We start from the raw sequence: 115343 nt of genomic DNA on the forward strand, positions 1-115343 counted from the left end.
GGGTGGGCAGTCGGCGGAGCGCTCGCAAATGGATTGAACAATTTGTGCATTACTACAACCGACAGAGACCGCATCAATCGCTCGATGGACGAACGCCGACTGAGGAGGTGCTAAACTAGACAGTGCCTGTGTATCGATGATCTATCTAACATCAATCAATTTTCGCTCGCACCTTTTCCATCAGTACTTGCATTATTGGCTTGCATTTATTCGGCCCTGTTGAAATGCTCAGTAAATGATGTTTTTGGCACTATTGGCGGTACGGGGAAAGTAGATACCGTATCCACAACAGAGACACCATTCAAGAGATTCCACGAATCTCGGCCTTGTTGAACCGCTATTACTTAGACGGGAATCTGTGTACACCAGCTGTTTAGTACGTTTGCGTAGCCAAAAGTGTGACCGGGCGGTTCGACGAACACACGCATCCGGAGCGTTCCTTGTCGGTCTTAAATCCAGTCGTCGGGGAGTTCGTCGGCGTGGTCGGCCATTAGTTTCAACAGCGGTCGAATTTCATCGAATCGCGGACCTTTTCGCAGCACATTGGCCTTGCGGTCCCACTCGACGAGTCCCGCATCCTCTAGTTTCGGGAGGTGGACGTGCCTCATCTGTGTTCTCAGGGCCGCCAGGTCGTCGTCTGCGATGATGACGTCCGCTGGTAACTGGGCGTCGTCATCGTCCAGGGGATTGTGATTGCGCATCTCAACGAGCACCCGACGACGATAGACATCCGCCAGGATTTCCAAAACATCGTCGAGCACGAGTCGTTCGCTGGATTCGTTGGACCTGGTCATGCAGATGAGTTTGAGACCTGCAACGGGTTACGTCCGCGGTGGACTGTCGAACTGTTGACTCGCGTTTGAAGAATAATATTCGGAAAGGGTCGTGGCTGCGAGCTACTTCGATGCTACACCAGCACAGACAGATGTCGCAGATGGACGTGCACGTTCACACGCTGAGCGCGATTCGATGTCGAACCTCGGAAGCCAGCCGCAGGTGTAAGTCTCTCCATCTCCTATCCCGAATATGGCCACAGAAACGGACGAGCACTCAGTTATCGCGGAAATCAGCATCGAGGCCGATGACATCGAGTTCGGACGCGTGCTGTCGGGCGACTTCGAACTCGAACTCGAACGGATCATTCCGATGGGGTCGGGTGGAGTGATCCCGTTGATCTGGCTCAACGCGGGCGACCCTGAAGCGTTCGAGACCAAAGTGCGCGAGTACGAAGGTACCAAGAAGATTCGTCAGTTGGTCTCTGTTGATGACCAGTTTCTCTACCAGGTGGAGTGGACCCCTGACATGAATGGCTTCCTCACCGCGCTCAAGGAGTGCAACGTCTACGTTCTGGAGGGGGAGTACGAGGACGACGTCTGGGAGTTCCGCCTGCGGTTCACGTCCCGGGACCAACTCGTCGAGTTCACCGAGCGCCTCACGGCGAACCTGATTCCAGTGCGGCTCGACCGAATCTACAACCCTGGCCCGCCTGTGGCATCACCCCCCATGTCAGAACAGCAGCGCGAAACAATTGAACGAGCGTACCGACGCGGGTACTTCGAGGTGCCGCGCAAGACCACGTTAGAAGAACTCGCTGAAGAGGAGGGAATTAGCGACTCGGCGTACTCCAAGCGTCTGCGTAACGGCCTCGCATCCGTCATCGAAGGAGGCCTGCTCTCAGAGTTCGATTCCCATCACTGACAAATGAGTGCCTCTGTTAACATGTTCGTAGTCATCGATCCGAGAACCCAAAGCACTGTTTCACTGTAAGATCCCGTTCTGCGTCGCTGCTTCAGCCGATGAATATCCGTTCTGTCTCTCCCGGTTAGAGCATCTTATCGAGGTTGTGGGTGAGGCATGCGATAGCGAGTTCGCGGAACTGCTTCCACCAGTGGCGAGAGCGAACGAACGCCCCGTATTTTCGTTTGAGTCGAGAGTTCACCGTTTCGCTCTGGTTCCGTTGGCCGTAGAGTTCGGCATCCAACCGAGCGTTCCACGCTTGCTGAAGTGAGGAGAACTCACGGTGTTTGATCAGCGGACGAATCCCGTTCTCTCGAGCCAGTGTTCTAATCTGCTGATCGTCGTAGCCCTTGTCACCAAGCAGAACTCCGACTTCAGCTGCATTACGGTTGATGAGCGATGGTGCGATCTGCGTATCGTGTTTTCGGGTCGTTGTGACGTGGAGATCGAGGATCGCATTCGCTCTCGTATCGACTAAGAGCGTGACTTTCAGCTGCTGAATCGTCAGCTTCGTCCTCTTCGTATAGTGCTTTGAGGCGTGACTGCGGTAGAAGCCCGAGGCGTCGATCCCCGCAACACCGTCAGTTGGGAGCAGTGAAACAGAGAGGTTGAGAAGCACTCGCCAGAGGGCCATATCAAGTCTGTTGAATACTTTACAGAGCGTTGACGGGGCAGGAAGTTCGGTGAGGTTGATTGCGTTCCGAATGCGGGGCATTTCGATGAGTTCGTCGAGGAGTGTTCGATAGGTTGTGTCCTTCCGAACTTTGAGACATAGCAGAACGATGTGTTGATGAAGCGTGTAGCGTTGTTTCGAGTACTTCGATGAATATCGGGCCACAGCACGTTGCGCTAACTGAAATGCTTCCTCGACAAACCGGAGCAATCGTGACTTCGGGAGAGTCTGCATTCGGTTGCACTACTGCCCAAACGTGTAACTCTTCAAGGGTTTCAACAGAGCCATTTATTCCTCACCTTCCCCTTGGGGTCACACGTCGGCAAAACACGTTTCTCGAATATGCACACGAACTCCTGTTTTCTGTGTGCATATCCCGATACTGCCTCTCGAGTCGCTCTGAGTGCCTTCCATTGGGAACTTCAAATAAAATCGACCTCAAGAGTACAATGCAAAGCCACGAGAAGAGCCAGTCTGTGATCACAACCCCGCCAAGCAAGTCAGCGATAGCAACTCTATTTACTTAACCAACAAAACTATGCACTCGAGAATTGTGTTGGTTAACAGGGTGACCATGTCCTACGAATCACCGGAACCGCCAGCAGAACTCCCAAACGATCTTGTCGATACAATTGCTGAGTACTCAGCCGATCAACTTCGTCACTTAGCTCGCTACGGCGAAGCACTTGCTGAATACAAGGAACGTGAAGAGCGGCTTGCTAAGAATTCAGATGACGATAGGATCGAAGAACGCGCTGCCGAACTACCAGACGACGTTCCATCAAAAGCGACAACAACGATCAAGGAGATCAACGACAATCGGTACTACTACTGGCAGTGGAGAGATGGAGACCAGATTAAGTCCAAATACAAAGGGCCAGTCAATCCTGATGAGTAGGCTGGCGGGGAGCGACCATGGGTTGACACCCCAGTGCGTCCAGTGTCTTTACCCACACTCCGTGTACAAAGTGAATTGACTCAGGACTCGAGAAGCGTGATACCAGAGATCAATATAACACAGTCCGACAACAGAGTGGAAAGCTGCAATCAGTGTTCGGGTCGCGGGGCAGTTTCGTACCGAGAGATATCATCGCGCTTCTCAACCCGATCGTAGATCTCCTGAAGTGTCTCTTGGGCACGGAGGAGTTTGTGTTCCTCGAGGAATTGTCGACCACTCTCACTAATCCCATAAAATTTGTACGGGAGGTCGTTTTGCCGTTGGTCTTGTGGCAGGGTGACCTCTTCGACAATCCCCGCATCAACGAGTTGGTCCAGATGCTGGCGGATTGTTGTCTGGCTCTTGCTTGGATTCACGTAGTTGAGTTCTTTCAACGTCGGCAATCCATATGGATGTCCCAGAATGTCCTGAAGAAGCGCAAACCGCGTCTCCTGGGTGACGACATTGAGCCGCTTCCGGACCGACTCGAGTTCACTTGGTGGTTGATCAGACGTACTCATTAGTTTGGTGTTCGAGTGGTGCGTGCAAAAGCGTTTCGCCCAAATACGAATCGTTCAATAGCGAAACGGTTCATGATAAGGTCGGTGGATTAAAGCGTTGTACTTGAGACTCTCCGGTAAATGAGTGAGGACTCAGTCACCGTTGATGAACTCGCTGAGAAAGCTGAAGATTATCTTCACGATGCCTCACTTATGCCAAAAGAATACGAAACGCTCAAACAAGGGGTTGCGGAGCTGTCCCCAATTTTTTCGGCTGAGAGAGCATATTTTGTCCTTGGCAGCTACGGACAACCAGAGATTCGACGTCTCCAACTGGTGAAAGATCGCCTCAATCGACAACCAGGTGTGTATGCATTTTTGATGGTCGACATCCGAAGTGAGTGGACGAATACCTACCTCAAATTCCGGCTACTCGCCGATTATACGGATCAGATCGTTGGCATCGCCGAGCACTCCCAGGGTGGCTTCCTCGTTGAACAGGGCTACTTCACAGCTCTTGAGGAATATTTTGCAAAAACCCACGTATTCCAACGCGACTATGAGTCGCTCGATCTGGACGACGTTAATACAGGAGTCACAAGTGAAAACCCGTATAGTGGAATGCAAACATCCATTTTTGAGATGTTGGACGAAGGAGACCGGTTATATCGGTGGGCCACTGAAGACGACCTCGTAGACTGTGTTGATATGCTCTGACAGACACTACAAGTAGCTGTCAAATAATGCAAATCTCAGGTCACTCGAGTTGGAATCTCAAAGTGCTGCAGACACCCCTATCGATTTGTTTTTCGCGAGTAGGTTGCAAGCGCCATCTATCCTTGGCACCCCAGTACGCCCAGTGTCGATCAACCAGGATACCAAACACCCCCCACCATGTCCACTGTCTCGAGAAACAATTTCACCACACCCCAACGTGTCCAGTGTCTTTGTCTCTCCAAGGATGCTGTAGACACCCCTATCGATTTGTTCGAAACAGGGCAAACCATCACTCACCCACCCCACCCGTCGAGTGTAAATCAGCGAATATTCAGAGTACAAACCGTCTCTGTGACGGTTAGAAAGAAGAGGTTCGCTTGAATTCTGTGAGATGACAATCTAAGAAGAGCAGATGATAAAAAGTTAGTACAGAGGATCTCGCGAAAGACATGGCCATCTCGAGCTGATGATGGTCCCCTCAATCATATAAAAGACCTCTATAACCGACACTCAATGCTCCTACTGCAAAATCCCCTTGTTCAAAGTCCCATACAATCCCTGCTGCAAGGCAGCTATCTACCACAATTTCGGATAGATACACTCGACAGGTGGGGTGTTCCTTGAACTCAGTGTATATGTTAGAAGAGCGACTTCGACACGCAACTTGCTACGGCGAAACGCTTGCTGAGTACAAGGAGTGTTAGGAGCGCCTCGCCAACAACATATGGTTCAATATATATAATGATACCAACTTCCATTGTTCTACCACCTTGAGGATGCTGCAGACACCTCTATCGATTTGTTTTTCGCAAGTACGTTGCTAGTGTCGTCAATGGTTTAACACCCCATTATGTCCAGTGTCTTTGTCTCCCAATGACGCCAGTTTCTGTTGTATTACCCTTCAAAGTGACTGCAGACACCCCTATCGATTTGTTCGACACAGTCCAGACCACTACGCACACACCCCTATCGATTTGTTTTTCGCAATTACTGAGATTCCTTACGGAGTTGAGCTTGAACCACCGCTTGGAGTTCGTCATCATGCACATCATCAAATCGAGAGTCTTCACGAAGCGTATCCATGATTGTTTCTGGACTTTCAGCAAACGAGAACTCGAGATAGCTCCCTGAGTGTGGACCTTGGCTTTTGCGTTCGGATTCCACGAGAGAGTACGTCGTCAACTCCTTCATCTTGTTGACATAGGTCTCTTGATGATACTGATCTACATTGAGCGTGTCTGTGAGATACCGATAGACAGTGTAGCCATTCGGACTTTTCGCAGTCCCGCTGCCAGCTTGTTGAGCTACCGCCGCTGTTGCCAGTAAGCAGAGTTTTTTCTGAGTACTGATTCCACGCGTGACCTCCAGTACGCGGTTCTTCTCGACCTTATCTTGGGCTTTTCGTACGTGAGTTTCAGTTACCCGATCTGCAGCCTCACGTTCAGCAATGGACCCGGCTGTCCGCATCAAGTCGATTGCCTTTCGGGCATCACCGTGAGTTTGGGCAGCGAATGCAGCTGCAAGTGGGATCACATCTTCACTGAGTGCATCCTCATAGAACGCATCTGTCCGATGGTAGAGAATTTCCCGAAGCTGGTTCGCATCATAATCATTGAAATGGACATCCTCAGGAGTAAACGAACTCACTGCACGGCTCCCGACATTGGACATCATTGTGGCATCGTTTGTAATCGCTGTCACTGAAACATTTGCTCTCGTATCGTCAGTACTTCCAGCTCGAGAAAGTTGGTACAGCAATCGCGAAAACGCAGGTTCATCGATATCTCGACGGCCAACCAGCATATCGAGTTCATCGAGAATAACAACTACAGTGTCGTAGTGTTCATCGATCAACCGATACAGCTCACGCCATTTCTTTTTTGTTGGGATACCATGCTCAGGAACTTCGACCGTAACGCCAGCATCAGTAGCAACCTTCCGCGCGAGTTCATAAACTGCAGAACCAAGTGTACCGACATTTTGGCAGTTCATGTGGATAACGCCAAAGCGAATGTCTCGAGTCTCGCATAGCTCAAGGATGTTTTTACAGACTGCGTTGATGATCAACGACTTTCCTGTACCTGATGGACCATAGAGGAAGAGATTAGGTGGTCGTTCACCGTTGATAGCAACGCGAAGATGCTGAGTGATCTCTGTAAGCTGTGAATCTCGCCCAACAATGCGGCCTTCATCGACAATCTCGTTAGGCTCCAAGAGAGGCCGGTTCCGGATAAGACTCGCAGATTCCTCCTGATCGAGAATAAGATCCTTAATAGAACCCGTCTCACCAGGCGGGGTCCCTGAATCTGGGTCTTTTGACATACAAAGGCCCTCACAGTCAATTGACTAAAAGGTTCCCCTATCGATATGTATTTTCTCAGTAGAGGTGTTAGAAAGGAGGTTTGTGGGTTTTTCAGTTATAGGACCGGAAACCTACAACGACTTGTTTCAGAACAGTCTCACACCCCTATCGATTTGTTCGAACCGGAAGAGGGGTGGAGTCCTAAAAACAAGAAGAGCTGACCAAGATAGCGGAAGACGAGTAGATGCAGTTGATGCATTTGTTATTCTAGGTTTCTAGTCTAGAACTAGAATAGAACACACCCCTATCGATTTGTTCAACTTGACACCAGCAACAATGTTTCTCCTCTGATCTCCTCGATATGATCGCTATCGATTTGTTCAACTTGACACCAGCAACAATGTTTCTCCTCTGATCTCCTCGATATGATCGGTCGGCGAACCATTATTAATCTGTAATCTAATCCCTCTAACACCACATTTGCTCGTTGAAAGAGCGTCTGCTGATAAATATTGAATTGAATCCCCAGTCCTACAGCTCCCAGTCTATTTTGAGCAAAAACAAATCGATAGGGGTGTCTGTGTACTACACATCAAAATACTCATCAATCCATTGGTTGTGCTGTTCCTCCGCACCGACTAATTCGATTACACATCTCGAAATCGATCAGATTTCACTTGGAAAAATAACGGACTGACTTGATGCGCGGCAGCAGACTCGAGGCACTAGGTGTCATCTTATTAATCCGGAGAACCGTGGAAAATCGGTGGAGAATATAAACAGCATGAACTAGAATATCTGGTTGAGAGTGTAGGAGCACAGTTATCAGTGCATTCGGGAAATTGACATGACCTCACTACTTCCGCTGTTAGCCATGAATAACTGTAGCACTCATTGCATCCTTAGTGTAACAGCGGAAGTAGTGGGGTGGGGGTGCCTCAGGTTCGTGGAATGATCTCTTCTCGCTTTTTCCTGCCAAGTGTATTTTGACACCCTCTGTTCCCTTCAGAATGCCTTTAACCAACAACATGGACCAGAAGCTCGGCGTTGGTTAACAACAAGACCATATCCTACGAGTCATCGGAACCGTCAGCAGATACGCCAACAGTAAAAACAATCAGAACTATAACAAGTAATGTCTGGCACAGATATCCGATCAATGGCTGTATGAATTGCTTCTGTAAGGTTGAGGATGGTAGGCCATCGATCAGGATCTCAGACGTCCGTCTTCCACGTAGTTGAAACGACAGTTTTCATTGTCGTAACTCGCTATGAGTGTAATAACTGACCTCTACTGTCCTGACTACTGATGTTCATTGTGATAAATATTAGAAATACATATGTTTAAATATCTCTGATAGTGGTGTCATTTCATGGGTATTGATCCCAAAGAGAGACAGTCAGTGTTCGGACGTCGCGGTTTCATGGCGCTAACTGGGACGGCACTCGGAACGACGTTTATGGGCGTCGGGCGTCGGTCCGCTGTACCGACCTCGGTCGACGAAATCGGTATCGATGCACTTTCGTTTTACTCCGCAGCGAGCCAGATCGCAGCTGACGGGGAAAGTGAACTCGCAGACGATGAGACCGCCGTCGTCTGGGCGGAGCCAACAGCCTATAACTTCGAGTCGACGGACGACGGGCCGGAAACGGTCGTCTACGACGACAATCCCATTCCGTTGGTCTCTGAGGACGGCCCCGTCGTCGGTCTCGGAACAGTCGACTTCGTCAGCGACGATCAGGGCGGGTTCGACGTCGACAACGAGGCGTTCCTGGTCAACCTCTTCGACGCCAAAATCGGCGGCGAGGGAACGGTTCTCTGGGACGAGGGCCACGACCAGTTCCACGAACTGGGGCTTGAGTACTACCACTCCTTCGATCAGTACGCCGCGGACGCGGGCTACGATCTGACGGCGACGACGAACATTCTTGGCGGGACGGAACTGTTGTTTCCCTCAACGGCGAGTCAAGTTGCGGCGGGTGGCGGCCCACTTACGGATCCCTCACATGTCGTTGTCTGGGCTGAATCGACCGCACAGAACGTCGACGACGCGGGGGATGAAGCGTCGTATATCTACGGTGACGGCGAAGACATTCCGCTCGTCTCCCGCGACGGCACCGTCGTCGGTATCGGGACGCCGGAACTGCTCGAGGATGGCGACTTCACAGACGCCAACGAACAGTTCGTGCTCAACGTGTTGGCCGACACTATCGGTGACGCCGGGACAATACTGTGGGACGACGCCCACGAGACTTACTACGACCCCTCGACGTTCGGCGAGTTCGAAGCCGCTGTCGAGAGCGAGGGGTACGAGTTCGAGGCAAGTGAGGATCTACTTGGCGGCGACACTGCCGGTATTTCGGAACTCGAGTTCTTCTCGACGGCGAGTCTGCTCGACGCGGACGGCGACCTGCTGACGGACGAATCGCTGGTCGCAGTCTGGGCGGAGTCCACCGCGGAGAACGTCGACGAGTACGGCGATGGCCACGTTAGCTACGATGGCGTCGACGCCGATATCCCGCTCGTCGCGGTCGACGACGGCGTCGTCGGCGTCGGCACGGATCTTGCGACCGACGAGAGCGATGTCGACGCAACGCGTGAGTTCCTGGTCAACGCTTGGGAGGACCGTATCGGCAGTACTGGAACCGTCCGCTACGACGAAAGCCATGGACAGGCACTCACGTTGGACGACTACTCTGACCTTGCGGCCACCGCAGCGGACCGTGGGTTCGACGTGGCGGCCACCGACGACCTCGCAGCGAATCTCGACGATGCTGACCTCGTGATGATTACGACGCCACAGGAATCCTTTACCGAGGACACTCTCAATGCGCTCACGGCGTTCGTCGCCGATGGTGGCGTCGTCTTCGCCCACGATGAGGCGGACTACGGTGGGCATTCAACCGACGCTCTCAACGATCTCATCGGGGCGCTCGAGGCCGGCTTCCGGTTCAACTCGGATCAGGTAATCGACGAAGAGAACAGCGGTTGGGCCCCGTTCGTGGTCCGGACGACGAACTTCAACGAGGCGTTCGACTTCTTCAGCGAGGGTGGTGACGATGAGTCCGCTGTCGACGCTGCCGACGCGGTTATCATTCCGTCGCCCGCCGACGCATACACCGACACAGAGTTCGAGGCGCTCGCAGATCACGTCGCCGGCGGCGGCGCGGTGTTCCTCCTCGACGAGTCGGAGTTCACTAACGAGGAGACGTCGAACCTCAACGCCATCGCTGGGGAACTCGACCTCGCGTTCCGGTTTAACGCTGATCAAGTCGAAGACGAGACACACAACGACGGCGTCGAGTTCGTTCCAACAACGTCGAACTTCAACGAGGGATTCGACGTCTTCCATGGACTGGATGGGGCCGGCCTCGAGGACGCCGAGGGCCTGGTCATCACGTCGCCGACTGCAGCGTTCACGGACACAGAACTCGAGGCACTCGAGAACTTCGTGGCTGACGGTGGAGCCGTGTTCCTGTTCGACGAGTCCGACTTCGGCGGCCAAGGCAACACCAACTTCGGCTTCGACGAGACGGAAAATCTCAACGCCATCGCGGACGCACTCGATCTTTCCTTCCGGTTCAACTCGGATCAGGTGAACGACGGCGACGGGGAGTTTGATATCACGACGACGAACTTCAACACCGCCTTCGATTACTTTGCGGAGCGCGAGAACTCCATTGGCATCGATTTCAATTCCGACGAGGAATACTACGGCCGCGTTGTGCGGGTGTTCGACGGCGACACCTTCGAGGTTGAGTTCGACAGCGAGTACGATTATCGCGACGTGGTCCGCCACCTCGGATTCGACACGGCCGAGACGGGCGACGCCGAAAACGAGATCCACGAGTGGTTCGGCATCGAGGATCTCGAACACCTTGACGAGTGGGGAACGAAGGCGACCGAGTTCGCACTCGATCGCATGACGCCAGAGGGGACCGGTGCGGGTGACACCGACGTGGAGGGACGCCGGATCAAACTCACATTCGACGACGTTGAGCCGATCCGCGGCAACTACGGCCGATTGCTCGGTTACATGCACTACGATCCGGATGACTTCGACGCTGACCCCGAAACGGGAGCCTACTCTGTCGACTACAATCTCGAGATGGTCGAAGAGGGGTACGCTCGCGTCTACTCCTCGGGCTTTTCCCGCCACGACGAGTTTGCAGCCGTCGAAGAGGACGCGCTCGCCGATGGCCGCGGCGTCTGGTCGGCGTCTGATTTCGACACGGTTCCGGAACACCGCAACGACCCCGTCGAGGATGTCTTCGTCCCGCACGCGTCCAGCGTGACCACCGACTCCGGCCCGCTCGCCGACGAGCGGGTTCCTGTCGTTGCCGGGCCAACAGCTGAACAGGAGCCGCTGGGTGACGATGAGAACGAGTTCGACACGTACGACGACGACGCGCCACTGATCGGAATCGACCGTGACAACCGCGTTGCGATGGTCGGCGGACTGCTGTTCAACGAAGCCTACGAAGATCTGGAGGGATTCCCGGCCGATACCAGCGAGTACGGCAACTTCCCGCTGTTGACCAACCTTGCACGCTATCTCTCGACCAACGACGGCGACTTCCTCATCGAGGGTGGCCACGCACAGTTCGACGTGTCGGGCTCGCTTTCTTTAGAGCGGACACAGTACTACCTGCGCTACCTCGAGGGTGTTGGGCTCCGTCTTCGCCAGTTCAACGACGTCGTGAACACGCTTCCCGAAGAGGACGATCCGACCGTAGTGTTCCTCACCGCACCGGGACGAGCCTACACTGACGCCGAACTCGAGACACTTCGCGAGTACCGTGACGCCGGGGGTGCGGTGATTCTGATCGGCTCGACCGACGCGAACTCCGCCCATCGCGGGAACCTCGACGCGGTCGCCGCCGGACTGGGTTCGGATCTCCGGCTCAACGACGACCGTGTTGTCGATGCTGAGGCCAATCTCGCCGACGATCCGGCGATTCCGGTGACGAGTGGATTCGACTCTTCATTCCCGCTGTTTTCACCGGTCGGTGACGGCCAGTTCGACCACCTCGAGCCGGAACAACGAGCGTACCTCGAACTCGTTGCCGACGAGAGCGGGACCGTTAGTCGCGAGGCGGTCGACGGAGCCATCGGAGACTGGTCGGCCGGTCGAATCGAACGCGAGACGCTCGACGCGACAATCCAGGCGTGGTCGCAGGATCTTCAGGTGATCGCCCCATGAGAGTGGACCGACACGTCACGTTCTCGCTCATAGCCGTGGCAATACTGGTCGTCGGTGCACTAGCAGTGTCTCCTGCGGTACTGGGGCTCGTCGCTGCCGACGACGTGAGTCTGACGGCCGAAGACGACGAAGCCGGCGCGGCGACGTCGCACACCTGGACGTTCGACGACGTCGACTACGAGGGTGAAGTGGAGACGATCACCGTCGACTACCCAGTTGGAACGAGCTTCAATGGACTCGACAATGATGACGTGTCCGTCGCGATAACCCGGGACGGAGAGAGTGAACCCACGGATATCAGCGTCAACGCCGACACCTACAGCGGCTCACAGGCAACGTTCGATCTCAGTGGGATCTACAACACTGACATCGACGGCCCGGTGACCGTCGCGGTCGACGGCCTCGAGAATCCGTCGGCTGGTGACCACGAGGCGACGCTTACGTTCGAGGGTGACGACACCGTGACCGCCAACGCAGTGTTTACTGTGACGGAGTCGGAGAACACGGAACCGACTGAGCCTGCCGAGGCAGATCTGACGCTCGATCCCGAACTGGAAGGAGCGGCGTCAACGCACACCTGGGCGTTCGACGACGTTGATTACGACGGCGACGTTGATTCGATCACCGTCGAGTACCCCGACAGCACGAGTTTCGACGGACTCGACGACGATGACGTGTCCGTCGCGATAACCCGTGACGGGGAACGCGAGCCAACTGAGATCGATGTCAACAGCGATACCTACGGCGGCTCGCAGGCGACGTTCGACCTCAGCCGGATCTACAACACCGACATCGACGGGGCGGTGAGTATCGCGATCACTGGCATTGAAAACCCGCTGGCGGGTGACCACGAGGCGACGCTCACATTCGAGGGTGACGACACGGTCACCACAGAGACCGCATTCACTGTCGCCGCCGATGGCGAGGACGGCGACGACACCGACGAGACGCTCGTTGCAGAGATCGTCGACACCGATGGTGACGCCGTCGAAAACACGGACTTCGTCGTCGAACTCGAGGGTCCGAGTGAGGACGTGACGGTCGTAACGACCGACAACGACGGTCTCGCCGAGATCGACGTCTCTGAGGCGGGTACGTACGATGTCACGATCACGACCCAGGAGGCCGGCACGGTGACTGACACCGTGGCTGTTTCGGGTACGACCGAGGCACTGTTTGCGCTCGAGTCGCCGGAAACCGGTGCCATCGGCGCACTGATCACCGACGCAGACGGCGACCCACTCCCCGAAGGGACGTGGGTAACCCTAAGCGGCGGTGACGACTTCGGTGCCGACCGAACCGGCCTGCTCGAGGCCGACAGGACGGTTTTGCTCGAGGGCATCGAGCCCGGAACGTACGATCTGTCCGCGACGACCAGCGCCAGCGGTGAGACCAATACAACCACGGTGACGGTTTCGGCCAACGAGACGACGCCCACCGAACTGACTTACGGCGACGTGCCGACGAGTGCAACACTCGAGGGTACGGTCTCGACGCCGGACGGTAATGCGCTCGCTGACGAGACGGTCGTCGTCGAGTACGACGGTCCCGAATCAGGCGTCTCCATCGTTGAGACCGATGCCGACGGAAACTTCGCAGTTCATCGCGTTGCGGCCGGAACGTACGAGGTGACGGTCACGGCAGCGGCGTACGATTCGAGCGACTCCGTACTGGTCGATGCCGAGTCAGGCGAGACTGCCGAAATCGTTCTGAACGATCTCGAGAGCGGTTCAATCGTTGGAACCGTTACCGATGCGGACGGCGAACCGCTCCCCGACGGAACGTGGGTCTCGTTCAGCGCGGACGGCTTCGAGACTGACAAAACCGTCCAGATCGACGACAATGGGGAATTCCTGCTCGAGGGCATCGAGCCCGGAAGCTACGAGGTCGTCGCCGAGACGCTGGCCTTCGGTGAGACCGACGCGGTCACTGTCGATGTCACGGCCGACGAGACGGCTGGTGCCGCGTTCACGTACGCCCAAGATGGCGCTGACGTGCCCGAAGACCGCGGCGAGGATGTTACAGAACTTCGGTTCCAGAGCGACACCGTCACCGAAGATGTCGTCGTCCACGGCGACGTTGATGGCAACGTCGTGCTCGCAGGCAACACCCAGATTGACGGTAAGATCCTGATTGCGGGTGATGTCGACGGTGATGTCGTGGTTCGCGGTGCGTCCTCCGTCGACCGGATCCTTGTCGCAGGCGATGTCGACGGGGACGTCCGACTGCTCGGTAGCGGAACCGTTGCCGGCGACGTTACCGTCGGCTCCGCAGAGATTGTCGCAGTTCGGGGCAACGCAGCCCTCGAGGGAACACTCACTGCCGACGATATCGGTACCGTTGAGGTCGTTGGATCCGGATCTGTCGGCGAGGTTACCGTCGACGGTCCAGCAACCAATATGGAACTGACCGGTGGATCGACTGTGGGAAGCGTTGCCGTTGCGGGTGATATCGACTCATTCGAAGCCGTGGCGGCGCGACCGTCGACGGGTCAGTGACTTTTGAAACGGCCGAGACGGTTCGTCTCAGTGGCGGCGTCACTGTCTCCGGAGATCTGATCGCAGACGAAGTTACCGAGATGCTCGACGCACCGTCCCGTCTTGTCGAGGGCAATATTCTGATCGAGGAGCCACCTGGCAATGGAGCGCCGGGCCACGGCTCAGTCAACGGAGCGGAGATGATGGCTACCACGTTCTGATCGCACTCTCGGAGGGTGCGTTCGGACTCGTTTTATACTGGTCAGACACCCCCCTGGGGGGCTGTGTATGAGTCGCCTCGGGATCAAGTGGTTTGAGAATTAAATATTCTCCTCATCTCGAGAAGGAGTTTTCTCTCGAACGACTTCAAGAGTTCTCCCTTGCAGAATGTCGATCGCATTTTCATACTTGACAACGGGGAAATCGTCGAGCGGGGAACCCACGATGACCTACTCGCCCAGGACGGACTATACGCGAACCTCTGGAGCGTCCAGGTCGGCGAGATTGAGGACCTGCCTGAAGCGTTCGTCCACCGGACCAGACGCAGTGAGAACGTTCCCAGTGAGATAGACTGAGCCGCGCGTTCGGACCATTCTGGATCGTGAAAAACGTTCACTTCCTCTCGTGTATCAATCTGCTGGACGACGTTGGTTCGTTGTTATATCATCAGACCCATCACCCCAAGACACACGTGACGGGTCTTGCTGAGGGCTGCACCCACTTACCTCAACTCCCACCTTTAATTAAAAACAATTATTACAAAGTTATTGTCTAGTTTAGAACCTCCTCAACCGGCGTTCGACCATCAAGCGATTGATGCGGTTTCTGGCAGTTATAATAATGCACAAAATGTTCAATCCATTTGCGAGCGCTCCGTCGACTGTCAACCCACAAGTTATGGAAACGGTCAACGCGAATTTTGAATGTGTGAAACCACTTTTCGATAAGGTTTTTGTCGGTGTAGTCAACCTGGACGTTCAGTCCTAATCGGGAAATGGCAGTCCGATAGCCAAACTGACCGACGAGAAACACCGTCTCGGAGAAATCATGTTTCTCGCGGAGTCTATGCAGGAACGCAGCCGCCGGACCGGTGCCATGGCGTCCAAACAACTGAGCGTCGGGAATCAACTTTGTCTCGAGGTCTATTGCAGCGTACAACCAAGACCATTCGCCGTTTATTTTGACAGCGGTCTCGTCAACCGCGACCCGCGAGGGCTTCGCCACCGGCGGGTCTGGTATGATGTCCGCCAGCTGATATACTCCGTTCCAGATTGCTTGATGAGAGCGTTCAACGCCGACCAAGCGAAGAATTGCTTGTGTTTCTCGAAGCGAACAACCGGTCGCGTGAAGCCGGACGGCGAACACCCTGACGGGCGTCGCTGTCTGCTCACGCTCCCAAGCTTCATCAAATTCCGCCGCGTAGGACTCGCTGAGCAGGTCTGCGAGTTTCATGCCAAAGTAACTCTACGGCCTGCTCGCTTCTCAAATTGGGCTAACTAGACACTGCCGTCGATATTATCTTAGACTTTGTTGAACGAGAAGCGACACCGCGGCTGTTGATGACGCTGAGTATTCAGCTCCATCTTTCTGAAATTTCTTTTTTGAATGCTATTTCTATTCTTGAGATATTTGGAATCAAATGTGTTCGATCAACAGTTCATAATTGGTTCCACAAGGCTGATTTGCAACCCGAGTCTGACTATAGTAACAATTGAAACTGTTTACACACCAATCGAACAGCATTCGTGCGATTGGGTGTGCACTGACTTTCAATGGCTACTATAGTGCCCGTATCATGTTGCGGTTGACGAGACCGTGATCCAACTCAATAATAAGCAATATTGGCTGTACACGGCTATCGATCCAAAACAAACGAATTCTTGCACGTACGGCTCTTTACTACGACTTCTTTAACATAATGATTCTTAGGAGAGCTTCATGAGAAACACGAGATCAAAGAGGCCTTGTTTCTCGTAATCAGGCACATCACTAGCGGCTGCATTGCAATGAACCGGGCTCCGGTTTCGATCTGAACGACACGGAAATTAGAACACTGTTGAACATGTCTTTCGAGACATAAAGAATTGAACCACTTTGCTTAGCAGTAGTTTTAGTCATGTTGATCCAACAATTTTCGAAACGTGATTACAAGCATTCGACGTCTGATAGAATTTGCGTAAACGAGTGGGCTCTCGCCTCGCTACTGCTGCAAGATACATAGACCGCGTTCAAGTCGGTGATCACGACAGGAGCGACAGTTTGAGAATGCTCAATGGACCTTGGGAATCTCTTCAAGCGCCTCGATGAGGATTTCGGTACATCGGTTCCAGTACTGAGGTGTGTGTCCCGCGTTGTGCGGTGTGATTACGCAGTTCTCGAGTGCCCACAGGGGGTGGTCAGCAGGGAGTGGTTCGGGTTCGGTGACGTCGAGGGCGGCACTCCGGATGTCGTTTCCACGAAGAGCTGTGACCAGTGCTTCAGTATCAACGACTGGTCCTCGTGCCACATTAATTAGCATTGCGTCAGTTGGAAGTGTGAGAAAGACAGACTCGTCGACGAGTTGTTCCGTCGTCTCAGTGAGCGGACATGCCAGCACGAGATACTCGCTCTTGCTGAACGCCTCGAGTACGTTCTCTCTCTCGAAGCCGATAACCTCATCGGCAGGACCCCCTTTAGACGGCGTGTAACGGACGCCAATCGTCTCGACTCCAAATGCCTCGAGACGTTCCAGTATCGTCTGACCGATTGGACCCATGCCGATGACCGTCGCAGTGGATCCTTGGAGTTCACCGGCTTGGTAGTGACGCCACTGGGCGTCTTGATGTTGGCTCCAGGCCTGTCGTAGCTTTCGGACATCTGAAAGGATGTACCCAAGGACCTGTTCAGCAATATTCGGACCGTGGACGCCGGAGGCACTCTTAACCGTAACTCCCTCAGCTTTGAGGGTTTCCAGCGGTAGATGATCAGTACCCGCAAACGTACAGACGAATAACTCGAGGGTTTCGGAAGCCTCGACAAGTTCGGGGTCAATCTGGTATCCCGTCGCCACCGTCGCGTCCATCAACAGATTACGCTTCTCGACTGGTGTTCGAGCCAAGGAAACAGATACATCACCCAATTCGCCACGAATCGTTTTGGCGTAGTCAGAAGGAGCAAGCCCGTGGATTTTATCGTTGAAAACGACAACATCTGTCATTTTTTACCCGTTTCTTGATAGGTAACATTCAGTTTGCCGGTCCATTGGATGACACTTTCAGCATTGATTCCAGTGCTCATGTGTGACTTCGGTTTGAAATGACGATAGCAACCAATTTAAATACTGTGTTTCTGATCGACTTCTCGAGAGTATGGGTCCAGGTGTGCTTTGGATACCTTAGCAAAACATACACCATAGCAGCAAAGATGTGGTCTATTAGCTAATAATCATTCCCCACGCTTTAAATTGGGCAATCTGTGCCGACAAGTAGCATGATATATATAACAGCACTACGAACTGAGAATGATGCCGCGAATCCCGTATGTATCTGCTGATGAACTGCCAGAACAGTACGATATAATCGAAAAAAAGGGATCGAAGCTCCCAGAGACCGTTGATTCGGAATTCTGGCGGTCCCAGCCAACTGTCAAAACATTCTCAAACAACCCCGAACTCGGAAAGGCTCACGTCATAATGAACACGGAGCTGTGGACGGAGACTGGACTTACTTCACAAGAGTCCGAGTGTGTGATCCTTGCGATTGCGAGAGCGATGGATTTCGACTACCAGTGGCATGACCACGTAATCGCTGCTCGCGAGCGAGCGGGCCTCTCGAGAGACACGATCCTTGCGATCTCGAGAGAAGAAACAGATGCCATTGATGAACCGAACCGTTCGCTCGTTGAATACGCGTTCGAATTCGTTGAAACGGCTGGCAATATCAGTGAGAAGACTCACGAGCGAATCGCGTCAGAATACTCCGACAACACGATTGCCGGACTCGCAATTCTCGCTGGCTACTACGTCTCAATGGTTCACATCCTCCGTGTACTTGATATCCGCCTCGAAGAGGAGTTTGTCGGTTGGGAACTTGAGAACTACAATAGCTAACGGTCACAAGGGGACGAATGCAAGGTAGTGTGGCCGCTACTGGCGTCCGACAACTGCGCTGGTTGAATTCCGGTGACCGAGTTCAGTTCGACTCTGCTATCGATGCTTGGGCGCTATAGTCTCCCCATTCTCGTTACTGAGTAACCTCGGTTAGCCGATCAGCAAGTGCGATGTTCATTGCGGAAAGATCTGCTTCGACTTTGTCAGTGGCGACAAAGTACGCGAGCACTCCACCAAGCCACCGTCTGTTGGTTACCTGCGTTGTCGTCTCGTCGAGCGATTCAAGTTCCATCGCGTGTCCGCTTGTATACAGTCGGTGATAGAATGCAACCGCTTCCCATTGGAGCTGCCGGGATGGTAACACGGTGGTGAGTTTGCCTGTTTCCGTCCGGTTAGGACCAGCGGAAGGGGTGATATCGACGACGATGGTTGTCTCTTCAGCGGGAGTACCTTGTTGTATGGATAGGTACGGGTTCCATTCGTCGTAGGCGTTGAGGTCAGTAATGACCTGCCAGACAGCATCGACTGGCTGATCGATTTCGATCGTGTCGGATAATTCTTTCATTTGCTTGAGTGGGGGCTAGCGTTGTTGATCGTCTGTTCGGTAGCCGAATGTATCATGCGTATGGCTACGAGTGGCAAAAAATAATCGTTATGCGCGGTCGATCGATTTGCGAAGCAGCGTGGAGAGCGGTTTCGCGACTAAAACGAGAGCTGTGAGAATCCACAGTCCAATAGCAATGCCCGATTCAAAAAAATACAGGTGGTCGCCGCCACTGATCTGTATACTCCGAAGATATGCACCCTCTACGATTGGTCCTAGCACGATCCCAAGAATAAGCGGAACAAGTGGATAATTGTTGACACGCATGAGTACGCCGACGAACCCGAACAAGGCCATCCAATAAATATCGAACATTTGCCCATTGATAACGAACGCCCCAATCGCAGTCATCACGACGATTGCGGGAACCAGATATTGACTCGGGAAGGTAACCACTCTGACGACGAACTTGGAAATAGTAAAGGCGACGATGAGCAGTGCGATGTTCGCGAAAAGCAAGGAGACGACGATAACGTTTGCTTCGAAAGCAAAATCCTCTAATAAGCCAGGTCCAGGTTGGACTCCGTGGAGTAACAACCCTGCAAGCATTACTGCAGTCGTCGCGCTACCCGGAATGCCAAGCGCCAGCGTCGGTACGAACGTTCCAGATACCGTTGCGTTGTTCGCGCTCTCGGAGGCGATGATGCCGCTTGGGTTCCCGTTTCCGAACGTAGCAGGATCCGCTGCCATCGATTTCGCAGTTGCCCAACTAATGAAGCCACCGACACCGGTATCGGCACCCGGAATGACGCCAATTGCAGTCCCAATTGACATACCTCGAAGCAGCTGAAACGGTCGATGGATAGCGTACATAAATCCGTTGAAAATACCGCCGTACGAAGTATCGAGGTCTTCATTTTCGCTGATCTGTTGCTGCCGAATCAAATAGAACAGTTCGGCGATGGCGAAGACGCCGATGACGACTGGAATGAACGGAATCTCGTCGAGCAGGACATCAAAGCCGAAATCCATCCGTGGCTGTGCAGTCGTCGGATCGGCCGGCCATGTTGCGAGGAATAGTCCGAACGCACCGGATATCAGTCCTTTCTTTAGGTGGTCGCCGACGGCGACGGCAACGGTAGCGATACCGAACAGCCCAACGACGAATATTTCACGGTTTCCAAACCTGAAGGCCACATCAGCGATTATGGGAAGCAACGCAATGATGATCACGGCAGAAAATAGCCCGCCGAGGACGCTAGCAATGATTGAGACCCCAAGTGCTTTTGATGCTTCCCCCTTCTTCGAGAGCGGGTACGCGTCGAGCACTGTCGCTGCTGCCGCTGATGTCCCTGGTGTATTGATAAGGACGGCCGGTATCGCAGCCCCATAATTCGCACCCACGTAGACACAGGCCAGGAAGACGATGGCGATTTCAGGTTCCATGACCAGAGTAAGCGGTAACAGAATGGCCACGGTGTTCGATCCAGTAAAGCCGGGAACGGCTCCAAACAGCACGCCCAGACTGACTCCAGTAATGATAAGAACGAGGGTTACCGGAGTCAGCAGATGCAGCACTGACTCGACTAACACTCCGCCTGTCATTGTCTCTTCTCGTCGATTACGGACTCGCGCCGGTGGGTGGCTGTGCAAATTAACATCATTTTTCTGGCTTGTCGCTACGGCACCTTGATCAATGTTTACTCTTGGATGTACTGTTCGATTAGGTCTTGTTCCGCTCTGAAGGCGTCGACCGCATCCTCCCAGATCTCTCTCGTTTCGTCGGGAGAGCGAACGTCGACTTTCTCGGGTTCAAACTCGTCAACGTCGGCCAGGTCCGTTCTGTAGTCGTCGCTTTCCATCGCCACTTGGAACGAGTCGACGAGTTGTTCGTACTCGTCTGGTTCCGCCTCGGCTGCGTCCATCGAGACGTAGTAGGTTTCGAAGCCACTGAGCGGATCGTACTCGATGTTTGTTTCGAGAACGTCGTTTACGGGCTCGGCGTCGTCCGTAATTTCTGACCACTCGTTGTCTTCGGCGAAGATTCCGACTACGGTCGTTTCATCTTCGATATCGCGACTGTTGTACACCGCACGGATTATGAAGTCCACCTCTTCTTGCAGTAATCCGGTCTGTACGGGCCCGCCGCCGTCGTACGGAACAATATCGATGTCGTCGAGATCCAACTCGTCGAAGAGTTGGACCCCAGCAAGCGTGAACTGATTAACTGGACCGGACGATCCCATCGTCAGTTCGCCAGGATTGTCCTCAGCGTATGCGATGAGTTCTTCAAGCGTGTCGAACCGACCATCGTCCTCGCGGATGCGGATGAGTGCGGGGTCGCCAACCGTCGTTCCGAGAAACTCGAGGTCATCAACCGAAAAGGCGGGTTCGCGATTTTCGTCTTCTTCGTCGGCTGGGATCGTTGACGGGGTTGCAGGAGTTAGCGTTCCACCAACGGTATAGAGATCGTCCTCCCCCACGACGGTGTTTACACCGTTTCGGGTACCTGCTCCGTCTTCGTAGGTCTGGCTGAACGAGCCACCAATTTCTTCTTCCCAGTGCGGTTCGATTTCACGGAAGTTCGTGTCTGTTCCGCCGCCCTCTGAGTAATGGTTGACGAACTCAATCGTATCCGATGGAAAGCCTTCATCTGCTCCGGTACATCCAGCCAACGAAACCGCTACAGCGGTTCCGCTAGCACCAGCAGTGCCTTTAAGGAACGTTCGGCGACTAAAGTTTTCTGGCATTCATGATGACGATGGGGAGGGCTTTGTAAAGAGATCGCGAAAGTGGCACATATTTCCACGTGTGTGTGAAAATTCCCACACATGGGTTGATTTTTGAGTATCAATGTGTGATAATGTGTACTATGTTGGGTATCTTCGAGTGCAGATGAAAATCTAAACCTCGTCGAAAATGGTGATGGTTCACAAGGATACAGTACCAACGAAGAATGTAGAATATAGTACATTAAGTACGAGTTCACCAAGCTGGTTTGGATCGGTGCAGATGATCCAGCGCGAACGCCCGAAGACTTGGGAGGTGGTTCCAGGATGAAGTCTGTATCGGTGCGATCAATTCATACACAGTGGATCTACTAGTAAAACAAAATCAGTCACCCTGCGGAACAGGGCGGATCTCGAGCGGGACTCGGATCTACAACGTCGGCAAGAGATCGTATATCTGGCCGTCTATCAGTCCTGCTGGCGGTTGAATGCCAAGTACTTCAATAAACATAAGCCAGATAAGTGAGAGGGTGGCGATGATAACAAGTGTGGCTAATCTCCATCGCTGGACACCGGTGGCGTACATTGACGCCGTCATCAGTATGACTGATGCCGAGAAGAATCCCAAAACCGGAATTAGAACCACATAGATTACGATGAGTATCGCGAGCGAGATTGACACGCGCCATTGGTTGACGTACTCAGCGAGCGCTTCATGGGTGCCGATATCCCGTTGTACCGACCGAAGATCGATAGTTTCCTCGATTATAACGACGAGTGATAGCACACACATAACACCGATAATCAAATATGGATAATAGAGGTTTTCCGCCCGGATCTGTCCGTACGTCTCGTTGACGTAGTTTGCAGATAGTAAAAGTACTGCAATCGGAATCAAATAACGAAGAACGGCCGATAACGGTACCGAGACAGAGACTGATTCTGACTGAGTATTGTCAGGGCTTGTTGTCGTGTCTTCCCTTTCCATCACGGACAAAAATAGTCAGTTATAGTACTTAAACTTTGGTTTTGGAACAGAAAACAGGATTTGAGTGTTATTTTGTGCTCGGGATTTGGTAATACATTGATGTCTCTGGATCAACAGTGACCGTCTGATGAGGTTCGACTCACTCTCTAATTCCCCATCCGAATCCACACGCAACGATCACGGAAAAGCTGACAATCTCCTCAGACAGTGCGTATCCTTATCACGTACGAACGTGGCTGTCTGTTTACCGCCAATAGCGACTCTACCTTAATACTAAGAACCAACATCGACTGGCTGTGAGCAGACAACAAAATTCATGGGATGGAAGCGGCGGATGTCTGGGGACCAGACAACGAGGATGCAACGGCCCCATGTGCGCGATGAAGGGGTCAAGAACAGTACCAACATACTCGCTGCACACCGTATGAGGTCCCCGGCGAAGTCCATCCACGTATCGTCTGGCATCGAGAACAGCCGACGATTCGATACCAAAGAAGTCAGCAAGGGCGCGATCGCCATGGAACGATCCGCAACTGGTCTGTTGACGAAATCGACATTGAGGTTAATACTGCACGGATGTGGGACGAAACGAGTGGCGCTGGACAGGACGATGACTGGCGAAATATGTTTGTGTATTACAACCATGACTCGAAAATGATACGTTTGGAAAATGTAGGTGCACAAGCGGGTGGTTTGGTGTACAGGAAAACTGGGAGATGATGGCACGGTTTCCAATGAGCACGTCACGGGACGAAGACTGACACGCAGAGCGTATACATGTGACACTGCAAACTGTTTGTATATTTCAGACAACCGAGTCTCTGCTATTGTTGCAGTTTCAACCATCGACATGGGAAATGTACATTTGTACATATGTAAAAATATTGGCGATCGGAAATCTCCCTATATTACAACAGTACTTTTGTAATATGGGGAATTTTCTAAAATAACTGTCTGAAACGGCCCTTATTATGTCTTTTTGTGGTCTGGTACGAGGAGAATATGTTTGGATGGATGTGTAATTGGAAGATTTTTAGCCATATGTGAGAGGAAAAATTGATCAGTTGGCTGATCTGGTATTGTTTGTATATTCCGACAGACCTAGGGCGGCTGACTCCTAATCTCTTCGCTTCGATCAGCCATGTTCATATTCAGTTCGATGAGATTAGCGGTCTGTGTCACCAGTTCTGGTATTTCGGAGTGAAATCGGTCGTCGTCAAAGATACTCGTCGGGCCGGAAACGCTTAACGAGCCGACGATATCACCATCCCGTGTGCTGATCGGTGCGCCGACGGCTCGGAAGCCTTCGATCTCTTCCTCGTCATTAAGTGAGTAGCCACAATCCCGAATTGTGGCGAGTTCATCGAAAAGCCTCTCGCGACTCGTAATCGTTTCCTCCGTTCGTTTGGGTAGCCCATGGGAGGCAAGTATAGTATCAACCCGCTCGTCGGGAAGGTGAGCGAGTATTGCTTTTCCAGAGGCGGTGATATGAAGAAAATCTCGCTGCTGAAACTTGGCGGATTGATATTCAGTGCCAACTGCGTTTGTCCCCTTCGATTTGTATAGGTTGACACCGCGTCCTTTCTCTTCGACGACGATGTGTGAGTATTGGCCTGTTTCATCCGCTAACTCGTCAATCGGTCCCTTTCCGGCCTGATACAACAAACTCCGGTTTCGGACGTACTCCCCGTATACCAGCATGCTGTAGGCCAATTGGTACTGGTTTCCGTTCTGAACGACGAGTCCTCCCTGCTCGAGAGTTCTGAGATACGTGTAGGCGGTACTCCTAGTGATTCCTAGGGCTTCGGCAAGTTCGGTTACGCGAGCACCGTCCAGTTTCATCAATATATTTAGTATCTCAACCGCCCTGTTCACCGTCTTCAATGTTCTTGGCGAATCCGATTCGCTGTTGGTCATACGTCCCTTTATTTTCCTGTTTTCATAACCGTTTGCATTATGCGAATGGTGGGAGTTGTTCGTTTGAAACACATCGGTTGCAGTTGCAGTCATTTTGACTTTCAAGTGGGTATAGATGTCGAAGTAACCCAAGTAGAAGTACAATACGCTGTTTGGTGAGCACGTATTGTCGAGAATTCACGGACCGCTATCCACTACTGGCGGTATGTTTATGTAGTGTCGTAATCGAACGTATGATATCTGGATCACTGGGGACAGATCGATTATCGGCGCAGGGTCGAGTGTTTATATGACCCTCGGATCGACTGTCGCCACGTCAGTTCAGTTACACCAATACATAGATTAGGAATGATTGACCAAGACATCGAAATAATTGATCGGGCAATCGAAGCTGTCGATCCCGATCGATTACAGGACGATATCGAGGCGAACGCTAAGTTTGGAGAAATTCAAACGGACGTCGGAAGAGGCCGAACGGTACTTCCCGGAACCGATGCGAACAGACGTGCCAGAGAGTATTTTTTGGATAGACTCGCCGATATTGGACTCGACACACGTATTGATTCGGTTGGAAATATTGTTGGCAGATACGTACCGTCAGCCGTCGAGCCATCAACTGCACCCGTCGCTGCTGGAAGTCATCTAGATTCTGTCCCTCGAGGTGGGATTTTCGACGGACCACTTGGGGTCTACGGAGCTCTTGAGGCGGTTCGAGCGATCGAGGACGCCGGTGTCTCGCTCACCGCACCGATCGATATCGTCTCGTTTACCGAAGAGGAGGGACATCGCTTTACCGACGGCGTCCTCGGGTCATCCGTTGCTGCGGGAACGCTACCAGCTGAAGCGGCACTCGAGACGACCGACGAAGAGGGAACGACGTTGCGAGAGGCTCTCGAAGAGATCGGCTTCCACGGACGCGATCGGATCGACGTGGCAGACTGGGATACCTGGTTTGAACTCCACGTAGAACAGGGATCACGGCTGGAAAACGCTGCGTTGCCGGTTGGTATTGTCACAGACATTGTCGGAACGATACGCTGTCACGTTAGGATAGAGGGCGAGGCCAATCACTCAGGAACCACGTCAATGGATGACCGGGTCGATGCATTAGTTCCAGCAAGTGAACTCGTCGCGGAGATCGAAACCATTGCCAGAGAACTGTCTACAAGCGCCGGCGGAACGACGGTCGCAACAGTCGGCGATCTCGCGGTCGAGCCTGGCGCGTCCAATGTTATCCCCGGGACGGCCTGCCTTTCCGTCGATATCCGCGATACGAACTACGCGAACATGGAAGCGATCGTGGATCGGATCAACACAACGCTGACTCGATTAGAAAGCGAGCGTGATGTTGTAACGTCCCTCGAGTCATCCTATGATATCGAACCTATCCAGATGAGCGATCGATGTCGTACCGCACTGCGACAGACTGCGACACAGATTGGAACCAATCCTCTAGAACTTCACTCCGGTGCAGGCCACGATACGATGCAGGTGGCCCGCAAAACCGATGCTGGGTTGCTTTTCGTACAATCGACCGATGGAATCTCGCATACACCTAAAGAGTGGACTGACTGGGATATTTGTGAGGCCGGCGTGAAAGCATTGACCGGCGCTATGGTCCGAACAGCAGCGGACAGTACTCGGTACCAGTAACCCATACAATTAAGAGAGCAACGGCGGAAGTCAGAGACGAAGCGACTATGACAACACTAACAATCGAGGTAGCCGACTACACGTTCGAGGCGCGGGTCTTTGAAGACGATGCACCGGAATCGGTCGACGCAATGCGAGAGTTTCTGCCACTCGAGTCAACGTTGATGCACGTTCGCTACAGTGGTATCGCGACGTGGGTCAATATCGACGACATCGAACTTCCAGAACTTCCTCGGGAAAATCATACGACTTACCCGTCTCGCGGCGACATCCTTCTCTATCCTGGCTACCGAAACGAGAAGGAAATCCTCATCGCCTGCGGACCAACTTGTTTCAGCAGTCCCGCCGGAGAGCTTGCTGGGAATCACGTCGCAACGATCGATGCGGCGCCCGAGACACTCAAAGAACTCGAGGAACGGACGCTTCATGAGGGATCGTTCGACGTGACGCTGACGATGGAGTAAGAATCGATTCGCTGTGATGTGACCGGGAGAGGAAGAACGAAATAACCTGAATCGACGTACGTTCCCTAGAGGTAGTGACAAACGACACCGATCACGTCGATGGCATCGTTATGACCATTCTGGAACCGATCGTTGAATGAACTCACCGTGGCCCGAATCCGCGGTAATTCGTCCGTCCGCTGCAATCTGTGTCCCTCGGAGAAACGTCTTCGTCACTCGACCGGTCACCTCTTTTCCTTCATAGACAGAGTAGTCAGCCGTGGAGGCGTTGTCGGATGCGTCTATCGTGTACGTCTCAGTCGGGTCGAAGAGAATACAATCTGCATCAGTTCCCGGCTCCAGCGTTCCCTTGTTCGGCAGCCCAAAAATCTCCGCTGGGTTCGTACACATTTTTCGTACGAGAAATGGATACGAGAAGTCCCGTTTGTTCACTGCTTCGTGGTGAAATACCGGTAGCGACGTTTGGAGGCTGTTCGTGCCGAAAGAACTGTTCCACCACTTCGAGACGTCTTTATCTACCTTCCTGAAGGCGACGTGATCCGTCGAGACAACCTCGAGTGTGTCGTTTCGTAGATGATCGAAGAGCGCGTCCCGGTCGGCAGCCGTTCGTAGCGGTGGCGCGATAATCGGTAACGTCCCCATTCGTTCATAAGCAGTCTCATCGAGGGCTGTATAATGGGTGCATGTCTCAGCACGGACTTCGTTTCCATCGTCTTGAAATCGTGCAATGGTGTCAGCGGCCTTTGCACACGTCGTATGAACACCGTAATACTTGGCACCCGCTTCCGTCGCCATTCGAATCGCGTTTTCGGCGGCCATCGCCTCGGCGAAATCGGGTCGGGATTGGGGATACTGTGTCGGATCATCCTTACCCTCTCGTCGTAGTTTCGACTCGAGGTGCTCACAGACCGACTGATCTTCGGTGTGAAAGAGACTGACGGCGTCGTGGGCTGCGATTTCCTGGAGGACGCTGTTAATAAACCCGTTCGATAGACCGATTTCGTAGGCGGTGAACATCTTAAACGAGGTGACACCCTGCCTAATTGCGGTAGAGATTTCGTCTAGCACGGCTGGTTTTTCACGGGTAATAATTGCGTGAAGCCCGAAGTCGATCAGGCTTTCTTCGCCTTTCTGTTGGTGCCTCTCGATTGCCTCGAGTACCGTTCCAGGTTCGTCCCAGATGCCCATCTCACCGACCCAGGCTTGTGGTGCGAAGTTAATACACGTTGTCACACCGCCGAGTGCTGCGGCTTTGGTGGCAGTCTCGTAGGAGTCCTTTGAGAGATAACTACCAATATGAACGTGTGGATCAACGACACCAGGAAGAACTAACTGTCCCGATGCGTCGACAACGGTCTCGGCGTCGGGAAGTGATTGCCTGCTCCCGATAGCGACAATTTCTCCGTCATCGATTGCGAGGCTCCCGTCGAACTTTCGTTGAGACGTTACTATCTTCCCGTTCGCTATTAGAGTATCGACGACCATAGCTCAGTATAGCGAACAGCGACATTATAAACCCTTTGTCCACAATAATTCTCGTGTTTAGTTAAGTGAATTTTACCAAGCGTCGAAGGTCTGCAGCCATGTTTCAGCAGTCGCTTGATCGTTGTTACTAATATTATTGTTAAATGAAAACCTCTTGTTTCATATTTAAATATATTTTTATCACGTTCCTATTTCCGTGATGTTCTAGTCGAAATTGAACCTCAACTCGTTGCAATGCAGCCGCTAGGTTGTCCACTTGATTAGTGAAAAATACAGCGTCATTGACGTCGTGTTTCTCACGAAACTCTCGCGAAAGCCGCTTCGTCAATAACGTGATAGTCGGTGGAAAGAGGCGTAAATGCAAGGGTTAGTTCGCCTCGAGATCGACAGCGTCGTATAGCCAGAACTGTAGGCCGTTGGTTTGGATCAACGTCTCGTCGAGCACGACGTGATCTGGGTTCACGTTGCTGGCGGGCTGTAGATCGGCCTTTTTGCACCCACTCGTGGACGGCTTTTCGAGATGGTTTGCCACCTAACATTTCTATTCCTAAGATAGTATTTGAAAGTGATGATTCTACGAGGTATAGACGGATACCGAACTTCATCAGCAGGAGCGGTGTCCGCTTTCGCTCCACAAAACGTAATTCAATCCAGTCGCAACAACCTCTGAGGGGAGTTATTTTCTACATAGACCATTTGAAAACCATCTCGCCTCATGCTTCAGTCTTAACTAAACACGACCCAACCGCCGAAACGTGGTTACAAGCCTCCGCAGTCTGGTGGAATTCGCGTGACTAAACACGATGCCGTCGACCTTCTCGAAGTACTTTGTCAACGCACCGGCGGCACTCTCTCGTTGCGGGACGAACGCAACCCAGTCGTAGTGGGCTTCGTGTTCAAGTCGAGTACCCACGGCTGTCGAGATCTTACTCGAGAGCGTCTCGAGATCGGTCCAATTGGCTTCATCAACGCTTGGGTCAGGAGTTACCCAGATCGAGTCAACGATACCATGGACGACTCGCCACCCGCCAGCTTCCAACCGCTGCTTAGCCGTCAGCAGAATCTCTCGAGCGAATGCGTTGATTGCTTCGTGGCATTCAATCCGGCCGAATTTCGCGTTGCTGAATCCCTGGTACCCAAAGCAGGCAACGAGGATCCACTTTAGCGCCTCTGACCGACCCTCGAGTTCTCCAAGTCGATCTTCATTGGGATCCTTGCACTCCTGTTCGCGACGGATGGCGGCTTTAATCTCGTCACGAGCATTAATTATCGGCTCGAGGACGTCGACGAGATAGCCACGCTCGTCACAAATCGAGTACCCAAGCCCGGGGGACGTCATCACAGAAATGCAAGGAGGAAACCCACGACTTCTGTCGTGGGGAGAATCCGACAAGGGTCGAATCAATCCACGAGCGATAGCAGTCGGACTCCCCGCCGCTAGTCGAGAATTTGGCTCTGTTGAAATCCTCAGTAAGTGATATATCTTGACCCGGTCGCGGTCAATACAGGTGAATAACGTATCAAAAGAATCTTTATGGTCGATTCAGAACCGTTGGATACCTTATGACTGACCCGTCAGAAGATACGAGTCACGTGATAGAAGATGCCCAGTTCCGTTTACTCATTGATAAAGCGAACGACGGTCTGTTCCTCATCGATCCAGAAACGGGGCAAATCCAAGGTGCCAACCAGACAGTCTGTGACTGGCTAGGGTACACCAAAGATGAGGTTCTGGACATGACGATCTTCGACTGCCAGACGACTTTCTCTGAGCCTGAAGCATGGCAGACGTTCGTTCAGAGAGTGCGTGACGAAAACGGAGTACAAATAAAAAACAAAATTCAGACAGATACTGGCTCGATGATCTCTGTTGAGGGAAGCATCTCGGTCGTCTCGGTTGACGGCTCTGACTATGTCGTCGCTATTCCTCGGTTACTCTCCGATCAGGAGTAGCGAATTACCCCGCGAGAGAATCGTCTATCTCTATTGAAATCTTGGTGATGAATGGGCGTAGGAGTTGATGCAGACGACGTTATGGGTGAGCGGTCGGGTGGATCGATGTATATGCCGCTCTCTTTCTGACAGAGTCAGTTCAGTCTCTTCGGAAGTTTCGCCGCACAAGTCGTTAGATGCAGCACGTAGGGTAACACTCCATCTTGTAATCACCGACTCAATAAGCACCTTTCAATGACCAGCTGTTTCAGACGGGAACATATCTGAAGAAGAGGATTTCAACAGAGCCGAGAATTTATAAAGACATACACAGATATGTGAAACACGGATGGAGGACGTGATTCGCACCGTCAAAGTCAAACTCGATGTCCCTACAGAGCGGTGCGATGACCTCCATCAGACCAAAGGCCAGTTCCTCCACTGTGCCAATACGACGGCAGACTGGGCGTGGAAATACCCACACGACTATTGTATAACCTCGAAACAGAATGCTGAGAAAGCCCTCTACGACAGACTTCGTAGTGAGACGGAGTTGACAGCGAATCTCGTGCAGAAAGGGATTCGACGCGCTATAGAGGCCACAAAAAGCGGTGTCGCTCGCCTCAAGGACGGCGACACGACGAGTCAACCGCACTTCGACACGTGGAGTGTTGTCTATGACAAACGAAGCGCGACGTTCCACCGCGATCACGTCTCTCTGTCCACAGTGAATGGCCGTGTCGAGTGCGACTACGTGATTCCCACCGAACCAGAGGGAACACCAATTGGTGAGTATCTACTGAACGAGGACTACGAGTTCCGTATGTCCACATTGCAGTACGACCGTTCCACAGAGTCGTTCTATCTCCATGCACGGATGCGCCGACTCGAGCGTGACGAGCGAGAGCAGTCCACAGCTTCTTCTGATGCCAAGCACAGAACAGTCCTTGGCGTTGACCTAAACGTGGACGGTTCGCTCGCCGTGACTTCGACAGGCGTGTTCATCGGAAACGCTGACGAGATGAATCATCGGAGCCGAGCGTTCGAGAAGACTCGCGGGTCACTGCAACAGACTGGGACGCGGTCGGCACACCTGTCGATTCAATCGATGAAAGACCGCGAACACCGCTGGATGCAAGACGAACTCCATCGCGCTTCGAACCAGATTCTTGAAGAAGCCCGTGACCACGGTTGTACGCACATTGCGTTCGAGAACCTGACCGGGATTCGTGACCGGATGCCGGGTGCAAAACGCTTCCATGCATGGGCGTTCCGGCGCTTGTACCACTACGTCGAATACAAAGCCGAGATGTTCGGCATCGGGACCGAACAGGTGAGTCCGGCGTACACGAGTCAGCGGTGTTCGTCGTGCGGGTTTCCCACGAGTCTAATCGGCAGTCAAAACACCAGTTCGTGTGTCAGAAGTGCGAGTACGAACTGAACGCAGATTATAATGCGAGCAAAAACATCGCTCGCAAACTTCTCAAAAAGTTCCACTCGAGGCAGAAGTCTTCGAGTGGAGGCGCACCCTGTCAGTGTGCGCTAACGTCAGGGACGCTGAACCTGAACGGCGATTACACCGCCTCCGTCAATTCGACGGGAGAGGGGGAGTCCACTGACAAGCCCACGACTTCAGTCGTGGGTTACTGACAGACCGCCCCGTAGTGTTGGTAGGCAGTGAAACCTCGAGCGACAGTAATTCGATCGAGTAACCGCTGGCTGGGTGCAATCCGAGCAAGTGCAGTTGTTGTAGCATGGCCATTCCCATCAACCCAAAAGGCAGGCCCATCGTGGAGGAGGAGATGATCGAGGGCAAGCGACTGTAAGACCGGAACTCCCCGGTCGCCGTCGACGTCCAGGAGCGTCATGCCATCTTCGAGGGAAGGCAGTAGGAGATCATCAGTCGCAGGGTCCGCTCGCTTGACGAGGTCGCGATTGTGATCAGCACCTCGAGTCTGTCGATCGGCCACAAACCGGTTCGACATCGATGTGTCGTTTCTAGACATACTCGACTAGATATCTACTTTTCCAATAAGCCGAAGCGTGTGGCTTCCATGTTTCAAGGAATGCCGATAATGCGAGAGTTCGACGCTCTATGCCTGTGTTCCGTATTTTGATCGTCGTTTCCGAGATGGCTTCCTGATTTGGATCGTCCTCGACCTTAACCAACAACTGGTGATGACACACAGCGTTGTTGGTTAACGCTCACCGAGTTTCCTATTGGATTCGAACTACGGAGTATCCATTTTCCCAGAATGCCAGCTATCTTCGATATAGCACGTCAAACGGACTTTACAAGCTGTCCGATCCGAGAAATCAGCTTTCTCGCTCCTTACGGTCGCTGATGACTTCGCTCGCAACCCGCTCGCCTGAACTGATCGCACCTTCCATGAAACCCCGCCACTCGAGTGCAGTCTCTGACCCGGCCCAGTGAACGCGACCGACCGGTTCACGAAGCACGTCGCCGCAGGTTGTAAGCGTCCCCGGCGTCATCGCTGCGTTATAGCCGCCTGTCGACCACTGTGTCTTTGACCAAACCTCGTCAGCATACTCCACTGGTTCGCTCGCTCGAGGCCCGAAGTAGTGATTGAGATCCTCGAGTACCCGTTCCCGGCGTTCTGCTGTGGGTCTATCGCTCCATTCGAGGGCGTTGGCTCCGGCGATGAACCCGACGAGAAGACCCCGATCCGTCTTGGAATGGGTCCCGTCTGCAACCTCTGTCACTACACCGTCGGCTGAAAGCACCGATCCCGAGTAGCCATCATCGCGCCAGAATGGCTCCTCGTACACAGCGAAGCATTTGATAACCGAGCCCATTGGCATTCGCTGGATCAGCCCTTGCCGACGGGCGGGGAGTGGTGGTTCGTGGTCAATGCGTCCGATCAGCGGCGGCGGAATGGCGATAATCGCATCCGAGACGGCGTACCTCCCATCGTCAGAAATAAGCGTCACGTCATCGCCCCGTCGATCAATCCGGCGGACTGGTTCGGACAGTCGAATCGCCTCGCCGAGGTCATCAGCCAGTCCTCGGGCGAGCTGCTGGGTGCTTCCAACGAGGCGGTACTCTTCGGCGACATTGACTGAATCGTCGTTCATTCCGAATCCGCCGGCTGCGTCGACAGTGTCGAGGAGATACAACAGTGAGATCTGGCTGGGTTCAACAGTGTACTCGGCCCGAACGAACGCGTCGAATGCCTCTCGTGCGGCCTCCGTTTCCATTGTCTCTCGTTTCCACGATTCGAGGGTCGTCGCGTCCCACTTCTCGGCATCGGGTCCCTGGTGAGGGACGTCCCGTCGGAGAATCTCAATCTGTTCGAGCGCTTCTCGTAGTTCCGCGGCTGCTTCTGGTGGCAGCGCCTGGAACCGGTTTTCGTGATCGAACAACTCCCCGACAGCACCGACTCTATCAGTGCCTGAATCGTACTGCTCGCATAACTTGAGATTGAACTCTTCGACCAGTCCGAGAACACGTTCGTGTTCGGCACCAATCCACTCTGCGCCACGGTCGATTGTATCGCCGGTCGCCAGCGAACCCGCAGCCGTTCGGCCGCCGACACGCTCTCTCGCTTCGAGGACGACCACCTCGAGTCCCATGTCGGTCAATTCCCTCGCCGCCGTCAGCCCGGCAAGACCCGCACCGACGATGCCAACATGATAGTGTTTGGTTGCTCGAGAAGCAGTCATATGCAGCTCGTGTATCCGTCCGAAAATAGCGTTTAGGGTTGCAATTTCTGGACTTGATCGACTCGAGGCAGTGAAAGAAACGCGATACCAGTTGACGGATCTTGTTGAAACCTTCAAACACGGTCAATTGGGTATTCCTGCGGTCAGTACAGGACAACAGCTAGCAAACTACCCCACAATAGAGGCGTGCGAAAAGACCATTGGCCGGAACGCAGGCTGGTGCTGAAAAGGATTATATCGAGGCTGTGGTTCGTCTATCGTATGTCCATCGAGGTAGTCGCTGTCACCGGAGGGAACGGCCGTATCGGCGAGCGCGTACTGGTCGAACTGAACGAGCACGGCTACCGAACGGTCAACCTTGAACGATCGGAGCGACGGAAGGCGGTCGCCGATCAGTACGTCACGATCGATCTCGAGGACGCCGGCCAGGTGTACGGGGCGCTCGCCCAGAGCGGTGCGGACGCAGTGATACACATGGGGACGGTCTCCTCGCCGCGCCACCAACCGGGGTACGTCACCTACCGGAACAACGTAATGAGTACATATCACGTTCTGGAAGCCGCCGTGGAACTTGGGCTCGAGGCCGTCTGCCTGGCATCCAGTATCAACGCCATGGGTGCATCGTTTCAGGACGTTCCCATCGAAGTCGAGTATCTCCCGGTAGACGAGGAGCACCCCACAACTCCGCGGGATCCATACGCGATTGCGAAACGCGTGATCGAGGTGACCGCGGACGGATTCGGTCGGGACGAGAACGAACCCCCAATCATCGGATCGCTCCGTTACCCGTGGGTCGCCAACGGCGAGGAACTCGACTCCTCATTCGTCCGGAGCGACCGGACGCTCGAGGCCGGGGTTCCGGACGTCCCCGGCGGCGTGCAGGAACTCTTCGCGTACGTCCACGTCGACGACGCCGCAGCGGCCGCCCGTCGCGTCATCGAGGCGGACTTCGACGGTCACGAGACGTTTTGGATCGTCGCCGACGGCACGACCATGGAGACTTCGACCGACGAGCTCGTCAAGGAGTGTTACCCGGATGCGGCGCTCAGACGGAGTTTTTCGGGGCACGAGAGTCTCGTCGAGAACACAAAGGCCAAGGACCGACTCGGTTGGGAACCAGACCACTCCTGGCGAATGGGCTAACGGTCTCGTCGTCCGTACTCACCCGAGCAGGCCACACCGCAATCACTAACGGTATGCGAGCCTACCGTCACGACATTCGCTACCAATCCGTGATACTGCCGTCCCTTCGCGTTACGATCGGTGCGTCCCACGCGTCTTCGGTGGCCATCTCGCGGACGTACCCCTCGTCGACATCGATTCCTAATCCCGGTGCCTCCGGGATGTCAATGTACCCCTCGTCGTCGTGGTCGAAGACGTTCATATCGGTAAGGTAGTTCGGCACTCGGTCCTCGTGAACGATCTGTTCCTGAATGATCGCGTTCTGCGTGCAGGCGTCGACCTGAACACACGCGGCCAGCGCAACTGAACTGAGTGGCGAGTGGGGGGCGACGGCGACATCATACGCTTCTGCCATGATAGCGATCTTACGCAGTTCGGTGATGCCCCCCGCGTGTGAAACGTCCGGCTGAATGACGTCCACGGCCCCGGCTTCGAGGAGCGGCTTGAAATCGAACCGGCTATACATCCGTTCACCGGTCGCGAGGGGAATATCCGTGCGGGCTGCGATTCCCGGTAGGACGTCATTCTTCTCCGGGACGACCAATTCTTCGTAGAACATCGGATCGAACTCCTCCAAGGCAGTGGCGAGCCGCTTGGCCATTGGTTTGGACGGGCGTCCATGGAAGTCAAGCATAAGGTCAATCTCGTCACCGACTGCGTCTCGAACGGCGCCCACGTGGGTCCGTGCATCATCGAGCACGGCCGGGGCATCGAGATGTTCCCAGTCTCTGTTCCCGGGAGCCCCTTTCAGTGCCGTAAATCCCTCTTCGACTCGCTTGACCGCGTCCTCTGCCGTTTCCGTCGGCGTCTCGCCTCTGATGTGTGCATACAGTCGGATCTGGTCGCGCGCTTTCCCACCGAGGAGCTCGTACACGGGGACCCCCAAAGATTTTCCCTTGAGATCCCAGAGCGCCTGATCGATCCCCGACAATGCGCTCATCAGGATTGGTCCCCCGCGATAGAAGCCGCTGCGGTACATCTTCTGCCACAGTCGTTCGATCTCGTACGCCTCTTCGCCCACGACGTAGGTGTCCAGCAACTCCCGAACTGCCGCAGCGGCAGTCTGTGCTCGTCCTTCGAGGATAGGTTCGCCCCACCCGATGAGGCCGTCCGACGTTTCGACTTTCAGTAGCAGTGAACGAGGTGGGACTTCGAAGAGTTCGTAGTCACGGATCTCCATATCCACCATTCGATAGAATGCCTCATAATATCTCGGGGATCTCGATCGCTCTACTTAATCGATAGCCCGTGATGCACGTTCTCTTCTAGCTGATCATCACTCCCGAATAGTTTGAGTTTCACTACCGCTAGCCTTCTTACTCATTGAACAGATGTGGCTGCAACTGAGTCGACAATCGAGTACTGTCGATCACGACTCGTTCCTTCTGCCTCGAGGAGGTTGTACTGTGCCATCTTTGAGAGATATGATCGCACTGTTCGTTTTGTCCGTGGCTCATCGACTTCGTCAACGTAGTACTCGTGAATCTTACTCGGTGCAAGAGGGCCGTGATCGCGGACAATAGTGTAAACTGCCTGCTGATGGGGTGTGAGTGAATCGAGGCTTCGTTGTCTGATCTGTGCACGTGCATCCGTCGCTGCGTCAAGAAGCACATCGTCTGTGACTCGTTCGTGATTTTCCCGATCAGCTTTGCTTGCGGCGGAGCGAAGAACACCGATTGCAAGCCGAGCATCACCAGCTGCTGCATCCGCGATCCGATAGAGCTGATCCTCTGTGACGACGTCCTTTTCGAGTCCCCACTTCGCTCGAGTACGCAGAATATCATAGAGTTGCTCGTCGTGGTACTTGTCCATCCGGACGTGCTCGCTCGAGCGAAGACGGCTCACGAGTCGGTCGTCAACACGATTGAACAGGTCCTCTTCTTTGTTTGCGATACAGATCACCGCAAACTGTGGGAGACTGTGGAGATCGTAGAGAATACTGGGGTCCTCGAGTTGATCGACCTCGTCGAGGATAATCACGGTTCGAGGGCCGTTATACTGTTGAAGCCGCTCGATAAGTTCATCGTGGGGAGTCGACTGTCGATGAATATCGATTGTTGTTCCAAGATCGTCGAGGATCTGATAGAGCGTTCGAAACCGCGTATAGTTCCGCCAGCAGTTGACATAGGTTGCTTCAACCTCGAGGACCTCTTCGCGAAGGCGTTCAGTGACGAATCTCGAGATACACGTTTTCCCGATTCCGCTTGGACCGGTCACGATGGCAGTCTCAGCAGGTTCGCCGTTCGTAATCGGTTTGAGAACGCTAGATAGATGGTTGACTTCGGCGTCGCGATGCTCGACTTCTCGAGGGACAAACCCAGCGCGCAGGACTCGAGCATCGCGGATCATACGTTATTGACTGTCTGGTTTTGCGCCAAGTCTTAAAAACATGACTGGGCCCTTTCCGGAAAGTTTCTCGATGATCTTGGATAGTAGGCCTAGAAGCTTTTACCGGCTAATTATCCTTCGTGGAGAGAACTCGTTGGGATCCTTTCCGGAAATCCTTGGTCGTGTCCCAAACTCGTCTAGAGTCGTAACTGACTCCTATGGAAACAGGGTGAGGGCAGACTGAAACTGCGCGTAATGTTCTTGCATATACTCGATCGTTTCGGTCCGCGGAATGACCGGATAGCCTTCGACATGGTCGATCTCGAGTGATGGCTGAGGATCGATCACGATCTGCAGCGGCCCCGCTAGCTCTTCTCTCCGTTGACGCTCAAATGCGGTGGGCAGGTCGAATGACTCGAAGAACGCTTCCCAGTGGTGGACGTCCTGCTCGCGAACGGCGAGGAATAACGGGTAGTCGTCGGGATCACGACCGACCTGGTACCCTCCCTTCGTCCACACGTAGACGGCGTCGATCCGTGTGAACGCGAACGGCCACCCTCCAAATTGTGGGATGACGTATGCCTCTTCGATCGATGGTGGACTGACGCTGGCGCTCGCGGCTACCAGTTCACGGGCCGCGTCGCGTACGCGGCTGTCGACGACGAAGAGGCCGTCATCATACTGAATGTAGCCGGCGTCCTCGAGCCGGTTGACTGCCTGTCTGACCGTCTCGTAGGGCATGTGGAGATGCTGTGCGACACGGCGTATGGAGTTGCCTCTCTCCATAGCGAGAATGGCTCGTGCCGCCGTGTCGTCGAGTACCTCATACATCTGGTAGTTGCCAATTATCTGGTAATAATTAGATATCTCACTAGAATATCGGTGGTGTTTACTTTCTATTCTATCGAATTCCTATCATATTGTTGACTGTTTGACTACTATATGTCGACGTTATGCGCAACCCTCTGTTAGCGAACGTTGTGATATATTAAGATATTCTGGAATATTGGTTACAGATGGTGTATTCTAATAAAATCTCTTGACCGAATAATTCTGGTGGGGCTATGAAGAGGATCTTGTTTATGCATTTGTATATGGATACTATATCTGGATGCTGTATACATATACCATATATTCTTCCAATTCATAGGGGTATGAAATCGTAAATTCCCTCGGGGTCAAGCCCCGTGCCATCCGCCTCGATTCTTCTGTGAATATCTGTATCGATGGATGGCCTTCTCATTGTGTTCGATTCCATCTCGTGATGGGGCATCACTCTTATTCGTTAGACTATGTGATCGTTGATGGGTTCTTGAACTCGGTATTGAGTTTGATTGGAGCGAATCAGCTATGATCCACCACCAAAACCTCGTATTCCGTATCCTGACATTCTGTCTTACAAATCTATATGTATCTTGAATCTGTATACGGTATCTGTATATGGTATCTGAATCCATACTTCGGGCCGCGGCATACGTACCCAAAGGTGGGGTTGGGAAGACAACATCGACAGCACATATTGCGGTCTCGGCACACCAGGACCATGATCTTGATGTCCTGTTGATTGACCTTGCCGGGACACAGAACGACCTTGCAACACAGTTTGGAATCGCCGATGAAATCGTTGATCCGGACGCACCGATTTCCGCTGTTTTCGGAGAGAACTGGGACTTCATTCGTGAGAACATCGACGATCTTCTGGAGCGGATGGTTTTCGAGACTGACGAAGGGCCAGATCTAATCCCTGCCGACGAGGGTCTCGGTGGTGCTGACAACAACCTTGCAAATGTTCCTCGAGAAGAGCGCTATGATCGACTCGAGTCGTTCATTAGTACCGAGATCGCGCCACGGTATGATCTTGTCTTGCTCGACTTACCGGGCAAAGAGGATAATATCACGATCAACGGATTGTTCGCTGCCGAGAATGTTGTTGCACCGCTCAAGCCAGGGGCATTTGAACGCAAACAGGTTGCTAACCTCGAAGACGAACTTGAGGCAATCCGGAACGACGCCGACCACGACGCACAACCAACTCTTCAACTTGTCTTTGCGACGATGATTGAAAAGGGGACAAACCTTTCCAAAGAGTTCCAAGAAGAGATCGAAGCGGAATATCCTGATGTTGCAGGTAACTCTGTAACGAAGGCACAAGATATCGGCAATTTGCAAAAGACTGGTCAAACCTTGTTTGGTCCTGAGAGTGACGAACTCTACAGTACAGGTGAACGTGCACTCAATTCGTATCAAAGTCTCGCGACTGATCTACTCGAACGATTGGAGGCAAGATAACATGGCCGACGATAAGGAGGAAGCGGAAAAACTACTTCAACAAGCGAAGGAGCAGAAACGCCACGAGACTGAACCCTCGAAACAATCCAGTGAGAATGATGTCTCACTTGAAGAGGCAGTCCAAGAAGCGTACGAACAGATCGATAATGGTGATGTATACGAGAATCTCACTATTCGAGACGAAGATCTCGCAGCGTTATTCGCTGGTCTCGACGAGACAAATAAACTCGAGGATATCGGTGAGGCTGCGGCTGATGCGCTTAGTCGGGATGTTGATGGACTAGAGACTCGGGCAACAGTTCTCAAGTTGCTCGTCCGAGTGGGAATCTCCGAGGTCTCTCCTGAAATCATTGAATCAGCGAAGGAGGGTCGTCGCGCGTATCTTGCTTCTCAAGCTGACGAATTCTGAAATCAACTACTGTATCTAGATACTGTATACATATACTGTATACTATTTTATTGGCCTTACTCCCAAGTTGGTAGCATGGGCCACATTAACCAGGCTTCATAGGCTATCCCCCTGGTTCTGTCCGCGTAATCCAAACCGAAATATTGTATATGGATACTGTATCTGTATATTGTATATGGTCACTTCTCTATATGTCCTTGAACTCGAGCCAGGGGAGCATAAACATGCCAAGTGGTACGTTGGAATCACAAAAAACGTAGAACAACGGATGTCTGACCACTACGGGAACTCAATGGTAAAATGGGTATCCCAAAATGAGGTTGTAGATTATATTGTTGTGGGTGAGTGGAACCGTACCCAAGCACGACAATATGAAGACGATCTAACAGCGTTGCTGATGCACGAATACGGTTGGCGGACCACACGCGGTGGCAGCTGGACTGATCCTTATCGACCTGGTATTCCAGATCGAAATTTTAGCGACGTCTCTGGCGAACTGATCCGTGCGTTAGCGGATACTGATCACGAGGGATTGCTTCGGCTTGTTGAAAAATATCCTTTGTTCTCATATCGAAATTCAGTCACCGATGGTCGAGTTGATCACGACTTAAAAGTCTATGAAGATACCAAAGAGTCGGCTGAGGAAGCACATGATGTTCTTGAGAACCGGATTGGTGCTGATTTCCATGAGTACGACGTTCGTGAAGCGATTTTCATAGCTGGAATGTATAACCTTGACCAAGCTGAAGAACTTCTTCGACAGTGGAGCGCCGATGGTGAGCTCAAGGGAAAGGACTCAGATTCAGAAATAACGCTTGAATAGCACTACTTTCCAGAATACGTATACTGTATTCGTATACTATATACAGATACAAGAGGGGTTGATACAGAGTCAAAACCGCCTGTTTTGGCCGTTTATTGGGTCTTTTGAGATGACTACTGATGAGGATTGAATATTGGCAACGACACAGAAAGATCAGCAGCAAACCAACAGGATGTACAAGGGGCCCATAATTATGCCGAAGCGATCCGAACGGGCTTCGATGCCTTAGGTGATGGAGGACAGATTGACCAAGAACTACTCTGTAATCTCCACCAATCATTATTGGTCGATGTCCGTAGCGAGAACAAGCGACCAGGGAACATTCAAGATGAGATTCCGGTGCTGATTGGCCCGGACAATCCCATCAAAAGTGTCCGATTTGTACCGGCCAACCCAAACAGTGTCGCGCTCTTGTTTGATCAGCTGGTGTTGTATATCAAAAATAGTAATTACCCACCACTGATTGATATCGCTATTACACACTATCAATTTGAGACGATTCATCCTTCCGTGATGGCAATGGTCGACTCGGAAGGCTCCAAATCATGCTGCAACTATATCAGGCAGATCTCCTCGCTGAACCGTATATGTACTTATCAGCATATCTCAACCCTATCGAACAGAGTACTTCGTCCGTCTACTCGCTGTAAGCCAGCACGGCGAGTGGGAATCGTGGATCACATTGTCCTGAATGCAATAGCTGCGCAGGCTGTTGATGCCTATCAGTGTGGTATTCAGATTGTATCACCCCGTATCGATTACCGTGATCGATTTCCAAATAGTCTAGCGGTTCGGGATGTCATGATCATCTATTCGAAGAGTCGTATTTTCAGGCCCCGCGTGTGATTGACGCGACTGAGCGCTCTCGACAAGCAGTTTACGACGCGATTGAGAAATTCAACGATGAAGAAATCATTATAAATTAACTGATAAGGAACGGAATCGGATTTTCAAAGCGCCAGATATCGTTTCGCTTGTCGAATCTTATTAATATTTCTCAAATCTACGCACTCCAATCACAATATATAATAAGAACTTTTATGTATGGTGTATCAATCATGTCTAGAAAAGTAAATCAATTACTGGCTATAATTCTATCAATTTTACTTATAACATCAATTGTTTCTCCTATTGCAGTTGCCTCATCACCAGAATACCAAGATAAGTCAATCAAACAACCTGAATTGGCACAGCAATCACAACTTGCATTCACCGATAATTCGACTGACAACCCACCTGATACCGATCAAAATATTCTCGAAACACAGTATTCACCAGTTGAGCGAATATGGCTTGCAAATGAGTCACTTTCTCAACTTAAAGCATCAGAAGAAAACAAACATCATGTGACGGAAGCGACAAACGAACTGGCAATTTCACTCGAGCACTATGATGATGTCTATCGACCAGTTGACCGAACTTCATTCGACGCACAAGCGAGAGCACTTCACAGTCTATCGAGGGCAACTGGTAGTTATCATGATGAGGCACTCAACGAGAGCGCACACGAAATCTTCAATGCGAGTGAACAGTCCGCACACGTTGCCATCAACGATGCTAAGCACTCACTTGAACATTTTGGCGATGAAATCGACGAGCCAGCCCAATATCAGCAGGTTGAGCAGGCAATTGACGATGCTGAAGCCGCTCTTAATCGAGGAGAATCATCTGTCGAGGGCGCCAATCAGTATGAATTAGAACGCGAGATCAGAACACATGCAGACGCGATTGATCATTATCGAGAGGCAGTCCACCATACTGAACGAGCACTTGATACAGCAAGCGAACATACTGAACCAGAACTTTTCGTTACAACAACCCAACCATTTGAACATAATGGGTCTGTAAAGGTGGGACTTGAAGCGACGGTATTCGGTGCTGATGCTACAAGGTTTAGTACGTTCGATGTGGCTTCCGAAGAAAACATCGTCGATACTGAATCTCTTCACACTCCAGGCGTTGACGGACACCTCGCGACTGGGATGGCCCAACTTGAACTGGAACCCAATGATAATGTTACACTCGAAGTGACCACAACGGATGGCGACCGGACAGTGACACAGGAAACCACTGTCCAAACTGACGAACGTAACGTAACGACGCCACCGCGTGATCCAGATAAATCATATGATGTCAATGTCTCTGATGATGAAAGTGGAACTGTAGTCAATGCGACTGGTGACGGTCTCGGTCCAGATGCGGTCACAGTCACTAATCAATCAGATTCTGGTGATGCTGAATATCGTGCAGCACCGATGGTGCGAATAGAGAACGAAACGGCCATTGACGACGCGTCGGTTACGATCCCGCTTGATGATGATATTGAATCTGAAACTGATTCACTCGCGATGTACACGTGGGACCCAACTAGTGATGATTCGTGGAGTTCAATAGAGTCAGAGATAGATCTTGAAGAGCAGACAGCAACTGCAGAGGTAGATGGATTCTCGTTCTTTTCGGTGTTTGACACTGAACAGTGGGACGATTTCACGACAGATGTGATTGTTCTCGAAGATAGGCACTTTGAGAACAGTACGTATGCGGGGGATAATTCGTTGGATAAGGAAGCGACGCAGGCGTTGTCTGAGAGTTCCATAGAACCAAATGTTGGTGAAAGTCGCATCGCACATAACACGGCGGAGAACGCATCAGACAATCTCACCGAGGATACCCTCTCTGAGGAGCGATTAACGTCTACAGACTCGATTACGTCAACCGAATATGATACCGTAGATGACCCACTCGAATACACAGTCACAGTCACTGATTCAGATGGTACTGAGGTTGGATCTGCTTCTGTTCTCGACGACCACGATCCAGACGAGTATGGCAATCACCTGAATTTTAGATCGATTGGTGACTTTGTGTCCGACGGCGATCACGGCATTGTAGATTATATTCGATATGGTGACGGTGAACTGATAGAGAATTTTGAGTCAGGTGACTTCGACAATTACACGCGTACAAGTGATGGAGGCGCTGAGTCTCGCATTGTATCTGATCTAACGTCAAATGGCCAGTATGCACTGGAATTAGAAACAGGGCCGCAAGGAACCTACTACACTTCAAATGACGAACTCATCGAACTTGAATCGGGAACAACCATCAAGGGTGACATTCGCCATGAGACGGACAATTCGGGCTCGTATGCAATGCGAACGGGATTCGAAGTCGGAACAGAGCCTGATAGATCTGATGGTGTTGCAGTTCGACTGACAAACCCCGGAACTCAGCGGACTGAGGGGTTACAACTCCGTACACCGAATAATGAGAGTCACGTAGAGTTCACTCCATCGCTTGGCGAATTCTATACTGTTCAAATCGACATCGGAGACGTTGAGTCGGATGATGAACCGAAAACCCTCCTTGATTCGAACAATGACGGTATTCCGGACGCAGTCACCGAGATGGATCTTCGAATTGCGGATGGTGACGACAATGTCATCGGTGACCCGCTCGAATTAGATCCCTTTTCCCTGGATACGAGTGGTGACGGACGACCCGACAACGAGACAGTCGACATAGACTGGGAAGTCATCGAAGAAGATAATCAAACGAAACTCGAGGCACACCTCAACCATGTTGAATCCCACCCTGCTCGTGTAGATACGACCGGTGACGGCCTTCCAGATCAACAACAACTCGATGGTTGGGAAATAGATATCGTCGACAACCATGAGGATGCGCTTGAGTTGATGGAAGCAGTCACGGAACCGGATGATGAACGTGATCCAGCCCAATTCTTCGAGACCCGCCTTGTTGATTCAGACCCATTAGTAAGCGATACGAGCGGAAATAGACTGACCGATGTTGAGGAATTTGAGTTAGGAACCAACCCCCGGCAGAGCGACACGACTGATGACGGTATCTCTGATACGCAGGCACTTTCACTCGACAGTGAAGACCCGACGGTGTTCACCACAACGCCTCCTGAGGCCACACTATTAAATTACGAACAATCCTCTCAGTGGGCGAGTTTCGACCGTCCTCGCTGGCACTTCAGCTATACCTATCAATTGGAGGATGAAGCGGGAATTTCGTCGTTCGAAGTACTTCGAGAGGGTTCCTCGATTGACGAAGAAACGTTTTCACCTCCACCAACGGCTCTTACGTGGAATACACAGTATGAGTCGCTATGGGAGGGCTCCATGACAGCACTTCGTGGCTCGGAGACGATGGTTGAGGCGAGTGATATCCACGGGAATGTCCAAGATCAACTCCTTCACAGTCAATCGTCTTTCTACGGTGAACTAAGTCAGCATGGACTTGATCCGAACGCGGCTGGCACGCTCTCAGGCTTCACTCACGGTGCCTCAGAACTCCCTGAATTCGTTATGTTAGTGTTGTCTGATCCTGTTGGGGTCTACAGCTCACTAACAGCGTTCGCCGACGAGCTTGATCCGGAGTTAGTCCAATAAATAATCGAAAATTTACCTGAAAGCGTCGAACAACAACAAGATCGTGATAATCCGTATGACCAGTATGAAAATCCTGATGAATATGATGCATATGCAATGGGTTGGTACGAAGGCTACGCTACCCACTTCGTCGCATCGATGGCATACGGCGGAACTATTACTAGGGGAGTTTCTGAGTCGACTGGTTTGTCAAATCGCCTTGACACGGCAAGAGCTGGTTTGGACGATGTCACACCAACTCTTCGAGCAGGACAAGGATCTCAAACTGCACAAATAAGTCAACGAGTGGTGTCTGATGGTGGGAACCCGCAAATCGATACACCAACTGTCATGCGAGGTCTCCAAGAACGGGGATTCTCACCTGGAAAACAGGATATTGCACTTACACGGCTTGATGAGATCCCTAACAGTCACCTTGAAGCGTTGTCCTCGAGCGATCAAACAGCTCTCGCAGCCCGATTAGCAAATAGTGCTGATGGGGATGCAACTGTTCGATTCGTCAGTGATATCACTGATCCAAATGATGTACAACAAGTTCTTAACGAAAATCTAGCGACCACTAATCGATTGAGTGAATTGTATGACAATCGAAATCTTGATACAGGGCAGAGTGGAAATCTACAGTATCGACACTTAGATATCGATGAAGCCTCTGACCTCGTTCGTATAACGCAGCAAACTGACATCGCAGATGTACAGTTAATCACGAAACGAGATGGCGAAGTTCGTTGGCTTGAGAACGGGAATCTCGATTACGGATGGGAGCATATCAGTGCGAGGCACATCGATGGGAACTATGGGATGGATACAGAGGGAGGAACAAGTATGTTCCCAACTGGGCAACAAGTAAACGGAGAATCGCTGCCAGGCACGATGTCACGAGAAGATATCAAAGATTTGACTTTCGAATCTATTAAAAACGGTGATGTTACGATGCAAGGTCAGAGGACCAAATACTACTACCAGCCTACCCAATCAGGCTATCCTAATACTGGTGTCGATGAAATGAGGGTTCATGTGAGATCGGACGGTTCGGTACTAACTACATATCCACTCAGCGGTGATGACGTTCAGCGATGGGTCCCAGAGCTTAATGATGGCCAAGGCGGTTGGGTAGACACCACATGACGACTAATCGAGTGTCCGACAGTGCTGAGATAATACCTTACTATGATCAGAACTATCGACAGGAGGTCATAGAGAACAAGTCCCCAGATAGCTGGATTGAAATTGCAATCAAAGTGGATGAGACGTATATATATGGGGACGAAGGTTCTGGAGTTACTGGCTTCGCATGCGGCGCTGTCCTCAATTTTCTTGATTCCGTTGAGGCAGTTCTCAATGACGAACAGTATATTGTTGAATTTGAATTTGGGCCATCTTGGTTAGCACTTGATCCGCGGGACGATGCCTCAATCTATGTTGGACGGTGTTCGACATTGAAAGGAGCGAGAAACCCTGATGAGCGCCTCGAAATTGACGTTCAACGGCCTGTATCAAAACAGGGCTGGATTGATGCGGTTATTGATACTGCTCGGGAATTCTATGATACCATCGTAGAACTCAATCCTTCTCTACTTGATGATGATTCTATGATACAAATACAAACTAAAATCATGGAAGTAGAGGAACACACTTTGTCTAATGACGGTGGTTATCGGGACTGAAACTACGATTTGACAGATACAGAGGCTCCGAGCAGGAAACAGCGCTATTCAACGAGCAACTCGGTGAGGAGAACAGGCATTGACTAGTGACACGATCGCTCCGATTTTGAACGGGATAGCGTCATCTATGGCGACGATTCATTCATAGGAGAACGCCCGGCCTTGTCTTATTCTTCCAAACACCATGTACAGCCGTGCCACTGTGAGTAGTCCATCGTTCTCACGTTGATATCAAAACCGTGGATGGAGGGACTCATCGGCATTCTCGAGACGAGAGTATTCCAGCGGTTAGATTCCATATAGCTGTATACAATTCATATATGTCCGTATTGCAGGTAGAACTCTCGAGACTGCCACGAGCGACAACGAGAGCCGATACGGAACTTACTTGGTTAAATACCAGTTTAACCAAGTAGATTTACGTGGGTCGATGCCCTACCCCACAGTGACAATCGTGCCTGAACGAAATTCTGAACTTACAGCCGGTTCTCGAGCCCGCAATCGCAAGGAGGATCCAACTGTCGAGAGCATGGTCGAACGCTACCTCACCAAGAAACTCGAGGCTGGCGGCAGCCGCGCGACGATGCAATCGCCGCTCACTGCTTTTGCCATGTACTGCGAGAACCAGGGTATCGAACGCGTCGACGAGTTGATCGCCGACGACCTTCGGGACTACGGTCTCGAGTTGCGAAGTGCATCCATCGATGGCGACATTGCGGGTTCGACAGCGAATACGTACTTCCGGTACATTCGTGCGTTCCTCTCGTTTTGCGTTCGGGATGGGAAACTCGACACGAATCCCGCCGACACCGAAGCCGCCGAAGAGTTCCTTCCCGAAGATACGCCGACGCGGGACACCCAGTTCTGGGAACCGGACCAACGAAAGCGGTTACTCGAGTACGCCGACGAACGCGTCCGTATGGCACGTGACGAGACGATTGATACACCACTCGAGCGGGCCTACCGCGACCGGACAATCGTCGTGTTGCTTGCCGAACTTGGTTTGCGTGGGGCCGAACTCTTTCGCGACCCGAACGATGATGCCCGTGACGGGCTTCAGTGGGGAGACGTCGATCTCGCGAACGGCCGACTCGAAGTTTTCGGGAAGTCCCGAGAGTACGAGACCGTTGGACTGACCAGAGATGCGCAAGATGCCCTCGAGCGACTACATCGGATTCAGGATCCACCGACCGCCGAGTGGCCGCTGTTCCCCACCGACCACGCTGCGAGCAAGTACGACGCCATTGAAATGGCCACGGGCGAACGACCTCCGACCGGAACCGATATCGACACCGTCTGTCGCGAGCAACGGATTGCCCCGCCGTCGATCACCAAAGAGGCCGGTCGACAGATCCTCAAACAGTTGACTGCCGAGGCTAGGATTGGACTCACAGGCGACGCTGACTACCTCCAACCACATGGTGCACGGCGAGCATTGGGTGCTGAGTTGTATGAACAAGGCCACTCGGAGTTAGCCCAATCGGCCCTGCGGCACTCGTCGATAGAAACGACTCACGAGGCGTATTCGGATATCAAAGCGGAGGACGTTGCTAAGTCAATCGACGAGGTGAGAGAGTAACGACGGGCTCGAGAACAACCTACACCAATAGCTGTTTGATGTGCGAATATTACATTAAGCTTCCAGAGGGCGTGGGCGTACTACAATTGTCTCAGCGCTCCTTTCGTAGGTGGTTCGCTGAGAGTTCCTCGCGGAAATCTGGCTGAGAACGCTCTGGTGAATCGCCATAGGGCGTCGGATTTTGGTATTGGGCGTGCACTGTAACTACCCTTGATAAGGGGGCAATCGAGGTTGTTGGGGAGATAGCTCCCGCTGAGAACGATTACAAGAACATTCTCGCTGCAATCTTCCATATCTCAAGCCTCCAATCCGGACGCAGTCTAGTGATTCACCAGATCCAACTAATTTACTATAGTTGCCACGACCACTGGGATAAGTGATCTTTGGCATAGATCAACTGAAATCTTATCTCCTCATTTCCGTCCTTAATTAAACACAACTATCGGGTTCGATATTATAATGTTTGTTAGTCGCACGGTGAACGTTTAGGCTAGCTTGTGACTCTGTGTCGACGAGAGCGGTTGGTACGATTACCAAATACTTTGGCAAGTAGATTTATTTACTAACAGGCTTAAAAATCAAAATGGCGAGGGGTGGGGACTGTCATCGGCATCGGCACCCTTGCGAAGACATCATCACCTCGCCAACTCACCTTACGCAGACAGCACCGACCCCACTTCGGTGCTGTCGAGTAAATCAAATTTAAACTCCACAGCCACGATCGCTTCTATAGCAGAGGTAGTCCACAGGTGGAGTAAGATGCTTCAGTTCTTGAAGCTAATACCGTTAATAAACTTCGATGATGAGGTATTACCTTTTTCGTTAAAAAATAGATTATCTACGTTCCGTTGCCTTGCTTGAATTACCGCTGTTACCACGCTCGAGGTGTCTTTTTGTCGGGTGGTCTGCAGAGGTTTGACTTCGCAGGGATAATGGGACAAATCTCACGATTCAGTTGTGTGGAGGTACGCCAAGTGTCTACCATCAACCTTGTCGGAGAACTGAACACAAAGATCCTTGGCCTACAAATGATTGAAATACCTATCATGATGTGCACGACCGTTTCCACTGATCTCAGCTGCTGCTGCTCGGTTCGCCTTTCACTGATGGATCATATGGGTTCGGATCAACGCCATACTCCTCAGCGTGTTCGTGGTAGGAGAAGAACCGCGGCGCATCTGGATCGAACGGTCGCTCGAGTGCGTCGAATGCAGCCTTTTTATCCCAGTTTTGGAGGCCGCCGATCGCGGAGCGGTCCTCCAGATCGTGGTAGTCAAGTTCTGGTTCGGTGAGCTCCCACATTTCTTGGCCCGTCTCCGTTCGGATAATGACACTTGAATACTCGTCAGACGAGCCGACCGAGCCGACCGAAACGTCTGCACAGTAGCCGGTGAAATCAGCACACTCGTCGCAGCCTTTCAACGCGGCATTGTGGAAGTTCTCAATGTCCTCTTCGAGGATCATCTCATCGGAATGGTCCCAGACCATCATCTTACCGTGGAGGATATCCATCTTCTTAATATCCTCTGGAGGAATACCGCGTTTCTCCTCGAGTTGCTCACCAACAAACTTGTAGTAGTTAAAGTTCTTGGTACACATCAGTGCAATCGTGTACTCGATCGCACGAACGCCTTCCTCGTGGCTACCGTAGTCCCATTCGAAGTCCTGCAGGGCTTCGATTCCTTCGATCACACATGGCGTCCCGACGACTGCGAGACTGAGGTCATCAAGGTTCATTTCTGGGAACGTATCCTCAATGGATCTGTAGTCGAGGTATTCTAGTGCCATTGTTTGGTTGTAGAACGAACCTGCGTTCTCGATACACTCCTCGGGCGTGGTTGCGATAAGCGGTTCGGCCTTCCATGGCTCGTCCTCACTTTCTGTTGCGATGATCGCGCCGTCGATTTTGCCTTCCTCGAGCAGGCGAATAAGCATGGCAGTGACGAGACCACCGTCCTGTGCATTCGTTCGCCAGTTGTCTCGAACCTTGGCGGAGTGTTCGTCAATCGGGTCGCCGGCGCCTTTGACGTTGTCTTCTCCGCCGGTAATCTTCCATTGACGTTCGTATCGAAGGCCACCACGAGGGCAGAAGTCCCAGCAACGTGAGCATCCGATGCACATCTTTGTCTGGGTTGGTAGTCCGTTTTCGTCGACACCGATTGTATCGACCGGACAGACAGCGACACAGGTACTGCACTGGATACAGCGTCCCTCCTGGATAACAGCATGATCAAGTTCCGTAAACCAGGTTTCGGACGGTTTACCCCCCTCGTAGTCCTTCTGAAATTTTGGAACCTCGTTACCTCTGTCAGAAGCCATGTCGGGTGGCTCTCTTGGTAGTGGGTCGTCAGTGGTCATATGTTAGGTTGCTTATTACGGATCTTTATTAAAATTGTTGTTTATCGATTTGGGGTGACTCCCATTCCACATTTTGACCAGATATAATTCTTAGAGGGGACAACGGCCGGTTCTACAGAATTTCAGCTATCTCCGGCAAAAATCCCATCAGTTTTACAGGGTATTGAGGATATATCTGCGTGGGTTCGCACAGCGACTCTATCGATATCAAAAACAACTTTGACTTTTGCACCAGCGTGTCTATTAATCCACTCTCATAGAAGCGGTCAAAATGTGGAATACTGTTCCGCAGTAGCTCGTTCAATGGATGTTGTATAGCCGAACGAGAATTCCCTTTCTCGGTTGGCTATGAGCAACTTCTTCCTAATATGTTGTCAATTCATCTCGTTAGAAACCTCTTCTGCAGCAATTTTGCCGAATACGGCAGCGTTTGAGAGTCCAGTTCCTCCGGGATAATTATCGAAGAACAACCCGCCAACACTGTTTCCTGCTGCGTATAGCCCAGAAATCGGCTGGCCACGTGTATCGATTACTTCTGCACGGCTGTTCGTCTCTACACCACCAAAGGCGAATGTGATACCGCCAGTTACGCGATACCCGTAGAATGGTGGATCATCAATCGGTAGCGCCCAATTGGACTTTTCGGGATTGATTCCGTTGGTGTCGTTTCCATCGAGTGAGTCTGGATCAAACTCCCCAGGGTCGGTCGCATCGTTAAATTCGTTGACTGTGTTCACTCCTGCTTCTGGGTTATCGCATCCGAGTTCAGTAAGGACTTCCTCAATGGACTCACCTTCTACCCACCCACCTGGTCCAGTTGCACGCTGATGGTCTTTGAGTGGCTCATCGATCACAATATATGCTTCATGACCTGGTTGCTCGAAGATAATTCGACCGAGCTTTGCATACGTATGTGCTCGTGCATCTTCTCCCTCATCGAAGAAGCGTTCCCCTTCGCGGTTTAGAAGAACACCATACTGGTACCCATCAACACGATTTGCTCCTCCTTCAACGGGTGGTGAATCAGCATCAATCAGAGCCATGTGTGCACCGCCCCATTGTCCAACTGCGTTAGCGCCTGTTTCAAGCGCTGCATCGATAGCCTCACCGGTGTTGTATCGACTTCCGCGAACAGTCATTGCATCGTAGTCTGAACCATAGTACTGCGTACGTTTTTCGGGACTAGATTCGTACCCTCCTGCACCCAGAATGACTGCCTCGGACTCAAACTTAACAAATCCATCGTCAGTTATTGCCTTCACACCGACAACGCGGCCGTCGTCGTTACGGATGAGTTCTCGAGCTTCCGTTTTGTAGTAGACATCGGCACCATTCTCTTCGGCAGTTTCGACTAAGGTTGGGACAAGTTCCTCACCGTCAAAGAACGTCCGTGCGACAGTATAACCTACATTCAATGGGTCCATGTCCCAATTTACGCCAAGTTCGGTGAGCCATTCGATAGTGTCCCCAGCGTTATCGACGAGGGTTCGAGCGATTTCAGGATCTGCTCGGTCGTTTGTTTGGGACATGATATCATCGTAGAAATCATCAGCTGAATAATCGTTTATGTCAAATTCGTACCCATATTGCTCAATATCGGCATCGGCTGAAGGGACACGGAACGATTCACTATATCGTGTGTGGCCACCTCGTTTTTCTTTTGGTGCTTTCTCAAGCATAGCAACACTAAGGCCCTTTTCGGCCGCGCGATTCGTGGCTGCTAGTCCAGCCATACCACACCCTATTACTACTACATCGTACTCGCTACTTGTGGGCATACAATTAGCAGCGTATGAGCGCACCTACTAATAGTTATAGGGTACACCGGGAACGGACTCTGTTCAACGGAAACAGCGGAATCAATGTTATGGGGCAGTTGCCATCATACTATTTACGAGCTACAAAATGTACTATCCAAAATTTAAATATAGGTAACAAAACTCTCTCTCTCTCAGAAATGAATAGAACCTCACAATTATATGATAAGATAATTTAATAATGCACAGAAAATAGGCTATTAATTGGTTAGAACGCGTGCTCTGACCAACCGCCATCCACTGTTAAAACGGCGCCGGTTGTGAAACCAGCAGCTGGTGACGCAATAAATGCGACTGCACGTCCAAACTCTTCGGGCGAACCAAGCCGAGAGAGTGGAAGTTCGTTCTCTCGCTGTGTTGTTGCCTCTTCGATTGAAATATCTTCATCTTCAGCAAGTTGGGTAATCTTGTAATCAATCCTATCAGTATGGATTCCACGCGGAGCGACGCAGTTGACGCGAACACCGTTATTTCCATACTGCCTTGACAGTGTTTTAGATAGTCCGTAGATACCAGACCGGAAAACATTGCCAAAGAGACCGTACTTGTTTGGTTCTAATGCCGAGGCAGCAGCGAGATTCGTGATTGAGCCACTACCGTTTTGGAGGTATGGAAGCGCAATTTTACAGGCCTGTATCGTACTCCGAAGGATGGCCTGATATGCATCGTCAAACTCGTCCAGTGTAGCGTCAGCAAAGAATTTAGAGGCGGGTCCACCATGATTTGTTACAAGAAGATCTAACCCGCCAAGTGTGTCAATTGCGCCCGTCATACCTGTTTTAATTGAATCTGGATCGCTTAAATCGCACACTTGGTAACCGATTTTATTTGGGTCACAATTTGTCTCCTCTTGAATCTCTTCGACAGCCGTTGTCAAATTGTTAGGGTCACTGGATGTAATGACTACGGTAGCACCTTCTCTGACGAACTGTGTTGCAGCAGCTCGACCAAGACCTTTGCTTCCTGCCAACACGAGTGCAGACTTGTCAGCTAGTTCTAAGTCCATATCATCATTACAGAGAGGCCATACTTATCACCGTCGAAAATTGTTAGATAACTTACTTTAATCTGTAGTGGACTGTTCTCCGCTTGGTTAGTATCGTAGTGCTGTGTCTCACGCCTGTGGTCCTATACAATAAGATCGTTCTCATACACTAAAATAAAATATTAATTTAAATAAGAAAGAGAGAAAAACATCTACATAATGATTGTGCATATTATTCCCGGTATTGGTCCCGCAATACGGAACTTTATATACAAATACAGGGTTGATTTGTACCTATGATACTAAATCTCACAACAGGACTTCGAGAAATTTCGTGAGGTGGGACTTTATTACCCTGGAGGTCTCAGGACAAGTCATGAAACAAAATCAGTCGACGCCCCCGGTCAAATCGACCGAAACAACATTGGAGATTATTGAAGCGCTCAGATCGCTTGATGGCGGTCGAATAAACGAATTAGCAGATTACCTTGACCAATCGCCTAGTACTGTTCATAGGCATTTGAACACCCTGCTGAAACACGATTATGTTACGAAGGTCGGTGATGAGTATCACCTTGGTATGCGAGTGTTGACTATCGCTGGGTGTGTGCAAACACGTGATTCTGCGTACCAACTGGCCAAATTGAAAGTCGATGAATTGGCCGAAGAAACTGGTGAGCACGTCCAGTTCCTTGTTGAAGAGCATGGCAGGCGATATTACGTTCATACAGGAACTGGAAAGCAGGCTGTACAGACAGACTGTCAATTAGGTAAGACAGGCTATCTTCACTGCACCGCTGCTGGGAAATCAATCCTAGCAAATCTTCCAGAAGATTATGTTGATGAGATAATTACCGAACACGGACTTCCATCGCTCACGACGAATACAATTACTGATGAAGACGAGCTTTCTGACGAACTTGAAAACATTCGTAAGACCGAGATTGCGTTCAATTTAGAGGAATCAAAAATAGGACTGAACTCGGTCGGAACCGCTCTTATGGACCCAAATGGGTCCGTAATCGGGGGACTGAGTATTTCGGGACCAGCTCACCGCTTGAAGGGTGAAAGGCTCAAGACAGAGATCTCCGACCTGCTACTTGGAGTCGTGAACGAACTCGAGCTAAAGATCAAGTACGAATTGTAATACGAACGTACCTTTGTAATTGCAACATCAGAGGTTATTACACAGGTACTGTTGTAAGGTAGAACGGCATTGTCGGAATTACGTGTGTCTCTTTGTAATTGCAACATCAGAGGTTATTACACAGGTACTGTTGTAAGGTAGAACGGCACTGTCGGAATTACGCGTGTACTTTTGTAAATAAGTTTGACTCGGTCATTGGAGAATTCATTCCCGGGGAATTGAGAGAATGGTTGGGCTTACACCAGAGTTCCTGTAAACTTGTATGTCAATATCTACTCATCCAACACCAGGAATTGGATTAGTTATCCAACATTGATGAGGTATTTTGCTTAGACCGGTTGATAACGACGTTTGAGCGATAGCCCAGAACAATTTTATCAACAAGTTATTACTCACCGACAATATCTCGTCTTTACGTTATCTAACTATGAACCAAGATTTCGTGACACGGGATTGGATATGTGGGCTCCATAACCAAACTCTCGTATTATAATGATCTATGCTTTACTACAAATGGTCTATTAATAGCACTATGTATTTGTATTTTATATTGAGGAGGAGGTAGTTGGGGAAGTATGAGTCAGTTATATTGGTGGGTAATTGGAACTTTGAAACGTCTCAGCCAGGAAGTTCACTCGCAAATAGTGGGGAAAAACAGACCACCAGTGTATTGTTTCGGGATCTTGCTTCCGAAGTTTGTTTGATATTAGTCTTGGAGCTCTGCCTAACGAAGACTCGCGCTTTTTATCTCTCATCCCAATCTGAATATTGACGAAGATGCCCTCTTTGCTGCACTGGGGAACAATGAAATTACTGGTGAAAGACTTGACGTCTTTGTGGATGAAATGCCTACACCAGATCATTCGCTTATCAAACATGACGATCTCGCCATGGCACTAAACATCTCAGGAACCACAATTTGGTCTCTACGGCGAATGAGTCTCGGTGGTGAAAATACGTCGATAGGTCTACAAGAATTTACTTCCGTGGACAACACTCAGTGCGGAGGCAATCAATCGATGATGTTTGCCGGTACTGTATAGAGCGCTGGTTTGAATTACATTGATTGTCACTACCGGCAACGCTTTTGACGGATACACATGACTATTGCTTGTATGTGTCCAGTGATGCTACGGACCATTGATGCTACAGCAGTCGGAGCAATCATAGAGAAGACGCCTGGGCCCACCCAATTACACGTCGAAAACAAAGGGGGGTGGTGACATGGTACGTCTTGCTCGGTCTGCGGGTGGTGCGCCGTTGCTCGGTGATGACACCGGATACGTTCCACTCTCAGCCGCTGACCCCTCACTCACGAGTATTTGTGATGCCTTACCGCGTGCTGCGTCTGGTACTCTTCCGGACCCTGGTAAGGCGACTGCTGAGCCTATTCCGGCCTCAGACATCTCGTTTGCATCTCCGCTCGGAAAGTACGGTAAACTTTGGGGTATTGGGCTCAATTACGCCGAACATGCGTCTGATCTCGACGAGGATAGACCGACTGAACCAGCTAGCTTCATGAAGCCGAAAACCGCGGTGACTGGTCCCGGTGGCCCTATCCGACTCCCTGAACGGGAAATATCGGACCGTGTCACAGCTGAAGGTGAGCTCGCTGTCGTTATAGGGCGAACCTGTGGAAATGTCGCTAAAGATGATGCAGAGTCTGTAATTGCTGGCTATGTCCCTGTTATCGATATGACCGCTGAGGACATTCTCGAAAAGAATCCTCGATATCTTACTCGCTCAAAAGGCTTTGATTCGTTCATCGTCTTTGGCTCCTCTATACTTACAACCGATGAGGTTCGAAATCTCGAGTCAGTAACGGTCCAAACGATTGTCAACGGCGAGGTCAAGGCTGAAAATCAAGTTCGGAACATGATGACACCACCGCGGGAACTTGTATCCTTCCATTCTAACATCATGACGTTCGAACCCGGTGATATCATTTCGACGGGCACGCCGGGCGCATCGCCGATCGACGCTGGCGATCATGTAACTGCGGATGTTGAGGTTGTTGGTGATGTGAGCGCTGACGTCGTACGCTAACCGTCATTCAGCTATACTACCAACAACACCCCACTCTGTAAGAAGTGTTGGAGAAACGGCTTGAAGTTCTATATTTTAGCAGCCAGAAATTATAGAAAATATATATGACGGCGGTGCCATAGACCTGGTGTGAAATGCCGAGAAGTGTTTACGAAAGCTTCTCGATATTGTTGACGACCTCTTTGGCGTATTCGCTGGCTGCGAGCTTCTCGGCATCGTCAAGTTGGCGCTCGAGGTCGTATGTCACTTTGCCGGACGAAATGGTCTCTTCAACAGCGTCGCGGACGAGGTCCGCAGCGTCGTTCCACCCGAGGTACTCGAGCATGATACGGCCTGAGAGGATCATCGCGGTGGGATTGACCTTGTCTTGACCGGCATACTTTGGTGCAGACCCATGAACTGGTTCGGCAAGAAGGCGGCCATCACCGAAGTTAGCACCAGGTGCAATGCCGAGACCACCGATTTGAGCACCACATGCATCAGACATATAATCACCGTTCAGATTCATTGTCGCAACGACATCGTACTCGTCGGTCCGCGTCAGGATTTGCTGGAGCATGTTATCCGCGATGCGGTCATTGACTACGACAACATCATCGTCAGCTTCCCCATCGCTTTCTTCCCAGAGCGTGTCCTCGGTGATAACCTCATCTCCATACTCCTCTTCAGCAACCTCGTAGCCCCAGTCACGGAACTGGCCCTCGGTGAACTTCATGATGTTCCCTTTGTGTACGAGAGTGACCGAATCACGATCGTGCTCGAGGGCGTAATCAATTGCACGTCGAACCAGTCGTTTGGTCCCGAATTCAGTGATGGGTTTGATACCGATGCCAACAGGGCCATCATGAATGATATCGGTTGCGCCCATCTCATCTTCAACAAACTCACGAACTTCCTCAACATCATCCGTTCCAGCCTTCCATTCGATGCCTGCGTAGACATCCTCGGTGTTTTCGCGGAACGTCACCATGTCCATCTGTTCTGGCTCCTTTACGGGTGACGGTACACCATTGAGGTGATAGGTCGGACGGACGTTTGCGTATAGATCGAGTAGTTTACGAAGCCCGACATTCAGAGACCTGAAGCCGGCTCCCACGGGTGTCGTTAGTGGCCCTTTGATTGCGACGCGGTGTTCCTTGATCGCTTTGACAGTCTCATCGGGAAGATTTTCGTCATACTTTTTTCGGGCTGACTCACCAGCGTAGACACGCATCCAATTGATTTCCCGTCCAGTTGCCTTTGCAGCTGCCTGCAGGACGTCCTGTGTTACGGGACCAATGTCTTTTCCAACACCATCTCCATAGATAATTGGAATAATCGGATTGTCTGGAACCTCTGGTTCGCCATCGTCGGTTACTGTAATCTGTTCCCCACCTTCGGGGACGTCAACCTTGTCGTACGTCATAATCATTTGAACAGGCACACTCCATAACCATAAATTGTGCTATTCAGGTGTTCTTGTCGTTCACGAACTGCTATTTTTACTGCCCCCTGAAAAAAGGGAGCGGAAATCAGTTGGACTCTTCTGCGTCAACAGCTACAAACCGCTCAGGGACTGACTCATTTGCGGTATGCGTATTGACTAGCCCGATCAGTGTTTCAATTGTAGCACGGCGTGATCGGTCCGTTGAGGCACCGATATGCGGCGTCACGACGATGTTGGCATATTCGTGTAACAGAGAATCCACAGGAAGTGGCTCTGTCTCGAAGACATCGAGCCCGGCACCTGCGATTGATTCGTTTCGAATGGCCTCTACAAGCGCTGATTGGTCAACAATCGGGCCTCGCGCCGTGTTAACAATGGTTGCCTCTGGCGACATTTTCTCGAACGCTTCTTTGCCGATCATACCTCGTGTTTCCTCCGTTAGTTCGGCTGTCACTATAATTGCATCTGATTCCGTGAGCAGGTGGTCCAGAGACACGAGTTCCGTCCCCGTGATTTGTGTATCTACCTCGTGTACATACGGATCGTATACAAGCACCTCTGCATTGAACCCATCGAGCAAGCCAGCAACTCTACTCCCGACGTTTCCAAATCCAATGATTCCAACCGTCTGCTGGGTGACTGGCCGACTTGTCGGCATTGAATCCCGCCAATTGCCGTTCTCGAGGGCTTGTTGTCCAAGAAACACATTTCGATTGACAGTTAGGAGTAACGAGAGTGCGTGCTCGGCGACGGAGAGGGCATTAAGCCCGGGTGTGTAGACGACGGTAGTGTCGTTTTCTGCCGCGGCCTCGAGATCCACTGAGTCAAGTCCGGTACCAATTTTTGCGATCAGTTCGAGTTCTGAGGCTGACTCCAGTACTCGTTTCGTGACTGGTAGTCTTGAAGAGGTAATGAGTACCTCTTTGTTGGTCAGGGCATCGACCAGTGCTGTTTCAGTGTTTTCAACACCAATTTCGATGTTAACATCGCTGTTAGCCACGTCAAAGAGTATCTCGCGTGGTTTAATATCTTGATCGACGAGCGCCTGTACCATGGTTATTCTTCTCCTCGAATAATCGTGACAACTGGGCACGTCGCATTGAGGAGCAAGGATTGAGCCGTACTCCCAAAGAGAACCTTCCCGACGGGCGAGCGTTGTCGTCCACCGAGCACAATGTACCGTGCATCGTGATCGTCGATGTATCCTAGCAGGGCTTCTGCGGTATCGCCAACTAGGCCGACCGGTTCGTATTCCTGGGCGACGTTATCGGCCGCACCATCAGCAATCTTTTTCGCGTACGCACGAACTTCATCGAGGGGTACCGTGGTCCCTGTCTCCTCAACACTCGTCTGCTCGATCCCACGAAACTCTTTCTGGCTTAGGACGTGAACGATGTGGAGTTCTTCATCCATCGCTTTTGCGAGCGCCTCTGCTTCCGTGACTACGTCGTCGGTCGATTCGCCTCGATCGACTGCAGCTATTACAGGCATACACCCCGTTATACTCACTAACGGGATATATAGACTGGTGGTCGCACTAATTGAGGTCTCGTGTAGCCATTTTGGAAATTCAACCTATACTATGATTTCACTTTGGTGGTAAATATAACCAACCACCTACTCGTATCGATTACTTTGGGTTGCTATGTCCTTTTCAGAGACGAAATCCCCCGGAACAGTAGGTTTTTTTAACGCAGTCTTGGAATTGGATCCTAATGGATTCGGACACTGATGAGGCGGAGTCGGTGCCACGTCGAACTCGCCTCATCCAAATTGCAGGGACACTTGTTTCGCTTGTCATCCTCGTCATTGGCGTGATGGCGCCGCCTATGGTCGGTCTCGAGCGAGAAATGCAATTAGTGCTTACTGTTTTTCTCCTAACAATCGTGCTGTGGGTTACGAAGCCAGTCCCATTTACGATCTCGAGCGTGCTGGCGATGTCACTGCTGTTCGCGTTAGGGATCACAGACTCATTTGACGCGGCAGTGAGTGGATTTGCTTCCGAGTTGGTCTTTTTCCTATTTTTGCTCATTCTTCTTGGAAACACTGTCTCAAAGACAGGCCTCGACGAGCGGGCAGCACAACAAATTCTCTCGAAAGAGAGTACGCCCCGCAAAACGGTTAGGTCGTTATCGGCAAATCTCTTCGGACTGTCGTTTTTTATGCCGTCCGCGGTTGCTCGAACGGTTACATTCATTCCGCTGGTTAAGGGAATTGCTGATCGATTTGGGCTAGGTCAGGGAAGTAACTTCGAGAAATCGTCGTTTTTCATCCTTGGCCATGTGAACCCAATTGCCTCTATGGCCCTCATGACTGGTGGTGGAATGGCAATCATCACATCCGAAGTAATCCGGTCCTCTGTTCGGGATATTACTTGGGTGGAGTGGGCGATATATATGATTCCTCCTGTTGCCGTTTTGTATACTCTTGGTGCCATTGCTGCAGTCCGTTTGTATCCAATCAACGACACGACGACGATTACGGACACTGGTCAACTGGACGATGAGTCGCGGATAGCACAATCCGAAGGGTATGGGACTGAACCACTGAGTCGCAACGAACGAATTGTTGCGTTGGTCATGGGAGGAACGGTGGTTGCTTGGATTGTAGGTTCGTTTCTTGGTATACCGACGATATTGCCAGCTGTCGCCGCAGTCGTTTTGCTCGCGCTTCCAAATATTGGAATCATTACGTCCGAGGATGTTCACTCAATGAGCTGGGGAATTCTTTTTGTGATCGGTGCTATGTTTTCGATCTTGGATGTGATGGAGACCACTGGAACACTCACATTCATCGTTGATGCGATGACTAACTTGATTCCGTTTGCAACAATGACGACATGGCAAGTTGTCGCAATTCTCCTTGCTATCGCAGTCATTATGCGAACGTTCTTCTCGACGGCTTCCGCCGCGATTACCGTCGTTCTTCCTATTGTCCTCGAGTTTGGTGGTGTCCTTGGTGTCAATCGGTTTTATCTCGCTCTCTCGATTTTGCTCGTTGTTGCATCAACCACTTTTTTACCCTTCAATACAACGTCGGTTTTAGTATCGTTTGATCAGGGGCCGCTAAATTTACGCGAGGTGTTTGTCTTTGGCTGTCTCACCATGCTGTTTGCTCTGGTCATTATCCCTCTTACTTGGCTGTTCTACTGGCCACTTGTAGATGCTATACTCTAGCACTACCCACAAACACGGTCATATGGTCGCTGTGTTGTAGGGTCTCCGTTAAACGGACAGTTGAAGTCCTCAAAGCGCTATGTTATAGAACTCATTTGACAGCTCCTCTCTCAAATATTGCTACTTAGTACCAATCCAGAGTGATTAGGCTTGTGTGAAGTGGCTATATACAGGACAAAACCCAGAACCGATGGAAAAATCAAATTAATTTAATAATGTGGCGGACAAAAGATGGTGTCCTAAATTATAAATATGGGGAGAATCAACTGGGTGTTGTAATGCCACGCAAGATTGCTAAGGACAGTTGTAACCGTCGGAAGGTGCTGCAGGGTGCAGGGGCGCTATCTGTTGCCGGTTTAACCGGTATTGCGGGATGCCTCGGTGATGATGATGATGGAAATGGAAACGGCAACGGAACCGGGAATGGTGACGGTAGTGGAAATGGTGACTCCACTGATTACCCATCTGAAGACATTCGCTTCATTGTCCCATTCGGTGAAGGTGGTGGGACAGATGTCTACGCACGCGAGATGGTTCCACTGATGGATGACCGCCTTGACGACGTCAATATCGCTATCGAAAACATCTCGGGTGCGGCATCGATGCGAGGGACGGGTGAGATGATGTACTCCGAACCTGATGGCCACACTGTCGCTGCATACAATCCGCCATCAACCCCTGTTTCCGAGATGGTCAATCCGCAGGATTTCGACCTCGAGGATGCGACCGGTGTGTGTACCTACGCAAGTACGCCGTTCGTTATCGTTGCAAATTCTGAACACGAGATTGAGGGCTACGAAGACCTCATGGATCGATATGAAGACGGTGAGTTCGACAACTTCAGCGGAAAGGAACGTGGTGGTGTTGACCACGTGATGGCAATCCTCATGCAGAATCTTCACGGGTTCGAGTGGGACCAGTACGTCGGCTACGATGGAACTGGACCAGCCGTTCAGGCAACAATATCCAATGAGGTCCCTGCCTGTATTGCGACTGATACTGGTGCTGAAGCAGGTGTCGAGAGCGGAGATCTTGATCTAGTCGTTGGCCTTGTTAGCGATGGAACGGATGTCTTCCCAGATATTGAGACGGTTACTGATCTTGGGTACGACAACATCGATTTTATTTCGCAACTAAGCCGGGGGATCTACGCTCCACCGGATACGCCAAATGAGTACACCGAAGTTCTTGCTGATGTCGTTGAGGAGGTTCTCGAGACAGACCACATGCAGGAATGGTCCGAAGAGACAGGGAACATCATCCAGTACGGTGATGGTGAACATGCCGAAGAGGTTGTGGACGAAGCTTACGAGGTCATCCCGGAGAACGTTGACCTCGAGGAAGTTCGTGACGCAGCCAACTAGTTGAATCGTATCGATCGCCATTCGCGGGGCGGTCAACAATATTTATATAGAATACATCGCAAAGCATAAATCATGAAGTTCCAATCAGCGTACCGTGAGATAGTTTCCCGGATCAATTTGGAGTACGTGCTCCTTTTAGTGATGCTAGCCTCTTCTGCGTACATGATCTGGGAGTCGTACAACTTTTCAATTAGTGCTGCCGCAACATTTCCTCGACTGACAGCAGGATTTGTATTAATTGGAACGGTGTTACTCCTGTTCAGGCCGTATCTTCCAGAGCCGCTATACTCGTTCGTCGCTGAATCTGCTGATCTCATCGATGTTGATGACCAGCAGATGGGTGGCGATGAATCGAATGATGTAGAACAAGAGGAAGATGAGATAGAGAGAAGTGACGAGAGCAACGAGGTTTCGACGGTTGGTCGACCGATTCACGATGCTGTCTTTACCAGTGGAGCCGCTCTGGGATATGGTGTTTTAGCGTATGCAATGGGGATTATGTGGGCGAGCCCAGTGTTCGTATTGATGTACGGAATCTGGTTCAAACTGTCATGGCAAACGATACTCCTCCTTATCGTACTATCGCTTGCCGTCTGCTTTGGCTTCTATGAGGCACTCAACCTTCGTGTTGATGTCGGCAACATTGTCTTCACGGAGGGGGTATTCTAATGAGTACTGTAGCAGCATTGGCAGAAGCGTTACAGGTTCTTTTCACTGGTGAGACATTCCTATGGGTTGTTATCGGTATCATCTTGGGGATGATTGCTGGTGCACTTCCGGGTGTTGGGAGTGCAATGGGAATGGCGATTATCCTACCGCTGACTCTTCCACTGGAACCAGTTACCGCAATCATTCTGCTAGTTAGTATGTATAGTGGATCGATGTACGGCGGATCCATTGCAGCAATTCTAGTTAATGTCCCAGGAACTGGTGGTGCGGCAGCTACGACCCTTGATGGCTATCCAATGTCACAGAAGGGTCAAGCTGTCCAGGCTCTCTCAATGTCGGCGACTTCGTCGGCAATTGGTGGGTTCCTGACAGTAGCCGTACTTATTCTGTTCTCTCCGGTTCTGATCGAAATCGTTCTTATGTTCGGTTCACCGGAGTTCTTCCTGATGGCGGCATTTGGATTAGCGATGATCACCGTCGTTGTCCAAGGGTCAATCGTAAAGGGTCTCGTTGCAGGCGCGTTTGGACTTATGCTGACGTCGATTGGTATCGCACCGAATTCGCCAGAACTTCGGTATACGTTCGACTCTCTTGCGCTATACGATGGGCTTGATTTCATCGCTGCGCTGATTGGGATGTTCGCTATCGCGGAAATGATCAAGCTCTCGGCGAAGAAAGGCGGAATTGCTGACCAGTCAATCACAATGGCTGGAAGTGCAATCCAAGGTGTTCGAACGTCAGTGAGTTATCCCATTACGATTGTGAAGTCTAGCTTCATGGGAATGCTGATCGGCGCTATTCCTGGCGCCGGCGCGACTGTCTCAAATTTCTTTGCCTACGGCGAGGCCATGCGTTCCTCAAAAGACTCTGAGACCTTCGGTAAAGGAAATCCATTAGGCGTCATCTCAGCAGAATCGTCGAATAATGGCACAATCGGTGGTTCGCTTATTCCTACACTTGCGTTTGGAATCCCAGGTAGTGGATCGACTGCGGTGTTGCTGGGCGGTCTCTTGATGCATGGGCTTCGACCAGGTCCTGACTTGTTTGAGGGAGAACTCGCGACGACGTATGCGTTCCTTCTCGCATTGCTAGTTGGGAACGTGTTCATCCTGCTTGCTGGCGTCTTCCTCGTTACCAGAGCAGGTCGCATCACCCAGATTGACACGCACGTAATTATCCCAGTGATTATTGTGCTGTCTGTGGTTGGTGGGTACTCGCTGCGAAACAATTGGATCGATGTCGCAACCGTTCTCCTCCTCGGTGTGCTCGGTTACATCATGGTGAAACATGATTATTCCATCATCGCGTTCGTCTTGGGGGTGGTGTTAGGCCCAATCGCCGAAGAGAACCTCATGCGTTCGTTACAGATCTCAGATGGCTCGTATCTCATCTTTGTCCATCCGACTGAACAGCCCATCTCGTTGTTGATTACGACATTGATCTTTGTGGTCATCTTTGGGCCTTTCATTAAGCCTTGGATCTCGCAAAAACTCTCAGGATAGAGCAGATCACTCTGTGAGCATTTTTCTTTCTTACGTATCTTCGTTTGTTTTCTGTTGTGGCATAGTCTCTCTTATCACTCAGACACTAGCTGGTGTGATCTCGAACGGAGTTCGCACAGAAATCTAAGGAGATACCACGACTTGCTGTAGGAAGTATTCGAGTACGAGGTACAACAGTTGTGTTTGGTTGTGAACTTCCGGCCATATGCCTCGGAACCATTTGGGACGGCATTCCTTTGGAACCACAGTAACAGGTAAAACAGTTCACATACTAATCGCACAGCTGTCCTACGATTGGATGTGCACTAACTTTCAGTGCCTGTTATAACAGACGCCGCGGTTGCAAAGTGTGTTGGCAGTAATTTGATGCAGTGTTAAAGAATCCCCCATCCTTGTAGCCAGGATTGTTCACGGATCGTAGCTCTCAATCGTCAAAAAAGCCGAATCGGATTTAAAAGAACGTAAACTCGCCATCCTCGATGACAACTTCGCCATCGAGTTCGAGTGTCGGTTCGGCCATCATCGCGTCAAAGTGGACCGGTGCACGGGTCGTTCCGCCAAGGTTACTGCTGGTACCGATACCAAAGTGAACGTTACCGTAACGCCCGTGGTCGTTCGAGAACCAGCCGTTGAATTCTGGGCACTCAGGATTCATGCCAACTGCGAGCTGGGCGATGTTGTAGACTGCCGGGTCGTCATGTTCCTCCCAGACACGCTGGATCGTTTCGGCCTCCTTGCCACCTTCAACCGAAGTTACTGCGCCGTCTTCGATCTCCATTTCGACAGGCTCTTCGAGGACACCAATATCCAAGTTTGGAATTGCTCCGTCGAAGACCACTGTCCCTTCAGTCGTTCCTTCAACGGGAGCTATGTTGGATTCGATATGGACTAATGCAGTGAACTCTCCCGATTCGTCGGCAATACCGGGGTGAGCGTTGCCACCGCGCCCCTCAAGACCAACAGTGACGTCGGTTCCTTGTGGAGAAGTGACTCGTGCCTCGCTCGCTTCGGAGAATTTTTCGGCCATCTCCTCACAATGAGGTCGCATTCCTTCGTAGTCAGCATAAAGGCCGCCTCGAACGAGCTGTTCGTCTGTGAATTTCACCATACTAATCAGCCTAGCACCATTCTCCTTGGCTTTCGCAGCGGCTTCGGAGTGGGTAATCGAGCGATGGACTGGTGTGATGATAACATCTGCCTTGAGCATTGCAGCGGCAACTGTCTCTTCGGGCTCGTTGCCGTCGTACTCTCGCGGGTCCATCAGCGTCATGGTTACGTTGGCGTCGCGTTCCTTTGCGGCAGCTGCAACTCGCTCGGCGACATCTGCAACCTTCCAGTCGCTGACGACGAGGACATCCTCATCGGGTTCAATCGCTGCACAGGTTTCAATGACGATACTCGCACCTTTCATCTCCTGAACGGAGTCCATGCTGCATGTTCGAACACCGCGATACTAATACGTTCCTGATGCGGTCAGTTCTTGTCTAGCATTATTGTAATAAAAAATCAATTGGGGCATTTGGAAGAGATAGCTACACACTGGCATCACCAGGGTACCATTTGATAACTTCTTTTTCAACAACACCATTAAAATAGTGATATAATTCGTGTGTAAAGAGGTGATTGCTAGGCTGAATTTGCGAGAAACGATACTATCAATTAGTCCCCCCTCTAACTCACTGATAGACTGATGGATCAACAGCAATTAGCGTGTGCAGTCGTTCGTGGTGGTACAAGTAAGGGTGTCTATATTCGCGAGGAAGAACTCCCTGCCGAGAACCGAGATGAAGCCATCCTTTCCTTGTTTGGAAGTCCGGATGACCGTCAGATTGACGGACTCGGTGGTGCGACTTCGACGACTTCGAAGGTAATGCTCGTTACGGACAGTGACCGGGATAACATTGATGTCGACTACACCTTTGGTCAAGTCGCGATCGAAGAGTCTGTTATTGACTGGGGTGGGAATTGTGGAAACCTTACATGTGCAATCGGTGCCTTCGCTGTTGACGAGCGTGTCGTTCCGATTGACGAGAGCGCTGATGAAGTAACGCTGCGCCTGTATAATACAAATACAGACTCAATTATCGATCAGACCGTCCCGCTTGCTGATGGCCATGCCGCCACACAGGGCAATTTTAAGGTCCATGGTGTTCCTGGAACAAGTGCACGTGTTGATACAACGTTTACTGATCCAGCGGGGGCAGTCACTGATGAGTTACTCCCTCTAGGTGAACCAACAACTGAACTTGAAGTCGATGGTGAGGTGCTCGAGGTTAGTGTTGTTGATGTCACAACACCTTCCGCGTTTGTCCGGGCAGCAGATATCGGCCTTACCGCCACGGAACTACCCGAGGAGATTGACAGTGACCCCGAACTTCTCGAGAAACTTGAGCGTATCCGGGCCGAAGTCTGTGCTGAACTCGGATTAGTCAGTGACCCAGAACGGGCCGAAATCGAATCCCCTGGCTATCCAAAACTTGCCTTTGTTACCGAACCAACAACATATGAAGGTACGGCGGGGAACACGGTTCCAGCTGACGACCAGTCAATTACCTCACGGATCATGAGTATGCAGAAACTTCACCCAGTCTACGCTGTGACTGGTGCATCAGTGACGGCTGCTGCGGCGCTTATTCCCGGCACAATCCCTAACGAAGTAGTTGAGGATGGCGGTGACGAGGTCAGTATTGGCCATCCAAAGGGAACGATGACGGTCCGTGCCAATGTTGACCGGAGTGAACCCTCTGTTGATGGCGTTACAATCTATCGGACCCAACGTCGTCTCATGGACGGGACTGGATACTATACTCTCGATTGATATGTCCTTGCAATAACTGAACTTTCATTGACGGAACTATCTCCGGTATTTTTATTTTGTGTGAGACTATGTTTCACACGAACGACGCATGCTTGACGTAGAAATGGCAGCAGCAGCACGAGGTATTGTAGACGACTGTCTCGACGTCCAACCCGGTGAGGAAGTGTTGATTATCGCAGACGCAAAAAAAGAAGAGGTCGGACGCGCCGTCGCCCGGGCCGCAACCGGCGCGGGGGCCGATGCAATCACGATGACAATGCCGTTGCTCGAGAGCCACGGAAACGAGCCCCCGGAGACGGTCGCAGAGGCGATGAAAGCCGCAGATGTCGCCTTTACGTGTACGACCCACGCGATCACGCACACGCGATCGAGGCTTGAGGCAGCCGAGGCCGGTACACGGTTTGGTATTCTCCGTAGCGTCACCGAGGAGATGATGGTCGAGGGTGCGATGAGCGTCGACTTCGAAGAACTGCGCCGCCGGACAGAGGCAGTCCGTGACGTATTCGACGCCGCCTCTGAGGTCCACGTGACCAGCGACAAGGGTACCGATATTACGTTCAGCGTCGATGGCTGTTCGGCTTTCTCGCTCGATGGCTACTTTCACGAGAACTACGGCTTCGCGACACTCCCACCGGGCGAGTCACCGACCCATCCAGCAGAGGACACGGCCAACGGAACCATCGTAATCGATGTCTCGATGGACAACCTCGGCCAACTGACGGAATCAATCTCACTCAAACTCGAGGACGGGTTCGTTACTGAGGTTTCGGGTGGTGACCAGGCCGATGAACTCCGACAGTTGATCAAGGAGAGCGACGAGAATGCCAGCAACCTCGCAGAGTTTGCTATTGGTACAAACCCAAAGGCGAAGCTGATTGGAAACCTCGCAGAGGACAAGAAACGCGCTGGTACGGTCCATTTTGCTATTGGTGACAACGAGTCACTCGGTGGTAGCCGTGAGAGCGAAATCCACCTTGATGGCGTTGTTCGTACTCCGACGGTTCAACTTGACGATCAGGTTGTCGTCAAAGATGGACAGCTGGTTGACGACCTGTTCCAGTAATCAATTTGGTCGCAAAAAGCGCTATCAAGTGTGGTACGGCCTGTTGAATACACTGGTTTCGACCAAGGAATAGCCACCGTCGCCAAAACAAATTTTCTGTATTTTCCTGAGATAACCAACTAACGCGGACGACCGCTCGACAATCAGACCTCACTTGGGGTATTACTGGATACGCCTATATGTACCCTCATCGATATGGCTTGTATGAACGATCTTTCCCCGTCTACGTGTACAATTGCAGCGACTGGTGATTCGATCATCACTCGCCGCGTAAGTCACCTCATCGATCGCACCGAGGGTTTCGCAGAGCTCCGATCTGTGCTATCCGCTGCAGACACGACGGTAACGAATCTTGAGGTGCTCGTTCCCAATGAGGACGCTTCTGCGACGCCCTCGGTCCCTGTTCCGAGCCAGTACCAGTATCTCAGTCCTCTGTCTGGAGTTCTCATGCGAGCCGATCCGTACGTTCTCGATGAACTCGATGCGTTAGGGATTGATATCTTTACGACGACATCGAACCACTCATTCGATTACGGTCGTTCAGGGATTTGTTCCACTGCTGCCGCGTTGAATGAGCGCAGACTCCCGTTTGCAGGGATGGGAGAGACTCTCGTTGAGGCCCGCCGACCAACCTATTGCGAGACATCAGGTGGTCGCGCCGGTCTTGTAGCAGCCACGACAAGCGTTCCCCCCGGGAGCGAAGCAGGAAACGCGTCATCAATCCACCCTGGCCGTCCCGGAATTAATCCGCTTCACCTCCGATGGGTGTACGGCGCGACGGCCGAGCAACTCGAACAACTCCGACATCTTGCCGATACGTTAGGGGTCGAGGAAATGAAGTCGACGTGGCTCGATCGCTCTGAGCCTGGCTGGGATGACGGACCATACTTCTGGTTCATGCACATGCCCTTCGAAGAGGTCGACAGCGCGGCTGATGTTGGAGTTCGGTATGAACCGCTTGGGGACGACCGTCGTGCTTACCTCGGTTCGGTAGCCGATGCAGCGAAGAACGCTGACAGGACCATTGCAACTCTCCACAGCCATCAGTCAGCCGGTGGCGTCCGGAACACGTCGGAGACGCCAGACTTCTTACGGGCGTTTGCTCGAGAGTGCATCGATGAGGGGGCCGATATCTTCGTCGTAACCGGTCCGCATGTACTCCGTGGAATGGAAATCTACGATGGGTGCCCGATTTTCTACTCACTTGGAAACCTCTTCTACCAGACGGAGACAATCGAACGGCTCCCACCAGAGAGCTTCGAGTTCTACGGGGTCGACGACCCCACGGCCGTCACAGACCTGTTCGATTCGCGTTACACCGACATTGACGGCAACCCGATTGGCAGTCTTGCACGCGAAGAGTACTGGGAAACGATTGTCCCAGTTTGTGAATTTAGTGAGGACGGTCTCGAGTCGGTTCGAGTTTATCCCTGTACCCTCGGACAGAACCGCGACCGTCCTCAGCGTGGGACTCCCGTCGTCGCCAGTGGCGAATATGCAACAGAGATTCTCGAGCGGTTCGAATCGCTCTCTAGCCCGGCGAGTATTGATCTCCATATTGAGGATAATATCGGGGTTGTCGAGCCGTAGCATCCTCACTTCTGGCTTCCGATGTCCGAACGCTTATTTAGAGTGGTATTGATTCACACGTGTCATGGAGTTCGATGATCAAACAGTTCTTGTTACCGGTGCCAGTCGAAACATTGGTGAAGAAATTGCTGTTGAGATTGCAGCACGCGGCGGTGATGTCGGTATTACCTCGAGGACAGACAAACAAGCGTGTCTCGAGACAGCCAAACGAGTCGAGAACGCCGGTGGATCTACGACCGTTGTTACTGGCGACCTAGGTGACCCCGATGATGTCGAACGGATCGTCTCATGCGTTCGGGAGGACCTCGGACCGATTGATGTGCTTATAAACAATGCAACCTACCGACCGAAGAAGCCGTTTTTAGATGTCGAAGAGAAGGATCTCAATAAGGTTCTCGACGTGAATATCAAAGGACTATTTCTGACAACTCAACACGTTGTCCCCGATATGATCGAGTCTGGTGGCGGAGCTGTCGTGAACCTTATTGGTGCGATGGTGTATCTCGGGCGGTCAGGGAAATCCCATTCCTATGCGAGCAAAATGGGAATTGAAGGACAGGTTCGTCAACTTGCATCGGAACTTGGTTCCTATGGTATCCGTGTTAATGGGCTTTCTCCAGGTTTGATTGATACGGAACGTGACGGGTCGTTTGATGGAGCGGACGAACTCCGTGAAGCTATTCCACTGGGTCGATCGGGTTCACCAGAAGAAGTCGCTGCTGCCTGCTGTTTCTTAGCATCAGACGAAGCGTCGTTCATTACCGGTCAGGTCCTGCACGTCAACGGCGGTCTCTACCCCACACCGAATGTGATATCACCAGAGTGATTGGGGTACCGGTTTGATTCCGACAAACTTTCCCCTATATCCGAACCGATTGATTGGTCTCTCTCACTCTTTTGGTGTTTTGCTCGTCTGTTGGGAGCAGACTCGGATCTTATTACACACGGCCCAGTTAATTCAGGCACTCGGAGACAGTCTTTAAATGAGAGATGGGAAATCGTACAACACTGTTGTTGGCTGTGGTATCGCTGGTCTGTGTGCTGGGCTTCGCGCTGCAGAACGGGATCTTTCGGTTGCCGTCCTCGAGAAGGCACCGAAGGAGAATCGAGGTGGCTATACTCAATTCACTGAATCGTTCCGAATTCCAACCACAGACATCGATCTTGACGTCGAGTTCAATATCGAAGACTACGCTGCTTTGGACTTTTACCGAGACATTATGAACGTTACAAACTATCTGGGGTACCGGTCTCACTAATCCCACTGTCTTCGGTAAAGTCGCGTCCGAAAGCACAGCAGAATACGTCGACGAGTCACTTACGCATCGAGAGACAGGAATTGGGTTTCTCTTGCAGATGGTTTTCGACTCCCTCCAGAGAGTGGGTGATAAATCGCTTTTAGTGGTTAGTTCAATACCAGTTGCGCTGGCCCGAGTGCGTCATAGTCACTCTTTTCAAGCGTAATATCGACAGCTGTTTCGAATTCCTCGAGGCCATCTAATTCGTGGGTAATGAACGACTCAATCGGCACATCACCGTCAGCAACGAACTGTCCCGCAAGTTCACCTGTCGTCGTACCTGGCGTAACAGACTTAGTCCCTTTCTCTGGATTGACCCACCTGGCACACTTTGATCGGGCCGTTCGGGGTGTCATTTCCATGTCTCCAGTGATGTGGCCTACCTGGACAACGGTTCCACCGCGCCTGATGGCGTCAAACGACTGGGCCAGAGGGTCATCACCGGTGGTCGCATGAGATTGGTCACCACCGACGGCTTCGAAGGCAATATCTGCACCAAGACCATCAGTACCCTCGCGAACGGTTTTGATCGGGTCTCTCTTCCTAGCGTCAATTGGGATCAACCCATTTTCCTCAGCAATCTCAAGCGGACGGCTACGTACGTCGACTGAATAGACGTCACCTGCACCGAGACGTTTCGCTGAGAGCGCACACTGGAACCCCATGACACCAGTCCCAAACACCACAACGGTATCGCCAGGATCGATATCGGCATCAACTGCACAAAGGAGCGAACTGGCCATCGGTTGGAGTGCAGCCCCAGCAGCGTTCGAAACCCCGTCAGGGAGTGTACAAAGTGGATCTGCTGGAATAGAGACGTACTCAGCTAGCGCACCGGGTCGATTGTAACCAATGCCAACTGTGTCGGTACATAAGTTCGCGTAGCCCGATCTACAGTACATACACGATCCACAGTGGATCTTCCCCGGTGCGTAGACGCGCTCGCCTTCTTCAACCGTTGTAACGTCGTCACCAACTTCAACAGCACGACCACAAAACTCGTGGCCGAATAGACGTGCGGGCCCGTCTTGGAGACGTCTAGCGACCGAATTATGGTGGATGATGTCGGCACCACGGTAGAGCAAACATTCGGTGACACTCAGCTGAACGCGGGAAACGTCCACAAGAACTTCGTTTGATCCAGGACTCGGCGTTTCAACAGTAGCAACTCGAGACGACTCGAAGTCGTCAAAGAGTATAGCGTCCATACTGTGGGAGATTCCCTAGCATGACATAGCCCCTGTGATGGCCGCCGTTTTTACCCCTTCTTCTGTCAACAAAGTTGACACCCCCGTGGTGTTACTCTGTCTGAAATTCACGTTGATACTCGGTTGCCGATAGTCGATCTTCCCGTAGCGGCCAGAACGCAAGCAGTTTCGCCGGTTCGTCAGAGACTGCCCGTGAAGTGTGCTTGACGCCTGGAGGGATTGCAATGATATCGTAGGGTTGGAGTGAGATTTGTTCATCACCAACGATGAAGTCCAGTTCTCCTTCGATTAGGAGGTTCAGTTGTTCGTAAGGATGTGTATGAGGGTCTGCATCGGGTTTATCCGGTTCGATTACCGAGAATCCGACCATCTGATCGAGTCCTCTGAAAATTGATTGCGTCATACTCCCATCATCGCGATGTGGTGGAACGTCCATCAAATTGTAGACTGCTGGCATCTCTGACTCATCGAAGTCTCGTACCATACAACTCTATCAGGCTGTACCAGCATAATTGTTTGTGAATGTCATACACTGTTTGATGCAAATATTACACCAACCAGATTAATGATTATGAAGGTATGGGTATTCCACGTATGGCTGATTGCACAGCAAACCGATTTGAGCGTTGCCCGAGCTGTGAGTTCGTACACAAAATTGCAGTTGATGATCCTATCGAGCAGTGTCGAATCTGTGGGTCGCTTTGGTAACTACGTTTCGCGCTTAGTTGACTCTCCGCCTTGATTCTCCATCAGTTCTTCACCAGTGGAAGCTCTCTCCCCGATCGAGTCATATCTCGCATCTCGGACATCGACCTCTGACTGGCATGCCAACTCTGTCTCACCGTCGACCGTGAATACACCAAGCGACTCGGTTAGATCTTGTGCTGACTCTGTCAATGACTGTGTGCTCGAGGATACCGCTGTTACCGTTGCTGTCTGTTCTTCAGCAGCAACGGCGACACTCTCAGCTTCTCCGTTAGTCTGCTCGCTAATCTCCGTTGCCTCATCTACCATCATGACGACTCGTTGGTTCGCAACTGCCTGCTCATCGGTTGCCTCGTTAATTTCGTGAATCCCACTATTTACGTCGGCAACCTGCTCGGAGATGTCCTCAATCGCGGTCATACCGTCACCGACAGCGTCAATGCTATCTGTAACTTGTTCTCTCATCTCCTCAATTTCATTGACGGTCTTGCCTGTCGCTCGCTGCACATCGGTAATGAGGTTATCGACACGTTCGGTGGCCTCATTTGTTTCCTCAGCAAGTGCCTTGACTTCGTTCGCGACGACTGCAAATCCCTGTCCCGACTCACCGGAACCTGCAGCCTCAATTGATGCATTAAGCGCGAGCAGGTTCGTCTGTGCGGCGATATCGTCGATTAGGTCCACTACCGCACTGATACGACTCATTTCGTCATCCAACGCAACGATTTGTTTTGATATCGTTTCAGTACGATGTTCAAGTTGATCCATCTCCTCGAGGACATTGCTTGTCACCTCGTTAGCATCGTCAGCACGGTCTGCTGCGTGATCTGAGATGGAAGTTACATCCTCTGCAGTAGAGGCAATTTCCTCGACTGTTGCAGAGAGACTGTTCATCTCTGAGAGTACCTCCTGAAATTGCTCTTTTTGAGTTGTCGTTCCCATGGAAATTGCGTCAGCAGAAGCACTCACATTTTCACTGGCTTGCTCAATTTCATCGATGTTGGAGGCTACATTGGCGCTTGCACGATCCATCTCGTCTGCCAACTGTTGAATCGTAATGATCGTCTCTTCAAGATCAGAAACCATCGCATTGAACGCTCGAGCGATTTCCCTCATCGACTTGTCGTCGACATCCTCACTAAGTCGCTGGGTAAGGTCTCCATCTGCCGCTGCCGCCATTGTTACTCCCACATTCTCTGCTTGCTCTTGAAGTCGAGTTGCAAGAGATTCTGCCTCTGTTCGGGCAGCGGCCGCTTGTTTTTGAGACCGTTCCGCCTTTGCCTTCGATGCTTCAAGCTCTTCAATGAACTCTTCAAGATCCGTCTGCATGGTTTCGAGTGCAACGCCCAGATCACCAGGGACATGTTGCTCAAGAATCGGATCATCAAAACCCTGTTGAGCAATTGCGTCCGCATGGCCAGCAACCGTCTGGAGGTACTCTTGAATGTCAACGAACGCATTTTGGACCCGACCAAGTTCATCCGAACGATCGGTTGACGTGACATCAACATCGAGATCACCTCTGGCTAACGTATTCGCGTTTTTAGCAAGATCGTCGAGCGCATTGGCAGTCGGTCGACCGATCGCAACGCCGACGATCATCAATCCCAAGATTGCGACCGTAATGAGCGCGAGTAGTGACGTAGCTACATCATCGACGAGAGCGTATGCATTCTCTTGAGGTGCATGAGAAATTAGCGTCCAATCTGTTCCTTCGATTGGTGCATACGCGACACTTTCATCACTGCTTGTGTATTCGGTGTACCCTGCTTCGGTTGTATCTGTTCGTAGAACCGACTCATTGTCGTCTTCTCGGTAAGTTTCTAAAACCTCAGTCTCGTTCTCTGCAAACATGACTTCTCCACTACCTCGGTCAATAACTTGCGTGTAGCCGTTCTCAATCGGGTTGTGGAACATGGATGCACGATCCTCAACATCAACAGTTATCATCACCATGCCAACAGCGTCACCGTCGCTATAGATTGGACTGAGAAAACCAACTAAGGATTGGCCATTGTGTTCGAACGTGTCTGTATACGTTGGCTCAAAGTCATCCTCGAGGTCACCTATATCGATCTCGTGGACCTCATCGTCCTCCTCAATGTGAACGCTTGCGAGGCCAACTAACATCCGAACGTCATCTCCGACTGCATCGTCGTTGCTGCTCGCTGCAATTCTGGCACCTGACGACCCAAGACCGTATTCAAAATAGTGAATTGCTTGGGTTGTTTCTGGAAGCTGATCATGTTCCTCACTTAGCGCCTGCCCAACGGCGTCCTCGTCACCACTTCTGACTGTTTCGTGGGAGGCAAGTAGTCGCGTTTTTTGTCTGTGATCTTCGACCCAGTGGCCAACCTCAACGGCTTCCGTTTCGGTTGCAAGATGCATATCGTCCTGAACATCATTGGTCAAGGTTCTGGATATATCGAAGTAAAAAAAGAGCGCAACGCACGCGGTGAGGACGAGAATTATAATGAGTACGATTCCAAATTTCGCCAGATAGCTCCGCTGAATCCACTTTGGCACAGCTGATGATAGTCGCAAACTCATAGTTGTGTGAATTGTTGTCTGTCTGTGAACGAGAAGTATATTGTGGCCAATTGAATATGAGAAATGTGCCAGGAGCCGAAATTCGTGATGTTCACAGTACAACCGAGCAGGACAATCCATGCATTTGGTAGAGAGTGCCAGAAGATTACGACTTCACTAGTGTCCTCCATCTCGTCGTGATACAGTGAGGCCTAATTCATATCTATAATATTATGGGTAGATTCCCTCCGAGAGGCCGATGATTCAATCGCAAAATTCGGGTTTAGTCATCTTTTTAATGATCGTTCCATATTGTTCATGTGCATGGGACAAACACTCACTGAGAAGGTACTAGATAATCATCTCGTCGAGGGCGACCTCGAGACGGGCGAGGAAATCGGGATCGAGATCGATCAGGTCCTTACACAGGACACGACTGGGACGATGGTCTGGCTTCAGTTCGAAGCAATGGGACTGGACGAAGTCCAGACCGAGATCGCAGCCCAGTACTGCGACCACCAGACGTATCAGTTCGACTTTAAGAATACAGACGACCACCGTTTCCTGCGCTCTGCAGCGGGTACCTACGGGGCACACTTCTCTCGCCCTGGTAACGGCATTTGTCACAACGTCCACCGCGAGAACTTCGCCGCGCCCGGCAAGACTCTGCTTGGCTCCGACAGCCACACGCCAACCCCCGGCGGCCTCGGCCAGCTCGCAATCGGTGCGGGCGGGATCGACGTCACCGTCGCCATGGGCGGCGCACCGTACTACATCGAGATGCCGGAAGTTGTTAACGTCCGCCTCGAGGGCGAACTCCCCGAGTGGGCCACGGCGAAAGACATCATCCTCGAGATGCTCCGTCGCCTCTCCGTCAAAGGCGGCGTCGGCAAAATCCTCGAGTACACCGGCCCTGGCGTCGAGACGCTCACCGCACCCGAGCGGATGACGATCACGAACATGGGCACCGAACTCGGTGCGACCTCGTCGATCTTCCCGACCGACGAGCAGACCAAAGACTACCTCGAGCGCGTCGGCCGCGAAGAGGAATACGAAGAGATCCAGCCGGACGATGACGCCGAGTACGACGACGAAATCGTCGTCGACCTCTCGGATCTCGAGCCGCTGATCGCGACGCCCTCGATGCCGGACAACGTCGTCCCCGTCAGCGAAGTCGAGGGCGAGTCCGTTGAGCAGGTCATTGTCGGCTCCTGTACGAACGGTGGCTACGAGGACATCCTCCCCGCCGCGAAGATGCTCGAGGGCCGCGAGGTCGACAAGAAGACCGAGATGATCGTCGCGCCCGGCTCCAAGCAAGCAAGCGAAATCCTCGCCCGTGAGGGCTGGGTCGCCGAGATGATGGCCGCTGGCGTCAACTTCTCTGAGGCGACCTGCGGGGCCTGTATCGGGATTGGCCACGTGCCTGCCTCCGATTCAGTCTCGCTGCGAACGTTTAACCGCAACTTCGAGGGCCGTTCGGGCATCGAAGACGACAACGTTTACCTCTGTTCGCCAGAGGTTGCCGCCGCCGCGGCGATCAAAGGCGAAATAATCGATCCACGCACCCTCGCCGACGAACTCGGCGACTTAGAGGATCCAGGTATCGAGCTGCCCGACGAGTACGACGGTTCGAAGACGGACCTCATCACGCCCGACGAGGCCGTTGACGACGATCTTGTGAAGGGGCCGAACATCGGCGACGTGCCGCTGAAAGACCAGCTTGGCTCCGATATCGAGGGTGATGCGCTCCTCAAGATGGCAGACAACATCACGACCGACCACATCATCCCTGCAACGCAGGATATCCTGATGTACCGGTCGAACATCGACAAACTCTCCGAGTTTACCCTCTCCCGTGTCGACGACACCTTCGCCGAGCGCGCGAAAAACGCCGACGGCGGCTTCCTCGTCGCTGGCGAGAACTACGGGCAGGGCTCCTCTCGAGAACACGCCGCAATGTGTCCGATGTATCTCGGAATCGAGGGCGTCCTCGCACAGAGCTTCGCACGGATCCACCGCGCGAACCTCTTTAACTTCGGAATCATCCCGCTGACAATCGACGAAGACACCTACGACGACATCGATCAGGGCGACGAAATCGAAATCGTCGACGATGTCTACGAGGGCGTCATCTCCGGCCAGGAGGAGTTCACGGTCGAAGTCAACGGTGAGGAGTACACCGCGACGCTCGACGCCTCCGAGCGCGAACGCGACATCCTCGCCGCCGGTGGCAAACTCTCTTGGACGAAAGCACAGGCTGAAGAAAGCGGCAGCGGCGCTGCGCCGGCTGACGACTGAGAACGAACCATTTTATTTTTCGGATACAGAATAGAACGACTCGGCTCAACTGTTTGTTGATGGATTTGACTAGTTGATCTCAGCACGAGGTGGTAGCGCAATACAGAGAAGGAACATAATACCACTCACGCCTGAGAGCATCCAGAACGCATGGTCGAAGAAGCCAGCTTCACCAAGGACTCCGATAATTACTGGACTTGTTGAACCGATCAAAATATAGCAAGTCCGCAAAACACCAAGTCCTGTTCCACGGATGTCTTCTTCTAATGCTTCAGTAAGATAAGTAAGTGCGAGTACCGCTCGAGCGAGGAGGCTACTCAGCGCAATCGTAATTGCCAGAAGTGGCCAGATTCCCTCAACAAATGGGAGGACAGCTAGTACGCCAGTGATGACCACTAGGACACCAAACAGAGTTTGGCGCTCTCCAAGTCTGTCACCAATCATCCCAATGATTGGTTGAATAAGGATACCGCCAGCAAAGAAGACGCTAAATAGCAGTGAAGCTTGACTGGCGGACAATCCCTTCTCTTCGATGAGATACGTTGGGTAGAAACCAGTAAACCCTTGATAAGTAAATGAACCCAGCATCTGAATAATTGCAATGACGATCACAGATCGGACTGCAAGTTGGGAAACCACGTACCGGATAGACTTTATAGAGAGTTCGATGGATGCTGACTCTTCACCTGTGTCATCACTGTTTGAATCTGTCTGTCGGGGAATGGCCAACCAAATGGCGATTGAAACCACTGCAAACAATGGAACGAATAGTAGGGTTCCAAATTGCCATGCAGCAACCCCAGCGACTGTACCGACAGTGAGCGGTAGAACCGTATTCCCAAGGTTTCCGGTTGCTTGGGTCAGTCCAATTGCTGTCCCTGGCCGCTCGGAAAACACACTCGAGAGCACAGGGAATCGTGCTGGACCGTACATTGCAGTACTGAAACCGAGCAGCGCTGTCGTTGCAAACAGCATGGCTGCATAGGGCGAGACTGAGACAAAGAGGATTGACACTCCAGAGAGGCTGGTACTTGCGAGTAACACAATTCCGGCACCCCACCGATCAGCGAGAACACCCCCGGGAAACTGGCCAATTGCATACGCTGTCCAGAGAACTGTTAATAACAGCCCAGCGATCGACAGATCTAGTGTGAGATCTGTCCGAATGTGTGGTAAGGCCACAGGGTAACTGAGCCGAATTCCCATAGAGAGAAACCATCCAAATGCAACCGCAATCAAAATCCAGCCACGGCCGTCGCTGCGGAGATACTGGAACGTCTCCTGTAACTCTTGGACATACCGCTCAACAAACCACTGCATTAGGTTTGACCACTCGCATCAGATCGTGAAAAGATATGTCCTCCGGCAAGACGGTCCGCCTATCGGTTGGCTTGCCAAGTAATTACTTGAGTCGATCGAGATCTCGATAGAAGGCTTTTCCACTCATGAGTTGTCGTGCTGTGCGTCCAATAGAAACGTGACGTATCTGTTCTGTCACAGAATCGGCATCAACACCGATTGTCATAGTGCCCTTGGGATGGCCTATACGAACAGCATCACCAGTTCCTCTTGCCGCCTCTGCAGGGATCGTCCCGTGGATTCGCGTTGCAGCCGCTAGGCACATCGCCCCAGTTGTAGCGTAGGCATGGTGTGGTTGTTGGGTTGAAACCATCCGGGCAGTAACGTCGATCTCGTCACGTGCAACCGATGAACCAACAGTGGTCTCGTATGCCTGTGGCTTGGTGATGAGTGCCACGAACGGCATTGTTGGCCGTTGATCAATTGCGTCTGCCGCGTTATCAACCAGTCCAAGTTCAACACAGGCGGCCCCGCGAATCTGCTCGAGTTCCGTTAGCAACCCCTCAGTAGCATTGAGTTCTGCGGGCAACTCTGTTCCAGTGCAATTCAGTGCATCAGCACGGAGGAAGACAGTCACGTTTGTCGCATCGACGATTGAGACTTTGTAGGAATTCTCACCGACCTCAAGTTCATCAATAGTGTTCCCGGTTGGGAGCGTGTCTCCAAGCATTCCACCACCAGGCTCAAGATACCGTGACTGAATGCGTGCACCGGCCCCGGGTACACCATCAATTCGGTAGCTTCCATATGGTGTCGGTTCCCCGTTCTCGATCGGGATATCTTGTTCGATGATTGAATTGGTGTTCTTGCTGTAGATCCGTACTGTTGTTTTCGGTTCGTCTGGTTGAATAATACTCTCGAGCAATCCGAAGACACCGACAGCACTCAACAGATTTCCGCAGTTCCCGCTCCAGTCTACTGTAGGGTTTTCAATTCCGACTTGGGCATATTCGTAGGAGAGATCCACGTCAGGGCGATTTGAATCGTCAATAAGCATTAGTTTACTCGTATGCGTGTGCGAGCCACCAAGGCCGTCGACCTGTAATGAATCAGGTGTTCCGAATAACTCAAGGATTATCTCGTCTCGACGATCTGGATCATCTGGAAACGCATCTCGTCGACTAAAGAATCCCTTGCTGGTTCCACCGCGGATTAGCCGTCCCTCAAGACCGTACTGGAGAGTCGAATCGTCACATACCATATCTTGAGTTCGGCGACGAGCATGTAAAGACTGGTGTCCAACTTGTGAGCTTTCACCCCATCTGATTGAAGTTAATCGGAAGAAACCACGGAGCTTCACCTCGAGCACTCGTATTGGCTATTGTAGATTCCCGGAACTAGTTGCCAGGAATCCCTACACTCATTGTGCCGTGGGATCAAACACCACCAATAATGCGGATACGACAGCGTGTCGCACAATCGATGAGGGGAACCAATGCGTGAATTGATTAACGACTACAGAGATATTGAGCGGCCTCGAAATGTCGGCCTTGTCAGCTTCTCTCATGGGATCAATGAATTTTATGGGCTTGTTATTCCACCGATCATTCCATTATTGGTGACTGATCTTGAGATTACGTATGCAGCGGCTGGGTTGCTGTTGACTGTCTTCTATGCTATGTATTCAATCTTTCAACTCCCTGCGGGGATGATCGCAGACCGAATCGGGAAGAAGCGACTTCTCGTATGGGGGCTGGTCGGAATGGCAATTGGCCTTTTCGTTGCTAGCACGGCCCAGAACTATGAGATGCTCTTGCTCGCGAAAGTCCTGATGGGGATCTCTGGAAGCACGTACCACCCTGCAGGGATGGCAATGATCAGTGACAGCGAGTCATCGGAAACGGAGGGCAAAGCAATGGGGGTGTTTGGACTCGGTGGCCAGATTGGTGTCGCAAGTGCACCGATAATAATCGGTGGTATTGCAGCGATAGCTGATTGGCGAACGGCGTTATTAGCCGCAGCTGTAGTTGGTATCGTCTTTACCGTTGTTTTCCAGTTCCTGTACCGGACCCCGCCCACGGTGGCGACCGACGGTGGAACTGGTACCGAGTCGAGTGAGCCTCATGACAATTCAACTGACAGAACTGATGATTTGGACGACAGCGATGGTGACTCAAACTCAAATGTGCCCCACGAATCGGTACGGATAGATGAAGCTGGGAGCATAGCATTGCGACTTCAAACACAGTTCAAGCGTGCACTGCGGTTCGAACTCACCGTTGGACTTGTTCTCGTCTCGCTTGTCACACTGCTCGTTTCACTCCAGATTCGGTCAATCCAGACGTTTGCAACTGGCTTTGTCGCAGACGGGATTGGTCAGACAACCTCAATGGCAAATGGCGTTTTCTTCGTGATGCTTGCAGCGAGTGCAGTCTCATCAATCTGGGTTGGCAGTTTAGCCGATCGATTCGACCGCGGGCGGCTGGGGGCTCTTGCAGCGATCACGACATCGTTACTCTTGCTTTCTACAATTCTTGTCGTCGCAGTTCAAGGAGCCTTAGTAGACTGGTTAGTGACTGGAACGCTCATTGTTGTGTTCGGGTTGCTCGGTTTGGCGGTCTATGGCTGTACGCCGATCAAGAACGCACTGATTTCGGAATATGCGACGACTGAGGCTAGTGGGAGTATTTTCGGTGTTACACAAACGGCATCATCGGCAGGCAGTGCAGCAGGACCGGCGATATTCGGCTATATCGCCACTGAGTTTTCCATTGCTGTTGCGTTCCCTATGATTGCAGTTGTTGGCGGAATAATCGCTATTGGATTCTATTCGCTTTCCCATCAGACTGGCTGAGGGTAGTCAATCATATTGAATAGAGGTTACCGCAACGAAAATCTTTTTATCTCTTTCGCGTTCCAGTACGAACGAATGGATCTACAGATAAGTGATAACACGGCACTAGTAACAGCATCGTCGAGCGGTCTCGGGAAAGCCTCGGCAACGGCGCTGGCCCGCGAGGGTGCAAATGTCGTAATTAACGGTCGTAATGAGGATCGATTGGCTGAAACGAAAACAGAAATCGAACAGGTAGCGACGGGCGAAGTCGTTGCTGAACCGGGTGATCTAACGGACAAGGACGACATTCAGCGACTGATCAAAACTACTGTTGATGAGTTTGGCAGCCTTGATCACCTTGTTACCAGTGCCGGAGGTCCGCCATCTGGTCCCTTTTTGGAGACAGACGACCAAGACTGGTATCATGCTTATGACCTCCTTGTGATGAGTGTGGTTCGACTTGCACGTGAGGCGGAGCCTTATCTCAAGGAAGGCGGGGAGACGGGTACAATCGTTAATATTGCATCTAGAAGTGTCAAAGAGGCACTCGACTCGTTGGTACTCTCAAACTCGGTTCGGATGAGCGTCATCGGGCTCGAGAAAACTCTTTCAAAGGAATTTGCACCTGGTATTCGTGCAAACGCGGTCCTGCCTGGTCCACACGAAACCTCGCGTATTCAGGATCTCGTTGAACAAGCTGTTGATAGAGGAGAATACGATTCCTATGAAGACGGTTTAGATGATTGGGCTGGTAATCCACTTGAGCAAGTCGGAGATCCGATGGAATTGGGTAATACTGTTGCCTACCTTTCCTCACCAGTCTCTGGATTCATTAATGGACAAAGCATTGTTATTGATGGCGGTTCCACGGGGGCAAATCTATGAAACCTGTAGACTTTGATGAAGCAGAGACCTACGAACCGGATGAAGGTTGGCAACGCCGTTCACTGGCTGGTAGCGACCGGTTCAGTTTCGAATGGTTTGAGAAACCTCCGGGACACAGCTCTCCGATGCACCATCATGAGAACGAACAGGTGTGTCTCTGTCTTGAGGGCGAATTGACCGTTACAAATGAGGATGGTGAGTCAGTTGTACTCGAGAAATATGACTCTGTTTGGCTTGGTCCGGATGAACCCCATAAAGTCGAAAACACTGGAGATGAACTTGCCGCTGGGCTTGATGTCTTTGCACCTGGGCGTTCATTCGACTTTTGGACTGATCGTGAAGAGTAGGAGGTAGTCAATAGAGCCGAACAGTAGTTTTACTAGCTCAAAGCTACCAATACAATAGGTGAACAATCAAATCCACTGCTACAGCTGTGGTAATCACTACGAGCTTGCAGAACGTACGCATTGTACGTGTGGTGAGACCCTTTGGCTTGACATTGACAGTAGCGGATTCGAGTGGCCTTCTGGTGGCATCGATAACATTTGGAGATACGCAGATGTTCTCCCAACTATTGATCACATTGGAGTAAACCCTGGTGGAACACCACTTGTCCGTTCAAAACAGGTTGATGAATTTGCTGGGTGTTGCCTTTCTCTCAAGGTAGAGGGCTGCAACCCCACTGGCAGCTTTAAAGACCGGGGTAGTGCAATCGGTGTGGGTTACGCAGCGAGTGCCGGCTACGATTGGGTTGGTACTGTTTCACATGGGAACATGGCATTGAGTACAAGCGCCTATGCCGCTGCAGCGGATCTCAACTGTGCCGTCTTTGTGCCTGCGGAAACACCACCCGAACGCCTCGAGTTAATTTCGCGCCACGATCCGAATATCTATCGTGTGGAAGGAGACTATAGTCGGTTGTATACCGACACCCTTTCACTCGAGACAAACATTTGCTTTGTTAATTCTGACACACCATTGCGCGTTGCTGGGCAGAAGACAACCGCTTACGAAATTCTCGAGTCGTTCGCTCCCTCCGTTCCTGATGCAATTGTTCTCCCGACAAGCAGCGGTGGACATGTTAGCGGCGTCTGGAAGGCATTGTGTGAACTCGAGGATGCAGATGTTATCGATGAGGTCCCCCAAATATACGTCGCGCAGGCGGCTTCTTGTGACCCAATTGTATCTGCATATCGCAAGACGCAGGAAACAGTTACTGCTATTGATCCTGATGAGACAATTGCGGTCTCGATCGCCAACAGCAACCCCCCGAGTGGGACACGAGCACTCACAGCGGTTCGGGATACCAATGGGGGAGCCGTTGCAGTAACTGACGACGAAACCCGAACAGCAATGGACAAACTGGCAACGGTGACCGGAATCTCCGTTGAGCCTTCAAGCGCTGTCGCCGTAGCCGGTATCCGGAAATTGAGTCGTGAGGGTATTTTTGCATCCGATGACGAGGTTGCAGCGATTCTCACTGGAACAGGATACACAGAACGGTTCGATTCCGGTAGGGACGTTGAATCTGATTTAATTGATGTTAGCACTCTCGAATCAAAACTTGAGCAGATTACGAAGTAAAATTCAGCCAGTTACTGCCATCATCTCTATGTCCTTGTTCTCGGAGGTTAAGACATACAGGTGACGTCCTCCACACGGCTGAAACCATGTATTTCGCCCGTACGATCTGTAATTGCCATTTCCTCAACGAAATGAACAAATAGGATTAATTTTGCCGAAACCTGTACCGGTATCCGACTCCAATACAAATCTAAATCCGAAATTCAAACCTGCGCCCACACTTGCACGTAAGTCCGGGTTCAAACCGTGACTCAAAACATCTTATGACAAACACACCCCGCATACACGACGGTCCAGCAGACGATTCGAACGCCAATTATGACTACCGAAGTGACGATATAGAGTATCCAGCACTTGTTGCTGAACTCGAACGTCGTGTTACTGGCGAGGTTCGATTTGATTCGTACTCACGACAGTTGTACGCTACCGACGCAAGCATCTACAAGGTCACTCCAATTGGTATTGTCTTCCCAAAAACAACTGCTGATGTTGCCCGTGTCATCGATTACTGTTCTGATGAGGGAATTCCCGTCCTTCCACGGGGCGGTGGAACCAGTCTTGCAGGACAGACAATCAATGAGGCTGTTGTTCTTGATTTCACGAAGTATATGGACGACGTCATTAATGTTGATCCTGATAAACAAGTAGCGACTGCCCAGGCTGGCGTCTATCTTGGGGCACTTAACGAAGACCTCGAACATCACGGTTTGAAATTTGCACCTGATCCTTCTTGGGGTGATAAGAGCGCCCTTGGTGGGGCAATTGGCAACAACTCTACAGGATCTCATTCATTGCAGTATGGGAAGACAGATGCTTATATTGAGGAAGTTGAGGCTGTCCTTGCGGATGGCACCGTCACGACATTCGGCGAGGTTTCGGTTGCTGATTTACCCAATTTAGCTGACGGTGATGATCTTGAATCGACCATCTATGAGGAGGTTGAACGTATTATCAAAGAGAAAGGTGATTTAGTCGAAGAGGTATATCCTGATCTCAAACGGAGTGTCTCTGGTTATAATCTTGACTGGCTGATTGAGGACGCTCGCGGAGCTGTTCGCGGTATCGGCGAGCCAGATTCAAAAGGTGGCACGGTCAATATTGCGAAATTGCTTTGTGGAAGCGAAGGGACACTTGCAGTCGTTACTGAAGCAACAATCTCTCTCGAGCCAATTCCAGAGGAAAAGAGTATGGCACTGCTGGCTTACGATACAGTGCTTGATGCAATGGATGATGTCAAGCCAATCACCGAACATAATCCCGCTGCAGTCGAGGTTTTAGACGATGTTTTAATTGATCTTGCACGACAGACGCCTGAGTTCACGTCAGTTACGGAAATGCTCCCTGACGGAACAAATGCTGTTCTGATTGTCGAATTCTACGCTGATGATGTTGAGAGTGGCAAACAGAAGGTCGCTAACCTGCTTGCTGATCGTTGTCCAAGTATTACCCCAGAACGTGAGGCTACCAATGAGGAGAATCGGGTAGTGACTGAAGCAGGCATACTGGCGTTTGATGCACTTGAAGCCTACAGTGCTGAAAGCCGGGCAAAGATTTGGAAGCTTCGGAAATCTGGTCTTCCGATCTTACTCTCACGGACCACTGATGAGAAACACATTGCCTTCCTTGAAGATACGGGGATTCCACCAGAGAACCTCCGTGACTTTGTAGCTGATTTCCAGGAGGTGCTCGAGGATCACGATACCTACGCTAGTTTTTACGCTCATGCTGGACCTGGAGTCTTACATATTCGCCCGTTGGTGAACACAAAGACACAAGCGGGACTTGATGCAATGGAATCGATCACCGACAACGTAACCGATCTTGTGGTAGAGTATGAGGGTTCCATCTCCGGCGAACATGGTGATGGTCGTGCACGCACCCAGTGGAATCAAAAGTTATACGGAGATGAACTGTGGGAGACCTTTCAGAAACTTAAGACTGCCTTTGATCCAGACTGGCTTCTCAACCCTGGCCAAGTAGTATTCCGTGAGGATAACCCAACCAATATGAAAGAAAACCATCGGTTTGGTCCCGACTACACCTTTGATGCGGAATTTGAACCTGTTCTTGAGTGGCCCAATGAGAATGGATTTCAAGGAATGGTCGAACTTTGTCACGGGTGCGGCGGGTGCCGAGGTGAGCAGTCGACGACTGGTGGTGTGATGTGTCCAACGTTCCGTGCTGAAGATGAGGAAATCCTCTCAACACGGGGACGTGCAAATGCATTACGACAAGCAATGAGCGGCGACCTTGATCCCGAAGAGCAATTTAGTGATGAGTTTGTTGAAGAGGTATTAGATCTTTGTATTGGTTGTAAGGGATGCAAGCACGACTGCCCAAGTGGGGTCGATATGGCAAAGATGAAAGCTGAGCTCACCCATGAACATCACAAGCGACATGGGACCTCTCTTCGAGACCGGTTGTTTGCGAACTTTGCAACAATTGCAAAGCTAGGATCAGCGACTGCACCCGTCTCTAATTGGTTTGCAACTCTGCCTAAAAGTGGGCTATTAGCAGAGAAGCTTTTGGGAATTTCGAAAAAACGAGATATCCCAACTTTCCAGCGCAACACCTTTGCAAAGCGAGTAGCAAATCATCAACCTGCGGTTCCTGTCCATGAGACGGACTACAAGGTTGTTCTGCTACCAGACATCTATACCAATCACGAGTATCCTGAGGCTGGAGAAGCGGCGCTCAAAGTGTTGGAGGCCGCTGGCATACACGTTGAGATTGCCCAACCCCAAGATGTAGGCCGTCCGGCGTATTCGAAGGGGATGGTCAACAAGGCTGCCGAGAATGCAAACGATACAATCCAAGCATTGCTTCCATACGTTGAAGACAACTACGACGTGGTGCTGATCGAACCCTCTGACGCTGTCATGGTGCAGTCGGACTACCTTGACCTTTTCAACCACGATGAGGTCAAGATGGTTGCGGAAAACGCCTACGGTATCTGTGAGTATCTAGATCGGTTCGATCTCGACCGTGAACTCGAGTTCGTCACGCCCGACGATCATCTTACATACCATGGTCATTGCCACCAGAAAGCCCACGCAAAAGATCATCACGCGGTCGGAATTCTCCGTCGAGTTGGCTACGCCGTTGATCCGCTGGATTCAACCTGTTGTGGAATGGCTGGCTCGTTCGGTTACGAGGCCGAACACTATTCCATGAGCAAGGCGATCGGCGACGTGTTATACGATCAGGTTGACGAAAGCGATGGCAATCGCGTCGTCGCACCCGGAGCCTCTTGCCGTACGCAACTTGCTGACTGCCCCGACACAACCGAGGAACCACCGACGCCGATCGAAGTTGTCGCCGAGGTACTCAAGGACAATAGTAGCGTCAGATAGCTCCCAGACCAGGGATCTGCAGACGGCGTTTCAGATATTCATGATCTGGCCATGGTTATCGTCGATTGCGCCTGCATCCTCGGGGAGCAAGGCAACGACGAGGAAGTCAGTGTACTCTCGGAAGTACTCGACCAGATCTGCGATCCGATCCGAGTCGACTGCCTCGAGCGAGTCAAGCAGCATGAACGGCACTTCCTCGTACACTTCGTGGACGAGATAGCCCGCAAGCGCGAAGATCAGGCCGGTCACTTCGCGTTCACTCTCACTCAAGTGGTCGATCGTATCCTCGTACGTGCTACCATCAGCCGTGCTGCGGACGATGTGCAGATCGAACGTCGTTCGTTCAACCTTTCGTCGCCCCTCACGGACCGTCTGTCCGAGGCGCTCGATCCAGATCCGCTCGATGTTTTCGTACTCGAGGACCTCGAGAACGGCGTCCATGTGCTCGTTGAACGACTCGACGGCCTCGCGCTCGATCCGGTCGATCCGGGTGCGCAGTTCCTCGAGTTCGTCACGAATCTCTTCGCGACGGGATTCGAGGTCAGCCTGTTCTTTGAGTGCAGCCTCGATATCTTCGATTTCCTCGGTCGTCGTCTCGAGGTCGCGCTCTAAGCGTCCAAGCGAAAACTCGAGTTCGTTGGCGCGGCGATTGAGATCGAGCAGGCTCTCTTCGTCATCGTCGTCCTCTGCGTCCGGTTCAGCCTCGGCTTCGAGTTCCGCGGCTTCGTCCTCGAGGGTATCGATCTCCGCTTCGAGGTCCTCACGGTCGCCCGTCAACTCCTCGAGACGGGACTCGCGGCGCTCGATTTCGCCTGTGATATCGGCCAGTCGGTCCTCGAGGCGTTCGTGCTGGCGTTTGGTCTGATCGATCTCGCGGCGTTCGGTCCGCAGTGATTCGATGCGGTCGTCGAGGTCATCACGTTCGCTCAGTTTCTCCTCTTGGAGCGAGCGCAGTCGATCGATCGTCTCCTCGATTTCGGTTCGCTGGACCTCGCTGCCACAGGTCCAACACTGGACGGTCTCCTCATCGGCGAGCAACTGATCCGTGACCGCTCCGTCGGCGCTCGAGTCGGCTTCTTCGCCGGCGAGCAGGGCTCTGATCTCGGGATGGGAGCCCTCGAGCATCTCTTCGTTGAACTGGACGATGCTTTGGAGTTGGCTGACGACGCTGTCGATCGACTGCGAGCGCTGCTGGAGGCTATCGATTTCGTCGTCAACGGCTTCTCGGTTCAGTGAGTCCGTCTCCGGCAGCTCATCGCGTTCTTCTTCGAGTTCCTCGCGTTCGTTTCGAAGCGCAGCCAGACTCTCGCGTTCGGTCTCGAGGTCGAAGCGAACGTCCTCGAGTTCAGAGCGCTGTTCGCGTAGTTCGGTGAGCTTTTCCTCGAGTTCAGCAGAGGCATCGTCGCCATCTTGCTCGCTGGCTTCTGCTTCGGCTTCCTCGATTGCCGTTTTGACCTCCTCGAGTTCGTCGCGTTTGTCCTCGATCTGATCTTTGATGTTGGTGCGCTGGCGCTCGAGTTCGGGGAGGTCGCCTTTGAGCGACTCGAGCCGGTCAAGTTCGTCTGCCAGTTGATCCTTCTCTGCTGTGAGCCGAGAAATCTCGGCCTCGATTTCGTCGGTGTCAACCGGCCGAAGGATGATTTCACGGAGATCAGCACCGGTCGTCACCGCCCGGCGGGCGGGATTCGACTCGAGCAAAAACGCGAACAGTTCAGCGAGTTCCGGATCCTCGAGATAGGGGTCGCCCTCGGTGACAATGGAGTTGCCGGCACGCCGAAGCGTGCGTGTGTAGGTCTCATTGTCGAGTTTGAGTTCGACTTCGCCCTCATCGGCATCTGCCTTGAGCGAGGCAGATTCGCCGCCAAGACCGGCCATAAACGCCTGTAGAAGAGACGTTCGGTTCGTCGCATTCCGACCAGCGAGAACGGTGATCCCGTCGTCGAGTTCGACTGTCGTTTCATCGATCCCGCCGATATTACGGGCCCGTAAGTTCATACCTTGGGCCACAGATTTTTGGGTAGCCATTATACTATTGAGTCCTTTTTGTGTATTAAAATTTGGTACTAAAAAGGAGGGGGGTCTAGGTAAGGATTAGAGAATGAGCCATAGCGTTTTCTTGATGAGCACTGTTGGCTGTACGCCTTTGTCGATCTATTCGATGCAGGACTTGAACTGACGATAACAAAGATTCTCGCTCATTCGTTTCTAACTGAACTCTCCAAAAATAACACGTCGATGGCGACGTATCTCCCGTCGATAGATCGCACTCGTTACAAAATGCATTCTTCGGCACTGTCTAGTTTAGAACCTCCTCAACCGGCGTTCGTCCATCGAGCGATTGATGTGGGCACTGGTGGTTGTAATAATGTACAAAATGTTCAATCCATTTGCGAGCGCTCCACCGACTCCCCACCCACGAGTTATGGAAACGGTCAACACGCATTTTGAATGTGTGAAACCACTTTTCGATGAGGTTTCGGTTGGTGTGGTCAACCCGACCGTTCAGTCCTAATCGGGCAAGGGCAGTCCGGTAGCCAAACTGATCGACGAGAAACACCGTCTCGGAGAGATCATGTTTCTCGCTGAGTCTATGCAGGAACGCAGCTGCCGGATCGGTGCCGTGGCGACCGAACAACTGAGCATCGAGAATCAACTTTGTCTCGAGGTATATTGCAGCGTACAACCAAGACCATGCGCCGTTAATTTTGACAGCAGTTTCATCAACCGCGACCCGAAATGGCTTCGCCACCGGCGGGTCTGGTACGCTGTTAGCCAGCTGATGTACTCAGTTCCGGATTGCTTTATGAGAGCGTTCAACGCCCATCAAGCGAAGAATTGCTTGTGTTTCTCGAAGCGAACAACCGGTCGCGTGGAGCCGGACGGCGAACACCCTGACGGGCGTCGCCGTCCGCTCACGCTCCCAAGCTTCATCAAATTCCGCCGCGTAGGACTCGCTGAGTAGGTCTGAGAGCTTCATGCTAAAGTAACTCTACGGCCTGCTCGCTTCTCAAACTGGGCTAACTAGACACTGCCACTCTCGCTTAAGTGCTTCTGGCCACAAAGTACAGCTATGACGGGAAGTCAAGTTCTCCGGATTCTCTATCAAGGCCAAAGAGAGATATTGTCGTTCATGGGCCAACCCTCGAGAACTTCCGGTTCATCCGTTTCCATCGGCGGAAGGCCGTTTTTGCAGATTTGATCCCTGCGAGCACTTCCGTGAGTGTCGAGGGTTCGGCTTCGGCGTCCGTAATCGCCGTCGGTGCGACCGCGTTCCTCGAGTGAACGGCGTCGTGACATGGTTTACACACCGTAACGAGGTTCTCAAGGCGGTGAACCCCACCGCGTGACTTTGGAACGATATGGTGGGCGTGCAATTCGACATCACCATACGGGCCGCCTCGGCGACGGCAGTTTTGACACTGATGGTCATCACGGGCGTACACTTGCCGTCGACGGCGGTCCCAATCAGGTGGGTAATCCTGTGTCGATTGACGAACAACCCCCGCTGGAGTCTGGTTCTCTTCAACGGTGACAGGGGCATTGAGGACATTCTCCAGATCGACGTCGTCGGGATCAACTGTCTCACCCTCGGTAGAGAGATCCAACTCGACGACCTCCTGCAGGCCCTCAACACTCTCGAGGTCGACAGGATCGACACCGACCTGTTTGAGTAACTCACGAACTGTGGTGGAATCGTCGCCGCCAACTGGTTCATCCTCGGAGAGAGCGTCGGTGGAACCGCTAGACGGTTCGTCAGTCATGCTCCCCGAGTCGCCTCACCGTTTACTATTTCAGTTGTCTTCATACACTCCCGGCATCCGTGTACGTCGCCATCGTTATCGCCGAAAACTCGCTCAAACCGTGCCGTGACGTGTGATCCACAGTTTTGACATTCAGGCATGTTGTCCCTCCAGGCACTCGCAGTGTCCGCTTGTTCGAGTCGGTCGTCCTCGTCATCGAGTTATTGTGATTGCTTGTACATACAACTATCCCATCACAAATGGCTACGCCAGCGTCTCGAGGCGTTCGAAGAAAGTCTAGACAATTCGACATCCTTGAGTAGCACTTGGCTTCACGTTTACAGCAGAAATGAGGTGTCCCCCCTTTTGCTGCCACTCGCCCGCAAGAGGTATCCGAAGTAATTGGTGTGTATAGACCATCTTGACAAGGGATGCTACGTATTCGTCTGTGGAGTCTCTAGTCTCGTACACCAGATGAAGTAGCAATCTTCGCCGGAGATCCCCAGTAGTTATGGAATCTTAACCAACTCTCCAAGGGCGACACGGTCACATGCTATCTTGATGTGTCCAGTCCGCTGCACTATACCCCCGCCCTGCTGAGTGATAAACTCTCCCGAGTGTGATCACGATAGACGGCTCGGTGTCGAGCTAATCTGAACTTCAGGAGGATCGGCACAACCTCAGAGGATTGATTTGATGTGCGACTTATTTACAGCGCTGGGAAGGGAGAACCAGCTGATCAATAGAAGTGGTTGAGTTGCCGCACGAGATGGAGACTCACCTTTCAGACAGGGGTTTGGATTCGTTGAATCAAACTCAGTGACTAATCTTACGCGGGTTAGGAATTTGATTCTGCCCCTGCACATCCCCCTTCTATGTCAGGAATGTTGTCACAGTCTGAAGAGGCGATCAGTGTGAATTCTTCCACGTCACGCCATGTGTACCAGACATCAATTACCACACACTCAGTACCGTCATCGACTTCCTTGTTCAGGAAATACTCTTCCCACTCATCGTCAACTGTCCCCTCGAGAGTTGACCTGCCCCATCTGCATACACAGTACTCATCTCCGTTTAATGATTCAATCACTAACTTAGAAAAATTTATAACCCATATGTGAACATTCTATGGTGAGGTATCGTGGTTCACCCACTACCACTCCCTCCAGATGACCCATGCAATCACGATCAGTAACCCTCGAGGAGATAGATGAACTGTTCCTGCAGTGGAACGGTCACATCAATGCGTCCGCGCTCTTTCGCCGAGCGCTCAAAGACGAAATGCAAATTCGTGACATCAATCCACACGAATTTCGCACCCTGTTTGAACAGGCAGTTGAACAGGGCTATGAATTTGATGACATCCTCGAGCAGACCAGTCGAATCGATGATTTAGAGCACTTAGTTGCAGAACAAGCAGAGTCAACGCAGCCGTCCACAACGGAATGACGCAGATAACTTCCCTCAACGTGACCAAAGATGGCAACACCTTTCGATGAAAATATAGAGTCGGTAGAATCGCAGACGAACGCTGAGCGCGTGCCGTGGCGGCTTGTTCGGCAGCTATCTCTCTCGATAGTTCTGTTTAGCCTCGTTCTGATCAAACCGGTCGTCGCGCAGGACGGCGTAGTCTGCGAAGCAGAGCAACTTCCGGACATGATTTCGGGCTTCTTCCAGATCACAACTGCCCTTGGAATCATCGGTTTGGTTGTTGTCTGGCAAGCGGATTCGCTAGCTGAGATGTTTACCGTGAACCCTGAACAGAAAAAGGGACTCAAGCAGCACAAGCGAACTGCCCTCAAGTCTGCCATAATTCTGGTCGTCCTCGGGCCGCTGTATACTGTGGCAGGATCGACGATGGGACTCCCGCTCGCTGAATGTGTTGACTTGGTGCCGTGGTGATCCAGACCCCCAACCGAATACGCAATTCCATGGTCCTCCAAATACGCCAGTTGGTACTCTCCATCGGGATCGTCCTCCTCGCTGGGAGTCTTATTACGGTCCCCAGTACAGCGAGTACTGATTATCCGCCACGACCCGACCCCGGAGAGAGTGGGCTCGACGAAAACGAGACGGCAACGCTGTGGTCGAAGTTGCCAAATGAGTGTCGCAGCGACGAAGAGTACTATGAGCAACATGGCGAGAATCGAACCGACATGCAAGAGCTTGGAGAGTGCACTGACATCTCGTTTGCTGAACCCCCGGATACAGCGGCAATCTGGACTGCAGCAGACTTTGACACACTCGAGGCCGGTGATCGAAACACATCGGTGTACCCGGCGAGTGCTGAGACGCAGAACTCGAGTGTGATAGCAGAGGCTCATGCAACATCTTTTGCGGTTCAGCCGTCGACAATCGTTCATCAGGATGAGATGGACACACCACAGTATGTCGCACCTGACGGTGAGTTCCGCGGGTTTGTGGATTATCGTGTCCGTGCTCCCGGCAGCGACAATAGTACGTTCTCCAGCGATTGGTCTGTACTCGAGCACGGAATTGATGAGGTTCGATTGAAACAGGACGGAGAAACAATTTCAACACAGGATGGAACGCATACCCCGGTACTCGAGTACGCTCTCGACGGGAACGGACCATCAACGTTGACGTTTGAAGCAGATATCGAGGTGTGGCTCGAGCGAGAACTCACTGACGGAAATCAGACTGAAACGGAGGTCGATAACCTCATCATCTCGAATGATCTCGAGGTCGAGGTCTATGATCTGTCGGCGTCAATCTACTATGCTGAGTATCCAGATGGAGACACAGGCATTGCGATCTACCAGGCACAGCCGTGGCATGGATACATCCTTTCAGAAGATGGGGACGCAGCCGTTCGTGGTAACTGGCGCTATTACACTGCTCGAGACACGGACTGGGATCACTTCGTAGAGTCCTCAGCAACAGATAGTGTTGAGCGTCACTCGGAGGCGCTGCCAGTGTTTGTGAGGGCGTATCCGTCCGAGGCTGGTCCGCGTGCAGACCCCATCTACGACGGACCAGACATCGTGGATGTGTGGGGCAGCGACCGTCCGTCCCCAAATGAGACGATCCACGAACACGTCGATATCGATGTTCTCGAGGAACCGTATACGCGCTCGTATGGGCTTGCTGTACGGTACGATGAGTTCGACCGTGATCACCTCGAGGTACAGGGCATCGTCCGTGGGACTACTGCTGAGCTCGTCGAACCAGAGGGCGGCGCAGAGCGAGAAATTCGTGAGAGTGAGTTATCTGTCGACATCCTCGATCAGGATGAGTCAACGATGACGATCGAGGTGTCACTTCACGACGCCGAAACTGGGAACCCGATTATGCTCGAGGATCCGTTCGAGAACGATCCGCGGTTTGAACCAATCGGCGGTTCCTCGCGTGATGGCTACATCTCGATCGCCGGTGAACGTCTCGAGACAAACATAACCGGACAGGCAACGGCCACCCTCACGCAGCCTGGTATTCACACTGCAGAGTACCACCCTGATTCGTGGCGGACGAACGACCCAGCGTACGTTGGTGACACAGCAAGTGTGTCCTGGCATCCGCTGACGACTGCCAGTGGCTGGTTTACACTCTTTGTCGATCTTGTCTGGCTCTCGATTCCGTTTCTCGTGGCTCTGTATGCGGGTCTGAAACTCGGCTCGTTCCTTCGAATCCCCGACGAACACAACCCATGACACAGAACTTTCCAACCCGACGAACCGTCCTCAGTGGAATCGTAGCTGGCGCTGCTGTCGCCGTGAGTGGGTGCTCCAGTAGCTCAGATAGTGGATCTGATAATGGAGCTGGTGACTTCGACGGTGACGATGTCTTTACCGACATCTTTGTCGAGGACACGGACCTCATCCTCGAGTTCACTGACGAGTCATCAATTGACCAGATAAACGTCATCGATCCCAGCGGTGAGTTGTTCGACGAGCTGCTGATTCCATCCGGTATTAGTCGCGATACGGTTGCGATTGGAACCGACTACGATCCCGGTGTGTACGAGATCATTGCACTCGAGGACGGCGATGAAAAGTCCTCACAGTCCGTGACGATTGAGCCCGATATCCGTATTACCGACCTCCGGCTCGGTCGAAACCATCCGGATGAGATGTTCGAGGGGGCAAGTGACCGTGAAATTGAGACAGAGGTTATTTTGACGTTACACAATAGGGGTAATGGCCCAGATGAGATACGGCGTCTGGTGTTTGATGGCGATGTGCCGCGGCCAACCTCTGATGAGTTCGATGAGAGCGGTATCTACGACACAGATAGTGACATCCGTAGCTATGCAGACGCTGTTGAACTATCGTCTGATGATGAGATAACGATCTATAGCCGGCAAATGCCTTTCCATTCCGCGGATCCGGATGTTTCGTGTTCGCCGGATACTACGGAAGGAGAGTTTCAGGTTTACCTCGAGACGATTGTTCAGGACCCATATCCAAATGATGAGTTTGAGGTGACGTATTCTGGTGAAAACCTAGTTGACTGTGATATCCACGTGGAGGTAACCTCATGAGTTCACTCACTGAATTTGGTCGTCGATGGTTCGAGGATATAATTGAAACCATCATCGAATGGTTTCAGGATGGGTTGGTGGAAGGATACGATTCAATCACAGAGGAATTGTTCGGGACTCCAGTTCCAGAAACGAGTGGCAGTTTCGTCTTTAGTGCCCCGACAAATGATCCATGGATTGACTTGCATGACTCTCTCGTTGCTGGTGAAATCATGCTCCTTTCCTTACTTCTTCTTGTCATTTTTGTTCAGGGGCGGCACACTATTCGAATTTTCAATTTCAGCAGCAATTATGAAGCACGCAAAGCTCGAAGAACTGCGTGGACTGGTGCCATTTTAATTGTAACTTGGTATTGGGTAGCCGTCTTGATCCTGTATCTAGTGAATGGTTTTGCAATCGCTCTTGTACCTGGTATAGATGCCCTCATACGTGGCATGGTCGATTTTTTGACGGTATCGATATCGAACCCTGCGCTTTCGTTGTTTATGGCAGCGATTGGCGGCATTGCCATGTGGATTCTGCAGGCACTCTTTTTCATTCGAGAAATATTGCTCTATGTCTACCTTTATGCGATGCCAATCGGGATTGCAGTTGCATTTGGTCACCTCCCAATCGTCTCACAGATTGCAAAACAGATTTGTATCAAATTTGTACCGCTGGCCATCATGCCTCTCCCACTTGCGATTTTGTTCAGAGGCTATGATCTTCTTTTCGGGGCAGGAACGAACTCTGCTATTGCTCCGGAGAGCGCATTTCTGAGCTATCTTGTCGGCGCATCGCTTCCGATCTTCGCGCTTGTTCTCATCTGGAAACTCTTCGCGTATGCGAGTCCACTGACGGCGAAAGTCATCGGTGGTGCAACGAAAGGAGCGGTCACAGTTGGAGCGACACTCGGGGCTGCGAAAGTCGCTGGCCCACTCGCTGCCACAACGGCTGCTCGGTGGGGGCCGAAAGCTGCGGCATGGCAAGTCGCCGGTCAGCAGATCAGTGGCCGCCGGCGTGGTTCTAACGCTAACTCGAGCGGTGCTCCATCGAATGCTGCGGCTGGAGGCACAACGCACGACAACGTCGTCGCGGACGCCTACGGGCAACGAGGCGTTCCACAGTATCGACGCACCGAAAACGATCCTGGATACTACTGACCATGGCTGATCAAGACGCTGCTTCCCGACGAATTATGGATGAACTGGGCGAAGAGAACCGTGTCCCGATCGTCAACGTTGACGAGGGGGATGTTTACGTACTCCTTGGGTTCCCGATCGGCGGCTTACTCATCGGTGGCTTCAGCGGTGTGGATGCGCTTGTCTTTCCGCTGGTGCTCGTTGGCCTCGCGCTCGGCGTCGCCGCCGTCTATGCAAGCCCGTCGCACCTCTCGGCTGCAACGTGGCTCACCGATGTCTATCGTCACTACTGCAAACGTCCTCGAGTGACCTACAGCGTTTCAGCGAAAGATGAACACACCCACGCCCACTCGAATACCGCCCGGAACGAAGGCGGGTTGATCAACTACACGCCCTTTGCACCGGATGAGCGAACGCAAGATCTGACTAATATCGAGCGAGCGTGGCCTGGTGCTAGAACCGTCCAGCGAACGGATGGCACGATGGAGGCATTTCTCCAGGTCGATCCGGGGAACATGGATTTCGCAATGAGCGGAGACTGGGCGCACATCCAAGACGTCGCCAGCGAGTTTGCGAACAAGGAACTCGATTACAACCTGAAGTTCTACACGACGACGCGAACCTTTCCAGTAGAGGAACTCATCACACAGATCGACGAGCGACTCGAGGACGACGATGTCTCTGATAACCCGGTCTTCGAGGAGTTACTCGCGGAGTATCGCGAACAGCGCCCTCGAGACCTCGACGAAGCCCAACAAATTCGCTACTATATTGGCGTCCAGGTCAATCCGCTCGAGGTCTACAGCCGCTACCGTGATGAACAATCGCCTGCTGAGAAACTCACGTCGCTTCCGGTGATTGGATTTCTGTTCAATCCGTTTGTCACCCGCCGTGAGGACTTAGCGGATATCGAAGTCCGATCACGGATGTTCGATAAACTTGATCGACGCTGTCGAGCCGTTCAGACTGAGTTGGTCCAGAAAGCGCCAGGGTGGTCGGCACGCCGATTGAGCACAGTCGAACTGTTCGTGCTTGCAATGGACTTCTGGAACGGCGAAGAGCACACCTACGACGACGCTGCTGATGCGGTTCGCGAACAGTCGGCTGTTCGTCGCCAGCGGAGGGAAAGCGATGAGTAGCACTATCTTTGCCGTCTCCGCGCTCGGGCAGTATCTGGCTGGACTCGAGACGCCTCACATCATCGCCGGCATCGTCGTATTCGCTGTCTTTCTTGGCGTTGGCGTGAAGATTTATCAGGCTCGGACACGCGAGGAAACGGAAGTCAACCTTTCGGAGTTTCTCGACGAAGACACGCTCGAGGAAGGCGCTGTTGAAGAGACGATTCTCGAGGAGATTCCGGAACGTCACAAGAGCGCTGTTGCACCGTCGGCAATCACGTGGGAAACACGCGCTGCACAGGTTGGTGAACAGTGGACGTCGACGCTCTACATTGCAGATTACCCGGACTACCCGAAAGATGGCTATCTGAACGAACTGTTCGAACTGACCGATATCGAGTTCGATTTGACCGTCCACATCACGCCGAAAAATCAGCAGAAAGCTCGCGACGAACTCCAGCGAGTCGCAGACGACCTGCAGGTCGACGCTGATCTCGAGCAAAGCGTTCGTGGGGCCTATCTCCAGGAGCGAGCAAACGAGGCAGTGTCGACGTACAAGGCAGTCGAGAACGGCAGCCGTGTGTTCGCTCAGGGAATGTTCATCACTGTCCGTGCAGAGCGGAAAGACGAACTTCGGGAGGCAGTCCGGACGATTCGGAGCCGGCTTCGCGAACAGCCCGCTGGCCTCTCACCGAAAACAGCGATCTGCAAGCAGGATCTTGCCCTTCAGGCCGCTGCACCAATCGGTTCGAACCCGTTCGGTCGCGAAGCAATCTCGCTCGGTGGGGCTGTCGGTGCACTCCTTGCCTCGCCACACAATGCGACGATTCTCGAGGATGACGGCGTCGAGTTTGGGACTCACTGGAAAAACGAGAGCCCCGTCGTGATCGATCCATTCGCCCGAGAAAATGGCTATGCGATGTTCACGATTGGAGATCCCGGTTCTGGAAAATCGTTCGGTGCAAAACAGAACTTCATCCGCTCGATTGAGCAAAGCGAGGATCGAATCGGGATCATCCTCGAGCCGTTGAATAACTGGGCCGGCGTCGCCGAAGCACTCGGTGGCACACGGATTACAGTCGGCGGTGATATGGGGTTGAACCCGCTCGAGATCAAGCCAACGCCCGAACGGATCCAGCGAGCAATGGGTGAAGACGCGAGTCCATATCGCGAAAAGCTCGACAGCGTGATGAGCTTCCTCTCGAACTACTTTGCGCTCCGTGGGATCCAACTCGGCGACAAGCGCACAACGCTCGAGACAGCCATCGAAGAGGCATATGCTACGAAGGGCATTACGGACGATATTGCGACCCACGACAACGAGAGTCCGACGATGCGAGACGTTCTCGATATCCTCGAGGATATGGTCGACAAGCCGGGCGGCTTCGTCGTCCGAACAGACGAGGAAACCCAGAAGATCGAGTCGGATGCGACATGGCTGATCGACCAGTTGCGATCCTTTGCAGCGGATGGTCGCTACGAGAACCTCGGGCGACCGACCGAGTTCGATCTTCGCGACGAGAAGGTGTTCTACCTGGATTTGGCCCAGCAGGAAGGCAGCCTCGGTGGAAGTACGAGTCTCATCATGCAGTTGTTGATCACGCTGGTCTATGAGCGAGCAAAGGAGACGGACAAGGAGGTCGTGTTCGTCATCGACGAAGCCCGCTATCTGATGCAAGATGCAGCGAGTCTCGAGTATCTCGAGATCGTGTTCCGTCACCACCGCCACCATGATCTTTCGATCCGGATGATCACCCAGACCGTCGACGAGTTCTTCCAGCATGCCGAGTCCGAGGCCATCTTGGATCAATGTGCGATCAAACAGTTCCACCATCTCGATGGGATGGACCAACACTGGGCGAACGAGTTTGGATTGAATTCTGCGCAGATGCGCTTCGTCCAAGACGCCGTTCCAGGGAGTGAGGATATCGGCTACTCGGAAGCCCTTGTCGGCGTCGACGGCGACTGGCGCGGTATCGAGGTTCATGCACTCGAGAAAGAGAAGGCTGTGATCGATTTCGACGCCAAAGAACAGTCTCGAGGCGATCTTCCCGGCGTTCCTGATCGAAGTGATACACGCTCTGTAGACGACTCCCGAAACGAGGAAATCGATTCTGAAGAACCGCAGTCGGAGGGTCACGAGGTGCTAACGTGGGCTGACGGGGGTGATCACACGGATGAGTGAGTACATCCGTGTCACGCCGACCTCTGAGAAACTACGTACTGCTGAGGTCCCGGCCGCACTCGAGAGTCTGCACAAACTCACGAATCCTGCTGCTCGAAACGTGTCTGACCGTCTCAATCCATTTGCTGATACGGCCCCGCCGACGTTCGAATTTCTTGCTATCAGCGAAGGTGAAGACGACCCAGTCGAGTTCTACTACGGCATTGATCACTCGGCACACCTCGAGACACTCGAGAAGCAACTCAGAACGATCTATCCGCAGACGTTCGACATCACCCGGAGTGAGTTGGATCTCGAGCAGAAACTCGTCCAGCCAGTCGACTACACCAGAGACGAGTATCGCGAACGCCTCGAGGATGGGAGACTGCTGGATCCGCCACTGGCTGATGAACGGGATGAGTTCAGAGAGGATGAGCAAACCGACGGTGGTCGTTCAATCCTCGAGGATGAGGTCGATGACACCGCTGCTACCATCGGTTCGTCTCTTGAGGTAGAAGCGGCATCTTCAGACTCAGCGACGGTTTCCGCTCGGCCACCACTCGAGGACGTCGACCCAATTGGCGTTCAGTGGTACGGGCGGGCACAGCGCAAGCGCGACTGGATGACGACGATCAAATCATTTGCTGGCCGAGACCCAGATCCAACCGAGTACAATACCGACCAACCGCCACTCGCGACGCTGATCGATCATCTCACCGAACTCGAGTACCCGATTGCGTTCCAGGTGGTCTGGCAGCGCAAAGACGAGTGGACAGCTGATGCAGAGTTACGCGTTGAGGATCTTCGAGATGGACGAGATACGTTCGGCCAGCGCTATATCGGCCCCCTGTTCGAGACGAGTGATCTTGATGCAGACGAACGTGAGCCGACCCTTGGAAATGAAGCCCAGAATCGAATCGACCGGATCCAGGCTAAGCATCCAAAACGGACTTTCTCCGTAAACGCTCGAGCAGTCGCGATTCCGCCCACTGCTGATGGGGATTTAGATGAGAAGGTGGAGACGCAATTCGATCAACTCGCACAATCACTGAACGCCTTAGATGGGCCGTTCTACGAACTCGAAGGACAGCGACTTCGTTCGAAAGGTGTACTAACCAGAACGAAACGAAAACGCGCTCGAGCAGTTCTCAACAATATACTTCACTCGGACCTCACGACGGGACGGGGGAAACGGCGTCCCGATCTCGTATTAAACGCCGATGAACTCGCGAATCTTACTGTCGTCCCCTCCTCACAGGACCTCACTGTCGAAGGGAGCCGTGGAACACGCTCCGAGCAACGCTCTCGAAATCCATTGCCTCGCCCACATCCAGACCTCATGGACGAGTTCCGAGAGGGCATGGCAATCGGCTACGCCATCGATGAGAACGGTGAGACAGAACAACAGCCGGTTCGGATCCCACCGTCGTTGCTTCCAACGCACTACGTTCGAGCGGCTACAACAGGCGGTGGTAAGTCGAAGTCACTGACCAACGACAAACTCTCCCTGTACGACCAGACTGACGGCCCGATTATCCTGATCGACGCCAAAGGCGATGGACTCTGTGAGGATTATATGCGAGCCCACGCCCATCGGTTCGGCGTTGACGATCTCGAGGAGAACGTCCTTCACTTCCCGATTCCGGAGGTCCTTCCTGGATTTGCGTTCTTCAATATCGAGCGCCAGCTCGAGAACGGGGTTCGGCGTGTCGATGCAGTCCAGAACAAGGCAGACCACTACGAGGAGATTCTGAAGATGGTGATGGGTGAAGACCGCTACGAGCGAGCAGTCGTTGCTCCTACGCTCATCAAATACCTCATCAAGGCACTCTACGACGAGGAGCATGGCCGCGAGAACGGCCGCTACCGCGAGAGTGTCGATTACTTCGCTCACGATCAACTCGAGTACGTTGTCGACCAACTCTGGCAAGCTGGTCCACCCAATCCCGTGGAGGATGCAGCACCACGCTCGAGCAATGCACAGGTCCAGCGACGACTCGACCGCCAACTACAGCTCGACCCAAACACGTTCGCGACTGTGATGGGCGGAGTCAGTAACCGTCTCGATTACATCTCGCAGGACGAGCATCTGAGACGTGTCTTCAATAATACCGAGTCGCAGTTCGACTTCCGCGATGTCCTCGATGATCGCAACGTGATCCTATTCGATCTCGGCGGTCTTCGAGATGAATCTGCGAAGGCGATGACCGGCGTCATACTGACGGAGCTCTACAACGCGTTGCGAGAGCGTGGTGACGATATTCAACAGAAACCGGACGACTACGTGGTCAACCTGATCATCGACGAGGCCTCGAGTCTGGCCGTCTCTGACGTAATGAACACGCTGTTGGAGAAGGGGCGGAGTTTCCGGCTCTCTGTTGGCCTCTCGTTGCAGTTCCCCGAGCAACTCGATGTTAAGGGCGGTCGCGAGGTCTACCTGAACGTTCTCAACGACGTCGGCAGTCCGATCATCGGCAAGATCGCCGTCGACAACGAGATCGCGAAGGTAATGGCCCACGAGGATATGGATCCCGTCGAGTTCGCCAATCGGATTCGGTCACTCCCTCGGGGTGAGTGGATCGTTCGACTTCCGAGTCCAACATTCGGTGAGACTGGACCAGAGCCGTTCAGCCTTGCGCCGCTTCCGATTCCGTCTGGCCACCCCGAGAGCGCTACTCCACTGACTGCCAGTGAGGAACAGGCGTTTCAGAGCGCACTCGAGCGAATTCACGAACGAGCAGATTCCGAGTACGGTGTGGTGACAGACTCACCGCCAACCGGTCAAACACCGTCTACTGTTCGCGAGACGTTCGAGTTAGGGTCCGACGACCTCGATGTTGCGCTCGCAAACGCTGTCCGAACGGTTCAACACCAACAGGGTGTTCGCGAAGCGAACGGATGGGTTCCTGTCCAGTTGGTGGATCAGACGCTTCGAACACGATACGAGGCAGCCGATGCATCACCACCATCAATCGAAGAGCTTGGAGAAATCCGAGACCGATCCCGATTGCTCGAGGTCACACTTGATCAGGATACTGGTGAGATTGTCGTCCGGTTGACCGACGACGGTGAAGCGGTGACTGAGCCGGATACGGGTGATGTGCGGTCCTCGGGAAGCGAGTTGCACGATGAACTGTTGATCGCTACCAAGAGAGAACTCTCACAGGAGGGATTCGATGTGACGATATTTACGCAGGATGGGAGCGAAAAACCGGATGGACGAGCGGTTCACCCCGACTGTGAGGCTATTTTCGATATCGAGGTTGAGTCTACGACAGTCGATAAACCGGTGAAAGTCCTTCGGAACTTCCAACGGGCTCGAGAGGCCGAACACGTTCCATTGTTCGTCGTTACCACCACTGAGGACGGTGACAATGAACTACAGACTGCAGCCCGTCTCGAGGATATCCTCGCCTCGCCAGTCAACGAACTCGAATCCGGGGAGGTGCGATTATACACGACTGATTCTCACATCACGTTCGATGGTGGTGCAAACGTTCGAGATGGTGTGACTGCAGTTCGACCGGCGACTGGTGACTCGAGGCGGTCTGTATGGACGCAAGACAAGAGTGAGTATCGGTTGAGCGATGGACTAGGCACTGAATTTGTGACCGTCTCATCGCTTGACTCGCTTTCACGAAGCGATGTGCCTGCCGTGTATAGCTATGATCGAGCCACCGATGAGTACGTTGTCTACGAGCCGACCAAACGCCACCGCTACGACAGCAAATCCGCGTTCGAACAAGAGTGGGTGCCGATCCGAGAGCCGTTCGTTCCTGAGACAGTCACATCGACACCTGACGATCCTCTCGAGTCGTCTGTGATTGCTGTCCTCGAGAAAGACAGTAACTCCATGCAGATCTACCGTGATGGACAGCGACGTCCTCTCGATTCTCTCGTCGATGTGATGAACTCGCAACCCGCTGAATCTTGTCCCGGCCCTGCTGAAGGTAACAAGTCTGAGGCATCTGTCCTGCCTGTTCTTTCAGAAAGTGACCGGGAGCAATCCACTGCTTCTTCTCCGACGGAGCACCCCGAACAGAATCAATCAAATGATTCACAAGATGTCGATTTCGGGACCTTCGTCGAGGACTGCCTTCTTCAACAGGAAGGTGCCGAGATTGCAAAGGCTGACCTCTACACCGTCTACGAAGCCTGGACAGACACACACGACCATGAGGCGTATGCAAGGTCCTGGTTTGGTCGGAAACTGAGCGAGCATGTATCGTATGATGAATACCGTCCGACACGGGACGGTGAGCGTGTACGTCACTATACTGGTATTACGCTCTCATCCTACGGGCGCAACTTCTTCGACTAATCTATGTCAGCAAACACCATGAGCCCACGACACTCCCTCCGTGATCAGTGTCGTCCAGGCACTCTGGGGGCCGGGAAAATGCCTGGACAGGTATGTCCAGGGAAAAACCGCAATACTGCGTCGAATGTCCAGGCAAATTCGTGGGCAAAACCGACTAGTATAGAAGGGGGTTACCCCGTCGGTCAGGGCAGTCGATATCGCGTAAGAAAGTTCGATGCCCCGAGGGGTTTCTCGACTCCGTCAAAGTCGGAGAGTCAATGCAGGTGGTGACTAAATATGAATAATCAGAATGAAGATAAATTCGACATCGAAGCGATCCCAGACGAACTAGCCGAACGCCCACAGTGGATCTGTTGGAGAGCCGAAGACAGAGATGGAAAGACGACAAAGGTACCAGTGGATCCAACAACTGGAAGCTTTGCGTCGACGACTGACGACCGAACGTGGACGACGCTGGACCAGGCACTCGAGTACGTGGTGACTGGTGCTGATGGAATCGGCTTCGTCTTCACCGCGACGGATCCGTTGGTCGGTGTGGACCTAGACGACTGCCGCGATCCCGAGACAGGCAAGCCACTCGAGCCAGCGCCGTCGATCATCGATCAACTGGATTCATTCACCGAGGTCTCTCCGTCGGGAACCGGATATCACGTTCTCCTCGAGGGTGACCTTCCTGATGGGCGGAACCGACATGGGTCGCTCGAGATGTACGATCACGCTCGCTTTTTTACGGTGACTGCAGACCACGTTAGTGGAACGCCGACGTCGGTCAACGAGCGACAGGAGGCACTCGAGGCGGTTCACGAGGAGTGTATCGCCTCCGAGGTGAGTGGTGCGGCTGACACTGTCGAAGCCAACCCACCGGCCACTGAGAGCCGTGAACAGTCATTGGGCCTTGAGGATGAGGAACTCCTCGAGAAAGCACGGAACGCGTCGAACGGGGAGAAGTTCGACCGGTTGTGGCGTGGCTCAACGGCTGGGTACGACAGCCAGTCAGAAGCGGATATGGCGCTGTGCTGTTTGCTGGCGTTCTGGACGGGTGGTGACGCTGCTCGAGTCGATCAACTCTTTCGGCAGTCGGGACTGCTTCGAGACAAGTGGGACGAGGTCCATTACAGCGACGGTTCGACGTACGGTGAGAAGACAGTCGAACGAGCAATCGCGAGTACGGAGGATGTCTACACTCCCTCGAGTGGAAACGAGACAAGCACTGGAGGAGCGCAGACGACGGCTGCACAGGGTACCAGCCAGGATGGACCCACATCGACGACTGAGCGGACTGTGAGTGGAACTGACGGTGCACGGGCAGCCTATCTGGCCGAGAAGAATCAACTCTTGAATGAGCGGGTGTCTGCTCTCGAGGCGACGCTCGAACAGAAAGACGAGCGTATCGAGGAACTCGAGGACGAGAATACAGCGCTTCGTGAGTCACTTGAGACGTGTACAGAACAACTCGAGGACCCTGATCAACTGTCGGCGCTCGAGGACGCTGGGACTGATAATCCAGTCTCGGTCTGGAACCGAACAAAGCGCTTCTTTGAGAGAAGCAAATAGCTCTTGGGATAATTCAGCAGTGACCGGTATCGTTCTCACAGACGATCCGTATCGTATCTGTCTTGCAGTCGACTTTAAATTCGTTAATTGCGCAGTTTCCCTGTGACTGCTCCATGATTGTTTTGACGATGTCGAGGTTCTTCAGGTGCCCAAGAAGCAGGCGAATGGGGCCACCATGAGTCACAATGAGAATGGTCTCTCCTGGTTCACACTCTGTCAGTGTTGTCTCCCACCTTTCAAGAACACGTTTGCGAACATCCACGAGACTTTCACCGCTTTCTGGTCGTCTGTGCGCTGCTTCTGGGCCGGCTTCCTCGAGATCGTACTGAGGGAACCGCTTTGACATCTGAGTGACCGGTAAACCCTGATAGAGACCCATGTCACGTTCACGCCATGCCGATTCAAATGTGACGGGCGCGTCGATATGTTCAAGCAGGATTTCTACCGTCTCCTCTGTCCGATAAAGGTCCGACGACAAAATACGGTCGATACTGTATTCCTCTGTGAGTGTTGTGCCAAGTTGGCTAACTTGTTCCTGGCCGAGATCGGTGAGTGGGGCAGGTGCCCAGCCTTGCAATCGTTGTGTCTGGTTCCACGTTGTCTCACCGTGTCGGACTACAACTATCGTTGTCATTTTTAGACATTCGAATGACGATACATGGATTCTATGATTTTCCTTTGCTCCCCTGAATTTCAACAGAAATCAGTTTTCAGGGTTAGTTGTTGAGTACATACACGTAGTCATCGAATCGTCTGCCCCAGGCCGGGAGTGAATAAGGAACTCATGCCAGTGTCTACTCTTAACCCACGAATCTCGACCACCATCGCTTGTTGGTTAACATCTGGATCTAGAGGCGAATGTTGATTTTGTTGCTGAGGTCCGTGAATTGCGCAAGCGGGCGAGAGCTAGCCTTCAAGAGTATTTTCATTGCATGGTTTATTGACTCCAACAAGTGAGTGTGGATTTCATAGCAATTGCTCACAAGAATTTATGTGAACTAAAAACATATTTATGCACAATGGCTACTGAAAATCCCGAAGGAGCTAGCCTGAGCAGGAATTAATAAGACTGCAGTGAAACACTATACCGAGACATAACTGATGGAGTTTTTAGACAGTGGTGACATCCGGATAAACCGAGATTTGAACGCGCTCGACGTCTTAGCGGGTGATGTGAGCGCGGCATTATCTGAGCAAGGAATTGAGCACGTCCTTGTCAGTGGCTATATGGTTGTTTTAATGGGTCGATCTCGAGGGACAGAAGATATTGACACTCTGATCGGGATAAGTGACATCTCAACAGAGACGATTGAAGCCTTGGCTGATGAACTCGAGAACCGTGGCTATTGGGGATCAGCAATGCCTCTCTCGAGTATGAACGAGATGTTCCAGCACGGGGATCCGATTCGAGTCGCTCGTGACGGCAAGCGAATTCCATCTGTCGAATTGAAACCGACGGATCTTAGTCACGTATCGTTTCAAAACCAGCGGAGAGCAATCATTGGATTAGATGACGGTGACCAAATCCATCTCCCGATAGTAGCCCCTGAGGTGCAGATTGCCTACAAACTCGATATGGGAGGGAACGTGGATTTCGAGGATGCATACTATCTGTTCAAAATCTGTAAAGGCGAATTGAATAGCGAACTTTTAGAAGGAATGGTCTCTAAGTATGAGGTAGAAGGTGAATTCCATGAGCTCAAACGCCAAGCAGAAAACGGATCGGTCTGACAGACATATCGATCCTGACCGCATGGCGCGACGGCTCGACGCGATTGATCAGTGGGTAGCGCATATCAATTCGACCCCTGCCCCAGAATGGGGTGCAGAACTGAACAGTTTAATAAACTCACAAGTTAGCGGGGCAGAAGCACTCTCAGAGGGTCGAGGAGAGGATATCCCACAATTTGATCACTTCGATCCAGACGCAATTCGCGCAGCGGGTCAGTCAACTGATTGATCTGCAGATTTTATCGCTGCGTTTTGGGGTGCAGGGCTGTACTTCGTAGGAAAGACGACCCAACGAATGGTTGCAACCGATATCGACGTTCGTGAGACCGAAGCCATGATGATTATCTACGCGCTCGAACCAGCGCTGACTGTTGGTCGGACGCATGATCCGTTCTTCGAGCATCTGTTTCCAGATGTCCACGATCAGATGGATCTTTCTTCGCTTCAAGACATGGAAGACCTGGAAAACGAGGTCAATACAGTACGTGACATTGAATGAGTCAGTAACCTACGACTGAAGTCGTGGGCTTCCTCCTTGTATTTCTGTGAGTCGATTTCCTGCCAGGTCTTTCTTGACGCAGTAGTATGCGGCGCTGTCACAAGTAGGGATAGGAATTATAATTCTGTGGGTACAACGTATGTACGAGTGAGTGACCAATGGGAACAACGCGAGTCAACTTTCGGCTTCCAGAGGAACTACTCGAGAAGGCCGATGTTGCGGCTGAAATAACACATACAAACCGTACAGAAGTCATCAAGAAGGCACTACAGCAGTATTTCGAAGAGGTTGAAGATGACGAGCGGTTTAATGAAGCACTCATTGAACTCTATCTTGATGAGAAAATCGGCTTCGAAACCCTGAAAGAGTTCGTCGGTCGGCAAGATGCTGAAGCCGTTCAGGCTTCGAAAGCTGTTCTTGAGCAGGGAGATGACCTAGCAGACGAACTTGCAGATCTCGAGTGACAGGGCCAGGAATGATCATTATCGATACAAGCGCGTTCATCTCTTTAGCCACAGCAGACTCGGTAGAGATGGTTCTCGAGGAATACGATGTCCAGACAACCGAGACGATACTCGAGGAATTAGTGGAAACAGCAGAGTATGACGATGTTCACGGTCGCGCAGCAACGGCTGTTCTCGAATTGAAGCATGAGTATACTATTCATGCCACCTCCGAGCCAGCACTCGAGACGTCTCGAGTCGATAGTGGTGAGGCGAGTTGCGTCACCCTCTGTCGAGAACTTTCAGCGGATTTTTTGATTATTGATGATCTCAGAGCGTTACCTGAACTCCAGAACCTGACCGATGCACAGGTGGCGATTTCACCGATTATGTTGAACGCATTGGTTAAACGGAACCGGCTCACAGAAAGAGAGGCAAAGAGGAGGGTCGAAACACTGGCTGAAAATCGTGACTGGCTAGAATCGCCGATTTACCGGCGAGCACAAGATTTGTTTTCTGCGTAGTTCATATCTCGGTCCTTGTTTGTGAGGTAGTCTCATTGCACCCTTGTCTTCAACACAGGAGCGCCCTTTTATGCGGTTATGGACTGCCCTTCATGTGGTGGGTCGGTCACGCTCGAGACTGGACCGGGCCGGCCGCTTTCGACATCAGTTGCCAGCGCTATTCTTGCGGCCGATGAAGATGAGCAAATCGTGATTACACAGAATTGTTGGAACTGTGGATGGTACGAAGAACGCTACATTCGAGTTGAGTCACTCGAGACGACCGAGGGAGATGATGTGGCCATCAAGCGAGCTGCCCTCATTGACGAGATCACCGATGAACTCACAACAATTGATAGTCTGGCGACGCTTGAAGATGCTCGTGCTGAAATCCGCCGACAGCGCCGGCTCGAACCATCTTCGAAGGAATCTACGGACAAGACACGCGATAAGTAGGTATGACCGATAGTGACGCCCTCTACAACGTTCGTGAACGAACTGGGAATCCCACCATGGGATTTCAGGCCGAGCGGTTCGACTCTACGGTTTTAAGGCGCATATGTTCCACACGTCTTCAGTGAGCATATTGTTGCATAGTAGCGAATCGATATATAAATCACTCCGGTATATTGCAACATATTCTGTTCACCCAAGACAAGTAATTTACACGGCGAAGTCACGACTGTTCGGCATTCCACGACTTGCTCTCTCGTGATAACAAGGAGTGAGAGGTCATCGATGCCTACAACGAATCGTATCCTCAATACTGAGAGGCAACTTGATCCTCTGGTTCATTGTCATGGATCATGGAAAGCAGTCAAACGATCTGACTTGTGGCGAACTGTTTTACCGATGGAAGGCTATTACTCAAGTATGGGAGTCTACGCTGACGACGTAGACGAATTTGCTCGTACCGACGACGAGGACGAAGACAACGATAAGCCATCACTTGGTGAACGACTTCAGGGACTAGCCAGCGAACTTGATATTGATTCAGTCGTTGAGGTCCGGGACCTTCGTGAACGGACATGAAGCTCTTTCTCGAGACCAATATATTCACCGCAGCAGTACTGATGAACGAGGATGTCAGTCACTTCGCGAATCCGGATTGAACGATAGCTCGATAACCTCTCCAGCCTCGAGTTCTGTTTGATCCAGCAATTGGAGGAACTGCTCACCCTCTCCGCCGCTCAGTACACGAGCCTTGACCGTCTCCTCGGACTGCTCGAGTTTTGCATCGATAGCGTCGAGTCGAGCGAGGAGTTCGGCCTCGAGCGACTGTTCTTCGAGTGAATCAGTCTCAGTCACCGACTCTTGTTCGCCAGCTGTGACGGCATCGGAACTCGTGGATACATATGGGTCTGCCGCAGTCCGGGCAAACGTCGCCTTGAGGGCGTCGAGGTTAACGCCTTCGGCCTCGAGAGTGATCGGTTCGCGTCGGGTGACATCCAGTGTGGTATCAGCCTCGAGAGCGTGTTCCTGTAGCGCTTCCCACTGGCGTCTTCGAATCCGAGTTGCAGTTTCCTCCGCGATCCACCCTGGGGCATTCCAGCGTCCATCTTCGTAGAGTCGGTGGACATCCTGGTCGTTTGTTCCCCAGGTGAAACACCGATCGAAGCGACGTTGAAACCGATTGAGTGTACCACCTCTCGCGTGCTTGATCACGACTTCGATTGGAGCAAGTGAACGGACGACGTCATCAATCGTCTCGAGTGACGGATGGTTGGACAGTCGAACCGACTGTGTTGTACACTGGGTGTTCGGGACGCCGTCGTTGTTGTCTGTCGCGAGTTGGATGAACAGTGCCCCTGGATCGGCGCCAATCGCCTCGAGCAGTCGGCGGGAACTCCCGGTCGTCGGCGCCTCTGGACCGGTGATCGTCACGCCTCCGTCTTCAAGCACCTCATTAGGTCGTTCGAACACTTCGTGGGTCGTAACGCCTGGGTCGTCGTACTCGAGTGCATTGTACAGTTTAGCAGCCTGCCCGACGAGGGTGATGGGCAACTCACGGTCGAGTTCCGCGACGACCTGGGCGAGTATCGTCGCGTAGTGGACCCCCGTGAGCGAACTCGTTGCGACTACGACTTGCGACCCAGCAAACGCACGCTCGAGTACCGTCTCGAGTGACTCGTTGAGGGCGGTCGTATACTCGTCGTCGCTCGAGACGTTCAACAATACACAGTCGATATCGAACGGGTAGGATGTCTCGAGTCCGGGATGCCCGGCACACGGTCGCGTCGTGAAATCACCGGTGATGAGGAGGTGTTGGTCACCAGTAAAGGGGTCGTCACTCGAGTTCTCGTCGCGAAATCTGAGTACGAACCCAGCTGCACCAGGCGTGTGTCCGGCCGGGATAGGTCGAACCTCGAGCGTGGGAAGGATCGACATCCACTCATTGATTGGATTGAGCGCCTCGAGTGCTACCGAGATATCGCCAAGGTCGTTGTCCTTCTGGGCTTCGGGGAGTGCCTGCTCGAGAACCGATGCTGTTGCTGGTGGGGTGTAAATTGGGGCGCTGTGGTGAACGTTTCTCGCGAGCGTTCGGTAGTGATCGATGTGGGCGTGAGTAAGCAAAATGGCGTTCAGATACTCGTCGTCAGCGAGCATTGATTCGACATCGACATTGTCGCCAGCATCGACGAGAACACACGCACGCGTTCCATCCTCGGCAGTAAAACGCAGGAGCGTCGACTCGTTGCCGCTGTGAACGTTCGCATGTTGGTAGGAGACACGCATACGTGGAGATAGCTTCTATTCAGAGTTGCAGGAAGTTCAGCTTTTAGGTTGGATGGGTTAGATATATGGGACTGTCAATCGCTTTCTGGCAACCAGTGCTTCAGTAGTGCGTTTAGTGTGGAGGGGCTCTGTTGAAACCCTCTCCTTTAGAGACTTATTCACATGAATCTACTGCACACTACACGCGCAAACTGAACATGAAGGGTTATACACAATTGCCATCTCTCTGTTCATATGAGAAGGCGGGAGTTCGTTGCAGTTGGCTGCTGTTCTGTTTGTGGAATTAGTGCCGGCTGTCTCGATGAGGACGACTCTGATTCTGTCCCCGAGATTGTTAGCTTAGAAGTTCGAAACGATCAACGGGAAGAGAATCACGAGTTTATCGTTCAAATTGAGGACGAAGAGGGAACCGTGTTCGAAGAGATATATCATCTTGAAGCAGCCGATCCGGGCGAATCCGCCATCGCGCTCGAAGATCCCGTCGAGCCGGGAGCATATACCGTCCGGGTTGAGGCTGATGAGCACTCCGTGACTGTTGATACGTAAGACCGTGTCACAGACGATCAAACGTGTATCCGTTTGCAATTCTATCTAAGTTCTGAAACCCTCCATAGTGAATATCAATTGTACGACCAATGTGAGTGACACTTGAAATGTAGACGGATTCACAGGGTGTTACTGTTCATCCGAACGTTAGGTGTACTATGTACTGGTCGTTAGATGGCTCGGTCAAGATTGTGGACGATACACGCAAGGGCGAGTTCACGAAACTGCTTCCACCAGCGTCGTGAACGAACGAACGCAACGTATTTTCGCTTGAGTCGAGAGTTCACCGTTTCACTCTGGCTCTGTTGGCCGCAGAGTTCAGTCTCCAACCGAGCGTTCCACGCTTTCTGCAGTGAGGAAAACTCACGGTGTTTGATCAGCGGACGAACTCCGTTCTCGCGGGCCATCCGCCGAATTTGCTGATCATCGTATCCCTTGTCTCCAAGCAGAACTTCGATTTCAGATGCGTTTCGGTTGATGAGTGATGGGGTGATGTGGATATCGAGGATAGCGTTCGCTCTGGTATCGACTAAGAGCGTGACTTTCAGTTGCTGAATCGTCAGCTTCGTCCGTTTCGTGTAGTGTTTCGAGGCGTGACTGCGGTCAAACCCTGAGGCGTCGATCCCCGTAACACCGTTAGTTGGGAGCAGTGACACAGAGAGGTTGAGAAGCACTCGCCAGACGGCCATATCGAGCCGGTCAAACGCTTTGCATAGCGTTGACGGCGCAGGGAGTTCGGTGAGGTTGATCGCACTTCGAATGCGGGGCATTTCGATGAGTTCGTCGAGGAGTGTATGATACGTTGTGTTCTTCCGAACTTTGAGACAAAGGAGAACGATGTGCTGATGGAGCGTGTAGCGTTGTTTCGAGAATTTCGAAGAGTATCGAGCTACAGCACGTTGTGCTAGCTGAAATGCTTCCTCGACAAATCGGAGCAGTCGTGACTTCGGGAGAGTCTGAATTCGGTCACACTACTGGCCAAACGTGTATCTTCTCAAGGATTTCAACAGAGCCTGTGGAGGTAGAACTGAGTGATGAATCGAAGAGAAGGGGGCTAATCTGTCTCTCAGGTCAGCAATCTTGATACGAATTGATCGATGGCGGATTGAATCCTCCAGAACTGCCAATTTCGAAGCGAACGATGACACACAGTTCATCACCGTCCGCATGTTCTGTCGTGTCGATTTCCTGTTCACCGTCAGTGGTGACGGCTCTGACGAGATAGCGACCGGAACTATCGACAGGGGATTTCTCGCTGATCTCCGATCCAGGCTCAACAGTATACGTCTCCGAAAAACGAGTTTCTTCGCTCTCAACGACGATTACGTCGATTTCTTGCCTCTCACTGTGGCGGTTCCGAACAGAAATTGCATCCAACATCGGCTCTGCTGGTTCGTCGTAAGGAGACATACAACCAGCCATACCGAGAAAAGAACCGCCAACCATCGCCAAGAGGGCACGTCTCTGCATACAGGTTCTTCTCTTTCTTTAACCAATACTTTTCTGATGATTGATCTGAGTTCTAACAAAGAATTTCCGTTCGCGACAGACAGTTGCTGAGCGGCATAACTTAGCAGAAGTCGAGTTCCACAAACGAACTGTCATGCTGCACTGACCCTCTGTATGCAGCACGACACGCGAAACTTATCACGACTTGAGGATTTCAACAGAGTCGGGTGAGACTA

Annotated in this window: 90 protein-coding genes and 8 pseudogenes (1 of these 98 running past the window's edge); 58 read left to right on the forward strand and 40 right to left on the reverse strand. The window is 52.0% G+C overall.

Going from position 1 to position 115343, the window contains the following annotated elements; translation table 11 throughout:
- On the forward strand, positions 1-119 hold a 119-nt coding region (locus tag G6M89_RS19995), incomplete at its 5' end, for an integrase core domain-containing protein (protein ID WP_165162743.1).
- Positions 120-449: 330 nt separating this feature from the next.
- Here G6M89_RS19995 and G6M89_RS20000 read toward each other — a convergent pair.
- Positions 450-794 carry an ArsR family transcriptional regulator gene (locus G6M89_RS20000; protein WP_165163678.1) on the reverse strand — a complete coding sequence of 115 codons (345 nt, stop codon included), beginning with the start codon at positions 792-794 and terminating at the stop codon, positions 450-452.
- A 232-nt stretch (positions 795-1026) separates the two neighbouring features.
- On the opposite strand from G6M89_RS20000, the gene G6M89_RS20005 reads away from it, so the two are divergent.
- Complete coding sequence (locus G6M89_RS20005; RefSeq protein WP_165163679.1) at positions 1027-1698, forward strand: helix-turn-helix domain-containing protein; 672 nt, start codon at positions 1027-1029, stop codon at positions 1696-1698.
- 124 nt (positions 1699-1822) lie between these two features.
- Here G6M89_RS20005 and G6M89_RS20010 read toward each other — a convergent pair whose 3' ends face one another.
- Entirely contained in the window at positions 1823-2644 is an 822-nt protein-coding gene (locus G6M89_RS20010) for an IS5 family transposase (protein ID WP_165163680.1), read from the reverse strand.
- A 340-nt stretch (positions 2645-2984) separates the two neighbouring features.
- Here G6M89_RS20010 and G6M89_RS20015 point away from each other — a divergent pair, with 340 nt between their 5' ends.
- A complete protein-coding gene (locus tag G6M89_RS20015; RefSeq protein ID WP_165163681.1) occupies positions 2985-3308 on the forward strand; it encodes a hypothetical protein in 324 nt (107 codons plus the stop codon).
- A 149-nt stretch (positions 3309-3457) separates the two neighbouring features.
- Here the strand turns inward: G6M89_RS20015 and G6M89_RS20020 are convergent, their stop codons facing one another.
- Positions 3458-3868, reverse strand: coding sequence for a helix-turn-helix domain-containing protein (locus G6M89_RS20020; protein ID WP_165163682.1), 411 nt, complete (start codon positions 3866-3868; stop codon positions 3458-3460).
- 120 nt (positions 3869-3988) lie between these two features.
- Here G6M89_RS20020 and G6M89_RS20025 point away from each other — a divergent pair, with 120 nt between their 5' ends.
- On the forward strand, positions 3989-4564 hold the full coding sequence (locus tag G6M89_RS20025; RefSeq protein ID WP_165163683.1) for a hypothetical protein: 576 nt from the start codon (positions 3989-3991) through the stop codon (positions 4562-4564).
- A gap of 987 nt (positions 4565-5551) precedes the next feature.
- Here G6M89_RS20025 and G6M89_RS20030 read toward each other — a convergent pair.
- Positions 5552-6886: an orc1/cdc6 family replication initiation protein gene (locus G6M89_RS20030; protein ID WP_165163684.1), complete on the reverse strand. Its 1335-nt coding sequence runs from the start codon at positions 6884-6886 to the stop codon at positions 5552-5554.
- A 1353-nt stretch (positions 6887-8239) separates the two neighbouring features.
- Between G6M89_RS20030 and G6M89_RS20035 the strand changes: the two genes are divergently transcribed.
- From G6M89_RS20035 to G6M89_RS20050, 4 genes are all read left to right on the forward strand, one after another.
- Positions 8240-12070: a thermonuclease family protein gene (locus G6M89_RS20035; RefSeq protein WP_241175466.1), complete on the forward strand. Its 3831-nt coding sequence runs from the start codon at positions 8240-8242 to the stop codon at positions 12068-12070.
- Positions 12067-14568, forward strand: coding sequence for a carboxypeptidase regulatory-like domain-containing protein (locus G6M89_RS20040; protein WP_165163685.1), 2502 nt, complete (start codon positions 12067-12069; stop codon positions 14566-14568). The genes G6M89_RS20035 and G6M89_RS20040 overlap by 4 nt, the downstream gene beginning before the upstream one ends.
- Complete coding sequence (locus tag G6M89_RS20045) at positions 14565-14768, forward strand: hypothetical protein (RefSeq protein WP_165163686.1); 204 nt, start codon at positions 14565-14567, stop codon at positions 14766-14768. The genes G6M89_RS20040 and G6M89_RS20045 overlap by 4 nt, the downstream gene beginning before the upstream one ends.
- A gap of 159 nt (positions 14769-14927) precedes the next feature.
- Entirely contained in the window at positions 14928-15122 is a 195-nt protein-coding gene (locus tag G6M89_RS20050; protein WP_165163687.1) for a hypothetical protein, read from the forward strand.
- A 196-nt stretch (positions 15123-15318) separates the two neighbouring features.
- On the opposite strand, the gene G6M89_RS20055 is transcribed toward G6M89_RS20050, so the two are convergent.
- Positions 15319-15999 carry an IS6 family transposase gene (locus G6M89_RS20055; RefSeq protein WP_165163688.1) on the reverse strand — a complete coding sequence of 227 codons (681 nt, stop codon included), beginning with the start codon at positions 15997-15999 and terminating at the stop codon, positions 15319-15321.
- Between the two features lie 62 nt (positions 16000-16061).
- On the opposite strand from G6M89_RS20055, the pseudogene G6M89_RS20060 reads away from it, so the two are divergent.
- Positions 16062-16593, forward strand: a pseudogene (locus G6M89_RS20060) (hypothetical protein); the annotation flags it as partial.
- Positions 16594-16816: 223 nt separating this feature from the next.
- Here G6M89_RS20060 and G6M89_RS20065 read toward each other — a convergent pair.
- A complete protein-coding gene (locus G6M89_RS20065; RefSeq protein ID WP_165163689.1) occupies positions 16817-17743 on the reverse strand; it encodes a D-2-hydroxyacid dehydrogenase in 927 nt (308 codons plus the stop codon).
- A gap of 306 nt (positions 17744-18049) precedes the next feature.
- Between G6M89_RS20065 and G6M89_RS20070 the strand changes: the two genes are divergently transcribed.
- Positions 18050-18634, forward strand: a complete 585-nt coding sequence (locus tag G6M89_RS20070) for a carboxymuconolactone decarboxylase family protein (protein WP_255488567.1) — start codon at positions 18050-18052, stop codon at positions 18632-18634.
- A 133-nt stretch (positions 18635-18767) separates the two neighbouring features.
- Here G6M89_RS20070 and G6M89_RS20075 read toward each other — a convergent pair whose 3' ends face one another.
- The 5 genes from G6M89_RS20075 to G6M89_RS20095 all read right to left on the reverse strand — a co-directional run bounded on the left by G6M89_RS20075 (position 18768) and on the right by G6M89_RS20095 (position 24812).
- Positions 18768-19199: an SRPBCC domain-containing protein gene (locus G6M89_RS20075; protein WP_165163691.1), complete on the reverse strand. Its 432-nt coding sequence runs from the start codon at positions 19197-19199 to the stop codon at positions 18768-18770.
- Between the two features lie 87 nt (positions 19200-19286).
- The gene (locus tag G6M89_RS20080) at positions 19287-20783 is read right to left on the reverse strand and encodes a tripartite tricarboxylate transporter permease (protein ID WP_165163692.1); all 1497 of its coding nucleotides are present in this window, start codon (positions 20781-20783) and stop codon (positions 19287-19289) included.
- Between the two features lie 95 nt (positions 20784-20878).
- The gene (locus tag G6M89_RS20085; protein WP_165163693.1) at positions 20879-21928 is read right to left on the reverse strand and encodes a tripartite tricarboxylate transporter substrate binding protein; all 1050 of its coding nucleotides are present in this window, start codon (positions 21926-21928) and stop codon (positions 20879-20881) included.
- Positions 21929-22337: 409 nt separating this feature from the next.
- A complete protein-coding gene (locus G6M89_RS20090) occupies positions 22338-22895 on the reverse strand; it encodes a tripartite tricarboxylate transporter TctB family protein (RefSeq protein WP_165163694.1) in 558 nt (185 codons plus the stop codon).
- Between the two features lie 1101 nt (positions 22896-23996).
- The gene (locus G6M89_RS20095; RefSeq protein ID WP_165163695.1) at positions 23997-24812 is read right to left on the reverse strand and encodes an IclR family transcriptional regulator; all 816 of its coding nucleotides are present in this window, start codon (positions 24810-24812) and stop codon (positions 23997-23999) included.
- A gap of 348 nt (positions 24813-25160) precedes the next feature.
- On the opposite strand from G6M89_RS20095, the gene G6M89_RS20100 reads away from it, so the two are divergent.
- Both G6M89_RS20100 and G6M89_RS20105 read left to right on the forward strand, forming a co-directional pair.
- Positions 25161-26465 (forward strand): M20 family metallo-hydrolase, encoded by a 1305-nt coding sequence (locus G6M89_RS20100; RefSeq protein ID WP_165163696.1) that lies wholly within the window; start codon positions 25161-25163, stop codon positions 26463-26465.
- Between the two features lie 47 nt (positions 26466-26512).
- Positions 26513-26929, forward strand: a complete 417-nt coding sequence (locus G6M89_RS20105; protein WP_165163697.1) for a DUF3830 family protein — start codon at positions 26513-26515, stop codon at positions 26927-26929.
- Between the two features lie 108 nt (positions 26930-27037).
- On the opposite strand, the gene G6M89_RS20110 is transcribed toward G6M89_RS20105, so the two are convergent.
- The 3 genes and pseudogenes from G6M89_RS20110 to G6M89_RS20120 form a co-directional block, all read right to left on the reverse strand.
- Positions 27038-28414: a dihydroorotase family protein gene (locus G6M89_RS20110; RefSeq protein WP_165163698.1), complete on the reverse strand. Its 1377-nt coding sequence runs from the start codon at positions 28412-28414 to the stop codon at positions 27038-27040.
- Between the two features lie 72 nt (positions 28415-28486).
- Positions 28487-29094 (reverse strand): annotated as a pseudogene (locus tag G6M89_RS20115) (IS6 family transposase).
- A 125-nt stretch (positions 29095-29219) separates the two neighbouring features.
- Positions 29220-29744: pseudogene (locus G6M89_RS20120) on the reverse strand (DNA polymerase domain-containing protein); the annotation flags it as partial.
- 233 nt (positions 29745-29977) lie between these two features.
- On the opposite strand from G6M89_RS20120, the gene G6M89_RS20125 reads away from it, so the two are divergent.
- Together G6M89_RS20125 and G6M89_RS20130 are read left to right on the forward strand one after the other, a co-directional pair.
- Positions 29978-30367, forward strand: a complete 390-nt coding sequence (locus G6M89_RS20125) for a PAS domain S-box protein (protein ID WP_165163699.1) — start codon at positions 29978-29980, stop codon at positions 30365-30367.
- Between the two features lie 328 nt (positions 30368-30695).
- Positions 30696-31996 (forward strand): annotated as a pseudogene (locus tag G6M89_RS20130) (RNA-guided endonuclease InsQ/TnpB family protein).
- Here the strand turns inward: G6M89_RS20130 and G6M89_RS20135 are convergent.
- Both G6M89_RS20135 and G6M89_RS20140 read right to left on the reverse strand, forming a co-directional pair.
- A pseudogene (locus G6M89_RS20135) lies at positions 31996-32352 on the reverse strand (hypothetical protein); the annotation flags it as partial. The pseudogenes G6M89_RS20130 and G6M89_RS20135 sit on opposite strands and share 1 nt — an antisense overlap.
- A gap of 310 nt (positions 32353-32662) precedes the next feature.
- A complete protein-coding gene (locus G6M89_RS20140) occupies positions 32663-34030 on the reverse strand; it encodes an FAD-dependent oxidoreductase (protein WP_165163700.1) in 1368 nt (455 codons plus the stop codon).
- A gap of 261 nt (positions 34031-34291) precedes the next feature.
- Between G6M89_RS20140 and G6M89_RS20145 the strand changes: the two genes are divergently transcribed.
- Positions 34292-35173 (forward strand): NAD(P)-dependent oxidoreductase, encoded by an 882-nt coding sequence (locus G6M89_RS20145; protein ID WP_165163701.1) that lies wholly within the window; start codon positions 34292-34294, stop codon positions 35171-35173.
- Between the two features lie 79 nt (positions 35174-35252).
- On the opposite strand, the gene dgoD is transcribed toward G6M89_RS20145, so the two are convergent.
- The 3 genes from dgoD to G6M89_RS20160 all read right to left on the reverse strand — a co-directional run bounded on the left by dgoD (position 35253) and on the right by G6M89_RS20160 (position 38371).
- Positions 35253-36392: a galactonate dehydratase gene (gene dgoD, locus G6M89_RS20150; protein WP_165163702.1), complete on the reverse strand. Its 1140-nt coding sequence runs from the start codon at positions 36390-36392 to the stop codon at positions 35253-35255.
- Between the two features lie 140 nt (positions 36393-36532).
- Positions 36533-37561, reverse strand: a complete 1029-nt coding sequence (locus G6M89_RS20155; RefSeq protein WP_165163703.1) for a Cdc6/Cdc18 family protein — start codon at positions 37559-37561, stop codon at positions 36533-36535.
- Between the two features lie 195 nt (positions 37562-37756).
- Positions 37757-38371 (reverse strand): helix-turn-helix domain-containing protein, encoded by a 615-nt coding sequence (locus G6M89_RS20160; protein WP_165163704.1) that lies wholly within the window; start codon positions 38369-38371, stop codon positions 37757-37759.
- A 609-nt stretch (positions 38372-38980) separates the two neighbouring features.
- Here G6M89_RS20160 and G6M89_RS20165 point away from each other — a divergent pair.
- From G6M89_RS20165 to G6M89_RS20200, 8 genes are all read left to right on the forward strand, one after another.
- Positions 38981-39829, forward strand: a complete 849-nt coding sequence (locus G6M89_RS20165) for a ParA family protein (protein ID WP_165163705.1) — start codon at positions 38981-38983, stop codon at positions 39827-39829.
- Position 39830: 1 nt separating this feature from the next.
- Entirely contained in the window at positions 39831-40238 is a 408-nt protein-coding gene (locus G6M89_RS20170; RefSeq protein ID WP_165163706.1) for a hypothetical protein, read from the forward strand.
- Positions 40239-40413: 175 nt separating this feature from the next.
- Positions 40414-41061, forward strand: coding sequence for a GIY-YIG nuclease family protein (locus G6M89_RS20175; protein ID WP_165163707.1), 648 nt, complete (start codon positions 40414-40416; stop codon positions 41059-41061).
- A gap of 126 nt (positions 41062-41187) precedes the next feature.
- Positions 41188-41907, forward strand: coding sequence for a Fic family protein (locus G6M89_RS20180; RefSeq protein WP_165163708.1), 720 nt, complete (start codon positions 41188-41190; stop codon positions 41905-41907).
- A gap of 212 nt (positions 41908-42119) precedes the next feature.
- The gene (locus tag G6M89_RS20185; protein WP_165163709.1) at positions 42120-45479 is read left to right on the forward strand and encodes a hypothetical protein; all 3360 of its coding nucleotides are present in this window, start codon (positions 42120-42122) and stop codon (positions 45477-45479) included.
- A 96-nt stretch (positions 45480-45575) separates the two neighbouring features.
- Positions 45576-46607 carry a hypothetical protein gene (locus tag G6M89_RS20190; protein ID WP_165163710.1) on the forward strand — a complete coding sequence of 344 codons (1032 nt, stop codon included), beginning with the start codon at positions 45576-45578 and terminating at the stop codon, positions 46605-46607.
- A gap of 11 nt (positions 46608-46618) precedes the next feature.
- On the forward strand, positions 46619-47146 hold the full coding sequence (locus G6M89_RS20195; protein WP_165163711.1) for a hypothetical protein: 528 nt from the start codon (positions 46619-46621) through the stop codon (positions 47144-47146).
- 529 nt (positions 47147-47675) lie between these two features.
- Complete coding sequence (locus G6M89_RS20200; RefSeq protein ID WP_165163782.1) at positions 47676-48725, forward strand: tyrosine-type recombinase/integrase; 1050 nt, start codon at positions 47676-47678, stop codon at positions 48723-48725.
- Between the two features lie 1074 nt (positions 48726-49799).
- On the opposite strand, the gene G6M89_RS20205 is transcribed toward G6M89_RS20200, so the two are convergent.
- The 3 genes from G6M89_RS20205 to G6M89_RS20215 form a co-directional block, all read right to left on the reverse strand.
- The gene (locus tag G6M89_RS20205; protein ID WP_165163712.1) at positions 49800-51083 is read right to left on the reverse strand and encodes a Coenzyme F420 hydrogenase/dehydrogenase, beta subunit C-terminal domain; all 1284 of its coding nucleotides are present in this window, start codon (positions 51081-51083) and stop codon (positions 49800-49802) included.
- 374 nt (positions 51084-51457) lie between these two features.
- Positions 51458-52861, reverse strand: a complete 1404-nt coding sequence (tcuA, locus tag G6M89_RS20210; RefSeq protein WP_165163713.1) for an FAD-dependent tricarballylate dehydrogenase TcuA — start codon at positions 52859-52861, stop codon at positions 51458-51460.
- 247 nt (positions 52862-53108) lie between these two features.
- A complete protein-coding gene (locus G6M89_RS20215; RefSeq protein WP_165163714.1) occupies positions 53109-53906 on the reverse strand; it encodes an SDR family oxidoreductase in 798 nt (265 codons plus the stop codon).
- Between the two features lie 355 nt (positions 53907-54261).
- On the opposite strand from G6M89_RS20215, the gene G6M89_RS20220 reads away from it, so the two are divergent.
- The 3 genes from G6M89_RS20220 (at position 54262) to G6M89_RS20225 (ending at position 57078) form a co-directional block, all read left to right on the forward strand.
- On the forward strand, positions 54262-55032 hold the full coding sequence (locus G6M89_RS20220; protein ID WP_165163715.1) for an IclR family transcriptional regulator: 771 nt from the start codon (positions 54262-54264) through the stop codon (positions 55030-55032).
- A gap of 767 nt (positions 55033-55799) precedes the next feature.
- Positions 55800-56075 carry an NAD(P)-dependent oxidoreductase gene (locus tag G6M89_RS22920; protein WP_394352382.1) on the forward strand — a complete coding sequence of 92 codons (276 nt, stop codon included), beginning with the start codon at positions 55800-55802 and terminating at the stop codon, positions 56073-56075.
- Between the two features lie 181 nt (positions 56076-56256).
- Positions 56257-57078 carry a fumarylacetoacetate hydrolase family protein gene (locus G6M89_RS20225; protein WP_165163716.1) on the forward strand — a complete coding sequence of 274 codons (822 nt, stop codon included), beginning with the start codon at positions 56257-56259 and terminating at the stop codon, positions 57076-57078.
- A gap of 148 nt (positions 57079-57226) precedes the next feature.
- On the opposite strand, the gene icd is transcribed toward G6M89_RS20225, so the two are convergent.
- From icd to G6M89_RS20240, 3 genes are all read right to left on the reverse strand, one after another.
- Positions 57227-58483: an isocitrate dehydrogenase (NADP(+)) gene (gene icd / locus G6M89_RS20230; RefSeq protein WP_165163717.1), complete on the reverse strand. Its 1257-nt coding sequence runs from the start codon at positions 58481-58483 to the stop codon at positions 57227-57229.
- A 106-nt stretch (positions 58484-58589) separates the two neighbouring features.
- The gene (locus G6M89_RS20235; protein ID WP_165163718.1) at positions 58590-59558 is read right to left on the reverse strand and encodes a D-isomer specific 2-hydroxyacid dehydrogenase family protein; all 969 of its coding nucleotides are present in this window, start codon (positions 59556-59558) and stop codon (positions 58590-58592) included.
- 2 nt (positions 59559-59560) lie between these two features.
- Positions 59561-59995 carry a universal stress protein gene (locus G6M89_RS20240; protein ID WP_165163719.1) on the reverse strand — a complete coding sequence of 145 codons (435 nt, stop codon included), beginning with the start codon at positions 59993-59995 and terminating at the stop codon, positions 59561-59563.
- Between the two features lie 224 nt (positions 59996-60219).
- Between G6M89_RS20240 and G6M89_RS20245 the strand changes: the two genes are divergently transcribed.
- The 4 genes from G6M89_RS20245 to G6M89_RS20260 all read left to right on the forward strand — a co-directional run bounded on the left by G6M89_RS20245 (position 60220) and on the right by G6M89_RS20260 (position 65215).
- Complete coding sequence (locus G6M89_RS20245; RefSeq protein ID WP_206335648.1) at positions 60220-61680, forward strand: SLC13 family permease; 1461 nt, start codon at positions 60220-60222, stop codon at positions 61678-61680.
- Between the two features lie 278 nt (positions 61681-61958).
- Positions 61959-63044, forward strand: coding sequence for a tripartite tricarboxylate transporter substrate binding protein (locus G6M89_RS20250; protein WP_241175473.1), 1086 nt, complete (start codon positions 61959-61961; stop codon positions 63042-63044).
- Between the two features lie 72 nt (positions 63045-63116).
- The gene (locus G6M89_RS20255; protein ID WP_165163720.1) at positions 63117-63713 is read left to right on the forward strand and encodes a tripartite tricarboxylate transporter TctB family protein; all 597 of its coding nucleotides are present in this window, start codon (positions 63117-63119) and stop codon (positions 63711-63713) included.
- Entirely contained in the window at positions 63713-65215 is a 1503-nt protein-coding gene (locus G6M89_RS20260) for a tripartite tricarboxylate transporter permease (protein ID WP_165163721.1), read from the forward strand. The genes G6M89_RS20255 and G6M89_RS20260 overlap by 1 nt, the downstream gene beginning before the upstream one ends.
- 451 nt (positions 65216-65666) lie before the next feature.
- On the opposite strand, the gene G6M89_RS20265 is transcribed toward G6M89_RS20260, so the two are convergent.
- The gene (locus G6M89_RS20265; protein WP_165163722.1) at positions 65667-66644 is read right to left on the reverse strand and encodes an aminopeptidase; all 978 of its coding nucleotides are present in this window, start codon (positions 66642-66644) and stop codon (positions 65667-65669) included.
- A gap of 261 nt (positions 66645-66905) precedes the next feature.
- On the opposite strand from G6M89_RS20265, the gene G6M89_RS20270 reads away from it, so the two are divergent.
- From G6M89_RS20270 to G6M89_RS20290, 5 genes are all read left to right on the forward strand, one after another.
- Positions 66906-68033 carry a 2-methylaconitate cis-trans isomerase PrpF family protein gene (locus G6M89_RS20270; RefSeq protein ID WP_165163723.1) on the forward strand — a complete coding sequence of 376 codons (1128 nt, stop codon included), beginning with the start codon at positions 66906-66908 and terminating at the stop codon, positions 68031-68033.
- An 88-nt stretch (positions 68034-68121) separates the two neighbouring features.
- Entirely contained in the window at positions 68122-69096 is a 975-nt protein-coding gene (locus G6M89_RS20275) for an aminopeptidase (protein WP_165163724.1), read from the forward strand.
- A 204-nt stretch (positions 69097-69300) separates the two neighbouring features.
- On the forward strand, positions 69301-70686 hold the full coding sequence (locus G6M89_RS20280; protein WP_165163725.1) for a CapA family protein: 1386 nt from the start codon (positions 69301-69303) through the stop codon (positions 70684-70686).
- Between the two features lie 64 nt (positions 70687-70750).
- Complete coding sequence (locus G6M89_RS20285; protein ID WP_165163726.1) at positions 70751-71512, forward strand: SDR family NAD(P)-dependent oxidoreductase; 762 nt, start codon at positions 70751-70753, stop codon at positions 71510-71512.
- Between the two features lie 157 nt (positions 71513-71669).
- Positions 71670-71945 (forward strand): FAD-binding protein, encoded by a 276-nt coding sequence (locus G6M89_RS20290; RefSeq protein ID WP_165163727.1) that lies wholly within the window; start codon positions 71670-71672, stop codon positions 71943-71945.
- 146 nt (positions 71946-72091) lie between these two features.
- Here the strand turns inward: G6M89_RS20290 and G6M89_RS20295 are convergent, their stop codons facing one another.
- The 3 genes from G6M89_RS20295 to G6M89_RS20305 form a co-directional block, all read right to left on the reverse strand.
- On the reverse strand, positions 72092-73192 hold the full coding sequence (locus G6M89_RS20295; protein WP_165163728.1) for a zinc-binding dehydrogenase: 1101 nt from the start codon (positions 73190-73192) through the stop codon (positions 72092-72094).
- Positions 73193-73283: 91 nt separating this feature from the next.
- Positions 73284-73676, reverse strand: coding sequence for a cupin domain-containing protein (locus tag G6M89_RS20300; protein WP_165163729.1), 393 nt, complete (start codon positions 73674-73676; stop codon positions 73284-73286).
- Between the two features lie 224 nt (positions 73677-73900).
- The gene (locus G6M89_RS20305) at positions 73901-76549 is read right to left on the reverse strand and encodes a methyl-accepting chemotaxis protein (RefSeq protein ID WP_165163730.1); all 2649 of its coding nucleotides are present in this window, start codon (positions 76547-76549) and stop codon (positions 73901-73903) included.
- Positions 76550-76750: 201 nt separating this feature from the next.
- On the opposite strand from G6M89_RS20305, the gene G6M89_RS20310 reads away from it, so the two are divergent.
- Positions 76751-78724, forward strand: a complete 1974-nt coding sequence (locus G6M89_RS20310) for an aconitate hydratase (RefSeq protein ID WP_165163731.1) — start codon at positions 76751-76753, stop codon at positions 78722-78724.
- A gap of 69 nt (positions 78725-78793) precedes the next feature.
- On the opposite strand, the gene G6M89_RS20315 is transcribed toward G6M89_RS20310, so the two are convergent.
- Positions 78794-80044 carry an MFS transporter gene (locus G6M89_RS20315; protein WP_165163732.1) on the reverse strand — a complete coding sequence of 417 codons (1251 nt, stop codon included), beginning with the start codon at positions 80042-80044 and terminating at the stop codon, positions 78794-78796.
- Positions 80045-80126: 82 nt separating this feature from the next.
- Positions 80127-81284 carry a PrpF domain-containing protein gene (locus G6M89_RS20320; RefSeq protein WP_165163733.1) on the reverse strand — a complete coding sequence of 386 codons (1158 nt, stop codon included), beginning with the start codon at positions 81282-81284 and terminating at the stop codon, positions 80127-80129.
- A 234-nt stretch (positions 81285-81518) separates the two neighbouring features.
- Here G6M89_RS20320 and G6M89_RS20325 point away from each other — a divergent pair, with 234 nt between their 5' ends.
- The 5 genes from G6M89_RS20325 to G6M89_RS20345 all read left to right on the forward strand — a co-directional run bounded on the left by G6M89_RS20325 (position 81519) and on the right by G6M89_RS20345 (position 88681).
- Positions 81519-82877 carry an MFS transporter gene (locus G6M89_RS20325; protein WP_165163734.1) on the forward strand — a complete coding sequence of 453 codons (1359 nt, stop codon included), beginning with the start codon at positions 81519-81521 and terminating at the stop codon, positions 82875-82877.
- 75 nt (positions 82878-82952) lie between these two features.
- Positions 82953-83744, forward strand: a complete 792-nt coding sequence (locus G6M89_RS20330) for an SDR family oxidoreductase (RefSeq protein ID WP_165163735.1) — start codon at positions 82953-82955, stop codon at positions 83742-83744.
- Positions 83741-84091: a cupin domain-containing protein gene (locus tag G6M89_RS20335; protein ID WP_165163736.1), complete on the forward strand. Its 351-nt coding sequence runs from the start codon at positions 83741-83743 to the stop codon at positions 84089-84091. The genes G6M89_RS20330 and G6M89_RS20335 overlap by 4 nt, the downstream gene beginning before the upstream one ends.
- Positions 84092-84149: 58 nt before the next feature.
- A complete protein-coding gene (locus G6M89_RS20340) occupies positions 84150-85328 on the forward strand; it encodes a threonine synthase (RefSeq protein ID WP_165163737.1) in 1179 nt (392 codons plus the stop codon).
- A gap of 263 nt (positions 85329-85591) precedes the next feature.
- The gene (locus G6M89_RS20345; RefSeq protein ID WP_165163738.1) at positions 85592-88681 is read left to right on the forward strand and encodes an FAD-binding and (Fe-S)-binding domain-containing protein; all 3090 of its coding nucleotides are present in this window, start codon (positions 85592-85594) and stop codon (positions 88679-88681) included.
- A 30-nt stretch (positions 88682-88711) separates the two neighbouring features.
- Here G6M89_RS20345 and G6M89_RS20350 read toward each other — a convergent pair whose 3' ends face one another.
- Positions 88712-90706, reverse strand: coding sequence for an archaea-specific SMC-related protein (locus tag G6M89_RS20350; RefSeq protein WP_165163739.1), 1995 nt, complete (start codon positions 90704-90706; stop codon positions 88712-88714).
- A gap of 93 nt (positions 90707-90799) precedes the next feature.
- Here G6M89_RS20350 and G6M89_RS22470 point away from each other — a divergent pair.
- A pseudogene (locus tag G6M89_RS22470) lies at positions 90800-90963 on the forward strand (IS6 family transposase); the annotation flags it as partial.
- 14 nt (positions 90964-90977) lie between these two features.
- Here the strand turns inward: G6M89_RS22470 and G6M89_RS20355 are convergent.
- The 3 genes and pseudogenes from G6M89_RS20355 to G6M89_RS20365 all read right to left on the reverse strand — a co-directional run bounded on the left by G6M89_RS20355 (position 90978) and on the right by G6M89_RS20365 (position 93511).
- A pseudogene (locus G6M89_RS20355) lies at positions 90978-91658 on the reverse strand (IS6 family transposase).
- A 151-nt stretch (positions 91659-91809) separates the two neighbouring features.
- Positions 91810-92442: an HNH endonuclease gene (locus G6M89_RS20360; RefSeq protein WP_165163740.1), complete on the reverse strand. Its 633-nt coding sequence runs from the start codon at positions 92440-92442 to the stop codon at positions 91810-91812.
- A gap of 817 nt (positions 92443-93259) precedes the next feature.
- Entirely contained in the window at positions 93260-93511 is a 252-nt protein-coding gene (locus G6M89_RS20365; RefSeq protein ID WP_165163741.1) for a hypothetical protein, read from the reverse strand.
- An 86-nt stretch (positions 93512-93597) separates the two neighbouring features.
- Between G6M89_RS20365 and G6M89_RS20370 the strand changes: the two genes are divergently transcribed.
- From G6M89_RS20370 to G6M89_RS20410, 9 genes are all read left to right on the forward strand, one after another.
- Entirely contained in the window at positions 93598-93870 is a 273-nt protein-coding gene (locus G6M89_RS20370; protein WP_165163742.1) for a hypothetical protein, read from the forward strand.
- A gap of 30 nt (positions 93871-93900) precedes the next feature.
- Entirely contained in the window at positions 93901-94323 is a 423-nt protein-coding gene (locus G6M89_RS22475; RefSeq protein ID WP_241175476.1) for a hypothetical protein, read from the forward strand.
- Positions 94324-94352: 29 nt separating this feature from the next.
- Positions 94353-96092, forward strand: coding sequence for a hypothetical protein (locus tag G6M89_RS20380; protein WP_206335649.1), 1740 nt, complete (start codon positions 94353-94355; stop codon positions 96090-96092).
- Positions 96089-96922 (forward strand): hypothetical protein, encoded by an 834-nt coding sequence (locus G6M89_RS20385; RefSeq protein WP_165163743.1) that lies wholly within the window; start codon positions 96089-96091, stop codon positions 96920-96922. The genes G6M89_RS20380 and G6M89_RS20385 overlap by 4 nt, the downstream gene beginning before the upstream one ends.
- Positions 96919-98064 carry a hypothetical protein gene (locus G6M89_RS20390; RefSeq protein ID WP_165163744.1) on the forward strand — a complete coding sequence of 382 codons (1146 nt, stop codon included), beginning with the start codon at positions 96919-96921 and terminating at the stop codon, positions 98062-98064. The genes G6M89_RS20385 and G6M89_RS20390 overlap by 4 nt, the downstream gene beginning before the upstream one ends.
- Positions 98065-98066: 2 nt before the next feature.
- Entirely contained in the window at positions 98067-99182 is a 1116-nt protein-coding gene (locus G6M89_RS20395; RefSeq protein WP_165163745.1) for a biotin transporter BioY, read from the forward strand.
- Entirely contained in the window at positions 99175-101346 is a 2172-nt protein-coding gene (locus tag G6M89_RS20400) for a VirB4 family type IV secretion system protein (protein WP_165163746.1), read from the forward strand. Before G6M89_RS20395 ends, G6M89_RS20400 begins: the two co-directional genes overlap by 8 nt.
- The gene (locus G6M89_RS20405) at positions 101339-105646 is read left to right on the forward strand and encodes an ATP-binding protein (RefSeq protein WP_165163747.1); all 4308 of its coding nucleotides are present in this window, start codon (positions 101339-101341) and stop codon (positions 105644-105646) included. The genes G6M89_RS20400 and G6M89_RS20405 overlap by 8 nt, the downstream gene beginning before the upstream one ends.
- Before the next feature lie 276 nt (positions 105647-105922).
- Entirely contained in the window at positions 105923-107200 is a 1278-nt protein-coding gene (locus tag G6M89_RS20410) for a hypothetical protein (RefSeq protein WP_165163748.1), read from the forward strand.
- Between the two features lie 13 nt (positions 107201-107213).
- Here G6M89_RS20410 and G6M89_RS20415 read toward each other — a convergent pair whose 3' ends face one another.
- Positions 107214-107834: a histidine phosphatase family protein gene (locus tag G6M89_RS20415; RefSeq protein WP_165163749.1), complete on the reverse strand. Its 621-nt coding sequence runs from the start codon at positions 107832-107834 to the stop codon at positions 107214-107216.
- A gap of 467 nt (positions 107835-108301) precedes the next feature.
- On the opposite strand from G6M89_RS20415, the gene G6M89_RS20420 reads away from it, so the two are divergent.
- The 6 genes and pseudogenes from G6M89_RS20420 to G6M89_RS20445 all read left to right on the forward strand — a co-directional run bounded on the left by G6M89_RS20420 (position 108302) and on the right by G6M89_RS20445 (position 111408).
- A complete protein-coding gene (locus G6M89_RS20420; RefSeq protein ID WP_165163750.1) occupies positions 108302-108931 on the forward strand; it encodes a hypothetical protein in 630 nt (209 codons plus the stop codon).
- Positions 108932-109172: 241 nt separating this feature from the next.
- Positions 109173-109430: pseudogene (locus G6M89_RS20425) on the forward strand (hypothetical protein); the annotation flags it as partial.
- Between the two features lie 158 nt (positions 109431-109588).
- Entirely contained in the window at positions 109589-109894 is a 306-nt protein-coding gene (locus G6M89_RS20430) for a ribbon-helix-helix domain-containing protein (protein WP_054862002.1), read from the forward strand.
- An 11-nt stretch (positions 109895-109905) separates the two neighbouring features.
- Positions 109906-110397, forward strand: coding sequence for a hypothetical protein (locus G6M89_RS20435; protein WP_165163751.1), 492 nt, complete (start codon positions 109906-109908; stop codon positions 110395-110397).
- A gap of 78 nt (positions 110398-110475) precedes the next feature.
- Positions 110476-110832: a hypothetical protein gene (locus G6M89_RS20440; protein WP_165163752.1), complete on the forward strand. Its 357-nt coding sequence runs from the start codon at positions 110476-110478 to the stop codon at positions 110830-110832.
- A 417-nt stretch (positions 110833-111249) separates the two neighbouring features.
- Positions 111250-111408 carry a hypothetical protein gene (locus G6M89_RS20445; protein ID WP_165163753.1) on the forward strand — a complete coding sequence of 53 codons (159 nt, stop codon included), beginning with the start codon at positions 111250-111252 and terminating at the stop codon, positions 111406-111408.
- A 54-nt stretch (positions 111409-111462) separates the two neighbouring features.
- Here the strand turns inward: G6M89_RS20445 and G6M89_RS20450 are convergent, their stop codons facing one another.
- Entirely contained in the window at positions 111463-113112 is a 1650-nt protein-coding gene (locus G6M89_RS20450) for an MBL fold metallo-hydrolase (protein ID WP_165163754.1), read from the reverse strand.
- 234 nt (positions 113113-113346) lie between these two features.
- On the opposite strand from G6M89_RS20450, the gene G6M89_RS20455 reads away from it, so the two are divergent.
- Positions 113347-113658 carry a hypothetical protein gene (locus G6M89_RS20455; protein ID WP_241175477.1) on the forward strand — a complete coding sequence of 104 codons (312 nt, stop codon included), beginning with the start codon at positions 113347-113349 and terminating at the stop codon, positions 113656-113658.
- A 170-nt stretch (positions 113659-113828) separates the two neighbouring features.
- Here the strand turns inward: G6M89_RS20455 and G6M89_RS20460 are convergent, their stop codons facing one another.
- From G6M89_RS20460 to G6M89_RS20470, 3 genes are all read right to left on the reverse strand, one after another.
- Positions 113829-114620, reverse strand: coding sequence for an IS5 family transposase (locus G6M89_RS20460; RefSeq protein WP_165163787.1), 792 nt, complete (start codon positions 114618-114620; stop codon positions 113829-113831).
- A gap of 109 nt (positions 114621-114729) precedes the next feature.
- Entirely contained in the window at positions 114730-115068 is a 339-nt protein-coding gene (locus tag G6M89_RS20465) for a hypothetical protein (RefSeq protein WP_241175478.1), read from the reverse strand.
- A gap of 272 nt (positions 115069-115340) precedes the next feature.
- A protein-coding gene (locus G6M89_RS20470; RefSeq protein WP_343162666.1) for a DUF3006 domain-containing protein crosses the window boundary here: on the reverse strand, positions 115341-115343 show its 3' portion. 222 nt of this gene lie beyond the right edge of the window; only the last 3 of its 225 coding nucleotides appear in the window; its start codon lies beyond the right edge, outside the window; it ends in the stop codon at positions 115341-115343.

Origin of the sequence: Natronolimnobius sp. AArcel1, assembly GCF_011043775.1 — an archaeon.
In the GTDB taxonomy this organism is placed as follows: Archaea; Halobacteriota; Halobacteria; order Halobacteriales; family Natrialbaceae; genus Natronolimnobius.

What these genes read in the sequence shown, in the direction of transcription:
- G6M89_RS20325 (WP_165163734.1), top strand. Translation starts at nt 81,519, where the DNA reads ATGCGTGAATTGATTAACGACTACAGAGATATTGAGCGGCCTCGAAAT.
- G6M89_RS20100 (WP_165163696.1), top strand. Translation starts at nt 25,161, where the DNA reads ATGATTGACCAAGACATCGAAATAATTGATCGGGCAATCGAAGCTGTC.
- G6M89_RS20025 (WP_165163683.1), top strand. Translation starts at nt 3,989, where the DNA reads ATGAGTGAGGACTCAGTCACCGTTGATGAACTCGCTGAGAAAGCTGAA.
- G6M89_RS20175 (WP_165163707.1), top strand. Translation starts at nt 40,414, where the DNA reads ATGGTCACTTCTCTATATGTCCTTGAACTCGAGCCAGGGGAGCATAAA.
- G6M89_RS20435 (WP_165163751.1), top strand. Translation starts at nt 109,906, where the DNA reads ATGATCATTATCGATACAAGCGCGTTCATCTCTTTAGCCACAGCAGAC.
- G6M89_RS20005 (WP_165163679.1), top strand. Translation starts at nt 1,027, where the DNA reads ATGGCCACAGAAACGGACGAGCACTCAGTTATCGCGGAAATCAGCATC.
- G6M89_RS20345 (WP_165163738.1), top strand. Translation starts at nt 85,592, where the DNA reads ATGACAAACACACCCCGCATACACGACGGTCCAGCAGACGATTCGAAC.
- G6M89_RS20370 (WP_165163742.1), top strand. Translation starts at nt 93,598, where the DNA reads ATGCAATCACGATCAGTAACCCTCGAGGAGATAGATGAACTGTTCCTG.
- G6M89_RS20300 (WP_165163729.1), bottom strand. Translation starts at nt 73,676, where the DNA reads ATGGTACGAGACTTCGATGAGTCAGAGATGCCAGCAGTCTACAATTTG.
- G6M89_RS20360 (WP_165163740.1), bottom strand. Translation starts at nt 92,442, where the DNA reads ATGACTGACGAACCGTCTAGCGGTTCCACCGACGCTCTCTCCGAGGAT.
- G6M89_RS20155 (WP_165163703.1), bottom strand. Translation starts at nt 37,561, where the DNA reads ATGATCCGCGATGCTCGAGTCCTGCGCGCTGGGTTTGTCCCTCGAGAA.
- G6M89_RS20145 (WP_165163701.1), top strand. Translation starts at nt 34,292, where the DNA reads ATGTCCATCGAGGTAGTCGCTGTCACCGGAGGGAACGGCCGTATCGGC.
- G6M89_RS20075 (WP_165163691.1), bottom strand. Translation starts at nt 19,199, where the DNA reads ATGAAAGAATTATCCGACACGATCGAAATCGATCAGCCAGTCGATGCT.
- G6M89_RS20160 (WP_165163704.1), bottom strand. Translation starts at nt 38,371, where the DNA reads ATGTATGAGGTACTCGACGACACGGCGGCACGAGCCATTCTCGCTATG.
- G6M89_RS20095 (WP_165163695.1), bottom strand. Translation starts at nt 24,812, where the DNA reads ATGACCAACAGCGAATCGGATTCGCCAAGAACATTGAAGACGGTGAAC.
- G6M89_RS20215 (WP_165163714.1), bottom strand. Translation starts at nt 53,906, where the DNA reads ATGGACTTAGAACTAGCTGACAAGTCTGCACTCGTGTTGGCAGGAAGC.
- G6M89_RS20430 (WP_054862002.1), top strand. Translation starts at nt 109,589, where the DNA reads ATGGGAACAACGCGAGTCAACTTTCGGCTTCCAGAGGAACTACTCGAG.
- G6M89_RS20455 (WP_241175477.1), top strand. Translation starts at nt 113,347, where the DNA reads ATGAGAAGGCGGGAGTTCGTTGCAGTTGGCTGCTGTTCTGTTTGTGGA.
- G6M89_RS20445 (WP_165163753.1), top strand. Translation starts at nt 111,250, where the DNA reads ATGGGAGTCTACGCTGACGACGTAGACGAATTTGCTCGTACCGACGAC.
- G6M89_RS20065 (WP_165163689.1), bottom strand. Translation starts at nt 17,743, where the DNA reads ATGACAGATGTTGTCGTTTTCAACGATAAAATCCACGGGCTTGCTCCT.
- G6M89_RS20125 (WP_165163699.1), top strand. Translation starts at nt 29,978, where the DNA reads ATGACTGACCCGTCAGAAGATACGAGTCACGTGATAGAAGATGCCCAG.
- G6M89_RS20405 (WP_165163747.1), top strand. Translation starts at nt 101,339, where the DNA reads ATGAGTGAGTACATCCGTGTCACGCCGACCTCTGAGAAACTACGTACT.
- G6M89_RS20055 (WP_165163688.1), bottom strand. Translation starts at nt 15,999, where the DNA reads ATGAAACTCGCAGACCTGCTCAGCGAGTCCTACGCGGCGGAATTTGAT.
- tcuA (WP_165163713.1), bottom strand. Translation starts at nt 52,861, where the DNA reads ATGCCCACAAGTAGCGAGTACGATGTAGTAGTAATAGGGTGTGGTATG.
- G6M89_RS20255 (WP_165163720.1), top strand. Translation starts at nt 63,117, where the DNA reads ATGAAGTTCCAATCAGCGTACCGTGAGATAGTTTCCCGGATCAATTTG.
- G6M89_RS20390 (WP_165163744.1), top strand. Translation starts at nt 96,919, where the DNA reads ATGAGTTCACTCACTGAATTTGGTCGTCGATGGTTCGAGGATATAATT.
- G6M89_RS20225 (WP_165163716.1), top strand. Translation starts at nt 56,257, where the DNA reads ATGGTACGTCTTGCTCGGTCTGCGGGTGGTGCGCCGTTGCTCGGTGAT.
- dgoD (WP_165163702.1), bottom strand. Translation starts at nt 36,392, where the DNA reads ATGGAGATCCGTGACTACGAACTCTTCGAAGTCCCACCTCGTTCACTG.
- G6M89_RS20400 (WP_165163746.1), top strand. Translation starts at nt 99,175, where the DNA reads ATGAGTAGCACTATCTTTGCCGTCTCCGCGCTCGGGCAGTATCTGGCT.
- G6M89_RS20395 (WP_165163745.1), top strand. Translation starts at nt 98,067, where the DNA reads ATGGCTGATCAAGACGCTGCTTCCCGACGAATTATGGATGAACTGGGC.
- G6M89_RS20275 (WP_165163724.1), top strand. Translation starts at nt 68,122, where the DNA reads ATGCTTGACGTAGAAATGGCAGCAGCAGCACGAGGTATTGTAGACGAC.
- G6M89_RS20385 (WP_165163743.1), top strand. Translation starts at nt 96,089, where the DNA reads ATGACACAGAACTTTCCAACCCGACGAACCGTCCTCAGTGGAATCGTA.
- G6M89_RS20040 (WP_165163685.1), top strand. Translation starts at nt 12,067, where the DNA reads ATGAGAGTGGACCGACACGTCACGTTCTCGCTCATAGCCGTGGCAATA.
- G6M89_RS20240 (WP_165163719.1), bottom strand. Translation starts at nt 59,995, where the DNA reads ATGCCTGTAATAGCTGCAGTCGATCGAGGCGAATCGACCGACGACGTA.
- G6M89_RS20330 (WP_165163735.1), top strand. Translation starts at nt 82,953, where the DNA reads ATGGATCTACAGATAAGTGATAACACGGCACTAGTAACAGCATCGTCG.
- G6M89_RS20165 (WP_165163705.1), top strand. Translation starts at nt 38,981, where the DNA reads ATGGTATCTGAATCCATACTTCGGGCCGCGGCATACGTACCCAAAGGT.
- G6M89_RS20030 (WP_165163684.1), bottom strand. Translation starts at nt 6,886, where the DNA reads ATGTCAAAAGACCCAGATTCAGGGACCCCGCCTGGTGAGACGGGTTCT.
- G6M89_RS20110 (WP_165163698.1), bottom strand. Translation starts at nt 28,414, where the DNA reads ATGGTCGTCGATACTCTAATAGCGAACGGGAAGATAGTAACGTCTCAA.
- G6M89_RS20310 (WP_165163731.1), top strand. Translation starts at nt 76,751, where the DNA reads ATGGGACAAACACTCACTGAGAAGGTACTAGATAATCATCTCGTCGAG.
- G6M89_RS20035 (WP_241175466.1), top strand. Translation starts at nt 8,240, where the DNA reads ATGGGTATTGATCCCAAAGAGAGACAGTCAGTGTTCGGACGTCGCGGT.
- G6M89_RS20205 (WP_165163712.1), bottom strand. Translation starts at nt 51,083, where the DNA reads ATGACCACTGACGACCCACTACCAAGAGAGCCACCCGACATGGCTTCT.
- G6M89_RS20015 (WP_165163681.1), top strand. Translation starts at nt 2,985, where the DNA reads ATGTCCTACGAATCACCGGAACCGCCAGCAGAACTCCCAAACGATCTT.
- G6M89_RS20380 (WP_206335649.1), top strand. Translation starts at nt 94,353, where the DNA reads ATGGTCCTCCAAATACGCCAGTTGGTACTCTCCATCGGGATCGTCCTC.
- G6M89_RS20285 (WP_165163726.1), top strand. Translation starts at nt 70,751, where the DNA reads ATGGAGTTCGATGATCAAACAGTTCTTGTTACCGGTGCCAGTCGAAAC.
- G6M89_RS20085 (WP_165163693.1), bottom strand. Translation starts at nt 21,928, where the DNA reads ATGCCAGAAAACTTTAGTCGCCGAACGTTCCTTAAAGGCACTGCTGGT.
- G6M89_RS20290 (WP_165163727.1), top strand. Translation starts at nt 71,670, where the DNA reads ATGAGAGATGGGAAATCGTACAACACTGTTGTTGGCTGTGGTATCGCT.
- G6M89_RS20465 (WP_241175478.1), bottom strand. Translation starts at nt 115,068, where the DNA reads ATGTCTCCTTACGACGAACCAGCAGAGCCGATGTTGGATGCAATTTCT.
- G6M89_RS20190 (WP_165163710.1), top strand. Translation starts at nt 45,576, where the DNA reads ATGGGTTGGTACGAAGGCTACGCTACCCACTTCGTCGCATCGATGGCA.
- G6M89_RS20105 (WP_165163697.1), top strand. Translation starts at nt 26,513, where the DNA reads ATGACAACACTAACAATCGAGGTAGCCGACTACACGTTCGAGGCGCGG.
- icd (WP_165163717.1), bottom strand. Translation starts at nt 58,483, where the DNA reads ATGACGTACGACAAGGTTGACGTCCCCGAAGGTGGGGAACAGATTACA.
- G6M89_RS20335 (WP_165163736.1), top strand. Translation starts at nt 83,741, where the DNA reads ATGAAACCTGTAGACTTTGATGAAGCAGAGACCTACGAACCGGATGAA.
- G6M89_RS20410 (WP_165163748.1), top strand. Translation starts at nt 105,923, where the DNA reads ATGAATAATCAGAATGAAGATAAATTCGACATCGAAGCGATCCCAGAC.
- G6M89_RS20420 (WP_165163750.1), top strand. Translation starts at nt 108,302, where the DNA reads ATGGAGTTTTTAGACAGTGGTGACATCCGGATAAACCGAGATTTGAAC.
- G6M89_RS20000 (WP_165163678.1), bottom strand. Translation starts at nt 794, where the DNA reads ATGACCAGGTCCAACGAATCCAGCGAACGACTCGTGCTCGACGATGTT.
- G6M89_RS20250 (WP_241175473.1), top strand. Translation starts at nt 61,959, where the DNA reads ATGCCACGCAAGATTGCTAAGGACAGTTGTAACCGTCGGAAGGTGCTG.
- G6M89_RS20280 (WP_165163725.1), top strand. Translation starts at nt 69,301, where the DNA reads ATGAACGATCTTTCCCCGTCTACGTGTACAATTGCAGCGACTGGTGAT.
- G6M89_RS20220 (WP_165163715.1), top strand. Translation starts at nt 54,262, where the DNA reads ATGAAACAAAATCAGTCGACGCCCCCGGTCAAATCGACCGAAACAACA.
- G6M89_RS20270 (WP_165163723.1), top strand. Translation starts at nt 66,906, where the DNA reads ATGGATCAACAGCAATTAGCGTGTGCAGTCGTTCGTGGTGGTACAAGT.
- G6M89_RS20440 (WP_165163752.1), top strand. Translation starts at nt 110,476, where the DNA reads ATGGACTGCCCTTCATGTGGTGGGTCGGTCACGCTCGAGACTGGACCG.
- G6M89_RS20265 (WP_165163722.1), bottom strand. Translation starts at nt 66,644, where the DNA reads ATGGACTCCGTTCAGGAGATGAAAGGTGCGAGTATCGTCATTGAAACC.
- G6M89_RS20315 (WP_165163732.1), bottom strand. Translation starts at nt 80,044, where the DNA reads ATGCAGTGGTTTGTTGAGCGGTATGTCCAAGAGTTACAGGAGACGTTC.
- G6M89_RS20070 (WP_255488567.1), top strand. Translation starts at nt 18,050, where the DNA reads ATGCCGCGAATCCCGTATGTATCTGCTGATGAACTGCCAGAACAGTAC.
- G6M89_RS20320 (WP_165163733.1), bottom strand. Translation starts at nt 81,284, where the DNA reads ATGGTATGTGACGATTCGACTCTCCAGTACGGTCTTGAGGGACGGCTA.
- G6M89_RS20235 (WP_165163718.1), bottom strand. Translation starts at nt 59,558, where the DNA reads ATGGTACAGGCGCTCGTCGATCAAGATATTAAACCACGCGAGATACTC.
- G6M89_RS20010 (WP_165163680.1), bottom strand. Translation starts at nt 2,644, where the DNA reads ATGCAGACTCTCCCGAAGTCACGATTGCTCCGGTTTGTCGAGGAAGCA.
- G6M89_RS20350 (WP_165163739.1), bottom strand. Translation starts at nt 90,706, where the DNA reads ATGGCTACCCAAAAATCTGTGGCCCAAGGTATGAACTTACGGGCCCGT.
- G6M89_RS20080 (WP_165163692.1), bottom strand. Translation starts at nt 20,783, where the DNA reads ATGACAGGCGGAGTGTTAGTCGAGTCAGTGCTGCATCTGCTGACTCCG.
- G6M89_RS20260 (WP_165163721.1), top strand. Translation starts at nt 63,713, where the DNA reads ATGAGTACTGTAGCAGCATTGGCAGAAGCGTTACAGGTTCTTTTCACT.
- G6M89_RS20200 (WP_165163782.1), top strand. Translation starts at nt 47,676, where the DNA reads ATGGTCGAACGCTACCTCACCAAGAAACTCGAGGCTGGCGGCAGCCGC.
- G6M89_RS20295 (WP_165163728.1), bottom strand. Translation starts at nt 73,192, where the DNA reads ATGGACGCTATACTCTTTGACGACTTCGAGTCGTCTCGAGTTGCTACT.
- G6M89_RS20185 (WP_165163709.1), top strand. Translation starts at nt 42,120, where the DNA reads ATGTCTAGAAAAGTAAATCAATTACTGGCTATAATTCTATCAATTTTA.
- G6M89_RS20450 (WP_165163754.1), bottom strand. Translation starts at nt 113,112, where the DNA reads ATGCGTGTCTCCTACCAACATGCGAACGTTCACAGCGGCAACGAGTCG.
- G6M89_RS20140 (WP_165163700.1), bottom strand. Translation starts at nt 34,030, where the DNA reads ATGACTGCTTCTCGAGCAACCAAACACTATCATGTTGGCATCGTCGGT.
- G6M89_RS20090 (WP_165163694.1), bottom strand. Translation starts at nt 22,895, where the DNA reads ATGGAAAGGGAAGACACGACAACAAGCCCTGACAATACTCAGTCAGAA.
- G6M89_RS20245 (WP_206335648.1), top strand. Translation starts at nt 60,220, where the DNA reads ATGGATTCGGACACTGATGAGGCGGAGTCGGTGCCACGTCGAACTCGC.
- G6M89_RS20020 (WP_165163682.1), bottom strand. Translation starts at nt 3,868, where the DNA reads ATGAGTACGTCTGATCAACCACCAAGTGAACTCGAGTCGGTCCGGAAG.
- G6M89_RS22475 (WP_241175476.1), top strand. Translation starts at nt 93,901, where the DNA reads ATGGCAACACCTTTCGATGAAAATATAGAGTCGGTAGAATCGCAGACG.
- G6M89_RS20170 (WP_165163706.1), top strand. Translation starts at nt 39,831, where the DNA reads ATGGCCGACGATAAGGAGGAAGCGGAAAAACTACTTCAACAAGCGAAG.
- G6M89_RS20415 (WP_165163749.1), bottom strand. Translation starts at nt 107,834, where the DNA reads ATGACAACGATAGTTGTAGTCCGACACGGTGAGACAACGTGGAACCAG.